General features: G+C 71.3%; 101 protein-coding genes and 1 tRNA gene (2 of these 102 cut by a window edge). 51 read left to right on the plus strand and 51 right to left on the minus strand.

What is annotated here, in order from left to right:
• From ACEZHJ_RS16965 to ACEZHJ_RS16985, 5 genes are all read right to left on the minus strand, one after another.
• Positions 1-489: the start of a TolC family outer membrane protein gene (locus ACEZHJ_RS16965; RefSeq protein WP_018716613.1), read on the minus strand. 897 nt of this gene lie to the left of the window's left edge; 489 of the gene's 1,386 nt are visible here — the first part of the coding sequence; it begins with the start codon at positions 487-489; its stop codon lies off the left edge, out of view.
• 13 nt (positions 490-502) lie between these two features.
• Positions 503-820: a rhodanese-like domain-containing protein gene (locus tag ACEZHJ_RS16970; protein WP_018716614.1), complete on the minus strand. Its 318-nt coding sequence runs from the start codon at positions 818-820 to the stop codon at positions 503-505.
• Between the two features lie 19 nt (positions 821-839).
• Entirely contained in the window at positions 840-1,502 is a 663-nt protein-coding gene (locus tag ACEZHJ_RS16975; protein WP_018716615.1) for a protein-L-isoaspartate O-methyltransferase, read from the minus strand.
• 167 nt (positions 1,503-1,669) lie between these two features.
• A complete protein-coding gene (locus tag ACEZHJ_RS16980; protein ID WP_163139470.1) occupies positions 1,670-2,617 on the minus strand; it encodes a DnaJ C-terminal domain-containing protein in 948 nt (315 codons plus the stop codon).
• 84 nt (positions 2,618-2,701) lie between these two features.
• Positions 2,702-3,139 (minus strand): Hsp20/alpha crystallin family protein, encoded by a 438-nt coding sequence (locus ACEZHJ_RS16985; RefSeq protein WP_018716617.1) that lies wholly within the window; start codon positions 3,137-3,139, stop codon positions 2,702-2,704.
• Positions 3,140-3,374: 235 nt separating this feature from the next.
• On the opposite strand from ACEZHJ_RS16985, the gene rpmB reads away from it, so the two are divergent.
• The 4 genes from rpmB to ACEZHJ_RS17005 all read left to right on the plus strand — a co-directional run bounded on the left by rpmB (position 3,375) and on the right by ACEZHJ_RS17005 (position 5,889).
• Entirely contained in the window at positions 3,375-3,611 is a 237-nt protein-coding gene (gene rpmB / locus ACEZHJ_RS16990) for a 50S ribosomal protein L28 (RefSeq protein WP_018716618.1), read from the plus strand.
• Positions 3,612-3,622: 11 nt separating this feature from the next.
• Entirely contained in the window at positions 3,623-3,778 is a 156-nt protein-coding gene (gene rpmG, locus ACEZHJ_RS16995; RefSeq protein WP_018716619.1) for a 50S ribosomal protein L33, read from the plus strand.
• Positions 3,779-3,874: 96 nt separating this feature from the next.
• Positions 3,875-4,693: a bifunctional DNA-formamidopyrimidine glycosylase/DNA-(apurinic or apyrimidinic site) lyase gene (mutM, locus tag ACEZHJ_RS17000; RefSeq protein WP_163139468.1), complete on the plus strand. Its 819-nt coding sequence runs from the start codon at positions 3,875-3,877 to the stop codon at positions 4,691-4,693.
• Between the two features lie 125 nt (positions 4,694-4,818).
• Entirely contained in the window at positions 4,819-5,889 is a 1,071-nt protein-coding gene (locus ACEZHJ_RS17005; protein WP_026320864.1) for a cytochrome-c peroxidase, read from the plus strand.
• A gap of 39 nt (positions 5,890-5,928) precedes the next feature.
• On the opposite strand, the gene ACEZHJ_RS17010 is transcribed toward ACEZHJ_RS17005, so the two are convergent.
• The 6 genes from ACEZHJ_RS17010 to ACEZHJ_RS17035 form a co-directional block, all read right to left on the minus strand.
• Positions 5,929-6,666 (minus strand): HAD family hydrolase, encoded by a 738-nt coding sequence (locus ACEZHJ_RS17010; protein ID WP_375036730.1) that lies wholly within the window; start codon positions 6,664-6,666, stop codon positions 5,929-5,931.
• A 2-nt stretch (positions 6,667-6,668) separates the two neighbouring features.
• Entirely contained in the window at positions 6,669-7,592 is a 924-nt protein-coding gene (locus tag ACEZHJ_RS17015) for a choline/ethanolamine kinase family protein (protein WP_375036731.1), read from the minus strand.
• 41 nt (positions 7,593-7,633) lie between these two features.
• Positions 7,634-8,464, minus strand: a complete 831-nt coding sequence (locus tag ACEZHJ_RS17020; RefSeq protein WP_256379707.1) for a methyltransferase domain-containing protein — start codon at positions 8,462-8,464, stop codon at positions 7,634-7,636.
• 21 nt (positions 8,465-8,485) lie between these two features.
• A complete protein-coding gene (locus ACEZHJ_RS17025; protein ID WP_259200071.1) occupies positions 8,486-10,468 on the minus strand; it encodes a proline/glycine betaine ABC transporter permease in 1,983 nt (660 codons plus the stop codon).
• Positions 10,461-11,522: a glycine betaine/L-proline ABC transporter ATP-binding protein gene (locus ACEZHJ_RS17030; RefSeq protein ID WP_163139463.1), complete on the minus strand. Its 1,062-nt coding sequence runs from the start codon at positions 11,520-11,522 to the stop codon at positions 10,461-10,463. The genes ACEZHJ_RS17025 and ACEZHJ_RS17030 overlap by 8 nt, the downstream gene beginning before the upstream one ends.
• 97 nt (positions 11,523-11,619) lie before the next feature.
• Positions 11,620-12,552, minus strand: coding sequence for an ABC transporter substrate-binding protein (locus ACEZHJ_RS17035; RefSeq protein WP_163139461.1), 933 nt, complete (start codon positions 12,550-12,552; stop codon positions 11,620-11,622).
• A 399-nt stretch (positions 12,553-12,951) separates the two neighbouring features.
• Here ACEZHJ_RS17035 and ACEZHJ_RS17040 point away from each other — a divergent pair, with 399 nt between their 5' ends.
• From ACEZHJ_RS17040 to ACEZHJ_RS17080, 9 genes are all read left to right on the plus strand, one after another.
• Positions 12,952-13,728 (plus strand): DeoR/GlpR family DNA-binding transcription regulator, encoded by a 777-nt coding sequence (locus tag ACEZHJ_RS17040; protein WP_163139459.1) that lies wholly within the window; start codon positions 12,952-12,954, stop codon positions 13,726-13,728.
• 73 nt (positions 13,729-13,801) lie between these two features.
• Positions 13,802-15,805 carry a bifunctional diguanylate cyclase/phosphodiesterase gene (locus tag ACEZHJ_RS17045; RefSeq protein ID WP_163139457.1) on the plus strand — a complete coding sequence of 668 codons (2,004 nt, stop codon included), beginning with the start codon at positions 13,802-13,804 and terminating at the stop codon, positions 15,803-15,805.
• A gap of 78 nt (positions 15,806-15,883) precedes the next feature.
• Positions 15,884-16,390, plus strand: a complete 507-nt coding sequence (gene greB, locus ACEZHJ_RS17050; RefSeq protein WP_018716630.1) for a transcription elongation factor GreB — start codon at positions 15,884-15,886, stop codon at positions 16,388-16,390.
• Positions 16,391-16,676: 286 nt separating this feature from the next.
• Positions 16,677-17,807 (plus strand): C4-dicarboxylate TRAP transporter substrate-binding protein, encoded by a 1,131-nt coding sequence (locus ACEZHJ_RS17055; RefSeq protein ID WP_018716631.1) that lies wholly within the window; start codon positions 16,677-16,679, stop codon positions 17,805-17,807.
• A gap of 77 nt (positions 17,808-17,884) precedes the next feature.
• On the plus strand, positions 17,885-18,565 hold the full coding sequence (locus tag ACEZHJ_RS17060; protein ID WP_018716632.1) for a TetR/AcrR family transcriptional regulator: 681 nt from the start codon (positions 17,885-17,887) through the stop codon (positions 18,563-18,565).
• Positions 18,562-19,059, plus strand: a complete 498-nt coding sequence (locus tag ACEZHJ_RS17065; protein WP_018716633.1) for a TRAP transporter small permease — start codon at positions 18,562-18,564, stop codon at positions 19,057-19,059. The genes ACEZHJ_RS17060 and ACEZHJ_RS17065 overlap by 4 nt, the downstream gene beginning before the upstream one ends.
• Before the next feature lie 15 nt (positions 19,060-19,074).
• The gene (locus ACEZHJ_RS17070) at positions 19,075-20,385 is read left to right on the plus strand and encodes a TRAP transporter large permease (protein WP_026320866.1); all 1,311 of its coding nucleotides are present in this window, start codon (positions 19,075-19,077) and stop codon (positions 20,383-20,385) included.
• Between the two features lie 26 nt (positions 20,386-20,411).
• Positions 20,412-21,641 carry an amidohydrolase family protein gene (locus ACEZHJ_RS17075; RefSeq protein ID WP_018716635.1) on the plus strand — a complete coding sequence of 410 codons (1,230 nt, stop codon included), beginning with the start codon at positions 20,412-20,414 and terminating at the stop codon, positions 21,639-21,641.
• A 49-nt stretch (positions 21,642-21,690) separates the two neighbouring features.
• Complete coding sequence (locus tag ACEZHJ_RS17080; protein ID WP_018716636.1) at positions 21,691-22,338, plus strand: isochorismatase family protein; 648 nt, start codon at positions 21,691-21,693, stop codon at positions 22,336-22,338.
• Positions 22,339-22,515: 177 nt separating this feature from the next.
• Here ACEZHJ_RS17080 and ACEZHJ_RS17085 read toward each other — a convergent pair.
• From ACEZHJ_RS17085 to ACEZHJ_RS17105, 5 genes are all read right to left on the minus strand, one after another.
• Positions 22,516-22,591, minus strand: a tRNA-Phe gene (locus tag ACEZHJ_RS17085).
• Positions 22,592-22,627: 36 nt separating this feature from the next.
• A complete protein-coding gene (locus ACEZHJ_RS17090) occupies positions 22,628-23,644 on the minus strand; it encodes an MBL fold metallo-hydrolase (protein ID WP_163140657.1) in 1,017 nt (338 codons plus the stop codon).
• Positions 23,641-23,910, minus strand: coding sequence for an oxidative damage protection protein (locus ACEZHJ_RS17095; protein ID WP_026320868.1), 270 nt, complete (start codon positions 23,908-23,910; stop codon positions 23,641-23,643). Before ACEZHJ_RS17095 ends, ACEZHJ_RS17090 begins: the two co-directional genes overlap by 4 nt.
• Positions 23,907-24,983, minus strand: a complete 1,077-nt coding sequence (mutY, locus tag ACEZHJ_RS17100) for an A/G-specific adenine glycosylase (RefSeq protein WP_163140655.1) — start codon at positions 24,981-24,983, stop codon at positions 23,907-23,909. The genes ACEZHJ_RS17095 and mutY overlap by 4 nt, the downstream gene beginning before the upstream one ends.
• The gene (locus ACEZHJ_RS17105; RefSeq protein WP_163140653.1) at positions 24,983-27,133 is read right to left on the minus strand and encodes an AsmA family protein; all 2,151 of its coding nucleotides are present in this window, start codon (positions 27,131-27,133) and stop codon (positions 24,983-24,985) included. Before ACEZHJ_RS17105 ends, mutY begins: the two co-directional genes overlap by 1 nt.
• A 258-nt stretch (positions 27,134-27,391) precedes the next feature.
• Between ACEZHJ_RS17105 and ACEZHJ_RS17110 the strand changes: the two genes are divergently transcribed.
• The 3 genes from ACEZHJ_RS17110 (at position 27,392) to ACEZHJ_RS17120 (ending at position 29,328) form a co-directional block, all read left to right on the plus strand.
• On the plus strand, positions 27,392-27,907 hold the full coding sequence (locus ACEZHJ_RS17110) for a host attachment protein (RefSeq protein ID WP_018716661.1): 516 nt from the start codon (positions 27,392-27,394) through the stop codon (positions 27,905-27,907).
• Positions 27,908-28,002: 95 nt separating this feature from the next.
• Positions 28,003-28,302 carry a ferritin-like domain-containing protein gene (locus ACEZHJ_RS17115; protein WP_018716662.1) on the plus strand — a complete coding sequence of 100 codons (300 nt, stop codon included), beginning with the start codon at positions 28,003-28,005 and terminating at the stop codon, positions 28,300-28,302.
• Between the two features lie 42 nt (positions 28,303-28,344).
• Positions 28,345-29,328 (plus strand): zinc transporter ZntB, encoded by a 984-nt coding sequence (locus ACEZHJ_RS17120; protein WP_163140651.1) that lies wholly within the window; start codon positions 28,345-28,347, stop codon positions 29,326-29,328.
• A gap of 21 nt (positions 29,329-29,349) precedes the next feature.
• Here the strand turns inward: ACEZHJ_RS17120 and ACEZHJ_RS17125 are convergent, their stop codons facing one another.
• Positions 29,350-30,237, minus strand: coding sequence for a LysR substrate-binding domain-containing protein (locus ACEZHJ_RS17125; protein WP_163140649.1), 888 nt, complete (start codon positions 30,235-30,237; stop codon positions 29,350-29,352).
• Between the two features lie 129 nt (positions 30,238-30,366).
• On the opposite strand from ACEZHJ_RS17125, the gene betC reads away from it, so the two are divergent.
• The 4 genes from betC (at position 30,367) to ACEZHJ_RS17145 (ending at position 35,310) form a co-directional block, all read left to right on the plus strand.
• Positions 30,367-31,959, plus strand: coding sequence for a choline-sulfatase (gene betC, locus ACEZHJ_RS17130; protein WP_163140647.1), 1,593 nt, complete (start codon positions 30,367-30,369; stop codon positions 31,957-31,959).
• Between the two features lie 210 nt (positions 31,960-32,169).
• A complete protein-coding gene (locus ACEZHJ_RS17135; protein WP_018716666.1) occupies positions 32,170-33,126 on the plus strand; it encodes a glycine betaine ABC transporter substrate-binding protein in 957 nt (318 codons plus the stop codon).
• 188 nt (positions 33,127-33,314) lie between these two features.
• Positions 33,315-34,958, plus strand: a complete 1,644-nt coding sequence (locus ACEZHJ_RS17140) for a diguanylate cyclase (RefSeq protein ID WP_259200095.1) — start codon at positions 33,315-33,317, stop codon at positions 34,956-34,958.
• A gap of 169 nt (positions 34,959-35,127) precedes the next feature.
• Positions 35,128-35,310, plus strand: coding sequence for a hypothetical protein (locus tag ACEZHJ_RS17145; protein WP_018716668.1), 183 nt, complete (start codon positions 35,128-35,130; stop codon positions 35,308-35,310).
• Positions 35,311-35,352: 42 nt separating this feature from the next.
• Here the strand turns inward: ACEZHJ_RS17145 and ACEZHJ_RS17150 are convergent, their stop codons facing one another.
• The 3 genes from ACEZHJ_RS17150 to ACEZHJ_RS17160 all read right to left on the minus strand — a co-directional run bounded on the left by ACEZHJ_RS17150 (position 35,353) and on the right by ACEZHJ_RS17160 (position 38,997).
• Positions 35,353-36,924 (minus strand): aldehyde dehydrogenase (NADP(+)), encoded by a 1,572-nt coding sequence (locus tag ACEZHJ_RS17150; RefSeq protein ID WP_163139437.1) that lies wholly within the window; start codon positions 36,922-36,924, stop codon positions 35,353-35,355.
• Positions 36,925-36,943: 19 nt separating this feature from the next.
• The gene (locus ACEZHJ_RS17155; protein ID WP_018716670.1) at positions 36,944-37,945 is read right to left on the minus strand and encodes a 4-hydroxyproline epimerase; all 1,002 of its coding nucleotides are present in this window, start codon (positions 37,943-37,945) and stop codon (positions 36,944-36,946) included.
• A 149-nt stretch (positions 37,946-38,094) separates the two neighbouring features.
• Positions 38,095-38,997 carry a dihydrodipicolinate synthase family protein gene (locus tag ACEZHJ_RS17160; RefSeq protein WP_018716671.1) on the minus strand — a complete coding sequence of 301 codons (903 nt, stop codon included), beginning with the start codon at positions 38,995-38,997 and terminating at the stop codon, positions 38,095-38,097.
• 119 nt (positions 38,998-39,116) lie between these two features.
• Between ACEZHJ_RS17160 and ACEZHJ_RS17165 the strand changes: the two genes are divergently transcribed.
• From ACEZHJ_RS17165 to ACEZHJ_RS17205, 9 genes are all read left to right on the plus strand, one after another.
• Positions 39,117-39,812, plus strand: a complete 696-nt coding sequence (locus ACEZHJ_RS17165; protein ID WP_018716672.1) for a GntR family transcriptional regulator — start codon at positions 39,117-39,119, stop codon at positions 39,810-39,812.
• Positions 39,813-40,501: 689 nt separating this feature from the next.
• Positions 40,502-41,620: a branched-chain amino acid ABC transporter substrate-binding protein gene (locus ACEZHJ_RS17170; protein WP_018716673.1), complete on the plus strand. Its 1,119-nt coding sequence runs from the start codon at positions 40,502-40,504 to the stop codon at positions 41,618-41,620.
• 72 nt (positions 41,621-41,692) lie between these two features.
• Complete coding sequence (locus ACEZHJ_RS17175) at positions 41,693-42,607, plus strand: branched-chain amino acid ABC transporter permease (protein WP_018716674.1); 915 nt, start codon at positions 41,693-41,695, stop codon at positions 42,605-42,607.
• Between the two features lie 2 nt (positions 42,608-42,609).
• On the plus strand, positions 42,610-43,590 hold the full coding sequence (locus ACEZHJ_RS17180) for a branched-chain amino acid ABC transporter permease (protein WP_163139435.1): 981 nt from the start codon (positions 42,610-42,612) through the stop codon (positions 43,588-43,590).
• A 10-nt stretch (positions 43,591-43,600) separates the two neighbouring features.
• Positions 43,601-44,380, plus strand: a complete 780-nt coding sequence (locus ACEZHJ_RS17185) for an ABC transporter ATP-binding protein (protein ID WP_163139433.1) — start codon at positions 43,601-43,603, stop codon at positions 44,378-44,380.
• The gene (locus ACEZHJ_RS17190) at positions 44,377-45,099 is read left to right on the plus strand and encodes an ABC transporter ATP-binding protein (RefSeq protein WP_163139431.1); all 723 of its coding nucleotides are present in this window, start codon (positions 44,377-44,379) and stop codon (positions 45,097-45,099) included. The genes ACEZHJ_RS17185 and ACEZHJ_RS17190 overlap by 4 nt, the downstream gene beginning before the upstream one ends.
• A complete protein-coding gene (locus ACEZHJ_RS17195; protein WP_163139429.1) occupies positions 45,096-46,376 on the plus strand; it encodes an FAD-dependent oxidoreductase in 1,281 nt (426 codons plus the stop codon). Before ACEZHJ_RS17190 ends, ACEZHJ_RS17195 begins: the two co-directional genes overlap by 4 nt.
• A complete protein-coding gene (locus ACEZHJ_RS17200) occupies positions 46,366-47,508 on the plus strand; it encodes an FAD-binding oxidoreductase (protein ID WP_018716679.1) in 1,143 nt (380 codons plus the stop codon). Before ACEZHJ_RS17195 ends, ACEZHJ_RS17200 begins: the two co-directional genes overlap by 11 nt.
• Positions 47,505-47,771 carry a 2Fe-2S iron-sulfur cluster-binding protein gene (locus ACEZHJ_RS17205; RefSeq protein ID WP_018716680.1) on the plus strand — a complete coding sequence of 89 codons (267 nt, stop codon included), beginning with the start codon at positions 47,505-47,507 and terminating at the stop codon, positions 47,769-47,771. The genes ACEZHJ_RS17200 and ACEZHJ_RS17205 overlap by 4 nt, the downstream gene beginning before the upstream one ends.
• Positions 47,772-47,834: 63 nt before the next feature.
• Here ACEZHJ_RS17205 and rpoD read toward each other — a convergent pair whose 3' ends face one another.
• The 4 genes from rpoD to rpsU form a co-directional block, all read right to left on the minus strand.
• Entirely contained in the window at positions 47,835-49,670 is a 1,836-nt protein-coding gene (rpoD, locus tag ACEZHJ_RS17210; protein WP_163139427.1) for an RNA polymerase sigma factor RpoD, read from the minus strand.
• A 115-nt stretch (positions 49,671-49,785) separates the two neighbouring features.
• Positions 49,786-51,525, minus strand: coding sequence for a DNA primase (gene dnaG / locus ACEZHJ_RS17215; protein ID WP_163139425.1), 1,740 nt, complete (start codon positions 51,523-51,525; stop codon positions 49,786-49,788).
• 252 nt (positions 51,526-51,777) lie between these two features.
• Positions 51,778-52,227: a GatB/YqeY domain-containing protein gene (locus tag ACEZHJ_RS17220; RefSeq protein ID WP_018716683.1), complete on the minus strand. Its 450-nt coding sequence runs from the start codon at positions 52,225-52,227 to the stop codon at positions 51,778-51,780.
• A gap of 19 nt (positions 52,228-52,246) precedes the next feature.
• Complete coding sequence (gene rpsU, locus ACEZHJ_RS17225; RefSeq protein ID WP_018716684.1) at positions 52,247-52,459, minus strand: 30S ribosomal protein S21; 213 nt, start codon at positions 52,457-52,459, stop codon at positions 52,247-52,249.
• A gap of 155 nt (positions 52,460-52,614) precedes the next feature.
• Between rpsU and tsaD the strand changes: the two genes are divergently transcribed.
• Positions 52,615-53,688: a tRNA (adenosine(37)-N6)-threonylcarbamoyltransferase complex transferase subunit TsaD gene (tsaD, locus tag ACEZHJ_RS17230; protein WP_018716685.1), complete on the plus strand. Its 1,074-nt coding sequence runs from the start codon at positions 52,615-52,617 to the stop codon at positions 53,686-53,688.
• Here tsaD and ACEZHJ_RS17235 read toward each other — a convergent pair.
• Positions 53,636-55,051, minus strand: coding sequence for an NAD(P)/FAD-dependent oxidoreductase (locus tag ACEZHJ_RS17235; RefSeq protein ID WP_018716686.1), 1,416 nt, complete (start codon positions 55,049-55,051; stop codon positions 53,636-53,638). The genes tsaD and ACEZHJ_RS17235 overlap by 53 nt on opposite strands.
• Positions 55,051-55,725 (minus strand): TVP38/TMEM64 family protein, encoded by a 675-nt coding sequence (locus tag ACEZHJ_RS17240; RefSeq protein WP_018716687.1) that lies wholly within the window; start codon positions 55,723-55,725, stop codon positions 55,051-55,053. The genes ACEZHJ_RS17235 and ACEZHJ_RS17240 overlap by 1 nt, the downstream gene beginning before the upstream one ends.
• A gap of 177 nt (positions 55,726-55,902) precedes the next feature.
• On the opposite strand from ACEZHJ_RS17240, the gene hemB reads away from it, so the two are divergent.
• Genes hemB through ACEZHJ_RS17260 form a run of 4 tightly spaced genes read left to right on the plus strand, consistent with a single transcriptional unit; the run spans position 55,903 to position 59,686 of the window.
• Positions 55,903-56,925: a porphobilinogen synthase gene (gene hemB / locus ACEZHJ_RS17245; RefSeq protein WP_256379705.1), complete on the plus strand. Its 1,023-nt coding sequence runs from the start codon at positions 55,903-55,905 to the stop codon at positions 56,923-56,925.
• Between the two features lie 35 nt (positions 56,926-56,960).
• Positions 56,961-57,773 (plus strand): shikimate dehydrogenase, encoded by an 813-nt coding sequence (aroE, locus tag ACEZHJ_RS17250; protein WP_163139423.1) that lies wholly within the window; start codon positions 56,961-56,963, stop codon positions 57,771-57,773.
• Complete coding sequence (locus tag ACEZHJ_RS17255; protein WP_163139421.1) at positions 57,770-58,999, plus strand: cation:proton antiporter; 1,230 nt, start codon at positions 57,770-57,772, stop codon at positions 58,997-58,999. The genes aroE and ACEZHJ_RS17255 overlap by 4 nt, the downstream gene beginning before the upstream one ends.
• Before the next feature lie 51 nt (positions 59,000-59,050).
• A complete protein-coding gene (locus tag ACEZHJ_RS17260; protein WP_163139419.1) occupies positions 59,051-59,686 on the plus strand; it encodes a LysE family translocator in 636 nt (211 codons plus the stop codon).
• Positions 59,687-59,710: 24 nt separating this feature from the next.
• On the opposite strand, the gene ACEZHJ_RS17265 is transcribed toward ACEZHJ_RS17260, so the two are convergent.
• The 3 genes from ACEZHJ_RS17265 to gorA form a co-directional block, all read right to left on the minus strand.
• Positions 59,711-60,763 carry a succinylglutamate desuccinylase/aspartoacylase family protein gene (locus tag ACEZHJ_RS17265; RefSeq protein ID WP_259200127.1) on the minus strand — a complete coding sequence of 351 codons (1,053 nt, stop codon included), beginning with the start codon at positions 60,761-60,763 and terminating at the stop codon, positions 59,711-59,713.
• A complete protein-coding gene (locus tag ACEZHJ_RS17270; RefSeq protein WP_018716693.1) occupies positions 60,763-61,293 on the minus strand; it encodes a gamma carbonic anhydrase family protein in 531 nt (176 codons plus the stop codon). Before ACEZHJ_RS17270 ends, ACEZHJ_RS17265 begins: the two co-directional genes overlap by 1 nt.
• An 88-nt stretch (positions 61,294-61,381) precedes the next feature.
• Entirely contained in the window at positions 61,382-62,740 is a 1,359-nt protein-coding gene (gorA, locus tag ACEZHJ_RS17275) for a glutathione-disulfide reductase (RefSeq protein WP_018716694.1), read from the minus strand.
• 169 nt (positions 62,741-62,909) lie between these two features.
• Here gorA and ACEZHJ_RS17280 point away from each other — a divergent pair, with 169 nt between their 5' ends.
• Positions 62,910-64,952, plus strand: coding sequence for a M3 family metallopeptidase (locus ACEZHJ_RS17280; RefSeq protein WP_259200133.1), 2,043 nt, complete (start codon positions 62,910-62,912; stop codon positions 64,950-64,952).
• Between the two features lie 164 nt (positions 64,953-65,116).
• On the plus strand, positions 65,117-65,434 hold the full coding sequence (locus ACEZHJ_RS17285) for a hypothetical protein (protein ID WP_163141912.1): 318 nt from the start codon (positions 65,117-65,119) through the stop codon (positions 65,432-65,434).
• Between the two features lie 30 nt (positions 65,435-65,464).
• On the opposite strand, the gene ACEZHJ_RS17290 is transcribed toward ACEZHJ_RS17285, so the two are convergent.
• Positions 65,465-66,400, minus strand: a complete 936-nt coding sequence (locus ACEZHJ_RS17290) for a ChaN family lipoprotein (RefSeq protein ID WP_205599875.1) — start codon at positions 66,398-66,400, stop codon at positions 65,465-65,467.
• 150 nt (positions 66,401-66,550) lie between these two features.
• On the opposite strand from ACEZHJ_RS17290, the gene polX reads away from it, so the two are divergent.
• Positions 66,551-68,272, plus strand: a complete 1,722-nt coding sequence (polX, locus tag ACEZHJ_RS17295) for a DNA polymerase/3'-5' exonuclease PolX (protein WP_163141909.1) — start codon at positions 66,551-66,553, stop codon at positions 68,270-68,272.
• A 9-nt stretch (positions 68,273-68,281) separates the two neighbouring features.
• On the opposite strand, the gene ACEZHJ_RS17300 is transcribed toward polX, so the two are convergent.
• A complete protein-coding gene (locus ACEZHJ_RS17300; RefSeq protein ID WP_163141906.1) occupies positions 68,282-68,773 on the minus strand; it encodes a carbonic anhydrase in 492 nt (163 codons plus the stop codon).
• A gap of 333 nt (positions 68,774-69,106) precedes the next feature.
• Here ACEZHJ_RS17300 and recC point away from each other — a divergent pair, with 333 nt between their 5' ends.
• Positions 69,107-72,394, plus strand: a complete 3,288-nt coding sequence (recC, locus tag ACEZHJ_RS17305; protein ID WP_375036732.1) for an exodeoxyribonuclease V subunit gamma — start codon at positions 69,107-69,109, stop codon at positions 72,392-72,394.
• Positions 72,395-73,185: 791 nt separating this feature from the next.
• Here the strand turns inward: recC and ACEZHJ_RS17310 are convergent.
• Both ACEZHJ_RS17310 and ACEZHJ_RS17315 read right to left on the minus strand, forming a co-directional pair.
• On the minus strand, positions 73,186-74,172 hold the full coding sequence (locus ACEZHJ_RS17310; protein WP_163140058.1) for a diacylglycerol kinase family protein: 987 nt from the start codon (positions 74,170-74,172) through the stop codon (positions 73,186-73,188).
• Complete coding sequence (locus ACEZHJ_RS17315; protein WP_163140056.1) at positions 74,159-75,364, minus strand: CDP-alcohol phosphatidyltransferase family protein; 1,206 nt, start codon at positions 75,362-75,364, stop codon at positions 74,159-74,161. The genes ACEZHJ_RS17310 and ACEZHJ_RS17315 overlap by 14 nt, the downstream gene beginning before the upstream one ends.
• A gap of 57 nt (positions 75,365-75,421) precedes the next feature.
• Between ACEZHJ_RS17315 and ACEZHJ_RS17320 the strand changes: the two genes are divergently transcribed.
• The 3 genes from ACEZHJ_RS17320 to ACEZHJ_RS17330 all read left to right on the plus strand — a co-directional run bounded on the left by ACEZHJ_RS17320 (position 75,422) and on the right by ACEZHJ_RS17330 (position 78,662).
• On the plus strand, positions 75,422-76,363 hold the full coding sequence (locus ACEZHJ_RS17320) for a metallophosphoesterase (protein WP_163140054.1): 942 nt from the start codon (positions 75,422-75,424) through the stop codon (positions 76,361-76,363).
• 86 nt (positions 76,364-76,449) lie between these two features.
• Entirely contained in the window at positions 76,450-77,712 is a 1,263-nt protein-coding gene (locus tag ACEZHJ_RS17325; protein WP_163140052.1) for a glycosyltransferase, read from the plus strand.
• On the plus strand, positions 77,709-78,662 hold the full coding sequence (locus tag ACEZHJ_RS17330; RefSeq protein WP_163140050.1) for a sulfotransferase: 954 nt from the start codon (positions 77,709-77,711) through the stop codon (positions 78,660-78,662). Before ACEZHJ_RS17325 ends, ACEZHJ_RS17330 begins: the two co-directional genes overlap by 4 nt.
• 40 nt (positions 78,663-78,702) lie before the next feature.
• Here ACEZHJ_RS17330 and ACEZHJ_RS17335 read toward each other — a convergent pair whose 3' ends face one another.
• From ACEZHJ_RS17335 to lptF, 5 genes are all read right to left on the minus strand, one after another.
• Positions 78,703-79,779 (minus strand): glycosyltransferase family A protein, encoded by a 1,077-nt coding sequence (locus ACEZHJ_RS17335; protein ID WP_163140048.1) that lies wholly within the window; start codon positions 79,777-79,779, stop codon positions 78,703-78,705.
• An 8-nt stretch (positions 79,780-79,787) separates the two neighbouring features.
• On the minus strand, positions 79,788-81,026 hold the full coding sequence (locus tag ACEZHJ_RS17340) for a glycosyltransferase (RefSeq protein ID WP_240466240.1): 1,239 nt from the start codon (positions 81,024-81,026) through the stop codon (positions 79,788-79,790).
• 87 nt (positions 81,027-81,113) lie between these two features.
• Complete coding sequence (locus ACEZHJ_RS17345; RefSeq protein WP_163140046.1) at positions 81,114-82,496, minus strand: lipopolysaccharide biosynthesis protein; 1,383 nt, start codon at positions 82,494-82,496, stop codon at positions 81,114-81,116.
• 9 nt (positions 82,497-82,505) lie between these two features.
• Positions 82,506-83,573 carry an LPS export ABC transporter permease LptG gene (gene lptG / locus ACEZHJ_RS17350; protein ID WP_163140044.1) on the minus strand — a complete coding sequence of 356 codons (1,068 nt, stop codon included), beginning with the start codon at positions 83,571-83,573 and terminating at the stop codon, positions 82,506-82,508.
• Positions 83,570-84,643: an LPS export ABC transporter permease LptF gene (gene lptF, locus ACEZHJ_RS17355; RefSeq protein WP_163140042.1), complete on the minus strand. Its 1,074-nt coding sequence runs from the start codon at positions 84,641-84,643 to the stop codon at positions 83,570-83,572. The genes lptG and lptF overlap by 4 nt, the downstream gene beginning before the upstream one ends.
• Positions 84,644-84,761: 118 nt before the next feature.
• On the opposite strand from lptF, the gene ACEZHJ_RS17360 reads away from it, so the two are divergent.
• Both ACEZHJ_RS17360 and ACEZHJ_RS17365 read left to right on the plus strand, forming a co-directional pair.
• On the plus strand, positions 84,762-85,577 hold the full coding sequence (locus ACEZHJ_RS17360) for an NTP transferase domain-containing protein (protein ID WP_205599803.1): 816 nt from the start codon (positions 84,762-84,764) through the stop codon (positions 85,575-85,577).
• A gap of 185 nt (positions 85,578-85,762) precedes the next feature.
• Positions 85,763-87,172: an MmgE/PrpD family protein gene (locus tag ACEZHJ_RS17365; RefSeq protein ID WP_163140040.1), complete on the plus strand. Its 1,410-nt coding sequence runs from the start codon at positions 85,763-85,765 to the stop codon at positions 87,170-87,172.
• Positions 87,173-87,190: 18 nt separating this feature from the next.
• On the opposite strand, the gene ACEZHJ_RS17370 is transcribed toward ACEZHJ_RS17365, so the two are convergent.
• From ACEZHJ_RS17370 to ACEZHJ_RS17380, 3 genes are all read right to left on the minus strand, one after another.
• Positions 87,191-87,652 carry a hypothetical protein gene (locus ACEZHJ_RS17370; RefSeq protein WP_163140038.1) on the minus strand — a complete coding sequence of 154 codons (462 nt, stop codon included), beginning with the start codon at positions 87,650-87,652 and terminating at the stop codon, positions 87,191-87,193.
• A gap of 153 nt (positions 87,653-87,805) precedes the next feature.
• A complete protein-coding gene (locus tag ACEZHJ_RS17375) occupies positions 87,806-88,678 on the minus strand; it encodes a nucleotidyltransferase family protein (protein WP_375036733.1) in 873 nt (290 codons plus the stop codon).
• Positions 88,675-89,886, minus strand: a complete 1,212-nt coding sequence (locus ACEZHJ_RS17380; protein WP_240466175.1) for an N-acetyltransferase — start codon at positions 89,884-89,886, stop codon at positions 88,675-88,677. Before ACEZHJ_RS17380 ends, ACEZHJ_RS17375 begins: the two co-directional genes overlap by 4 nt.
• Before the next feature lie 107 nt (positions 89,887-89,993).
• Here ACEZHJ_RS17380 and ACEZHJ_RS17385 point away from each other — a divergent pair, with 107 nt between their 5' ends.
• Genes ACEZHJ_RS17385 through recD form a run of 8 tightly spaced genes read left to right on the plus strand, consistent with a single transcriptional unit; the run spans position 89,994 to position 101,056 of the window.
• The gene (locus tag ACEZHJ_RS17385; RefSeq protein WP_240466174.1) at positions 89,994-90,458 is read left to right on the plus strand and encodes an HIT family protein; all 465 of its coding nucleotides are present in this window, start codon (positions 89,994-89,996) and stop codon (positions 90,456-90,458) included.
• On the plus strand, positions 90,418-92,190 hold the full coding sequence (locus ACEZHJ_RS17390; RefSeq protein ID WP_375036734.1) for a fatty acyl-AMP ligase: 1,773 nt from the start codon (positions 90,418-90,420) through the stop codon (positions 92,188-92,190). Before ACEZHJ_RS17385 ends, ACEZHJ_RS17390 begins: the two co-directional genes overlap by 41 nt.
• Positions 92,191-92,199: 9 nt before the next feature.
• The gene (locus tag ACEZHJ_RS17395; RefSeq protein ID WP_163139411.1) at positions 92,200-93,135 is read left to right on the plus strand and encodes an NAD(P)-dependent oxidoreductase; all 936 of its coding nucleotides are present in this window, start codon (positions 92,200-92,202) and stop codon (positions 93,133-93,135) included.
• An 8-nt stretch (positions 93,136-93,143) separates the two neighbouring features.
• Positions 93,144-93,395, plus strand: a complete 252-nt coding sequence (locus tag ACEZHJ_RS17400) for an acyl carrier protein (RefSeq protein ID WP_018716716.1) — start codon at positions 93,144-93,146, stop codon at positions 93,393-93,395.
• Positions 93,396-94,604: an aminotransferase class I/II-fold pyridoxal phosphate-dependent enzyme gene (locus tag ACEZHJ_RS17405; RefSeq protein ID WP_163139409.1), complete on the plus strand. Its 1,209-nt coding sequence runs from the start codon at positions 93,396-93,398 to the stop codon at positions 94,602-94,604.
• Between the two features lie 7 nt (positions 94,605-94,611).
• On the plus strand, positions 94,612-95,568 hold the full coding sequence (locus tag ACEZHJ_RS17410) for a hypothetical protein (protein ID WP_163139407.1): 957 nt from the start codon (positions 94,612-94,614) through the stop codon (positions 95,566-95,568).
• A gap of 23 nt (positions 95,569-95,591) precedes the next feature.
• Positions 95,592-99,185 (plus strand): exodeoxyribonuclease V subunit beta, encoded by a 3,594-nt coding sequence (recB, locus tag ACEZHJ_RS17415; protein WP_163139405.1) that lies wholly within the window; start codon positions 95,592-95,594, stop codon positions 99,183-99,185.
• Positions 99,185-101,056 (plus strand): exodeoxyribonuclease V subunit alpha, encoded by a 1,872-nt coding sequence (gene recD / locus ACEZHJ_RS17420; protein WP_163139403.1) that lies wholly within the window; start codon positions 99,185-99,187, stop codon positions 101,054-101,056. The genes recB and recD overlap by 1 nt, the downstream gene beginning before the upstream one ends.
• Positions 101,057-101,065: 9 nt before the next feature.
• Here recD and ACEZHJ_RS17425 read toward each other — a convergent pair whose 3' ends face one another.
• From ACEZHJ_RS17425 to ACEZHJ_RS17470, 10 genes are all read right to left on the minus strand, one after another.
• Entirely contained in the window at positions 101,066-102,841 is a 1,776-nt protein-coding gene (locus ACEZHJ_RS17425; RefSeq protein ID WP_163139401.1) for a chloride channel protein, read from the minus strand.
• Positions 102,842-102,977: 136 nt separating this feature from the next.
• On the minus strand, positions 102,978-103,838 hold the full coding sequence (locus ACEZHJ_RS17430; protein ID WP_163139400.1) for a LysR family transcriptional regulator: 861 nt from the start codon (positions 103,836-103,838) through the stop codon (positions 102,978-102,980).
• On the minus strand, positions 103,832-104,800 hold the full coding sequence (locus ACEZHJ_RS17435) for an NAD(P)-dependent oxidoreductase (RefSeq protein WP_240466176.1): 969 nt from the start codon (positions 104,798-104,800) through the stop codon (positions 103,832-103,834). The genes ACEZHJ_RS17430 and ACEZHJ_RS17435 overlap by 7 nt, the downstream gene beginning before the upstream one ends.
• A 35-nt stretch (positions 104,801-104,835) precedes the next feature.
• Positions 104,836-105,636, minus strand: a complete 801-nt coding sequence (gene phnE / locus ACEZHJ_RS17440) for a phosphonate ABC transporter, permease protein PhnE (RefSeq protein ID WP_163139398.1) — start codon at positions 105,634-105,636, stop codon at positions 104,836-104,838.
• Between the two features lie 2 nt (positions 105,637-105,638).
• Entirely contained in the window at positions 105,639-106,472 is an 834-nt protein-coding gene (phnD, locus tag ACEZHJ_RS17445; RefSeq protein WP_205599771.1) for a phosphate/phosphite/phosphonate ABC transporter substrate-binding protein, read from the minus strand.
• A gap of 32 nt (positions 106,473-106,504) precedes the next feature.
• Positions 106,505-107,278 carry a phosphonate ABC transporter ATP-binding protein gene (gene phnC / locus ACEZHJ_RS17450; protein ID WP_163139396.1) on the minus strand — a complete coding sequence of 258 codons (774 nt, stop codon included), beginning with the start codon at positions 107,276-107,278 and terminating at the stop codon, positions 106,505-106,507.
• 130 nt (positions 107,279-107,408) lie between these two features.
• On the minus strand, positions 107,409-109,358 hold the full coding sequence (locus ACEZHJ_RS17455; protein WP_163139395.1) for an ABC transporter ATP-binding protein: 1,950 nt from the start codon (positions 109,356-109,358) through the stop codon (positions 107,409-107,411).
• Positions 109,355-110,176, minus strand: coding sequence for an ABC transporter permease (locus ACEZHJ_RS17460; protein ID WP_018716728.1), 822 nt, complete (start codon positions 110,174-110,176; stop codon positions 109,355-109,357). Before ACEZHJ_RS17460 ends, ACEZHJ_RS17455 begins: the two co-directional genes overlap by 4 nt.
• Positions 110,157-111,113, minus strand: a complete 957-nt coding sequence (locus ACEZHJ_RS17465) for an ABC transporter permease (protein WP_163139394.1) — start codon at positions 111,111-111,113, stop codon at positions 110,157-110,159. The genes ACEZHJ_RS17460 and ACEZHJ_RS17465 overlap by 20 nt, the downstream gene beginning before the upstream one ends.
• Positions 111,114-111,167: 54 nt before the next feature.
• Positions 111,168-112,254, minus strand: the 3' portion of a protein-coding gene (locus tag ACEZHJ_RS17470; RefSeq protein WP_163139393.1) for an ABC transporter substrate-binding protein. Its footprint extends 485 nt past the window's final position; 1,087 of the gene's 1,572 nt are visible here — the last part of the coding sequence; its start codon lies beyond the right edge, outside the window; it ends in the stop codon at positions 111,168-111,170.

Raw genomic sequence — 112,254 nt, forward strand, 5'->3', positions numbered from 1 at the left:
CTCGAGCTGGCGCTGGATGGCCTTGAGCTGTGCACGGGCGGCGGCGAGCGCCACCTGGGCGTCGAGCACGCCGAAGTAGCGCTCCGCGGCGCGGGTCATCAGCGACTGCTCGGCGGAGGCGAAGCGCGCCTTGGCCTGGGCGACGTTCGCCTTCGCCACGTCGAGCTGCTGGAAGTCCGAGTAGCGGAACAGCGGCTGGCTGAGCTGAACGCCGTAGGTCAGCGAGTTGTAGCTATCGTCGGCTTCAGGACCGTTGACGATATTGGTGTCCTGATAGTTGCGCTTGGCCGCGGCATCGACACCGATCTCCGGCAGCCGTAGTGCCCGGGCCTGCGGCAGGGCCTCCTCCGCCGTACGCAGCTGCGCCTGCGCCTGCTGGAAGACCGGGTCGCTGTCCAGGGCGTTGCGGTAGACGTCGAGCAGGTCCTCGGCAGCCAGCGCCGGCAGGCTCAGGCTGCCGAGGGCGACGGCCAGTAGAATTCGTTTCATGGGCAGGTCTCCGTCAGTAGCGGGGCACGGCAGGGTCGACCTCGACCGACCACGCGTCTATCCCGCCATCAAGATTGATGACGTCTGTGAATCCGGCGCGCTCGAGCAGCCCGGCGGCCATCGCACTGCGCACGCCGTGGTGGCACATCACAACCGTGGGCCGTTCCCGGGACAGCTCATCAAGGCGCTGTGGCAGCAACGCCAGGGGCACCAGGCTCGCTTGCGCAAGACTCGCGGTCCCGTGCTCCCAGGGCTCGCGCACATCGATGAGCTGCGGGGGCGCCTCCCCTGCGAGCCAGTCGGCGAGTTCGCTGGCATTGACCGATCGCACGGTAGTGTCCCCGCGCGCCCTAGAGACGGAACCGCGGCGTGACGCGGGCGCCGCGCAACGGCGGCACGCTGGTGTCGAACAGGCTCTCGCTGGCCCACTGGTCCTCGCCGACCCGGGTAATCAGCAGCGCCTCCATGATCGGCGGCTGGCCGACGATCAGGAATACCCGGCCGCCGATGGTGAGGCTGCGGTGAAAGCCCTGATGGAGCTCCGGCAGCGACCCCGTGACCGCAATCACGTCGTAGCGCCGGCCGTCGTCCCAGCCGGCAGCGGCGTCGCCCACCTCCAGATTGACACCACCGACCCCGGCGGCGGCAAAGTGCTCGCCGGCCAGCTCGCGGAAGTCCTCGTGGATGTCGATGCTGGTGACCTCACCGGCGAGCTGAGCCAGGCACGCGGCGAAATAGCCCGTGCCGGTGCCGATCTCCAGGGCCCGCTCGTCGGGCTGGGGGTCCAGCGCCTGGAGCATCCGCGCCTCGAGCCTCGGCTCCAGCATCACCTCGCCGTGAGGCAGCGGAAGCTGGAGATCCGCATAGGCGAGGTTGCGGTGGGCCGCGGGCACGAAATCCTCGCGCGGCAGCGCTTCGAGCACCGAGAGGATGCGGTCGTTGAGCACCTCCCAGGGGCGGACCTGCTGCTCGACCATGTTGTAGCGCGCGCGCTCGAGATTGACGTCGGTCATTTGCGCATCCTCATCGCCAGTGACCTTGTTGGATTAGGGATCGAGGGACTCCGCCCCGGCAGCATCGTCCCGCCAGCGCGGCGCGTCGTCCGGAACGCCCGCCCGACGCCGCCGGCGCGTCGACAAAGGGTAAGCACTTTACCCCTTTCAGGCAACCGATTAGCGCACTAATAATCCATGTTCGCCCGGGGGTCGAACCGGCACCGGTCGCGCAACTGTTCATACAGACCGCGCACCGCGTCGTCATCCATGGGCGGGTTAACGATACGCAGGGTCACGTACTGGTCCCCCGGCGGCTCTCCGGGCAGCCCCCGCCCTTTCAGGCGCAGGCGCTTGCCCGCCTGGCTCCCGGCCGGTATCCGCATGTCCACCGGACCGCCCAGGGTCGGCACCTTCAGCCGCGCGCCCAGCGCGGTCTCCCAGGGCGCTACCGGCAGATCCAGGTGGATGTCCCGGCCGCGCAGGTGGAACTGGTGGTGCGGCGAGATATGGATCTCCAGATAGAGATCGCCGCGCTCGCCTCCCCCCATGCCCGGCTGCCCCTGGCCGGCGAGACGGATGCGCTGACCGTTGGTCACCCCCGCGGGCACGCGCACGCGAAGGCTGCGCTGGGTGCGCCGCATGCGGCCCTGGGTATCGGGCTCGGCACCCTCGAGCTGCACGGTACGGGCGCCACCGTGGAACGCCTCGTCGAGCGAAACGGTCAACCGCGCGGTCTGATCCTGGCCGCGGACCGAGAATCCGCCGTGCTGCCGGGCGGCGCCGCCGAATATGTCGTCGAACGGGGAACGGCCGCCGCCGAACAGTGACTCGAAGAAGTCGCTGAAGTCGGCGCCGCCACGGCCGCCGCCGGTATGGAACTCCCACTCCGGCGGCGGACGGAAATCCTGGCCCTCGCGCCAGCCGCTGCCCAGCTCGTCATAGGCGCGGCGCTTCTCGGGATCACGCAGCACCTCGTAGGCCTCCGCAACCTCCTTGAAGCGCTGCTCGGCATCGGGCTCGCTGCTGACGTCCGGATGGTACTTGCGGGCAAGCTTGCGGTAGGCACGCTTGATCTCGTCCGCATCGGCATCCCGTCCGACCCCGAGTATCCGGTAGTAGTCCTTGTACTCCATGCCCTGTTCGCCACCTCAGTCGCGTTACCGGTGTGCCCTGGCACGGCACGGCGGCGCGGCGCCCGCGCCGCCGCCTCCCCGACCTCAGCCCTCGACCTGAATGCGCCGTGGCCGGGTCTTCTCCTGCTTGGGAATGCTGACCTCGAGCACGCCCTGGTCACAACGTGCCGTGATGCCGCTGGGATCGGCGGTATCCGGCAGGCTGAAGCGCCGGGAGAAGCTGCCGCTGGCACGTTCGACCCGCTTGTAGCCTTCACCGGCCTCGTTCGTGTGGGACTCCCGGCGACCACTGATGCTGAGCATGCCGCCCTCCATGTGGACCTCGATGTCCTCCGGACGCACCCCGGGCAGGTCCGCATGGATGACGTAACGGTCGGTTTCCTCGCGGATATCCACCGCAGGCGTCCAGTCACTGGTAGCCAGGCTGGAGCTGTCCCCCGTCTCCGCGGACTCGGACAGACGGCCCAGCTCGCGGGAGAGTTCGTTGAGCAGCCCCCAGGGCTCGTAGCGACGAATGGCCATAAACACCTCCTGTCGAATAGACCTGTGGCTCGATGGCGGCACGCCGAGCGCGCCGTTCATCGCTCATGTGTGTCCCGCGCCCGGTAAATTCAAGCCCGATGGTGCTTGAACCGCGGCGGGGGCGCTGGTATAAAGGCCGATCTTTCGGGAACCCTGCGATCAGGCGCGTCGCCGCCCGGGCCTGATCAGAGGTTTCCCGGCTCATCACGGTCACGGATTCTAGGAGGCAGCTCCCATGGCGAAGGTCTGCCAGGTCACGGGCAAGCGCCCGGCCACGGGCAACAACGTCTCGCACTCGAACATCAAGTCCAAGCGGCGCTTCCTGCCCAACCTGCGGTTCCACCGCTTCTGGGTGGAGAGCGAGAAGCGCTTCGTTCGGCTGCGGGTATCTTCCAAGGGCATGCGGATCATCGACAAGAAGGGCATCGATCAGGTGCTCAACGATATCCGTGCGCGTGGCGAACGGGTCTGAGGAGGTCAGACATGCGCGAGAAGGTGAAACTCGTCTCGACCGCCGGCACCGGTCACTTCTACACCACCGACAAGAACAAGCGGAACACCCCCCACAAGATGGAGTTCCGCAAGTACGATCCGGTGGTGCGCAAGCACGTGACCTACCGCGAGACCAAGCTCAAGTAGCAGCGCCGCCACCCCGGCGGCGCCCGCGATGAAACCCGCCCTCCGAGGCGGGTTTTTTCTTGCCCGGGCGCGGACGCGGACGGGTATCATCACGGCATGCCCGAGCTCCCCGAAGTCGAGACCACCCGGCGCGGCCTCGCGCCGCACCTGGCCGATGCCCGCGTCACCGCCGTGACCGTGCGCGAGCGGCGTCTGCGCTGGCCGGTGACCGACGGCATCGAGGCCGCGGTGACCGGCCGGCGGATCGAATCGGTCTCGCGCCGGGGAAAGTACCTGCTGCTGGCCCTGGACGACACCAGCCACCTGCTCTGGCATCTGGGCATGTCCGGCAGCCTGCGGGTGGTCCCGCCGGAGACGCCGGTACAGCGGCACGACCACGTGGACGTCACCCTCGACGACAGCCGTGTACTGCGCTTCAACGACCCCCGCCGCTTCGGCAGCCTCCACCACGTCCTCGGCGCCCCGGAGGCCCATCCGCTGCTCGCCCGCCTCGGGCCCGAGCCGCTCGGGCCGGACTTCCACGGCGACCGGCTGCACGCCCGCGCCCGTGGCCGGCGCGCCCCGGTCAAGGCGTTCATCATGGACAGCGCCACGGTGGTGGGTGTCGGCAACATCTACGCCACCGAGGCCCTGTACCTGGCCGGCATCCATCCCGCCCGCGCCGCGGGCCGGATCTCGCGCAACCGCTACCGCCGGCTTGCGACCGCCATCGCCACGGTGCTCGGCGAGGCGATCACCGCCGGCGGCACCACCCTGCGCGACTTCACCGACGCGGACGGCCGCCCCGGCTACTTCCGCCAGCGCCTGCGCGCCTACGGTCACGGCGGCGCCCCCTGCGGCCGCTGCGGCCACCCCCTGCGCGAGATCACCGTCGCCCAGCGGACCACAACCTACTGCCCCACCTGCCAGCGCTGAGCCGATTTCGGTTTCCCCGTTGACCAAGGTCAATTCCCGGAACGATCGCGGTCGACTCTGAGAGTCAGGGTGCTAGCTTAGAATCAGTCAAGAAAACAGGCATGCTGACTACAAGGAGCACCGCCATGGCTTCAATACCCCTGCGCGCTTTGCCGCTCGCCGTCCTGCTCGTGGCCGGGGGCGCCCACGCCGATTCGCAACTGATGGAGATGGCGAAGGGCAGCTTCGAGCCCATTCCCGAACCGCCGGCGAACGTCGACGGCGTCAAGGTGACCGACGACATGGTCATCCTGGGCAAGAAGCTGTTCTTCGACCCGCGCCTGTCAGGCAGCCAGACGATCAGCTGCAACACCTGCCACAACCTCGGCATGGGCGGTGACGACAACCAGCCGACCTCCCTGGGGCACGGCTGGCAGCGCGGCCCGCGCAACGCCCCGACCGTATTCAACGCCGTCTACAACGTCGCCCAGTTCTGGGACGGCCGCGCCTCCGACCTCAAGGAGCAGGCCAAGGGCCCGATCCAGGCAGGCGTGGAGATGCACAACACGCCCAAGCGCGTGGTCGAGACCATCAAGAGCATGGATCCCTACGTCGAGGACTTCGAGGCCGCCTTCCCGGATCAGTCCGACCCGGTGACCTTCGACAACGTCGCCGCGGCGATCCAGGCCTACGAGGCCACCCTGCTGACCCCGGATGCGCCCTTCGATCGCTACCTGAAGGGCGACGAGGACGCGCTCAGCGACCACCAGAAGGAGGGACTGCAGGCCTTCATGAACAAGGGCTGCGTGGCCTGCCACAACGGCATCAACGTCGGCGGCCAGGGCTACTATCCCTTCGGCCTGGTGGAGAAGCCCGGCGCCGACGTCCTGCCGGAGAATGACAAGGGTCGTTTCTCGGTAACCGGCACGGCGACCGACGAGTACGTCTTCCGGGCACCGTCACTGCGCAACGTCGCGGTGACCGAGCCCTACTTCCACTCCGGCCAGGTCTGGGACCTGACCCAGGCGGTGGCCATCATGGGTGAGGCGCAGCTCGGCCAGGAGCTCAGCGACAAGGAGGTCTCGGCGATCACCGCCTTCCTCGAGAGCCTGACCGGCCCGATGCCGGACGTCTCCTACCCGCAGCTGCCGCCGAACGGAGCGAACACGCCGCGTCCGCTCGAGGCACCGGCCCCGACCCGCAACCCGCAGGGCTGACCCTGCCAGCCGCATGCCCCGCACCCGCGGGGCATGCCCTCAGGCGCTGCCCGCCAGCCAGGCGGGCAGCGCCTCGACCGTTTCCATCACCATGTCCGCCTCTGCGGCCAGTCCCTCCCGGGAGCCGGTGCCGCTGAGCACGCCGATCGCCAGACCGCAGCCCGCCGCCCGCGCCATGCGGATGTCGTGGAGGTTGTCGCCGACCACGGCCACCGCCTCCGGCCCGATACCGGTAGCGGCGCAGAAGCCCCTCACCATACCGGGCTCCGGCTTGCCGCCGTGGCCGCTGTCGTAGCCGGCGACGAACGACAGCACCCCCGGCGTAACAAAGCCGGCGAGCATCGCCCGGGTCGCCCGCTCGCCGTCGCTTGTGGCCACACCGAGATGCAGGCCTAGGGCACGCAACGCGGCGAAAAGTGCCTCCAGCTCCGTGACCGGGGTGGCATGCACGGGCCCAAGGCGGGCGAAGACGCGGTCGAGACGGGCCACCAGCGCGGTCCGCTCGGACGCCTCCAGGCCCAGGGTCTGGGCCCAGGCCCCGGCGATCTCACCGGTATGTCCGGCGGCTAGCAGGCTGCCGGCGGCCACCCGGCCACTTGCCGGGTCGTGGCCGGCCACGCTCAGCAACCGGTCGGCCAGGGCGGCATCGCCGCCGGCGGCCTCCAGGGCGGCGGCCTCGTTCACCGGCCGCCAGGTGCGATGATAGTCGAACAGCGTGCCGTCCTTGTCGAACAGCACGCCGCGTATCCCGGCGCGCACGCCGGCACCGCCGGACATCGTCATTCGCCCCGGCGCACGGCGGCGACGTGGCCGGCGAAGGCGGGGTCCGCCATCAGGGCCTTGCAGCGGGCGAAGCGCTCCGTCGAGTAGGCCCAGAAGTCCTCCGCGGGATTGCCGTTGCCGTGCTGGATGAGCCCCCACAGGGTCCAGAGCAGGTCGCTCGCGGCCTTGTAGAGCACCATCCGGCCCCACTCCGCCGCATTCGGCTCACGCCCGAGGTAGGCACGCATCAGCCGCTCGTCCTGGGTGCGCGACAGACCCGCCTCGACAGAGAAGTCGCCGACGTCCCAGAGGGGGTCATTCATGCCGGAGTACTCCCAGTCGACCACCCACATGCGCTCGCCGTCGTCGAGAAAGTTCTCGCACAACGGGTCGCAGTGGCAGGGCGCCAGGGCCGCGGGCTGCGCGTCCAGGGCCTCGCGCATGGTGCCCGCCTCCGCGAGCACGTCGTGATAGCCCTCCGGGAGCGGGGTATCCAGACCGGAGAGCACCTGCAGGTACTCGTCGATCATGGCGAAGAGCTCGAAGCGGAACCGGAAGGTCTCGCCGGAGTTGTGCATGCGCGCGAGGACCTCGCCGGCCCGGTCGGCGGCGGCGTCCTCGGCCTGGAAATGCTCCGGCGACATGGTGCGACAACCCTCGAGGCTGCGCATGAGCATCAGCCCGTCGGTCTCGTCGAAGTGCAGCACCTCCGCACCGACGCCGGCACGGGACGCCGCACGGGTGTTGTGGGCCTCCACACCGCGGTCGATATAGGCCTCGGTACCCTCCCCGGGGATACGCAGGACCAGCTGCTCGCCGCCGTCGTTGAGCCGGTAGACCAGGTTCGTCATGCCGCCCAGCCGCTCGGCGCCCAGCGCCTCGGCACTGCGGCCGGCCAGCCGCGGGATCCGTGCGATCGCGTTTTCGAGATGGCTGTCCATCGGGTCCTCCTGATTGCGGGGTCCGTGTTCGCTGCGCCGGCTCACCGGGCCGGCTTCTCGGCGAGATAGAAGTCCAGACTGAGCTTGCCCTCGGCGGCGAGGTCCGCCCAGTGGGCCCAGCTGCGGTGGTTGTTCTCCAGCGTTTCGGCGTCCATCTCCCGGGCGAACTCGCTCATGTGCTGCTCCAGGCGCGCGAGCACCTTGGCGCGGTGGAGCGCGGCGTGGCGCTGCCAGTCCCGATGCTCGACGAGGGTGAACCCCGCCGCCTCGATGTGACGCTCGTAGTCCGCCGGCGAGGAGAGGTTGGACATCCCGTAGCGGGCCTCCACGGCGGCGCGCTCCTGCGGCGTGAGCCGCTCGTGCCAGAAGATGTGATCGGAGATCACGGCGCGGCCGCCGGGCTTGAGCACGCGATAGGCCTCACGCAGCACCCGTTCCTTGTCCGGCGAGTGCACCATCGACTCCTGGCACCACCACACGTCGAAGCTCTCGTCCGGGAAGGGGAGCTCGTGGAAGTCCGCGTACTCGAAGCTCACACGGTCGTCGAGGGCGCGGCTCTCGGCCATCTCGCGGCAGCGCGCGAGCTGGGTCTCGGAGATGTTGCTGGCGACCACCGAGACACCATACTCCTCGGCGAGATACCGTGCCGTGGCACCGTAGCCGCAGGCGACCTCCAGCACCCGCTCGCCGGGGCTCAGCCGTGCGGCCTCCGCCATCAGGCGCTTGGCCGCCCAGGTGGCGGTCTCGATACCCTCGTCACCGGTTTCGTACACGCCGTAGTGGATGTTCTCGCCCCACACGGCGGAATACAGGCGGTCGACGCCGCTGTTCTCGTAGTGTTCGGACATGGAATGCGTTCTCCGTTCCTTCAGGGTTGAGGCCGCGGCCCGGACTCAGGCGAGCCCGAGCGCGGCACGGCGCCGGGCCACCCAGGCACCGATGAGCCGGTCGGCGATCATGGCGATGAAGGCGACACACAGCCCGGCGACCAGGCCGGCGCCGATGTCCGCGCGGGTCAGCGCGATGTAAACCTCCTGACCGAGGTCGCGGGTCCCCACCAGGGCGGTAATGACGAGCATGGAGAGCGCCATCATGATGGTCTGGTTGAGGCCGAGCATGATCTCGGGCAGGGCCAGCGGGAGCTGCACCCGCCAGCGGATCTGGCCGCGCGTGCATCCGCACATGCGCGCCGCCTCGATGGTCTCGGCGGGCACGCCACGGATGCCGTGGTCGGTATATCGGACCGCCGGCGCCAGGGCGTATAGGACGATGGCGACCATCGCGGAGAAATCGCCCACCTGGAAGAGCATGACCACCGGGATCAGGTAGACGAAGCTCGGCAGTGTCTGCAGCGTGTCCACTACCGTGGTGGTCACCCGGTGGACGCGATCGCTGGCCGCCGACCATATGCCCAGCGGGATGCCGATCAGCGCGGCAATGGCCACCGATATGCCGCAGAGATAGACGGTGATCATCGCCTTCTCCCAGTTGCCGGTGACAGCGATGAACAGCGCCAGAGCGGTGACGCCCGCGGCGAGCCGCCAGCCGCCCAGGCGGTGGCTGAGCACCGCCAGGGCGGCGACGACACCAGTCCACGGCAACGCCACCAGTGCCCGCTTGAATGGGATGAGCACGTACACCAGCAGCACCGACTTCGCCCCGTTGAGCGGCCCGTAGAGCTCGGTGTTGACCCAGGCGACGAGTCGCCCCCAGTACTCCGCCGTGCTCACGGTGAGGGCGTCCGGCACCCCGGCCAGCGGCGACCAGAACACGCCGGCGATCGTGGGCAGCGCCACCACGGCGGCCAGCAGCAGGGCGAAATGCCGCCGCGGGAGTCGCGGCCGGCTGCGGGTGCCGTCGGTAAGCGCGCGCCCCAGACGCTCGGTGGCGATGGCGATCAGGGTGATGGCGACGCCCGCCTCCAGCCCGTCACCGATCTGCAGCCGGCGCAGGGCACGGAGCACGTCATAGCCGAGGCCGCCGGCGCCGATCATCGAGGCGATGATCACCATGTTGAGGGACAGCATGATCACCTGGTTGACACCGACCATCAGGCCCTGCCGGGCCGCCGGCACCAGCACGCGCCAGGTCAGCTGCCGGCGGGTGCAGCCGCTCATGCGGGCGAACTCCAGGATCTCCTCGGAGACGCCGCGCAGGGCGACGATGGTCACCCGGGCCATCGGCGGCATGGCATAGATCACCGTGGCCACCACGGCGGCCACGGGGCCGAAACCGAAGAGCACCAGCACGGGCACCAGGTAGGCGAATATCGGCACCGTCTGCATGAGATCGAGGACCGGGCGCAGAACACGCTCGAATGCGGGATGGCGGTAGGCGGCCAAGCCCAGCAGCAACCCCAGCACGAGGCCCACCGGCACCGCGACAAGGATGGAGGCGATGGTGGTCATCGCGCTTTGCCACTGCCCGAAGAAGGCCAGATAGGCCACGGTGAAGAACAGCAGCGTCGCCAGACGGCGCCCGCCAATCCGGGCACCGAAGAGCACCAGCGCGGCGGCGACCCCGAGCCAGCTCAACGCCGGCAGCATCACGCCCCCGTCCGCGAAGGGCAGTTCGAAGCCCTTGGCGAGCACGAGGGTGCCGGCCTCCAGCGGCACGGAGAGCAGTGTCGCCAGGCTCCGCACCACCGAGCGGAAGCCGATGCCGCCGATGGCGGCGTCCTGGAGCAGCCACTCCATGGCGTCGCTCACCCAGTCGGACACCGGCAACTCCCAGCTACCGGGATACACGCCGAGCCAGGGCAGCCATCCGGCGAGCCGGTCGGCGACGAAGAGGGCGAGCACCACGGCCGCCACGGTCACCGCCGTGCGCGACAGCCCGCCGCCGGCCCCGGTGCGCTCCGCGACGGCCTCATTCATGGCCGCCCCCCGTGCCGGCGAGCACGGCAATGACCTCGTCGCGGCCGATCGTGCCGACCACACGCCCGCTTCCGGGATCGCGCACGCGCAGCGACGTTCCGGCCGCCAGCACACGGGGCGCCACCGCCTCGATACGCTCGTCGGCGCCGACCTCCGCCGCCCCGGCGGGCGCGGTGTCCTCATGGCGCATGACGGAAGAGACACCGACGACCTTTGCCGTGGGCACGTGGCGGGTGAACTCCGCGACGTAGTCGTCCGCCGGGGAGAGGACCAGGCGCTCCGGCGTGTCCACCTGGACGATCTCGCCGGCCTTCATGATCGCCACCCGGTCGGCGAGCCGGATGGCCTCGTCGAAATCGTGGGTGATGAAGATGACGGTCTTGTGCAGCACGCGCTGCAGGCGAAGCAGCTCGTCCTGCATCTCGCGGCGGATCAGCGGATCGAGGGCGCTGAAGGGCTCGTCGAGGAACCACAGCTCCGGGTCCACGGCGAGCGAGCGCGCGATACCCACGCGCTGCTGCTGACCGCCGGAGAGCGCCGCCGGCCGGCGGGCCTCATAGCCGTCGAGGCCGACGAGCTCGATCATCTCACGGGCCCGGCGCTCGCGCTCGTCACGGCCTATGCCCTGGATCTCCAGCGGGAAGGCGACATTGCCGAGCACGTCCCGGTGAGGCAGCAGCGCGAAGTGCTGGAAGACCATCCCCATCTGGTGACGGCGGATCTCGGTGAGCTCGCGCTCCGGGGCGGCGAGCAGGTCCCGGTCCTCCAGGGTGAGGGCGCCCAGGCTCGGCTCCACCAGGCGCGAGAGACAGCGCACGAGCGTGGACTTGCCGGAGCCGGACAGGCCCATGATCACGAAGACCTCGCCGGTGTGGACGTCGAGGCTGGCGTCACGGACCGCCGCGGTGAGCCCGTGCCGCGCGAGGGTCGCGGCATCCGGGGCACCACCGGAGCGCTCGAGCACACGGTCGGCGTGTTCGCCGAAGACCTTCCACAGGCCCCGGCAGGCGAGCTTGACCGGGGCATCCCCGGCCTCGCGGGTATCGGCATGCATAGGACGATGACCTGGCGTCAGCGGTGATTCGGAGGGACGGGGCGCCCGCCCCGCGGAACAGGGCGGCGCCGCGAGTGCGGCGCCGCCATAACCGGCGTTACTTCGCCGGGATCCAGGACCGCCAGGTGTCCTCGTTCTCGGTCATCCACTCGTCGACCACGCTCTGCAGCGGACGCCCGTCGACATCGATGGCACCGATCATCCGGCCCATCTCGTCGTTCTCGATGTGGAAATTGCGGATCGCGGTGTAAGCGGCAGGCCAGACGTCCTCGCCACCGGCCCAGGCGACCTTCTTGATCCAGCCGCGGGGATTGCCGCAGTCATAGGTGGCGTCCGGATTGATGCCCCAGGACGGGTCGTCGTAGCAGCCGTCCCCGTACTTCGGGAACCGCACCCACTCGCCCTCGAACTGCTGCGGCGCCCAGTGGGGCGTCCAGAGCCAGGCGAGGATCGGGGCCTTGCGCTGGTAGGCGGACTGGATCTCGGCCATCAGCGCAGCCTCGGTGCCGGAATGCACCACCTCGAAGGGCAGGTCCAGGGCCTCGATACGCTCCTCGGCGTGGCCGTCCCAGGTGACCGCGCCCCCGAGGTAGCGCCCCTTGGGCTGCGTGGTAGGCGTGGCGAAGACGTCGGCGCAGTCCTTCAGCGCCTCCCAGTCCGGCAGCCCGGGGCAGCGTTCCTCCATGTACTTCGGATACCACCAGTCCTCGACGGCGCGCATCCCGGTCTCGCCCATGTCGAGGACCTTGCCGCCGGCGACGGCCTCTTCCATCAGGTCCTTCGCGGTGGTTTCCCAGATCTCCATAGCGACGGTGAGGTCACCGGACTTCAGCCCCGTGAACTGGGCCATGTAGTCCGCCTGGACGTAGTCCACCTCATAGCCCATCTCCTCGAGCACGCCGCCCATGATCCGGGTGCTCACGTTCTGGCCGGTCCAGTCGTTGAGCGTCAGCCGGATGGGCTTGTCCGTCTCCGGGAAGTCCGCGGCGGAGGCCGCACCGGCGGCGCCGAGTGCCACGGTCGCACCCATGGCCCACAAAAACCCACAATTTCTAATCCAGTTCCTGAGCTGCATCAGTCATTCCCCTCTTCAGCCGGTCTCCTGCTTCGGCGCTCGGGCACAGCCGTACCAGAGACCGGCCGGTAGCGCGTCCGCATTCACAAATTACCGATTAGTAGCCATTTATTTCGTCAACCGGGCCTTCTTTGGCACCGGTCTCGTCACCCACGCGATCACGGCACAGGGCCGCGAAAGGCGTTCTGTCGCCCCGCCGGCACGGGTTCCGGGGGTCGACAAAGATCAAACTTTTTCCACAAATTACCACATATTCAGTCAGACTCAAGCCCACGTGCGTTACAATCCGCAAGCAAGGGGCGTGGTGGCGTGATCGCTGCCGGCGCCGGGGATGGCTCACAGGGAGGGTTCGATTTGCACAAAGCCGCACGACACAAGGCGATACTGAGTCTCCTCGAGACCCACGGCTCCTGCAGCGTCGCCGAGCTGGTGGACTCGCTGGGGGTCTCCGACGAGACCGTGCGCCGGGACATCAAGACCCTGGCCAACCGGGACCTCATCGAACGGGTCCGCGGCGGCGCCATGCTGCCCGCGTTCGTGCGCGAGCCCGGCTTCCAGCAGCGCATGACCAGCAACGCCCGGGAGAAGCGGGCCATCGCCCGCGAGGCCGCCGCACTGATCGAGAACGGCGACTCCGTGCTGCTGGAGAACGGCAGCACCAGCCTGTACGTCGCGCGGGCGCTGCGCGGCCACCGCGACCTGTTCGTCGTCACCAACGGCCTGGACATCGCGCGCACCCTGCTCGGCAACGGCAACCGCGTGCACATGGCCTGCGGCGAGGTCCGCGCCGACGACGGCGCGGTGCTCGGGGCCAGCGCGATCGAATTCGTGAGCCGCTTTCGCGTGCGCTACGCGGTAATCACCGCAGGCTCCGTACACGTGGACGGCGGTCTGATGAACTACTACTACGACGAGACCGAGTTCTCCCACGCCGCCCTGGGGCAGGCCCTGCACGTCATCGCGGTAACCGACCACACGAAGTTCCGCACCCAGGCACCGGTAAGGCTGTGCGAGTTCGAGCGCATCGGCACCCTGATCACCGACCGCCAGCCCTCGGAGCCGCTGGTGGAGCGGCTCCGCGATGCCGAGGTACGCCTGCTAGTCGCCGGCACGGGATCCGCCGGGGAGTGAACGCCGCAACGCACGATTGCCTCCGGGCTCAGATCGTCGATAATGCGTGCAGGCCTTCGACGGGAGCATTCATTTGGCGCAGGGGCGGCAGCGCTGGCTGCAGAGACAGGCACCGGTCCTGGAATCGATACCGGATGCCGTGGCGATACTGGACCGGCAGGGACGCCGCCTCTACGGTAACGACCTCTACCACACGCTATGCCGCGAGCACGGCGTGCCGGATCTGCGCCCGGCCACGCTGGATGCAACCATGCCGGGCTGGGAGGAAATAGGCACCACGGCGTCCGCCACCGGCCACTGGGAGGGCGCGATAACCGTGCCCGCGGCGCACACCCCCCGCCGGACCCTGCGCTGCCATGTCCGCCCCATGATCGCCCCGGCCGGCGGGGATACGCTGTTCGCGGCGACGATCGCCGACATCACCGAGCTGGCCGAGGCCCACCAGACCTCGGACGGTCATGCACGGCTGATCGCACAGCTGCCCCATCTGCAGGTCCCCGGGGCGGGTGCCGGGGACACGGCGGTACGGGCCTTCCGCGACACCCTGGTCGAGGCCCTTGCCGCGATCGATCTCGGCCGCGCCGAGACCATTCCCGACGGTGACGAAACCGAAGGCGGGTGGTTCTACTGCCCGCTGACCGGGGACCGGCAGGAGGCCCGGCTGGTCTGGCGCGTCGGTGAGCCGCGCCACGGCGGCCGCGCCTTCCAGGCCCGCTTTCACGCGGCACGCGAGCTCTCGCCCGCCGAACGCCGCCTGGCCGTGACCGCCACCCGGGCGCTGACCACGAGCACCGAGCGCGCCGGCCAGCTCGCGCGCCTGCGCCGCACGGCATTCAGCGACGACGTCACCGACCTGCTCAACCGCCGCGGCTTCGAGCACTTCGCCGCGCCGCTGCTCGCCGGCGGCCAGCCGGCGTCGCTGCTGCTCATCGACATGGACCGTTTCAACCGCGTGATCGGCACTCTCGGCCACGACGCCGCCGACGCCTACCTCCACGCCATGGGCGAGCGGCTGGTCGGCGCCGCCGGCCCGGGACGCCTGGTCGCGCGCATGGGCGGCGACGAGTTCGCCATCCTTGTGCCCGGCGGCATGGGACTCGCCCGCGGCGTCGCCGAGGCCATTCACGAGCGCCTGGAGACGCCGATGACCATCGCCGCCCGGCCGGTGCGCGCGCGGGTGCACATCGGTATCGCCTCCGCCCCGAGGCACGGGAGCAGCCTCGCGGAGCTCCGCCGCTGCGCCGATCGCGCCATGTTCACCGCCAAGCGCACCGGGCGGAGCACGAACCTGTTCCGGCCGGAACGCGAGCTCACCGACCGAACCGCCCTGTGGGTGGAAGGGCGACTGGAGGCGGCCATCTCCGAGGAACTCCTCACCCTCGCCGTGCAGCCGATCATGCGGCTCGACAGCGGCGAGGTGACGGAGGTCGAGCTACTGCTGCGCTGGGACGACCCGATGCTCGGCACGGTCGCACCGGCCACGTTCGTGCCCGTCGCCGAGCACGCCGGCCTGAGCGAACGCCTGGATCGCTATGTCGTCGCCAAGGGCCTGCGCGAGACGCGCCACCTGGACTGCGCCGTGGCCATCAACCTCGCCGCCCCCACGCTCTACGACCCCGCCTTCGCGGACTTCGTGTTCACCCACCTCGAGCACGCCGGACGCACACCGGACACGATGGTCTTCGAGATCACCGAGCGCCTCGTCGCCGACGCGGACCGCGCCCGCCCCACCCTGCAGCGGCTCACCGACGCGGGCGTGCGCATCGCCATCGACGACTTCGGCGCCGGCTACTCGTCCCTCGGGGTGCTCCCCGACCTGCCGCTCAGCCGCCTCAAGGTGGACAAGTCCTTCCTCATCGGCAGCCGCGGCAACCCGCGCCACCGCGAGGTGATCATCGGCACCCTGCGGCTCGCCTCGGCACTCGGGCTGGAGGCACTGGTCGAGGGCGTGGAGCGCGCCGAGGACATGGAGTGGCTGCGCGGCGTGGGCTGCGACTTCGCCCAGGGCTTCCTGTTCGGCACCCCCATCGCCCTGTCGGACTGGCCCGGCACCGACGACGACCCCCGCCCCGCCTGAACCGCCGCCTGCGCGGACTGGTATCCTGCCCGCACCGACGCAGGGCAGCCGGAGCACGACTCGCACACCGGAGGCACCATGGGCCGCTACCGACCGCCACGTCCACGCTCGTCACCCTACATCACGCCCGAGGGCTGGGACCGCCTCAACGCCGAGCTCGACTGGCTCTGGCGCGAACGCCGCCCCGAGGTCACCCAGGCGGTATCGGAGGCCGCCGCGATGGGCGACCGCTCCGAGAACGCGGAGTACATCTACGGCAAGAAACAGCTCCGCGAGATCGACCGCCGGATCCGCTATCTCAGCAAGCGGCTCGACGCGCTGACCGTCGTGCGTGAGCGCCCGGCGGACCGGGACCGCGTGTTCTTCGGCGTCTGGCTGGAGGTGGAGGACGAGGCCGGCGACCCCGCCTGCTTCCGCATCGTCGGCGCCGACGAGATCGACCCCGCCCACGGCTGGATCAGCGTGGACTCGCCATTCGCCCGCGCGGCCCTGGGCAAGGCCGTGGACGAGGAGTTCGTCGTGCCCACGCCCCACGGCGAGACGGTCTACATCGTCACCGCCGTGCACCACGAACCACCGGCCTGAGACCCCCGCACGCCCCCCGGTCCCTGCACGGAAGCAGCCTCCGGCGGCCCGGCCGGGAGTGCCGCGTGAGGGCGGGAACCGCCTCCCGGAAGCAACGACAGGCCCGGGCCGTGACAGGGTCACCGCGCCCGCGGGACGGCACTCCACCGGCCACTGAGGGCCGGCCGCCGCCACCCCGAACTAACAAACAGTCTTGACTGTTTTTATCTTTCTCCTACGCTCAATTTTGGGGTTTGCGTAACCGCAACTGGCTCCAAGAACAACGCCACCACGCTGGAGGAAGACCATGAGAGCACCCCTTATCGCCCTGTCACTGGGGCTTGCGACCGCCCTGACCGCCACCGCCGCGGTCGGACAGACCGAGTTCACGGCCAATTCCTTCTATTCCGCCGGCAGCCCGCTGTCGAAGTACGGCTTCATCGAATGGTCCAAGCTGGTCAAGGAGATGTCGGGGGGCGACCTCCAGCCCGACCCGATGATCGGCACCGCACTCCTCGAGCCCCGGGCATCACTCGAGGGCGTCCAGAAGAACATCGCCCAGGTGGCGACCATGCCTGCGATGTACACGCCCTCGGAAATGCCGGTCGCGAACTCCGTACAGCAGCTCGGCTTCACCTACTCCGATCCGCTCGCCACGATCTTCGCGGTGACCGACTTCTCCGTGCACAACCAGACGCAGCTCCAGGAGTGGAAGGACCTCGGCATCGTCTATCTCGGCGGCTACGCCACGCCGCCCTACATCCTCATGTGCCGCATGCCGGTGCACACCCTCGACCAGATCAAGGGCAAACGGATCCGCACCGCCGGCTCCGCAGTCTCGCAGTGGGTCGAATCGGTGGGCGGCATCCCGGTGAATGTCCCCTCCAGCGAGATGTACACCGGGCTCGATCGCGGCACGCTCGATTGCGCGAGCAACGCCGGCAACGATCTGGTGGACCGTTCGCTGTGGGAGGTCGCCAAGCACGTCACCCCGCTGTCGACCGGCCTCTACTACGCCGGGCCTCACTGGGGCTATAACGCGGACTTCTGGGCCAGCCTCACGCCCGAGCAGCGCCACACCCTGATGAAGGCGACGGCCTACAACATGGCGGACATGACCATCCACTACATGGCCAACGTCGACAGTGCCGAGAAAACGGCCAGGGAGAAGGGCGTCGAGTTCCACGAGGCGTCCGAGGGACTCCAGGGCTCTGCCGACGAGTTCAGCAAGAAGGTGGTCGAAATGGCCTACGACCAGGCCGAAACGACCTTCAAGCTGAGCAACCCGAAGGAAGTCATCGACGATTTCCGGGCCACCCACGAGAAGTGGAAGAAGCTGCTCAAGGACGTCGACCGGGACGATCCGGAGGCGCTGGCGAAGCTGGCCATGAAAGAGATCTACGGCGATCTTGATCCCGAGGCCTACGGCGTCTATTAGTCCGCGCCGATCGTAGACCGCCGGTCCCGGTGCCGCAGGCCCGGGGCCGGCGCAGCCACATGGAAGGCAGGCAGGTCATGAACGAAACCACCAGCACCAAGCCGCGCCGCCGGACCCAGGCCGAACGCTCGGCCGCCACGCGCACGCGCATTCTCGATGTCACGCTCGACTGCCTCATGGACATAGGTCTGCGGGACACCTCAACGGTCGAGATCGCACGCCGCGCCGGTGTTTCCCGGGGGGCGCTGCTGCACCACTACCCGTCCAAGGTGCTGCTGCTCCAGGAGGCGTTCAGGCATCTTCTGGACCGGGAGATTGCCGAGATCCAGCTGATGGCCTCCGATCTGGCCGAGGCCGAGATCACGCTGGAGGATTTCCTCGATACGCTCTGGGGCCATTTCTCCGGGCGGCTGTTCATGATCACCATCGAGTACCTCGCCGCGGCGCGGACCGACGAGGCCATACGTGAAACCATGACCGCCGTCGCGCTGGAGTTTAACGACTCCCTCGACGTCATCTGGGACAGCCTCCCGCTCAAGCAGGGGGTCTCGCTCGAGGAGCGCCGCCTGGCGCTCAATGCCACGCTTTGTTTCCTGAGGGGGATGGGCACGCAGACCGTATGGCGTGACGACCCTGCATTGCACCGGCAGATGCTCGAGTTCTGGAAACGCACGCTCGCAGCGATCGACATCATGAACGACTCGACGAGTGCCGGCGATCCCGCTCCTCCTCACCAGGAAAAGGACCCACGCGGATGATTGAAACACTCGACAGGATCACCGCCCGGATAGATCGCGTTCTTCTCGTTATCGGCTGTCTATTCCTCGCGGTGATGATGATCCAGATCACCGTGGATGTGCTGCTACGGGCGATTTTCAACGCCTCCGTCCCGGTCACGCTCGAGACGGTTTCCTACTACTACATGATCTTCGCGGTATTCCTGCCGCTGTCCTACGTCGAGCGGCGGAACGCCCATATCAAGGTGGACCTGTTCACCCAGCTCATGCCCGAACGGGTGCAGTTCGCGCTCCACGTCCTCGCCTGCCTGATCGGGGTGGGATTCTTCGGCGCACTCGCCTATCAGAGCTTCCTCGACGCGGTGGACGCAACGATAAAACAGCAGACGGTTATGTCCAATTTCATCTTCTATATCTGGCCGAGCCGGTGGGCGCTGCCGATCGGGTTCGCGGCGACGTGTCTCGCGATCATCAACAACATGGCTGCGGCCGTGATTCAGCGCCGGGCGCTCTGAGCTAGGGGGACATCGATGAGCCATCTTGCAATCGGCCTTATCGGGGTAGCCGTAGCGCTATCGATGATCGCGCTGCGGGTCCCCATCGCGGTAGCGCTCGGCTCGGTCTCGATCGTCGGCGTGGGCATGATGACGAACGCCCAGGTCGCCTGGGGACTGATCTCCGTCACACCGTTCGATTTCGTCGGCCAGTGGGCACTCACCGCGGCACCCATGTTCCTGCTCATGGGCTACATATGCACCACGACCGACCTGACGAGCGGGCTTTTCGACGCCATGCGGGTCTTCCTGTCCCGGGTGCCGGGCGGCCTGGCCCTCGCCAGTGTCGCGGGCTGTGCGCTTTTCGCTGCGGCGTCGGGTTCCAGCACGGCCACCGCTGCGGCGATGTCCCGCATCTCGGTGCCGGAGATGCTCAAGCACAACTACGACAAGGGGCTCGCCGCCGGCACGATCGCCGCCTCCGGCACACTCGGGTCGCTAATCCCGCCGTCCGTGCTGCTGATCCTCTATGGCGTATTCGCGCAGGTCTCGGTCGGCCAGCTCTTCATGGCGGGTTTCATTCCCGGCGTGCTCTCCGCGCTGCTGTACATGGCCATGATCAGCGGGCGGGTGATCGCCAGGCCCCAGCTCGCCGGCGCCGTCAATGAACGCCCGGACGCAAGCGAATGGAAGGCCGCGATAAGGCACATATGGCCCCTGCCGGTGCTCATCATCGCGATCCTCGGGGGCATCTTCTTCGGCATCTTCTCCCCCACCGAGGCCGGGGCGATAGGGGCCGCCGTGTCACTGCTGCTCGCAGCGGTACGCGGGACGCTGACCTGGCCGGCGGTGAAGGACGCCTTCGTGAGTACCGCCGTCAGTACGATCAGCATCTTCATCATCCTGATAGGCTCGGCCTTCTTCACCCGCTTTCTCGCACTGAGCGGTGTCCCGGACGCGTTCGCCAACACCATCCTCGACGTCAGCACGAACCCGCTGTGGATCATCTTCTCCGTCGCTGTGCTCTACCTGGTGCTCGGCATGCTGCTCGACCCGATCGGGCTGTTGCTGCTCACGCTGCCGCTGGTGCTGCCCCTGGTCGACGGCGCCGGTCTCAACCTCATCTGGTTCGGCATCCTGGTGGTCAAGCTGCTCGAGATCGGCCTGGTGACCCCACCGGTCGGCTTGAACGTCTACATGGTCAAGGGCTCGCTGGGCGACATCGTCACGCTCCCGCAGGTCTTCAAGGGCATCACCTGGTTCATCGTCATGGACATCGTCACGATCGTGCTGCTGGTGGCCTTTCCCATGCTCGCGCTGTTCCTGCCGCAACTCATGATTCGCTAGAAGCCACATCAACAGGAGAACGGATCTTGGCTACGATACGGCTTACCGACGCAAACGTCCTCGACACCGAGGCCGGGCGACTGCTGCCCGACCACAACCTGCTGATCGAGGACGGCCTCATCTCGCAGGTCTCCTCCGAGCCCATTGAAGGCAAGGCGGATCAGACGATCTCGCTCGGCGGTCGCGTGGTGATGCCGGGGCTGTGCGACGCGCACGTCCACGTCACTGCACTGACCCCGGATTTCGCACTGCTTAAACGCCTGTCGCCGTTCTACGTAGGCGCTCACAGCGCGGAGATCATGCACGGCATGCTGATGCGCGGCTTCACCACCGTGCGCGACGCCGGCGGCGCGGATCACGGGCTCGCGCGTGCGGTGGACGAGGACCGGGTGATCGGGCCGCGGCTGCTGTTCTGCGGCCACGCCCTCTCGCAGACCGGTGGACACGGCGACATGCGCTCCCCCGGCGAGAACGACGTCGATCAATGCTTCTGCTGCGCCGGCCTCGGCGTGGTCTGCGATGGGGTACCGGAGGCCCGGCGCGCCGCCCGCGATGAGATCCGCAAGGGCGCCACGCATATCAAGATCATGGCCTCCGGCGGCGTGGCCTCGCCGACCGACCGCATCGACAGCACGCAGTTCTCGCTATCCGAGATCGACGCGATCCTCGAAGAGGCGGAGGCGGCCAACCTGCACGTCATGGCCCACGCCTATACGGCGCGAGCGATCAACCGGCTCATCGCCCGGGGCGTACGCACCATCGAGCACGGCAACCTCATCGATGAGGAGAGCTGCCGGCTGTTCCGCGAGCACGGCGCGTTCCTCACGCCGACGCTGGTCACCTACGACGCACTGGCGCGCGAGGGCGTGGAGGCCGGCCTGCCGACGGACCTTCAGCGCAAGGTGTTCAATGTGCTCGAGGCGGGGTCACAGGCACTGGAGCTTGCCCATCGCGAGGGCGTGCGCATGATCTTCGGCACGGATCTGCTCGGGAGCATGCAAAAGCATCAGCTCAACGAGTTTCACATCAGGAAATCGGTCGTGCCCACCGACGAGCTCATCCGGGCGGCGACGTGCACACCGGCCGAGGCGTTCCAGCGCAAGGGCGAGTTCGGCGTGGTTGCGCCCGGCGCGCGCGCGGACCTGCTCGTCCTCGACGAGAATCCCCTTGAAGACATCAACGTGCTGACGCAACCGGAACGCCACCTGAAGGCGATCATGAAGGGCGGCAAATTCTACAAGAACGAGCTCACCTGAGCACGGCCATTACACCTGCTGTTGTGACACAGACGAGGAGGAGCCAGACATGGGCGATCAGCGCGACTATACCGAACGCAGTTACGGCGAGATCGACGTCGGCCTCGGGCAGCGCCCCGGGATCGTCGTCATCGACTTCCAGAAAGGGTTCACGGAGGAGCAGTATCCGCTAGGCGGCGCACCACTGATCATGCGGAGTCTCGAGAACACCGCGCGCCTGCTCGATACCGCCCGTGCGTGCGGGATCCCGGTGGCGAACTGCTACACCGCCTACCAGGGCGGGCTGGACATGCCCTACTGGAAGATTACCGCCGTGCGCGAGCAGTTCCGCCTCGGGGATCCGTCGATCGAGCTCGATCCGCGCATTCACGAGCCGGGCTACGACGTCGTGGTCTGCAAGAAAGGGCCCTCGATCTTCTTCCAGACCGGCGTCGTACCGTACTTCATCAAGGAGCAGGTCGACACGGTAATCATCACCGGCTGCACCACCAGCGGCTGCGTCCGCGCCTCCTCGATCGACAGCTTCCAGTGGGGCTTCCGGACCATCGTCCCGGAGGACTGCGTGGGCGATCACGAGGAACAGCCCCACCGCGACAACCTGCGGGACATCTCGCGGCGCTACGTCGACCTCAGCAGCGCCGATGACCTCATCCCCTATCTCGAGAAAATCAGCGCCAACAGGCGCGCCGCGGTGTAGCGGCACGCGCATGACCTTCACGGTGGACCACCGCGGTTCACCGTGGAGGCGGCGTCGGCGGCTATTCCCGGTGGCATGCCACCGGAACGCCCTGCCGGGGGGGGACGACCGGTGCACGCGTCGTGGACACAAAAAACCCGGCGCGACGGCCGGGTCTCTCGTAAGTGCTTGTCTGGGTGGTGGCCAGGGAGAGAATCGAACTCCCGACACGGGGATTTTCAATCCCCTGCTCTACCGACTGAGCTACCTGGCCCGAGGTCGGGTATTCAACCGAATTAGGGCACCGGCGTCAAGGGGCGGTAAAGACCCACGCGCCGTCCCTCTCGCGCCGCGCCACGGCGCCGGTATGCCAGAGCCGGTTGAGGTGGGCGACGGCCTCGCCCATGGCGAAAAACAGGCTGTGGCTGTCCAGGCTGCGATCGAAGAGCAGCGGCAGTGCGTCCGCCGCGGTGAGCGGCCGCCGCCGGGCCTCGGCGAGGAGCACCTCGAGATGATGCCCGTGGTGGGCACGGAGCTCGGCGGTGCGAACATGCAGACCGCGGAACGGCCGGCCATGGGACGGCAGCACCAGGGTATCCGCCGGCAGGGTGTCGAGGGTGTCCAGCGAGTCCAGGAATGCCCCGAGCGGATCGGCGTCCGGCGCGGCCGGCGGGACACTGACGTTGCTGGAGATCCGCGGCAGGAGCTGATCGCCGGCGATCAGCACACCGTCCTCCGCGCGGTAGAGACAGGCGTGCTCCGGGGCGTGGCCGCGGCCGACGATCACGCGCCAGTCCGCGCCGGCGAGGTCGAGCGTGTCACCGTCCGCGATGCAGCACCCGATCTCCGGCATGCCGTCGACCAGGGGGCTGTACGTGTTGCCACGCCGACGCAGGGCGTCGGCCCGCCCGGCGTCGAGTCCGTGCCGGCGATAGAACGCCGCCACCGACTCGCCCGCCTCATCGTCGGAACTGGCCAGCAGCCGTTCCGCGGTATCGCGCTCGGCACGGGTCATCCACACGACGGCACCCGTCGCGGCCTGCAGCCAGCGCGCGAGCCCCATGTGGTCCGGGTGGAAGTGGGTCACGACGATGCGCCCGGGCGACCACGCCTCCAGCAGTCCCTGCCAGTGGGCGCGGTTGTCCGGCGAGCCCACGCCTGTGTCCACGAGCACGCGCTCGCCGGCAGCACCGTCCAGCAGCCAGAGATTGATGTGATCCAGGGCGAAGGGCAGCGGCAGGCGCAGCCAGCGCACGCCCCCGGCAACCGGCACCGGCTCGCCGAGGGCGGGACGCGGCAGGGGGTAATCCAGTGCGGCGGCGCTCACGCGTCCGGGCGGTAGTCCGGGGGCAGCTCGGAGCCCGAGCCGAAGAAGAACTTCTCCATCTCCTTCTCCAGGAACTCCCGGGCCTTGGGGTCCATCGGCGAGAGACGGTACTCGTTGATGAGCATGGTCTGGTGCTGCAGCCACATCTGCCAGGCCTCCTTGGAGACCTGCTCGTAGATCCGGCGGCCGAGGTCACCGGGATAGGGCTGCCTGGACAGGCCCTCGGCCTCGCGGCCGAGCTTCACGCAGTTAACGGTTCGAGTCATGGATCCTCCAGGCCCTTGAGCAGTCGCGCGACCGGCGCGGCGAGGCCGCGGGCGTCGCCGGAGCCGGCGTTATACCAGACGAGGTCGGCATCATCCATGACGGCCGTGCCCGGACCGGCATCCGCGCGCACCGGATGTATGTCCAGCGCGAAGTGGGTGAATACATGCCGCAGCGGCCGCCACTCGTGCACACCGTACAGCGTGAGGCCAAAGCGCCGGGACGCCTCCTCCGCCGGGTCCGTGTCGACGTCGCACTCCGGCGGACACCACAGTCCGCCCCAGATCCCGGTGGGCGGACGGCGCTGGAGCAGCACCCGGCCGTCGTTCCGGGTGATGAGCAGCATGCGCGTCGCCCGCACGGGTTTGTCACGCTTCGGCCGGCGCCCCGGGAAGGCCTCCGGCGTCCCGGCGGCACGGGCGTGGCAGTCCGACGCCAGCGGGCAGGCGCCGCAGAGCGGGCGGCGGCGCAGGCACACCGTCGCCCCCATGTCCATCATGGCCTGGTTGAAGGCGTCCGGCCGGGTATCCGGCGTGTGCGCCTCGGACCAGGCCCACAGCTCGCGGGCCACGGCGGTGCGCCCGGGCCAGCCGTCGATGCCGTGGTAGCGCGCGAGCACCCGTTTGACGTTGCCGTCGAGGATGGGATGGCGCTCGCCGCGGGAGAGCGAGAGGATCGCCCCGGCGGTGGAGCGCCCGATCCCGGGCAGCGACTCGACGGCGTCGATGCCGGCGGGAAATTCGCCGCCATGGTCCTCGACCAGCCGCTGCGCCGCCCGGTGGAGATTGCGCGCCCGCGCGTAGTAGCCGAGCCCGGACCACAGGTGCAGGACCTCGTCCACGTCCGCCGAGGCCAGGGCATGGACGTCCGGGAAGCGCGCCATGAAGCGCTCGAAGTATGGGATCACCGTGGTGACCTGGGTCTGCTGGAGCATCACCTCGGAAACCCACACCCGGTACGGCGTGGCAGGGCGCTGCCACGGCAGGTCGTGGCGGCCGTGGACATCGAACCACTCGACGACGCGGGTGGCGACGTCCGCCGCGGCGGCGTCCCGTTGTGCCGACAGCCCTGCCATCAGTCGCCGAACAGCCCCTTGAGGCGATCGCCGACCTTCTTCTCGATCTCCTCCTTGGCCTTGGCCTTCACCTCCGCCTTCTTCTCATCGACCTTCTCCTTGACGCGGCCCTGGGCCGCGCGCTGGAGCGCCTCGCCCACCGCGAGCTCGACACTGGGTCCGGTGAGCGGGCCGCGGAAGCGCAGCGGCACGGGCACACGCTTGAGTGCGGCGAGCTCCTCGCCGCCCTGCCCCTCCAGAGAGCCGACGACGTTCACGGTGAGGTTGTAGTCCATCTCGCGGCTGACGAGATTCACATCACCGTCGCCGTCGAGCCGCAGCAGCGGCGTCTTGGCCTGGAGGTCCTTGTTGCGGAGCACGCCGCCGTCGATCTGCACGGTGCCGGTAAGGCTACTGAAGTCCGTCCGGCGCTCGCCCGCCGCCTCCTTCACCGACTCACCGCGAAAGCGCGCCACGGCCTCGCGCAGCATCTGCGCGATGTTGATGCCCTTGACCGCCCCGTCGGTGAACTCGAAGCGCGCCTGGCCCTGGAGCGCCTTGATCAGCGCGTCCGTCTGGCGCCCGGCGGTGCTCGCCTGCAGGCTCAGGTTGGCCGTGCCGAGCAGCCGCTCGAAACCGGCCATGTCGGTGAGCAGCGGCCCGGCGCTGACGCCGCTGAGCCGCTCGTCCACCTGTACCCTGGGCTCCTCGCCGGTGGCGTCGACACGCACGTCGCCCTGGTAGTTGCCGCCGTAGAGCGCGGCGTTCAGCGGATGGACGCGGAGTTTGCCGTCCGCGGCCCTGACCACGACCTCCACGTCGCTGAGCTTGAGGCCGGAGACCGTGAGCTGGCCCACGGCGAGGCGGCCGTCCAGGTTGAGCGCCCGCAGGGTGTCCACGGGGATCTCGCCCGCCCCCTTGGCCGCGGCGCCGCCGGGGGTACCCGCCTGCTGCCCGCCCTCGGAGGCCGGCGGCAGGTAACGGTCCACGTTCAGGGACTCGGTGGAGAGATCGAAGGCGATCGCAGGGTCGGCGAAGTCGCTCACCGAGGCGGTCCCCTTCACCGTGGTGTCGTCCAGAGTGAGGTTCAGCGGGTCCGCGCGCAGCGTGCCGCCGCTGTAGCGCAGCTCGGTGCTCGCCTCCAGCCGCTTGAGGACGTCCGGATCACGGGTCTCCGGCACGGCCATGTCGAGGGCGTCCATCACCTCCCGCGGGCTCACCGCCGGCACGTTCAGCGACGCGGCGGCGACCGGGCCCTGATCCGTGGTGCGTACCTCGGCGTTACCGTGGAGCTCGGCACCCGCGCCGGCCACGCTCAGCTCGGGGATCCGGTAGGTCCCGCCGGCGAGGTCGGCACGGGCCTCGCCGCTGACGGTGACCGTCTGCTCCCCGGCAGGCACGCCGTCGCCGCTGGCGGTCAGATCGAGGGCGATACCGGTGACGGTCGCCTCACGCAGGGCATCGTCAACCTGCAGGGTCGCGGCGAGCTCACCGGCGAGCGACACCCCCTCGCCCAGCGAGGCCTGCCAGTCCGCCTCCAGGGGCACCGGCGCACCGAAGCGCACGTCCTCCAGCGATAGATTGAGCGGCTCCACGGCAAAGGCCGTGCCCGCGCCCTCGTCGCGGTAGCTGATGCGGGCGTCGCTCACCTCCACACCGTCGAGCCGGGCGTTGCGCACCATGGCCGGCAGCGCCGGGGCAGCGCCATCCTGCTGAACCGGGGTCAGCGAGACCGGTACCACCTGCCCCGCCGCGGCCTTCTGCGCCGGCGGCGTGAACTGCTCCCAGTTGGCCTCGCCGTCGGCGTTACGGATCAGGCGCAGCCTCAACCCCTCCAGGGTGATGGTGTCGAGACGGGGCTCGCCGGAGATCAGCGAGCTCAGGCCGACACCGAGCGTCACGCGCCCCACCTCGGCGAACGGCTCCTCGCCGAATCCGGGCGCGTCCGCCAGGGCGACGTCGTTGACGGCGAGCCCGAGGCGGGGAAAGAAGCTCAGCTCGATGTCGCCGTCTATGGCCAGGGAGCGACCGGTGTTGCGCTCGACAACGGCGGCGATGTCCTCGCGGTAGTCGTTGGGGTCAACGAACGCGACCACGGCGAGCGCCGCCGCCACGACGAGGGCGATCAACGCGATCACGACGATCACCACCCACTTCAGTAGCTTGCCCATACCGGTCCTCCTGACGGTGTCATGCCGACATTCTAGCCACATGGCCGGGGCGTTGTATTGCCCGTGCCGAGGGCTCGGCTCCTATACTGCGAAAAGGGGTTGACCGGGGCGTTAACGCCCCGATCCTTGAACCAAGGGACAAAAGGACAGGATGCGCCGGGCATCCTGCACTGTGTCATGGGGGTAAGGCCCGCGGGCGGCGCCGCCGCGGCGGGCCGAGGGGCCATGAATCACACGGCGTCATTACAGGAGACGACCATGACGAAGACCTGCGTTGTCGTTGCCGAGGGGGCCCGCGCCCGTTTCTTCACCCTGGAGCACGCGGAGGTGCCGGAGCTCGACGGCGGCCCGGACCTCGTCGAGCGCAACACCCTGATCAACCCGCGCCACCGAGCCCACGACGAGCACGTCTACAGCGACGGGCGCAGCGGCCGGAACCGCGGCCCGTCCGGCCAGGCCGTCACCTACGACGAGCACCGGGACGGCTTCGACGCCGAGCTCGAGGGACGCTTCGCCCGGGAGATCGTCACCGAGCTGCGCACGCTGCTCGAGAATACCGGCGCCGAGCGGGTCATTCTCTGTGCGGAGAAGCGGATGCTCGGTTTCGTACGCCAGGCCCTGAACGGCAGCACCCCGGAAGGCGCGCGGATCGTCGAGGTCCCCAAGGACCTCACCCGTCTTTCCGCCCGCCAGCTCCACGCCCGGCTGACCGAGGACGGGCTGCTGCCGGCACGGCGCAGCGGCGGCAACGGCGCGCGTCCCGGCGCCGGCTGACCCGGCTCCGCGCCGTCGCCGGATGACCGGCGGCGGCGCGGATAATAGGATGAACACTACCCGCAATCAAAGACACGGAAAGGAGAACGGCAATCATGGCAGCTGGAAGCGACAGCTATCACGAGCCACTCGAAGAGCTCAGCCGGGAGACGCGGCTGCATCACCAGGCGGTGGTATCACTGCAGGAAGAGCTGGAGGCGGTGGACTGGTACCGCCAGCGCGCGGACGCCTGCGGCGACGACGAACTGCGCGGGATCCTGCTGCACAACATGCGCGAGGAGCTCGAGCACGCCTGCATGTGCCTGGAGTGGCTGCGCCGTAACTACCCGGATTTCGACAGCCACCTGCGTGAATATCTCTTCAAGGACGGCCCCATCGTCGGCCACGACCACTGATCACCCCGCGCCCGCCGGGCGCGGCCACACCGGGGGCACTCCATGGAGGAGAGCAGGGCGACGGACGGACTGATCTGCGCATACGCCGCCGGCACACGCGGGCGGCTCGAACCCGCCGACGCCGCGGCCGTTGTCGGGTGGCAGGCGGGGGACGGCACGCTCTGGACCCACCTCGACCGCACCGCGCCGGACATGCACCGGTGGCTCGGTCAGACCGCTGGGCTGCCGCCCCTGCTGGTGGAGGCCCTGCTCGCCGAGGAGACCCGCCCGCGGCTCGCGCCCATGCACGACGGTCTGCTCGTCATCCTCCGCGGCGTGAACCTCAACCCCGGCGCCGACCCGGAGGACATGGTCTCGATCCGCATGTGGCTGGATCACGAGCGCCTGATCTCCCTGCGCGGCCCGCGCCTCCAGGCGGTGGAGGACGTCCGCACCGCCCTGGACGCCCCCGGTGCGCCGCGCACCCCCGGCGGGCTGCTCACCGCCCTCGCCGCGGGCCTGGTGGCACGCATGGGGCCCATCATCGCCGGGCTGGAGGAGGACCTGGACGCCCTGGAGGAGCAGCTCGTCGACCGCCAGGGCCGCGAGATGCGCCAGCAGCTCGTCGCCATCCGCCGCCAGGGCATCATCCTGCGCCGTTTCATCGCCCCCCAGCGCGACGTCATGCAACGCCTCGCCACCGAGGCCCTGCCCTGGCTGGACGAGACCGACCGCGGTCGCCTGCGCGAGACCGCGGACCGCATCACCCGTTACGTGGAGGACCTCGAGGCCCTGCGCGACCGTGCCGCCGTGGCCCAGGAGGAACTGGCCACGCGGCTGTCCGACCAGATGAACCGCACCATCTACGTGCTCTCGCTGGTGGCGACGCTGTTTCTGCCGCTGGGCTTCATCACCGGCCTGCTGGGGGTCAACGTCGGCGGCCTCCCCGGCACCGAGGACCCCGGCGCGTTCATCCTGCTCTGCGTCGTCCTCGGCGTGCTCGCCGTCGCCGAGCTGGTGCTCTTCCGCCTGCGCCGCTGGCTCTGAGCCCTCGCCCCGCGGGCGCAGTCACCCGCCGTCCGCCGCGGCGACCAGCCAGTCACGCAGTACCACCGCCTCCGTGCGCAGCTCGCGGTCGGCGGGCCATACCGCATAGAACGCCTCGTTCGACGGCAGCACCGCCCGGAACGGGGCCACCAGCGATCCCCGTGCGATCCGCCCCTCGACCATGGACCAGCGCCCCAGCGCCACGCCCAGTCCCTCCTCGGCGAGCTTGGTCGGGAGGATCGCCGTGTCGAAGTGCGAGCCGGATCCGCCGTCCACCACCGCGGACACACCGGCATGGTCCAGCCACTCGGGCCAGCCGGTGCGAAAACCGTCCACGTGCAGCAGCCGCTCGCCGGCCAGTCGCTCCGGCGCGCCACCGAGCCGCTCCGCGAGCCCCGGCGAGCACACCGGCATGAGGTATTCCCGGGTGAGGCGGACCGTCTCCAGCTCCGGCCATTCGTCGCTGCCGTAGCGGATCTCCAGGTCAACGCCGGACTCCACCACGTCCGTGTTCCAGATGGTCGAGACGATGCGCAGCTCGAGCTCGGGGTGAGCCGCGTACAGCGCGTGCAGCCGGGGCGCCAGCCAGAACTCGCCGAATCCGGGCGTGGCGCGGATCGTCACCTGGCCGGTGCGCTCGTAGCCGAACAGCGCCTCGGTGCCGTAGGACAGGCGCTCGAAGGCGTCCCGCACCACCGGCAGATAGGCCTTGCCCGCCTCGGTGAGCTGCAGGCTCTGCGGGAGGCGGTGGAACAGCGGCTCGCCGAGCCGGTCCTCGAGCAGCCGGATCTGCTGGCTGACCGCAGACTGGGTCACGTGCAGCTCGCGCGCGGCGCGGGTGAAGCTCATGTGGCGGGCTGCGGCGGCGAACGTGCGCAACCAGCTCGGCGGTGGCAGGCGGCTGTACATCGGGCCTCCGGGCGGGTCATTAGCTGAGCTAAGGCTAACATGCCGGATTCATCGATTGAGGCCCCGCGGCGGCCACCCGAGACTGGAGCGATTCAAAAAAACCGCCCTGACAACCCGCGGAGGGCATCCATGCCAGCCAAACAGCCGAACATCCTGTTCATCATGGCCGACCAGCTCGGCTCGCCGGTCCTGCCGGCGTACGGCCACCCGGTAGTGAAGACGCCCAACATCGACCGCATCGCCGCGGCCGGCACGGTCTTCGAGAACCCCTACTGCAACTCGCCGCTGTGCTCGTCATCGCGGGCATCGATGCTCTCCGGCCGGCTGCCCTCGGAGTTCAACGCCTTCGACAACGCCACCGAGTTCCCGTCGTCGACGCCGACCTTCGCGCACTATCTGCGCGCGCTCGGCTACCGCACCTGCCTCAGCGGCAAGATGCACCTGGTCGGGCCGGACCAGCTCCACGGTTTCGAGGAACGGCTGAACACCGACTTCTACCCGGTGGACTTCGGCTGGACGCCGGACTGGGAGAAGCCCGAGGAGCAACTGGAGTTCTTCCACACCATGGAGAGCGTGACCCACTCCGGCGTGGTCGCACGCAGCATGCCCATCGACTACGACGACGAGACCACCTGGCGGGCCGTGCGCCACATTTATGACGTCAGGCGCGACCCGCACGACGAGCGCCCGTTCTTCATCGCGGCCTCGCTGACACATCCCCACGACCCGTACCTGACCACCCGCGAGTACTACGACCTCTACCGCGACGACGAGATCGACATGCCGCGGGTACCGTTCATCCCCGTGGAGGAACGCGACGCACACAGCGCGCGGCTGTACTACCACTATGGCATGCACCGGGAATCACACACCGATGAGGACATCCGGCGCACCCGCCACGCCTACTACGGGATGATCAGCTACGTGGACGCCCGCGTCGGCGAGCTGCTGGACGCGCTGGAGCGCACCGGTCAGGCGGACAACACCATCGTGATATTCACCGCCGACCACGGCGACATGCTCGGCGAGCGGGGCATGTGGTACAAGATGAGCATGTACGAACGCTCCGCCTCGGTGCCGTTCATCGTCAGCCACCCCGACATCGCCGGCGGCCGCCGGATCAGCCAGAACATGTCCCTGGTGGACCTGTTCCCGACACTGGTAGAGTTCGCCTCCGGCGAGACCCCGGACCCGGTCGTCGCCCCGCGGCTCGACGGCAGCAGCCTGGTGCCGCTGATGGAGGGCCGCACGGACGGCTGGCCGGACACGGTCTACTCCGAATACATGGGCGAGGGCACCGCCGGCCCCTGCCTGATGGTGCGCCGCGGGCGCTACAAGTACGTCCACAGCGACGGCGAGGCCGATGCCCCCGCCGATCCGCCCCAGCTCTTCGACCTGGAGGCAGACCCGGACGAGCTCGACAACCTGGCCGGCCGCGATGAGCTGCAGGACGTCGAGCGCGAGCTCGCCGCGCTCGTCCACGAGCGCTGGGACGCCGACGACCTGCGCGAGCGCGTGCTGGATACCCAGAAGCGGCGCCGGTTCATCTACTCCGCGCTGTCGAAGGGACGCTTCCAGCCCTGGGACTACGAGCCGCGCTACGACGCCGCGAACAGATACATCCGTAACGGCGAGGTACTGGCCGAGCGCGAGGCCCGCGCCCGGCTGGAAGAACAGAACAATCCCAAGCTGGCCGCCGCCGCGGGAGGACGGCAGGCCTGACCCCCAGCACGTCACCGAAACCCGGCCCGCCACCGGGCCGGGGGGCGTAGTCGCGCACGCTCGCTCGACTACCCGGACCGGACCGGGCGCCACACACGATCAACGAAGCGCCCGTGCCGGCACGATTCGGTGAGATCACGCGGGCTGACACCCGCCTTCACCACGGTGCCCCCGCTCCCGGGGGCACCCGGAAACCGGGGAGGACCCACCATGATCCACCATAACAACCGCCGCCTGCGTGCGGCCTTGATCACGATCATCGTCGCCGCTGTCACGGCCCTCGCGCCGCTCGGCGCGTCCGCGCAGCAGCAGGCACCCATCCGCTTCGCGATCCAGACCTGGCCCGGCGTGACCGTCAAGACCGAGGTCGCCCGCCAGATCCTGGACGCCATGGGCTACCCGAGCACCCTCCAGGAGCTCAGCCCGCAGTTCGTCTACCAGGGCATCCGCACGGGCGACGTCGACGTCTCCCTGGGTGCGTGGATGCCGGCACACAAGGACATGGTCCAGCCGCTGCTCGACGACGGCGTGGCCGTCAAGTACGCCGCCAACCTGGAGGGCGCCGTACAGGGGCTGGCCGTGCCGTCCTATGTCTACGAGCAGGGCATCCACAGCGTCGAGGATTTGGTCGCCAACGGCGACGCCTTCAACCACAAGATCTACGCGATCGGCTCCGGGGCGGCCATGACCCGCGCCTTCCAGGACGCGGTCAAGGACGACTACATGGGGCTCGGCGACTGGAGCGTCGTGCCGAGCAGCGTCGCGGGCATGCTCGCCCAGGTGAAGCGCAAGACCGGCCGCAAGGAGGCCATCGTCTTCCACGGCTGGAAGCCGCACTGGATGGACATCGCCTACGACATCCGCTTCCTGGAGGCCGACCCCGAAGGCAGGCTCGCCGGCATGAAGACCACGGTCTACACCATCGTCGCCACGGGCTGGCCCGGGGATCACGCCCAGCCGGCGCGCTTCCTGCGGCAGTTCAACGTGCCCACGGACGCCCAGAGCCTTTGGATCGACCGCTACAACCGCCAGGACCAGCCGGTGGACGAGGTCGCCACCACCTGGATCCGCGAGAACATGGACCTTGTCGGGCAGTGGGTGGACGGCGTCCGCACGCCCGACGGTACCCCCGGCATCGAGGCCGTGCGCGCGCACTTCAGCGACTGACGTGTCCGGATCCCGGCCCGGGCGGTACCGCCCGGGCCGCGGCCCTGCCCCTGCCTGGAACCCGTCCTGTCCCTGCACGACACCCCGCCCGGGGTTGTTCCGTTCCCCGAGATACCGGATGATGCCGCGGGAGCGGCACCCACAACGATACATCGACACGCCGCCGCCTCAGCCCCGGGACAACGCCTATGCGTGCCTTGCAGACCCATCGCCTGCTGCTCATGGGCCTGGTCGGTCTGGTGACCGCGCTGGGCGTCATCCTCGCCGGCTCGTCACTGTACGTGCTCGACCAGGCGCAGAAGCTGGAAACGGTGACGGAGAAGGCGCTGTTCGCGGGCATACGCGGTGAGCTGCGCGGCGCCTACGGCGCACTGGAGCGCCGGCTCGAGGACCGCCACGACACCTTCCTTGCCCTGCACCGCAGGGCCCGGGAATGGCTGCGCAAGCATGGCCGCGACGCCGACCTCGGGCCGCTGCAGGAGACGCTGTCGCGGGCTGCCGGGCACCGGGTGGACATCTACGTGATCTCGCCGGACTGGCACGTCACCCACACCACCTACCCCCCGGACCGCGGACTGGACTTCAACCAGCCTGCGCTTCGGGACGGCCAGTACTACCTCGAGCGGGCCCACCAGCAGGACGATACCCTGATCAGCCCGCCGACGCTGGAGGCGGTGTCCCGGCGTTTCCGCGTCTACAGCTACTCACCCCTGGGTGACGACGGCTACAGCCTCGAGCTCGGCTTCTCCGATCCGGCCATCGACCGCTTCTTCAACCGTCTGCAGGGTACCGCCGAGGGCAACGACGCCTACTCCGCGCGACTGTACTTCCTGCTCTGGGACCACCTGCTGCTGAGCCTGCGCGAACCCTGGCAGAGCGGCACGGACCCGGACGGAAAGGCGAGACTGCTCGCCCGGGGCGGGGAGCGGGAACAGCGCATGGCACGTATTCGCGAGGTCATTGCCAGCGGCAAGCCGGCGGTGACCGCCACCGAAGACGGCGACCGGCGTTACCTGATCTACGTCGCCGACATCCCCTACGGCGAATCGCTGACCACACACATACTCGCCGAGGTGGACCTCACCGCGGACATCGCCGGCGCGGCCCAGAAGCGCTTCACCATCGCCCTGGGGCTCGCCGGCGCGGCCGCCCTCGTGGTTATCCTGCTCGCCTACCTGGCGGCCCGCAACGCCCTGGTCCGACCGCTGCACCACGCCGTCGCGGCCATCGAGCGCGGCCGGCCGATCCGGCTGCACGGCCCGGGCCGACACGTCCACGAGCTGCAGATGCTGAGCACCCACTACAACGCGCTGCTCGGCAGCACCCACGCCCGCATCCGCGGCCTCGACCGCCGCGCCAGCACGGACGCACTCACCGGCCTCGCCAACCGCGACGCCATCGAGGGCGAGCTCCGCGCCGCCGTCGCCGGCGCCCGGGCCGCCGGTGAGCAGCTCGCCGTTATCTTCCTCGACATCGACCACTTCAAGGCCATCAACGACGCCCACGGCCACCTCGCCGGCGACCACGTCCTGCGGCGGTTCTCCGAGGTCCTGCAGGAAGCGGTGCGCTCCGGCGACCACCTGGGCCGCTGGGGCGGCGAGGAGTTCATCATCGTGTGCCCGCGCACGGGCCTGGACGGTGCCTGCACCCTCGCCGGACATCTGCGCGAGCAGCTCGCACGCACCCCGATCCCGGAGATCGGACGGTGCTCGGCAAGCTTCGGGGTCGCCGCGCTCGGCGAGGAGGACGACGAGCACACCCTCGTCGCCCGCGCGGACCAGGCCCTCTACCGCGCGAAGGCCGACGGGCGCAACTGCGTACGCCTGGAATGAGCCCCGCCGCCCACGATTGTGACACGGGGGTTTACGCGCCCGCGTTTTAGTCGCACACTCTGGCGCCTTGATGCGCTGCGGCATTGCCATGGCGCACGCGGGGTCCGGGCCCGAACGATCGGGCGTGAGTGTTCAACAGGCAGACGAGAATCTGCGGCAGGAGGTAGCCATGCCGGCGACTCAGCAAGAGAGCTGCCGTGTGGAATACCGTGGCAAGGAAATCGTCATCCGCGGGCCATCGAACGAGATCCGCCGCGAGGCGAACCGCATCATCAAGCGTTTCGCGTGCAGCGCGACGCCCTACCGCCTGGCCCAGTCCTCGGACGGACAGGTCGTGCTCAAGCCCGAGTAACCCCGGGCGCCGGGCGGCGTCCGCCGCCCGGCTTCGACACCCTCAGGACTGCCACTGACCGTCGACGAACCGCCGCAGGCCGAGCGGATTGTCGTCGCGCAGCGCCTCGGGCAGCGCCCCTGCCGGGAAGTCCTGGTAGCACACCGGGCGCAGGAAGCGCTCGATCGCCCGTGTACCCACCGAGGTGGTGCGCGAATCCGTGGTCGCCGGATACGGCCCGCCGTGGACCATGGAGTGGCTGACCTCCACGCCCGTGGGGAAACCGTTGACCAGCACCCGGCCGGCCCGCGCCTCCAGCGCCGCCACCAGCTCCGCGTGATCCACCATCTCGGCATCGGTGGCCTGGATGGTCGCCGTCAGCTGGCCCGGCAGGCCCAGGGCGGCCACGCTCAGGTCCGCCTCGGAATCCACCGTCACCAGCAGCGACACCGGGCCGAAGACCTCCTCGGCGAGCTGCGGGTTGGCACGGAAGGTCTCGTAGTCGGTACGGAACAGCCGCACGCTGGCGCGCCCGTCACCCGACTCGCCGCAAGCGACCTCCGTCACCCCGGGCACCGACTCCAGGCGGCGCACGCCGGCCTCGTAGGCCTCCAGGATCCCGCCGTGGAGCATCACGCCCGGCGCGGCACCGGCGACCGCGTCCCCGGCCGCCTTGACGAAGCGCTCGAAGTCATCACCGGCGACACCGAAGACCAGCCCCGGGTTGGTGCAGAACTGTCCGCAGCCGAGCCCGACGGAACCCGCAAGCCCGCTACCCAGGGACTCGGCCCGCTCCGCCGCCGCGGCCGGCATCACGAACATCGGGTTCACGCTGCCCATCTCGGCGTACACCGGGATCGGTTCCGGGCGCGTTGCGGCCAGCCGCGCCAGCGCCGTGCCGCCGCCGAAGGAGCCGGTGAAGCCCACCGCCTTGATCGCCGGGTGCTGCACCAGCGCACCGCCGAGCTCATGGCCACCGCCGTGGAGCAGCGAGAACACCCCCGGCGGAACCTCGCAGCGCGCCACCGCGCGCATCACCGCCTCCGCGGTGATCGCCGCGGTCCCCGGATGGCCGGGATGCCCCTTGACCACCACGGGGCAGCCCGCGGCCCAGGCCGAGGCGGTATCGCCGCCGGTGGTGGAAAACGCCAGCGGGAAGTTGCTGGCACCGAACACCGCCACCGGGCCCAGCGGCACCAGGCAGGAGCGGACGTCGGGCTTCGGCGCCGGGCTGCGGTCGGGATCGCCGTGATCGATGCGTGCACCGAGGAAATCACCGGCACGCACCACCGTGGCGAACAGCCGGAGCTGCCCGGAAGTGCGGCCGAGCTCGCCGCGGATACGCGCCTCGGGCAGACCGGTCTCTGCGGGCGCACGCTCGACGAACGCCTCCACCGAGGCGTCCAGCTCCTCGGCCACCGTCTCCAGGAACGCCGCCCGGCGCTCCAGGCTCAGCGCCCGCCAGGCCGGGGCGGCCTCGGCCGCGGCGCGGCAGGCGCGGTCCACGGCGTCCGTGGTGGCCTCGTGGAAGACCGGCGCCAGCGCCTCGCCGCTGGCGGCGTTCACAGCCTGCAGCGGCTGACTGCCGTCTGCCTCGTGGCGGCTGGCGATGACGTGATCGGGATTGATCTGCATTGCGTGCCTCCTGGCGGACCTACTTCACCGTAAAGCCGTGGGCGAAGGGGTCGCGGTCGTCGATGAACAGGGTGTTGTAGCCGGTGATCCGGGCCCAGCCGGCGATACTCGGCATGATGCCGTCGTGCTCGCCGACCCGGGTCCGGGACTCGATCCGGCCCTCGAAAAGGCTGCCGATGATGCTCTCGTGGACGAAGGTATCGCCCACGCCAAGGCGGCCCCGGCCATAGAGCTGGGCCATGCGCGCCGAGGTGCCCGTGCCGCAGGGGGAGCGGTCGATGGCGCGCTCGCCGTAGAACACGGCGTTGCGGGCATCGGCACCCGCCTCGCGGGCAGGGCCGGTCCACATGACGTGGCTGACCCCGCGGATGGTCGGGTTGTCCGGGTGCACCGGCTCGATGATGGCGTTGAGGCGCTCGCGCACCACGGGCGAGAGGCGGAGGATCTCGTCCACGCTCAGCGCGTCCAGCCCCTCGAAGCCGGGCTGGGGATCGAAGATCGCATAGTAATTGCCGCCGTAGGCGATGTCGCAGGTGAGCTCGCCGAAACCCGGCACCTCGACGGCCACGTCCGTGGCGGCGAGGTAGGCGCCGACGTTGAACAGCCGCACGCGCTCGACATAGCGGCCGTCGCTCTCGTACTCGACGCCGACGAATCCCGCCGGGGTCTCGAGGTTCAGCCGCCCGGGCTGCGACGGCGTGACGAAACCCTCCTCCAGGGCCACCGTGACCGTGCCGATGGTGCCGTGCCCGCACATGGGCAGACAGCCGGAGGTCTCGATGAACAGCACACCCAGATCGCAGTCCTCGCGCAGCGGCGGGTAGAGGATCGAGCCGGACATCATGTCGTGGCCGCGGGGCTCGAACATCAGGCCCTGGCGGATCCAGTCGTACTCGGCGAGGAAGTGCTGCCGGTACTCGGACAGCGAGGCGCCCTTCAGCGGCGGGCCGCCGCCGGCGACCACGCGCACCGGGTTGCCGCAGGTGTGCGCGTCCACGCACATGAAGGTATGTCGGGCCATGGGCAGGAACTCCTGACAACGTGCGGGGCCGCCCGGCGGGCGGCCCCTGATGACGGAAGGACATAACGCCGGTACCGCCATGCTAATGCCCTGACCCGCCTGAGTCAGGGCCTTCGGACACATGGCGCGTCACCGCGGCGCGGGCGCGCTCAGTCGATGGACGGCCGGTTGGCCAGCAGCCGCTCGATGGTGGAGACCACGTACTCCCGCTCCTCGCCCTCCAGGCGCAGGCGCGGAGCCCGCACGGTCTCGCTGCCGCGGCCGGCCACCTGCTCGGAGAGCTTGATCATCTGCACCAGCTTGGGGTGAACGTCCATGTGCAGCGCCGGCATCATCCAGCGGTAGATCTCGCGGGCCTTCTCGATCCGCCCGGCCTGCAGGTGATCGTAGATGGCGACGCTCTCCGCCGGGAAGACGTTGGCGAAGCCGGAGACCCAGCCCTGGCAACCCAGGATCATGCACTCCATGGCCACGTCGTCGACGCCGGACATGAGCGCGAGCGCGTCCGGATCGATGTTGATGATGTCGGTGACACGGCGCGGGTCCTCGGAGGACTCCTTCACCGCGACCACGTTCTTCGTGCTCCGGGCGAGCTCCACCAGCGCATCGGGCTTGATGTCGATGCCGTACACCCCGGGGTTGTTGTAGATCTGCACCGGCAGGTTCGCGGCCTCCGCGGTGGCGCGGATGTGGGCGACTACCTCGCGCTGGTCGGCCTTGTAGACCATCGCCGGCAGCGCCATCAGGCCGTCGGCGCCGAGCTTCTCCACGTCACGGGCATACTCCTGCGCAAGGGCGGTGGTGTACTCCGCCACGCCGGAGATCACCGGCACGCGGCCGTTGACGACCTCGACGGTGGAGGCGATCACGCGGCGCTTCTCCTCCGCGCTCAGCGAGGTGTTCTCACCGACACTGCCGAGCATGACCAGGCCGTGAACGCCGTCATCGATCATCTGCTCGACCATCTTCTGATTCGCCTCCAGGTCCAGGGACCCGTCGGCCTTCATCTGCGTGGTGGCGGCCGGGTAGATGCCGCGCCAGTCGACCTTCATGGACTTGCTCCTCCAGGAGGTGTTGGGTTGAGGCGGATGGTTTGCGTCTTCCGCCGGGCGACGTATATTGTATAAAATATATATCGAACCCCGGGGACGCAAGGACGATGAAAGGGCCTATGGCGAGCACGGGACTCAAACGCCAGACGATGTCCGCCGCGCTGACCGACGAGCTGCGCGAGCGCATCCTCAATCTCGACATCCCGGAGGGGGAGCAGCTGCGCCAGGACACCCTGGCGGCTGAGTTCGGCGTCAGCCGCATCCCCGTGCGCGAGGCCCTGCTCCAGCTCGAGGGAGAGGGGCTGGTGACCCTCTCCGCCCACAAGGGCTACACGGTCACGGCGCTGTCGCTCGACGAGATACGCGAGCTCTTCGACCTGCGTGCACTCATCGAGGTCGACCTGCTCCAGCGCGCCATCCCGCGCCTGGAGACCCATCACATCGAGCGTGCGCGCGAGATTCTCGCCACCTTCGACGAGATGCTCTCCCGCGGCTCACAGGAGCGGGACTGGGGCCAGCTCAACTGGGAGCTTCACGCCGTGCTCTACGAACCCGCGGAGCGTCCCCGAGCCCTGTCCATCGTGCGCAACCTCCACCGCAACGCAGACCGCTACCTGCGCCTGCAGCTCAAGCTCACGCAGCGCACGAACGAGCGCGCGCGCGAGGAGCACAACCGGCTGGTCAACCTGTGCGCGGACCGCGATGTCATCGAGGCCAGCCGCCTGCTCAACGAGCACGTCCTGGCCGCCCGCGACGATCTGCTAGCCTTTCTTGCAGAACGCCGGGGCAGCGGCGAGAACACGCACGAGGAGTAGCGGCTTGCGCATCACCGTCACCACCCGGGCACCGCAGACGGACACACCCGTCCAGGGGCGCGATCGCCAGTGGCCGGGCGATGACCGCAGCGGACACGCCTGCCCGGCGGTGACAGCGGCACGTGCGGACACGGCGCCCGCCACGGGCCCGGGCGCACCCGTACCGCCGGGGACACTCGCCGACGGGACCACGGACGTGGTAAATATCAGGATCGCTGAAGCGGGCGGGTGCGACGGGGACGCTCCCCCCGCCCGGAGACCGGGATCGCGGCTTCCCCCGCAAAGCGCTCCGGACGTCGGGCCATCGCTCCCGGAGCGGGGGAGCCGGCCATCCACCTGCCGCGACAGGCTTGCGGCTGGCAGCCTTGAATTGTATAAAATATACCAATAAGCATGATAACCACGGCTCTGCGCCGTGGCGGAGGAGGGGCCGACAATCATGGAACGGGGACAGCACAGGGGAGCACCGATCTCCCGCCCGGGCCGCGGAGCGTGCCCGGTCATCATAAACGATCCCCGCCTCGCCCTCTCCGGCAGCCCCACCCCCGTGAACACCGGCGCCGGCGGCCACCGCCGTGCGGACGCCGGCCGGATTGCGTCCCCGGACAGCCACCGGGGACCTTTACGCGGTGGCACGACAGGCCACCCCTGTTGCAACGGCTCTACAACGCGTTAACGGAGAGAGCACTATGTCCAAACGTCTCACCCATCTCGCCGCGGCGGCGACCATCGCGCTGGCCGCGAGCGGTGCCGGCCATGCCCAGGAGCCGATCACCGTGGGCGTCCAGGTGCCCACCACCGGTTCCGAGGCCACTTACGGCGTCGACATGAAGAACGCGATCCAGATCGCGGTCGACGAGATCAACGCCGACGGCGGCCTGCTCGGCCGTCAGGTGGAGATCCTTGTCGGCGACTCCGCCTGTGACCCGCAGCAGTCGGTGAACGCGGCGAGCAAGCTCGCCTCCGCCGACGTCGCCGGTGTGGTCGGCGGCTACTGCTCCGGCGCCACCCTGCCGACGCTGAAGACCTACGGCGATGCCAACATCCCGTTCGTCATCACCGCGGCCAACTCGACCAAGCTCATCCCGGCGAACCCGGGCAACGCCTTCATGATCAACTCCACCGGCTACGACCAGGTGCGCAAGGCGGTGGACTTCTTCAAGAGCCAGGGCGCGAAGACGCTGGCGATCGTCGACCAGGGCGACGCCTATTCCCAGGACCTCGCCAACCTGACCGCGAAGGAGTGGAAGAAGGCCGGCCTCGAGGTCACCGTGCAGGAGACGGTGAGCAAGGGCGAGCAGAGCTTCAGCTCGCTGGTGACCAAGATCCGCTCCGAGGGCGCGGACGCGGTGTTCTGGACCGCCTACTACGCCGACGGCGGCCTGCTCATCCGCCAGCTCCGCCAGGGCGGCTACCAGGGCATCATCGCGGTGGGCGACGGCTCCAACTCGCCGAAGCTCTTCGAGATCGCCGGCCGCGCGGCCGACGGCGTGTACTGCTTCTCCAACCCGATCGCGGAGTTCCTCCCCGAGGCGAAGCAGTTCATCGAGTCCTACGGCAACAAGTACAAGGGCCGCAGCCCGGGACCGTACTCGACCCTGTCCTACGACGGCATGAAGCTGCTCGGCTGGGCCATCGAGAAGGCCGGCTCCACCGACCCGGACGCGGTGATCGACGCACTCGCCTCGGCGGACGGCGAGGCCTGGCTCACCGGCCCGATCTCGTTCACGGACAAGAACACGCTGGCGCGTTCCAACTTCATCATCCTCAAGGGTGAGCAGGGCGGCTGGACCCTGCATTCCAAGTAACCGTTGCCCCAACGGCCGGCGGGGCACCCGCCCCGCCGGCCCCTACCGGAATCCGCCGGGAGACCGTTTTCCATGTCACTGACCGACATACTCATCCAGCAGCTGGTCAACGGCCTGGTGCTGGGGTCGTTCTATGCCCTGGTGGCGCTGGGCTACACCATGATCTTCGGCGTCATCAAACTGCTCAACTTCGCCCACGGCGATATCTACATGGTCGGCGCGTTCGTCGGCTTCGGCGCGCTCTCCCTCGTCTCGGGCACCATCGGTGCCGGCTGGATGGGGATATTCGTGGCGATGTTCGTCGCCATGATCGCGGTGGGCTTCCTCGGCGTGGTGATCGAGCAGGTGGCCTACCGCCCGATGCTCTCCGCGCCCAGGCTGTCCATACTGATCACCGCGCTCGCCGTCTCCCTCGTGCTGCAGAACGCCGCGCTCGCGCTCACCGACGGCCAGGTCACCGCCTTCCGCACGGACCTCGGCTTCGGCGGCGTCTCGCTCGGGGCGGTATTCGTCAACTACACCCAGATCGTGCTCGTGGCCTCCGCGATCGTGCTCATGATCGGCCTGGAGCTGTTCGTCTCGCGCACGATGTACGGCAAGGCCATGCGGGCCGTCTCCCTGGACAAGGACATGTGCCGGCTGATGGGCATCAACGTCCAGCGCGTCATCGCCGTGACCTTCTTCGCCGGCTCGGCACTGGCGGCAGCGGCCGGCGTGATGGCCGGCGTGCAGTACGGCCGCATCTGGTACTTCATGGGCTTTCTCATCGGCCTGAAGGCCTTCACCGCCGCGGTCATCGGCGGCATCGGCAGCATCACCGGCGCCATGCTCGGCGGCCTCATACTCGGCCTGCTCGAGGCGTTCGCCACCCAGATCCCGCATATCGGCGGTGAATGGAAGGACGTGTTCACCTTCGGCGTGCTCATCCTGGTGCTGGTGTTCAAACCCACGGGGCTTCTCGGCAAGTCCGAAGTGGAGCGGATGTAATCATGGCGACGAACAAGGTCACGACCCGGCCGGCACCGGGCGCCATCGAGCGCCTGTACGCGGCCTTCGACGACCCGCGGCGGCGCTGGGCGCTGTACGCGGTGATCATCGCGCTGCTGCTGCTCGCCCCGCCCGTCGTGGGCCGCTACGGCACGGTGATCCTCACCAACGCCCTCCTCTACGTCATCCTCGCGCTGGGGCTGAACGTGGTCGTGGGCTTCGCGGGACTGCTCGACCTCGGCTACGCCGCGTTCTTCGCGGTGGGGGCCTACACCACGGGCATACTCACCCAGCAGTTCGGCTTCAACTTCTGGCTGACGATCCCCTTCGCCCTGTGCGCGGCGGCGCTTGCCGGGGTGATCATCGGCGGGCCGACACTGCGGCTGCGCAGCGACTACCTCGCCATCGTCACCCTGGGCTTTGGCGAGATCGTGCGCATCGGCGCACGCAATCTGGAGATCACCGGCCAGGCCAGCGGCCTGACGGGCATCCCCTCGCCGAGCGTGTTCGGCCATACCCTCAACGGACCGACCACTTATTACTACATCTTCGCGGCGCTCGCCGTGCTTGCGGTCATCGCCGCACAACGGCTGCTGCACTCGCGCCTGGGCCGTGCCTGGCTGTACGTGCGCCACGACGAGGACGCCGCCGAGGCCATGGGCATCAACCGCGTACGCGTCAAGCTCGCCGCTTATATCACCGGTGCGGTCTTCGGCTCCATCGGCGGGGTGTTCTTCGCCGCCAACCTGGGGGCGATCTCGCCGCAGAGCTTCAGCTTCCAGCAGTCCGTACTGGTGCTCATGGCCGTGATCCTCGGCGGCATGGGCAAGATCCCCGGGGTCATCCTCGGCGCGTTCATCGTCATCCTCGGCCCCGAGCTGCTGCGCGACATCGGTTCGCTGCGGCTGCTGGTCTTCGCCGTGATCCTTCTGCTCATCATGCTCTTCCGGCCCAGCGGTATCTGGCCGGGACGGCGTTCGTAGGGAGACCACCATGCTCTTGCAGCTCGACGACGTGGTCCTGCGTTTCGCAGGCAACACCGTGCTCGAGAACATCCGCTTCGGTGTCGCGGAAAACAGCGTGGCGAGCCTCATCGGCCCGAACGGGGCGGGCAAGACGTCGCTGTTCAACTGCATCACCGGCTTCTACCGTCCGCAACAGGGGTCGATCACCTTTGGCGGCGAGCAGCTGCTCAAACGCAAGCCCCACGCGGTGACCAAGCTCGGGATCGCGCGCACCTTCCAGAACGTGCGCCTGTTCCGGGAGATGTCCGTGCTCGACAACGTCATGGCCGGCCAGCACTGCCGCAGCCGTGCCGGCGCCTTCTCCGCGATCTTCGGCCTGCCCTCCCAGCGCGCGGAGGAACGCCGGGTACGCGAGATCTGCGAGGAGTGCCTCGAGTTCGTCGGTATCGCCGACGAGGCCGACCGCATCGCCACCAACCTCGCCTACGGCCACCAGCGCCTGGTCGAGATCGCCCGGGCCCTGGCCACGCAGCCCCGGCTGCTGCTGCTCGACGAACCCGCCGCCGGACTGAACAGCAGCGAGAAGACCGAGCTGGTGCGCCTGATCCGCCGCATCCGCGACGAGCGCGGGGTGGCGGTGCTGCTCATCGAGCACGACATGGGCCTGGTCATGGAGGTCTCCGAGCACATCAGCGTGCTCGACCACGGGCGCATCATCGCCGAGGGCACCGCCGAGGCCATCCAGAGTGACCCGGCGGTGATCGAGGCCTACCTGGGCCAGGACGAAGACGAACTGGAGCTGACATGAGCGAGACCGTACTCAGCGTCCGCGATATCGAGGCCTTCTACGGCAAGATCCAGGCCCTGCACGGCGTCACCCTGGAGGTCCGCAAGGGCCAGATCGTCGCCCTGCTCGGCAGCAACGGCGCGGGCAAGACCACGACGCTCAAGACCATCTCCGGACTGGTGCGCGCCGCCGCCGGCGAGGTCCAGCTCCAGGGCAAGCCCATCACCACCCTGGCCGCGCACAACATCGCCCGGCTGGGCGTGGTCCACGTGCCGGAGGGCCGGCACGTGCTCAAGGGCCTGTCGGTGAAGGAGAACCTGGAGCTCGGGGCGTTCACCGTGCGGGACGCCCACGTGCGCGCCGAGCGTATGGCCCACGTCTTCGAGCTGTTCCCGCGGATGGCGGAGCGCCGGCACCAGGATGCCTCGCTGCTCTCCGGCGGCGAGCAGCAGATGCTCGCCATCGGCCGCGCGCTCATGCACGGCCCCGAGGTACTGCTCCTCGATGAGCCCTCCATGGGCCTGGCGCCGAAGCTCGTGACCGATACCATGCGCATCGTCAAGCGCCTCAACGAGACCGGCGTGACCATCCTGCTCGTCGAGCAGAACGCCCGGCTCGCGCTGCGACTCGCCCACTACGGCTACGTGCTGGAGAACGGGCAGGTGCGCATGCAGGGTAGCGGCGAGGAGCTGCGTGCCGACGAGCGCATCATCCAGGCGTACCTCGGCGGGGCCGAATGAGCGCAGCCCGCCACGTCGCCGTCGTCGGCACCGGGCCGGCCGGCGAGGGCACCGCGGTGCGGCTGCTCGATGCCGGCTGGGCGGTGACCGCCTTCGACGAGCAGCCACGCAGTGGCGGCAACATCACCCGTGTACGCCGTGACGCGCCGGCGACGGCGCTCGAGCAGCGCCTCGGCAAGGGGCTCATCTGCGGCGCCGCCGTTCTCGGCGTGGCCGGCGACGGCCGGGTGACCTGGCGGGAGGCCGCCACCGGGGCGGTGCGCGAGGACACGTTCGACGCCGTGGTACTCGCCTGCGGGGCCTACGACATGCATTGTCCGGTCCCGGGCACGCCGGCGCCGGGGGTAACCAGCGCCGGCGCGCTCCAGGCCCTGCTCAAGGGCCACGGTGCCGTGCCCGCCGGTGATGTCGTGCTCGCCGGTGCCGGACCGTTCCTGTACGTCGCCGCGGCGGGCCTGTGCCGCGCCGGCGCGCGGGTCTCCGCGGTGGTCGACCGCCTGGGACTGGCGGACTATGCCCGCCTCGCACCGGCGGGCGCGGCGATCCCGGGCAACGCGCTGGAGTTCGCCCGCGACCGCGCCACCCTCGCCCGGCACGGCGTCACCGTGCTGCGCGGACGGGGAGCGGCGGCGGTGGAGAACGGGCGCCTGCGCCTGGACGACGGCCGGCGCCTCGCCTTCGACCGCCTCGGGCTGACTGACGCCTTCATCGCCCAGAGCCAGCTTCCGCGCACCGCGGGCTGTCGCCTGCGCTGGCACGCGCCGGGCGGCTACTTCGTCGCCGAAACGGACAAATGGGGGCGCAGCTCGGTGGCCAACGTGCTCGTCTGCGGTGAGGGCCAGGGTGTACGCGGCTGGCGCCACGCCCGGGTCTCCGGCGAGCTCGCCGCGATGGCGCTGCTCGCCGATGCCGGCGAGCACGTGGACACCGACCGGGCACGCCGGCTGCTGCGATGGCGGGCACTGTATGCGCATTTCGGCGAGGCCCTGGAGAGCCGGATGCACGCCCGCGCACCGGTGCCGCCGGCGGCGGCGACGGTATGCGCCTGCGAGTCGGTGCCCCTGGCCCGCGTCGACGAGGCCGTGTCCCTCGGTCTGACGGACCTCTCCTCCATCAAGGTGGTGACCCGCTGCGGCATGGGCCCCTGCCAGGGCCGCTACTGCGAGCCCCAGGTCGGCCGGGCCATCGAGCAGGCCGGGGCGGTACCGCGCAGCGCGCTCAACCAGCGCACCCTAACGCGGCCGGTCGGGGCCGGGGAGTTCGCCCGTGGCGGTTGATTGCATCGTTATCGGCACTGGGATCATCGGCAGCTTCACCGCGCTGGCGCTGCACGAGCGCGGTCTGTCCGTCGCCGTGGCGGACCGGGGCGGGCTCGCCCCCGGGACCTCGCGCAGCAGCGACGGCAACCTGCTGTCCTCGGACAAGTCCGGCGGCGTGATGCTCACCCTCTCCGAGCGCAGCCTCGTGCTGTGGTCGGACTTCGCCGCGCGCCACGGCAACCACTGCGAGTACGACCCCAAGGGCTCTACCGTGGTCGCCCGCGGCGCGGACCAGGCCGAGGCGCTCGCGGAGCACGTGGCCGGCCACCAGACGGCAGGGGTGACCTGCGAGTTCGTCGATGCCGGCTGGGAGCGCTACGAGCCGCACCTGGGACCGGACACCAGCGCCATCGGCCACTGGCCGCGGGATGCGCAGGTCCAGCCCATGCTCGCCTGCTACCAGATCGCGCGCAGCCTCAGCGAGGCGAACGTGCCCTACCGCTTCTACGACGAGATCACCGCGCTGGAACCCGGCGCCGACGCCGTGACCGTCCGCTTCGCCAACGGCGACACCTGGAGCGCGGGGCACGTGGTCCTCGCCACCGGCGTGTGGAGCAACGAGCTCCTCGAGCCCCTGGGGCTGTCGGTCCCGGTGCGCCCGCGCAAGGGCCATATCTGCGTGCTCGAGCGCGGTGACGTCGAGGTCAACTCCAAGATCGCGGATTTCGGCTACAACGCCACCGCCGAGGACACCAGCGGCGACGACGCCGCGGTGCAGACGGCGGCAATCATCGAGTCCACGCGCAGCGGCACCATCCTCTGCGGCAGCTCCCGGGAGTTCGCCGGCTTCGACCGCAGCGTCAGCACCGACACCCTGCGGCGGGTGATGGCGGACTGCATCGGCATCGTGCCGGACCTCGCCCGCCTCCGGGTGCTCCGCGCCTATGCCGGGCTGCGACCGTTCTCGCCCGACGGGCTGCCGATCATCGGCCCGGTGGACCCGGACGGCCGGATCGTGGTGGCCACCGGCCACGAGGGTGCGGGCCACGGCCTCGCGCCGGTCACCGGCGAGCTGGTGGCGGACCTCATCGCCGCCGGCGTCACCCACCCCTACGACGGGGCACTGCACCCGGAGCGTTTCACGGTATGAGCGAGCGAGGGTTCCGGTTCATCGACACCCCGGAGACGGCGATCGAGGTCACGGTCGACGGCGCCCTCAGGCACCTGCCCGCGGGGCGCAGCCTGCTGGCCGGTCTGCTCGCCACGGCGGACGGGGCCCCGGACTTCTTCTGCGCGATCGGCCAGTGCCAGCGCTGCCGGGTACGGGTAAACGGCACCAGCGAGGTCGCCTGTCTGTATACGCCGCGAGACGGGGATACGGTAGAGACGCCGGAGACCGGCGGGCGGGCATAGGCCGGGCACGGGGCCGGAACGCCGCGCGGCGGCCTCCGGGAAGGCCGCCGCGGGAGTGGGGCGTTACTGCTCGTCGAGGAAGCTGCGCAGCGACTCCGAACGGGTCGGGTGGCGGAGCTTGCGCAGGGCCTTGGCCTCGATCTGGCGGATACGCTCACGAGTGACGTCGAACTGCTTGCCGACCTCCTCAAGGGTGTGGTCGGTGTTCATATCGATGCCGAAGCGCATGCGCAGGACCTTGGCCTCGCGGGGCGTCAGGCCGCCGAGCACGCCGCGCACCGACTCCTTCAGGCCCTCGCGGGTGGCCGAGTCCACCGGCGACATCACGTTGATGTCCTCGATGAAATCACCCAGGTGCGAGTCCTCGTCGTCGCCGATGGGCGTCTCCATGGAGATCGGCTCCTTGGCGATCTTGAGCACCTTGCGGACCTTGTCCTCCGGCATCTCCATGCGCTCGGCGAGCTCCTCGGGCTGCGGCTCGCGGCCCATTTCCTGGAGCATCTGCCGCGAGACGCGGTTGAGCTTGTTGATGGTCTCGATCATGTGCACCGGGATGCGAATGGTCCGGGCCTGGTCCGCGATGGAGCGGGTGATGGCCTGGCGGATCCACCAGGTGGCGTAGGTCGAGAACTTGTAGCCGCGCCGGTACTCGAACTTGTCCACGGCCTTCATCAGGCCGATGTTGCCCTCCTGGATGAGGTCCAGGAACTGCAGACCGCGGTTCGTGTACTTCTTCGCGATGGAGATCACCAGGCGCAGGTTGGCCTCGACCATCTCCTTCTTCGCCCGGCGGGCCTTGGCCTCGCCGATGGACATCCGGCGGTTGATCTCCTTGATCTCGGCGATGGGCAGCCCGGTGTTCTCGCGGATCGTCGCCAGCGCGTACTGCGCCTCGATCAGGGCGTCGCGGTGCTCGGCAAGCTTGTCCGAGTGCGCCTTGCCGGCGGCGATCTGCTCGTCGACCCAGGCCATGTCGGTCTCGCGGCCGGGGAAGCTCTTGATGAACTGCTTGCGCGGCATGCCGGCGCGCTTGACCGCCACGCGCATGACCTCGCGTTCCTTGCCGCGGATGCGCTCGACGGTCTTGCGCAGGTTGTCGGCGAGGCGCTCGACGACCTTGGGCACGAACTTCACCGACAGGAACAGCGTCGCGAGCTCCTCGCGGATCTCGTCGATGCGGGGATCCTCGCGGTTGCCGGCATCCAGACGCTCCATGAGCTCCTGGTGCAGCTCGTAGATGCGATTGAAGATCTGCGCGGCACGCTCCGGGTCGGGCCCGTTGTCCGCGGCACCGGCCTCCTCATCGTCATCCTCCTCGCTGTCCGCGGTGGAGGCAGTGGAGGCGGTGGAGGCGGACTCGCCGCCCGCCGCGTCTTCGCCGTCGGCATTGTCGCGGAAGCCCCCGATCACGTCCGATAGCCGCACCTCGCCGGCCTGGACGGCCTCGTACAGCCCCACCAGGCTGCGTGCGGACTCCGGGTAATAGGCGATGGCGCGCAGGACCTGGTCGAGCCCCTCCTCGATCCGCTTGGCGAGCATGATCTCGCCCTCGCGGGTGAGCAGCTCCACCGTGCCCATCTCGCGCATGTACATGCGCACCGGATCGGTGGTCCGGCCGAACTCCGCATCCACCGACGCGAGCGCCGCCGCGGCTTCCTCGGCCTCGTCCTCGTCCGTGGTGACCGCGGTGTCGCTCAGCAGCAGCTCATCGCTATCCGGCGCCTGCTCATGGACAGTGATGCCCATGTCGTTGATCATGCCGATGATATCCTCGATCTGCTCCGGGTCGACGATATCGTCGGGCAGGTGGTCATTGACCTCGGCATAGGTCAGGAACCCCTGCTCCTTGCCCCGGGCGATGAGCTCTCGAATCTGTGACTGCTGGTCCTGGCTTGCCATATTTCGTAAATTGATGTCAGCTTGATGTATAAGGGGTAGAGGCTGCGAGCGCGACTGAACCGGGCATTATAGCCCGAATTGCCGGAATAACAACTAACTGCCGCCTCCGTTGACGTCAGCCGCGCTTGAGCGCGACCCACTCGTTCCATTCGTCCCGGGTCAGATCGCCGCTCTGAAACCTCTCGTTCAAGTATTGCAGGCGCTTGTCGTTCCTCAATGCCCGGATACGGCCGAGCGCATCGGCGAGTTCCTGCTCCAGGCCGTCCTCCGGGACCAGATGATCCCAAGTCGCCAACCGCCAGAGCGCCGCCTCGTGCTCCGAGTCGCGGAAACGCTCCAGCAGTGCGCCTGTCGTGATGTGCGGTTCATCCCGCGTGATTTCAAGCAGCTGTGCGAGCAACGGCGCCCCCGGGAGGTCGCTGTCGGCGAGCCCCGCGTCCGCCTCGCTCAAGCCGGCCCCGAGTGCCGGGCGCTGGAGCAGCAGAGCCACCGCGAGGCGCACCGGCGTGCGCCGCACCGCCGGCTCCTCCGGCGTGCTCCGCGCCGGGCGCGACGGTGTCCGTGACGGCGCCGACTCCCGGCCCTCGATCACCGCCTCCAGGTAATCGTGCTCCAGCCGCGCCAGGCCGGCGAGCCGATCGACGATCATGCGCCGGTAGACATCCGGCGGCAGGCGCCGTATCAACGGAATGGCCCGCTCCACCAGCCTCGCCCGGCCGTCCATGCTGGCGAGGTCGACCTCGGCGGTGAGCCGCTCGAACAGCCAGTCCGACAGCGGCGCCGCATCGGCGAGCAGCCGCTCGAAGCCCTCCGGGCCGTCGCGGCGCACGAGGCTGTCCGGGTCCTCGCCCTCGGGCAGGAACAGGAACCGCACCTGGCGACCCTCGCGCAGCGCCGGCAGGCTCGACTCCAGCGCCCGCCAGGCCGCCTGACGCCCGGCCTCGTCGCCGTCGAAGCAGAACACCAGGTCGCCGGTGACCCGGAACAGCCGCTCCACCTGGCGGGTGCCGGTGGACGTGCCCAGGGTGGCCACCGCGCGGGTGATGCCGAACTGGGCCAGCGCGACCACGTCCATGTAGCCCTCCACCACCACGATGTCCGGCGGGTGGCGGTCCGCCTCCAGCGCCTCGTAGAGCCCGTACAGGCCCTGCCCCTTGTGGAAGACCGGGGTCTCCGGGGAATTGAGGTACTTGGGCTCGCCGTCGCCGAGTACCCGCCCGCCGAAGCCGATGATGCGGCCGCGGCGGTCGCGGATGGGGAACATGATGCGGTCGCGGAAGCGGTCGTACCCCCGGCCGCCCTCGCGCTCGACCAGCAGCCCGGCCCGGGCAAGGTTGTCCCGCTCGCCGAGCTCGCGCAGGAGGTTGTCCCAGCCCGGCGGTGCGAAGCCCAGCGCGTAGCGCGCCGCGATCTCGCCGCTCAGACCGCGGCGGCGGAGGTAGTCGACGGCGCGGTCGCGATCGGGATGACGGCGCAGCCACCGCCGGTAGCACTCGCCGGCCCGCTCAAGCACGCGGTAGAGCGGCTCGTGGCTCTCCACGGGACCCTCGCGGGCCGACTCCGGCAGCTCCATGCCCGCCATCTGGGCCAGCGAGGCCACGGCCTCGCGGAAGTCCATCCGGTCGTACTCCATGAGGAAGCGGATGGCGGTGCCGTGCGCACCACAGCCAAAGCAGTGGTAGAACTGCTTGCTCTGGCTGACGGTGAAGGACGGGGTCTTCTCGCTGTGGAACGGGCAGAGGGCGTGGTGATTCGCGCCGGCACGCTTCAACTGGACGCGCTCGCCCACCACGTCGACGATGTCGACGCGCGCGAGCAACTCGTCAATGAACTGGTCGGGTATGCGACCGGCCATCGCGCCCTCCGCGCCGCCCGATGCGGCGTTCGGCGATCATCGGCCGATGCCCGCCGCGGAAACGGCCAGGGCCGGTGGTCGATTCACGCCCGCACCGTCCCGCCGGCCATTCTCCCGAACCCGCGGGGCGGGCGCACCGCGTGGACCCGCCACGCCGGCGTACGGAAGAATGGAAGCGGAACGAACCCTGGGACTCGCGCCCCACCCCGGTCCCGGGCAGCGGCGCGGCGCGCGCGGGAACCGGTGATGGCCCTAACCGGAAAGGCGTGCCTTCACCCGGGCACTGACCGCGCCCATGTCGGCACGGCCCTGAACCCTGGGCTTGAGCACGCCCATGACCTGCCCCATCGACCGGACGTCCGATGCACCGGTCTCGGCGATGGCGGCATCCACCATCCCGTCGAGCTCCGCGTCCGACAGCGGCTGGGGCAGGAACTCGGCAATAATCTCGAGCTCGCTGCGTTCCTTCGCGGCCAGGTCGTCGCGGCCAGCCTGCTCGTACTGCTCGAGGGCCTCACGCCGCTGCTTGACCATCTTCGAGAGCACCTGCAGGACCTCGGCATCCGAGAGCTCGGCCCGGCTGTCGACCTCCTGCTGTTTGATCGCCGCGGTCACCATCCGCAGTGCCGAGACGCGGGGCTTGTCGCCCGCGCGCATGGCCTGCTTGACGGCATCGGTGATCGCGGTCTTGATGGCGCTCACGTAGTGCGTCTCCGCGGAGCTAGTACATCCGCATCCGGCGCTGCTCGCGCTGGATCCGCTTCATGTGGCGCTTGACCGCCGCGGCCTGCTTGCGCTTGCGCACCTGCGTCGGCTTCTCGTAGGACTCGCGCCGGCGGATCTCGGAGAGGACACCGGCCTTCTCGCAGGAGCGCTTGAAACGACGCAGAGCAACCTCGAAGGGCTCGTTCTCGCGAACCTTTACGTGCGGCATGTACTGATCACCTTCCAGGAATCGGTTTTCACGATAGAATGTATGGCCTCACGCCGGGTATTCGGCGCTCGCCGAGGCGCGTAAGTGTATACGCGCCCCCGGGTAAATGCAAAATCCGGCCGTTGCGCCGGGCCATCTGTCGGAACCGCCCCGCCATGCGCGTACTCGGCATCGAGACCTCCTGCGACGAAACCGGCGTCGCCGTCCACGACAGCGCCCGCGGGCTGCTCGCGCACTGCCTGCACAGTCAGATCGAGACCCACGCCCGTTACGGCGGGGTGGTCCCCGAGCTGGCCTCCCGGGATCACGTGCGCAAGCTCGCGCCGCTCATCCGGGAGGCCCTGGAGCGGGCGCAGACCCCGCGCACCGCCCTCGACGGTATCGCCTATACCCGCGGCCCCGGCTTGGCCGGCGCACTGCTCGTGGGCGCTGCGACGGCGAGGGCCATGGCCTTCGCCCTGGACATCCCCGCAGTGGGCGTCCACCACATGGAGGCGCACCTGCTCGCGCCGCTGCTGGAGGCGGACCCGCCGGCCTTCCCGTTCGTCGCCCTGCTGGTCTCCGGCGGCCACACCATGCTGGTGCAGGTGGCCGGCGTCGGCCGCTACCGGCTGCTCGGCGAGAGCCTGGACGACGCCGCCGGCGAGGCCTTCGACAAGACCGCCAAGCTCCTCGGCCTCGGCTACCCGGGCGGCCCGGCCGTGGAGCGCGCGGCCCGCGACGGCGACCCCGGGCGCTTCAGATTCCCCCGGCCCATGACCGACCGCCCGGGGCTCGACTTCAGTTTCAGCGGGCTCAAGACCCACACCCTCAACACCGCCCGGCGCGAGGGCGACGCCCCGCAGACCGTCGCCGACATCGCCCGCGCCTTCCAGGACGCGGTGATCGACACCCTGGCGATCAAGTGCCGCCGGGCGCTGGACGAGACCGGCGTACGCCGGCTGGTGGTGGCCGGCGGCGTCGGCGCCAACGCGGCGCTGCGCGAACGCCTGGCGGAGGTCGCCCGGCGCCGCGACGCCCGCGTGCATTACCCGCGCATCGAGTTCTGCACCGACAACGGCGCCATGGTCGCCCATGCCGGCTGCCTGCGGCTGCCCGGCGAGGGCAGCCGGGACGACGCGTTCGACATCGCGCCGCGCTGGGACCTCGAATCACTTGCCCCTCCCGGGGACGCGGTTACGGCACCAGCCGCTGGAGCCAGCGCACCAGGCGCCGGGTCCCGGGGCTGAACAGCCGTCCGGAATAGGCGGTGTTCGCCGCCCGCCGGTGAATCTGTGCCAGCGTCGGATAGGCGTGGACGGCGCTGGAGAGGCGGTCCAGGCGGACGCCGGCCTGCATGGCGAGCACGATCTCGTGGAGCAGCTCGCCGGCATGGGGCCCGAGCAGCGTCGCCCCCAGGATGCGCCCACGCCGCACCACCAGCCGGATGCCGCCGGCCGGGACGCCATCGATCAGCGCCCGGTCCACCGCCGTGAACCGGTAGGTCAGTACGCGCGCGTCCGGGTAACGGGCGTGTGCCTCGGTCTCGGACAGGCCCACCGCGGCCAGCTCCGGGTCCGTGTAGGTCACCCGCGGCACCACCCGGTAGTCCGCGCGCTTCGGCCAGCGGAACACCGCGTTGGCGATCACGATGCCGGCCTGGTACTCGGCCATGTGGGTGAACGGATACAACCCGGTGACGTCGCCGCAGGCGAAGATATGGCGCCGCGAGGTGCGCATGCGCGCGTCCACGCGGATCCCGGCGGGTCCGTGCTCGACACCGGCGGCCTCCAGGCCGAGCCCCCCGGCGTTGGCCTCGCGCCCCACGGCGACGAGGATGCGGTCCGCCACCACCGGCAGGTGCTCGGTGCCCTGGTGGACCTGCAGCGTCAGTCCGCCGGGCTCGCGCTCGACGCGCTCCAGCCTCGCCCCGAGACGGAAGCGCACCCCCTCGGCCTCCAGCGCCTCGCGGAGCTCGCCGGCGACCGCCGGCTCCTCCCGCGGCAGGATCTCGCCGGCGGCCTCGATGACGGTCACTGCCGAGCCCAGCCGCGCGAAGGCCTGGGCCAGCTCCACACCCACCGGGCCGGCGCCGACCACCGCGAGGCGCTCCGGCAGCCCGTCCAGGTCGAACACGTCCTCGTTGGTGAGGTACCCCGCCTCGGCGAGGCCGGGCACCGCCGGCACCGCCGGGCGCGAGCCCGTGGCGATGACGAACCGCCGGGCACGGATACGCTCGCCCTTGACGCTCACCTCGTCCGGCGCGGTGAACCGGGCCTCGCCGAAGAGGACGTCCACGCCATAGCCGCGGAAGCGCTCCGGGTCGTCGTGGGCCTGGATCGTGTCGATGACCTCATGCACCCGGCGGCGCACGTCGGCGAAGACCGCCGGCCGCGCCGTCGCGGGCAGACCGAAGTCGGGGGCCCGGCGCATCAGGTGGGCGACCTGGGCGGAGCGCAGCAGGGTCTTGCTCGGCACGCAGCCGTGGTGCAGGCAGTCGCCGCCGAGTCGCGCGCTGCGCTCCACCAGCACCACGTCGAGGCCGAGCTGGCCGGCGACGCTCGCCGTCACCAGGCCGCCGACGCCCCCGCCGATGACCACCAGATCCCGCATCACGCGCCGTCCCTGTCCGCCGCTGGCTGAGAACGGTAGCGTCTCACCAGCCGGGGCAGGAACGCCACCGCGGCGAACACCCCCAGCGCGATCAGCACCGCCTGCACGGCACCGCGCCCACCGGCGATGGCGGCGGCCCCGGCATGCCCCACCCAGGCATAGGCGAAAGCCCCCGGGGCCATGAACACCAGGCTGGCCAGCACGAAGTGCGCCAGCGGGATGCGGGTCACCCCGAGCGCGTAGTTGAGCAGGTTGAAGGGGATGAGCGGCACCAGCCGGGTGAAGGCGACGAAGCGCCAGCCCTCTGCCTCCACCCCGTCGACCAGTCGGCGCAGCCGTCCGCCGGTGCGCCGGGCCACCCAGTCCGCGGCGAGGTAACGGGCGACGAGAAAGGCGATGCTCGCCCCGGTGGTGGCACCGAGCAGGGCGTAGAGCGTGCCCGCCCATGGCCCGAAAAGGACCCCGGCCGCCAGGGTGAACACCAGCCCGGGCAGGAAGAGCACCGTCGCCGCCGCATACAGCACCATGAACGCCAGCGGCGCCCAGGCCCCGAAGTCGTCCAGGCGCGCGCGCAGGGCCGCCACCGTGAACGCATCGCGGTACCACAGCGCAACCGCTACGGCGGCGAGCATCCCGAGCAGCAGCAGTGCCCTGGCGGTGTTTCTCGCGTTCAAGCCCCCTCCCGGCAGGATCGAATGGCGGATGCCCGCAGTCTGCCCGCCCGCCCGCGCCGGCGCCATCCGTAATCCCCGCTACCCGCCCTTGGGGGCGGACGTGATAAATCGGCATAATGATTCGATGCAAAGTTCATGCGCGCCCCACATCAGACGCGCCCACACCGGAGGTGCCCCTTGTCCCTCGACCACATCTCGACCGGCCGCTTCCCCCGCACCCGCATGCGGCGCATGCGCGCCGATGCCTTCTCGCGGCGGCTGATGCGCGAGCACACCCTGACCGTGGACGACCTCATCTACCCGGTCTTCGTCCTCGACGGCGAGAACCGCCGCGAGGCGGTGCCCTCGATGCCGGGCATCGAGCGCCAGAGCATCGATCTGCTGGTCGCCGAGGCGGAACGGCTGGCCGCGCTGGGCGTCCCGGCAGTGGCGCTGTTCCCGGTCACACCGCCGGAGCGCAAGAGCCTGGACGCCGCCGAGGCGTGGAACCCGGACGGGCTGGTCCAGCGCACGGTGCGCGCACTCAAGGAGGCCGTCCCGGAGCTCGGCGTGATCACCGACGGTGCCCTGGACCCGTTCACCAGCCACGGCCAGGACGGGCTGCTCGACGACAGCGGCTACGTGATGAACGACCAGACGGTCGAGGTGCTGGTCCGCCAGGCCCGCTCCCACGCCGAGGCCGGCGCGGACGTGATCGCCCCCTCGGACATGATGGACGGACGCATCGGCGCCATCCGCGAGGCCCTGGAGGGCGACGGCCACGCCCTCACGCGGATAATGGCCTACTCCGCGAAGTACGCCTCCAGCTTCTACGGCCCCTTCCGGGACGCCGTGGGCTCCGCGGCCAACCTCGGTCAGGCGGACAAGAAGACCTACCAGATGGACCCGGGCAACAGCGACGAGGCCCTGCGCGAGGTCGCCCAGGACATGGACGAGGGCGCCGACATGGTCATGGTCAAGCCCGGCATGCCCTACCTGGACGTCATCCACCGGGTGAAACACCAGCTCGGCGTGCCCACCTTCGCCTACCAGGTGAGCGGCGAGTACGCCATGCTCCGCGCCGCCGAGGCCAATGGCTGGCTCGACGGCAGGGCCTGTGCCCTGGAGGCGCTGACCGCCTTCAAGCGCGCGGGCGCCGACGGCATCCTCACCTACTTCGCCCGCGACGTGGCGGCCTGGCTCAACGACCGCGAGGTCTGACGCCGATGGCCGAGGCGACAGCAGGAGGGGCCCCGATGGACCGCTATGCCGTGATGGGCAACCCCATCGCCCACTCGCGCTCGCCGGAGATCCACCGGCTCTTCGCCGAGCAGACCGGCGAGGCCGTTCGCTACGAACGCATCCTGGTGCCCGAGGACGGCTTCGCCGGGGCGGTCGCGGAGTTCGAGGCCGCCGGCGGCGCCGGCCTCAACGTTACCGTGCCCTTCAAGGGCGACGCCTGGGCCCTGGCCGACACCCTCTCGGAGCGCGCCGAGCGCGCGCGGGCGGTGAACACGCTGATCATCAGCGACGCCGGACTCTACGGCGACAACACCGACGGCATCGGCCTGGTCCGCGACCTGCGCGACAACCACGGCGTGACCCTCGCCGGCGCCCGGGTGCTCATACTCGGCGCCGGCGGTGCGGCCCGCGGCGCCCTGCCCTCGCTCCTCGAGGAGGCCCCGGCCTCGGTCCACATCGCCAACCGCACGGCGGAGCGCGCCCGGGAGCTCGCGACCGCCTTCGCGGACCTCGGCGCCGTCACCGGCAGCGGCTACGAGGCCCTGGCGGAGATGCGCTTCGACGTGGTCATCAATGCCACCTCCGCCGGACTGAGCGGTGAGCTGCCGCCGCTGCCGGACACCCTGCTCGCCCCCGGCGCGTGCTGCTACGACATGGTCTATGCCGACGAGCCCACCGCCTTCGTGCGCTGGGCCCGGGCCCACGGCGCCGCCATCGCCGCGGACGGGCTGGGCATGCTCGTCGAGCAGGCGGCGGAGTCGTTCTTCCTCTGGCGCGGCCACCGGCCCCGCACCGCGCCGGTGATCGAGGCGCTGCGCGGCGCATGAGCGAGGCGCTCCAGGCCGCGGACCTGAACGCCCTGCTGGTCCTGCTCATCGGCGTGGCCACCGCCGCCGCCATGGGCCTGCGCGCCGGCTGCGAACGCCTCGGCCTGCCCCCGCTGGTGGGCTATCTCCTGCTCGGCGTCGCGATCAGCAGCGTCGACCAGGGCCTGCCGGTGCTCTCCGACCCGGTCATCGAGGGCTTCGAGCTGCTCGCCAACCTGGGCCTGGTCGCCCTGCTCTTCCGGGTCGGCCTCGGGCTCGACCCCCGCACCCTGCTCGCAAAGCTCCCTGGCGCGAGCGTGGTCTGGATCGGCGACGTGACCGTCTCCGGGCTGGCCGGCTTCTCCACCGCCCACTGGCTCCTCGGGCTCGCGCTGATCCCGTCGCTGATCATCGCCGTCGCGCTCACCGCTACCAGCATCGGCGTCGTGATGCCGGTGTGGCAGGACGCCGACGCCCTGGACGGGGAGGCCGGCTCGCTCACCGTGGACGTCGCCGAGCTCGACGACATCTCCGGGGTCATGCTGATGGCGGTGCTGTTCGCCGTGCTGCCGGTGCTGCAGTCCGGCAACGGTGCGCTCTGGGGGTCGCTGGCGAGCGCCGCCGGCGGCCTGGCGGTCCGCTTCGCCGGCTTCGCCGTGCTGTGCTGGCTGTTCGCGCGCTTCGCCGAGCCGGCCCTGCACCAGTTCCTGCAACGCTGGGAGAATCCGCCGGAGCGGCTGCTCACGGTGGTCGGCGTGGGCTCGGCGATCGCCGCCGTGGCCGGTGTGCTCGGCTTCTCGCTGGCGATCGGCGCGCTGTTCGCCGGCCTGGTGTTCAGCGCCTTCCCCGAGCGGGTGCAGTCGCAGAACACCTACCACGCGCTGTACGACTTCCTCACCCCGTATTTCTTCATCGGCATCGGGCTGAAGTTCAACCCGACTCTGCTCCTGCCCGCCCTGGGCATCGGCGCCGTGCTGGTCGTCGCCGCCGCGGCGGGCAAGCTCGCAGGCCCCTACCTCGCCGCCCGGCTGACCACGGACCGCGACTCCGCGCGGCTGCTCGCCGTGAGCATGGTGCCCCGCGCGGAGATCGCCATGGTCGTCATCCACCAGGCCCACGCCCTCGGCCCGTGGGCGATCAGCGATCACCTCTACGGCGCCATGGCCGTGGTCAGTCTCGTGACCTGCGTGGTCACGCCGCCACTGCTCGGGCGGATGCTGGCACGGCGGCGCGACAGCCGGGCATAGCCGGCCCCGGCGGCGCATGATGAGGACCGGGCTCCGCAGGGGAGACAGGCAATGACCGGGATCGAGGCGCTCGCCGCCTTCACCGTGACGGCCGGGCTGATCACACTCACCCCAGGGCTCGATACGGCCCTGGTGCTGAGGACGGCCGCGGTGGAAGGCGGCCGGCGGGCGCTGTGCGCCGGGCTCGGGGTGGCCGCGGGCTGCCTCGCCTGGGGACTGGCGGTCGCGCTGGGCCTGGGCGCGGTGCTGGCCGCCTCGGAACTGGCGTACACCGTCCTCAGGTGGACCGGCGCGGCCTACGTGGTCTGGCTCGGCATCCGCCTGATCCGGGGCGCCGGTGCGGGCCCTGACGTCCAGGATGCCGTAACGGGCCCGCACACCGGAGCCCCCGGCTGGTTCCTGCGCGGGCTGACCACCAACCTGCTCAACCCCAAGGTGGGGGTGTTCTACGTGACATTCCTGCCGCAGTTCGTGCCCGCCGGCGCCGACGTCGTGGTCTTCTCCACGCTGCTCGCGACGGTCCACGCCGTCGAGGGGATCGCCTGGTTCACGCTGCTGGTGGCCGCCACGCGGCCGCTCACCGCCGCGCTGCGGCGGCCCCGGGTGACGCGGGTTCTGGACACCGTCACCGGCGGCGTGCTCCTGGCCTTCGGCCTGCGCCTGGTCACCGGCTCGCCGCGGGCGTGACCCGCCCCCGCGCGGGCCTGCCGGTCACACGATCGGCGGCTCCGGGTCACTGCCCTGCCAGTCCTGGTCCTCCTCGAGCTCGCGGTTGAAGGCCTGGACGTAGCGGGCCACGCGGTGCACCGAGTCGAAACGGGCGACGTGGAACAGCGCCTCGCCCTCGTGGACCAGGGGCAGGTTGTTGCGGCCGATGACGATACCGCTCGCCCCCGCCTCCACGGGGATCTCGCGGTCGCCGAAGGGATCGGCGATGTAGCCAAGGGTCTGGCCCTCCTCCACGTACTCGCCCAGGGGGACGATCGCGCGGAACATGCCGTCCTGCTCGGCCCGGGTCCAGCTGCTGTTGTTGGCGGCGTAGCTGTTGCGTGGGCGACGGCGCACGCGACTGGCGGCGACCATGCCGAGGTGCCACATGACCTGGAGCACACCCTGCACGCCGGCCTTGATCGAGGACTCGTCGAAACGCAGCGCCTCACCGGCCTCGTAGGTGATCACCGGCCGACCCTCGTCGCTGCAGGTCTTGCGCAGGCTGCCCTCGATCAGCGGGGTGTTGACGATCACCGGCGTGGCGAAGGCCTTGGCCATCGCGGTGCAGTCCGGGTCGTCCAGGTTGGCCCGGATCTGGGGCAGGTTCTCGCGGTGGATCGCCGCGGTGTGCAGGTCGATGACGTGGCTGGCGTGGCTGAGGATTTCCGTGCGGAAGAGGTTCGCCAGGCGCCCGGCGAGCGAGCCGCGCTCGCTGCCCGGGAACGCGCGGTTGAGATCGCGCCGGTCCGGAAGATAGCGCGAGCGGTCGGTGAAACCGAAGACGTTGACGATGGGGACCGCCAGCAGTGTCCCCCGCAGGCGCCGCAGGGCCGGCAGCTGGAGCAGCCGGCGGATGATCTCCACGCCGTTGATCTCGTCGCCGTGGATGGCGGCGTTGACCAGCAGCACCGGGCCGTCGCGCCTGCCGTGGATGACCTGCACCGGCAGTGTCACCGGCGCGTGGGTATAGAGCAGGGCCGCCGGGATATCGATGGTACGCCGCTCGCCGGGACGCACCGTGGTCCCGGCGAGGGTCAGGGCCTGACGCGCCATCAGAGCCGCCCCTCGTGCTTCTCCTTGACCCGGACGTAGTGGTGGGCGGAGTAGACGAGCTGCTCGCGCTCCTCGGCACTGAGCTCGCGCGCCGCTTTCGCGGGTGAGCCGACATAGAGATAGCCGGCGTCCAGGCGCCGGCCCGGCGGCACCAGCGTGCCCGCGGCGATGATGCAGTCGTCCTCGACCACGGCACCGTCCATGATGATCGCGCCCATGCCCACGAGCACCCGGCTGCCCACGGTGCAGGCATGCACCACGGCGCGGTGTCCGATGGTGACGTCCTCGCCGACCACGGTGGGGAAGCCACCGGGGCTGTAGGGCCCGTCATGGGCGACGTGGATCACCGTGCCGTCCTGGACGTTGCTGCGGTCGCCGATGGCGATGCGGTTGACGTCGCCACGGATCACGGCGGTCGGCCACACCGAGACGTCATTACCGAGGGTCACGTCGCCGATGATCACGGCGCTCTCGTCGATCCACGCGCTGTCGGCGACGCGCGGCCACTTCTCGTCGAACGGTCGAATCATGTCCTCGCTCCCTGGCTGCGGCACGGGGCGGCGACGCTCCGCCGTCCGCCGTGCGCTCTTCGGCCGCAAGATACCGCCCTTCGCGGCCTCAGGCCATGGTGACCACTTCCTCGGCACTGGTGGGGTGGATGGCCACGGTGTCGTCGAGGTCCGCCTTGCTCGCCCCCATGCGCACCGCGACGGCGAAGCCCTGGAGCATCTCGTCCGCCCCCAGGCCAAACAGGTGCACCCCCACCACCTGGCGGGCGTCGCCGACGCAGACCAGCTTCATCGCGCTGCGACGCTTGGCCGCGGCGTCGGCAAGGGCATACTCCATGGGCACGAACCGGGTGCTGTGCACCGTCACCGCCTCGTCGCCGTACTCCGCCCGGGCCTGGTCCTCGGTGAGGCCGACGGTGCCGATCGGCGGGTGGGTGAACACCACCGTGGGGATCGTCTCGTAGACGAGATGGCGCTCCGGCTGCCCGCCCCAGAGCCGGTCAGCGAGACGGCGCCCGGCGGCGATGGCCACCGGCGTGAGCGGAAAGGCGTTGCCGGTGACGTCGCCCAGTGCATAGATGTGGTGGGCGTTGGTGGCCTGGTACGCGTCCACCGGGATGCTGCCGTCGGCGCGGACATCCACGCCCGCGGCGTCGGGGCGCAGCGCCGCCGTCGCCGGCGTCCGCCCGATGGCCCAGATGACCTCGTCGAGGCCGTCGAGGTGACGGCCGTCCTCGGCGTGCAGCGAGAGCCTCTCGCGCCGGCGCTCCAGGCGCGCGGGGACGAAGTGGTTCACCACCTCGATGCCGTCGGCGGCCGCCGCCTCCAGGTAGGCCTCGCGGATGATCGGGTCGAAGGCGCGCAGCGGCGAGTCCCGGCGCACCACCAGGCGCACCCGCGCCCCGAGCTGGTGGAGCACGCCCGCGAGCTCCACGGCGATGTAGCCGGCACCGACCACCGCCACCTCGTCCGGGCAGGCGGTGAGCTCGAAGAAGCCGTTGGAGTCGATGCCGAGCTCCGCGCCGGGGATGTCCGGGTACATCGGCGTGCCGCCCACGGCGATGACGAAGCGGTCCGCGGTGTAGCGCTCGCCGCGCACCTCGATGGTGTGCGGGTCGACGAAACGCGCCTCGCCGCGCAGCACCGCGACGTCAGAGTTGTCCAGGTTGCGGGCGTAGATGCCGTTCAGGCGCTGGATGTAGGCCTCGCGGTTGGCCACCAGGGCGCCCCAGTCCAGGCCGTTGACGGTGACGTCGAAGCCGTAATCCCCGGCATGGCGGAGCGCCTCCGCGGCATTGGCGGCGTTCCACATCACCTTCTTGGGCACGCAGCCGACGTTCACGCAGGTGCCGCCGAGGCGCTCGCGCTCGACCACCGCGCAGTTCGCCCCGTAGCTCGCGGCCCGGCGCGCGGTGGCGATACCGCCGCTGCCGCCGCCGATACAGATCAGATCGAAATGGTTGCTCATGCGACTCTCTGCCCCAACACTTAGCATTCAGGCCGGCGGCGCCGTCCGGTACCGGCCCTAATCTACTGCGCTGCGGCGCCGCGGCAAAGCACCGCCACCGCGACGAACCAGGTGGCAAGGCGACCGCGCCGCCCACCGGCGACGCCCCGAACGGAGAAACAGCACCCGAATGGACAACCCCCTGCTCGCCACCGACCGCCTCCCGGCGTTCCATGCCATCGAGCCGGCCCACGTGGAGCCGGCGATAGACACCGTGCTCGCGGAGAACCGCGCCACGCTGGAGCGGCTGCTCGCCGACGGCGGGCCGTACACCTGGGAGGGCCTGGTCGCCCCGGTCGAGGCCATGAACGAGCGGCTGATGCGCGTGTTCTCACCGGTCTCCCACCTCAACAGCGTCATGGACAGCGAGGCCCTGCGCGCGGCATACAACGCCTGCCTGCCCAGGCTCTCGGCCTACGACACCGAGCTGCGGCAGAACACCGCGCTCTACGAGGCCTACCGGGCGGTGGCCGAGCGCGACGATTTCGCGGCCCTGCCCGCCGAGCGGCGCGCCGCTGTGGAGCACGCCCTGCGCGACTTCCGCCTCGCCGGCGTAGCGCTCGCCCCGCAGGCCAAGCGCCGCTACGCGGAGATCGCCAGCCGCCTGAGCGAGCTCTCCGCGCGCTTCCAGGAGCAGCTCCTCGACGCCACCGGCGCCTGGCACCGGGACCTGACGGACACCGGGGCGCTGGCCGGTCTGCCCGAGTCCGCCCTGGGCGTGGCGCGGCAGGCCGCGGAGCAGGCGGGCGTGTCCGGCTACCGGCTGACGCTGGAGTTCCCCTCGGTGCAGGCGGTGCTCACCCACGCCGACGACCGTGCCCTGCGCCGCGAGGTCTACGAGGCCTTCACCACCCGGGCCTCCGAGGTCGGCCCCCACGCCGGGCAGTTCGACAATGGCCCGGTCATGGACGAGATCCTCGCCCTCCGCCACGAGCAGGCGCAGCTGCTCGGCTTCGACAACTACGCCGAGCTCGCCCTGGAGCCGCGCATGGCGCGCAGCGTCGACGAGGTGATGGGCTTTCTCGAGGACCTCGCCCGGCGCAGCGTGCCCCGCGCCCGCGAAGAGTTCGCGGAGCTGGAGTCGTTCGCCCGCGAGCGCGACGGCCTCGAACGGCTGGAGGCCTGGGACGCGACCTACTACTCGGAGAAGCTGCGCCAGGCACGCTTCGGTCTCTCACCCGAAGACCTGCGCCCGTGGTTCCCCGCCTCCCGGGTGATGGAAGGGCTGTTCAAGGTGGTCGAGCGCCTCTACGGGCTGCACATCACCCCCGGCGGCGACGGCGTGGAAACCTGGCACCCGGACGTGGGCTTCCACGAGATCCGCGACGCCGACGGCGGCCTGGTCGGCCAGTTCTACACCGACCTCTACGCCCGCGCCCACAAGCGCGGCGGCGCGTGGATGGACGTGTGCCGCTCGCGCAACGCCCTCGCCGACGCGGTCCAGGTGCCGGTGGCCTACCTCACCTGCAACTTCACCCCGCCGGTGGGAGGCGCCGAGGCACTGCTCACCCACGACGAGGTCCAGACCCTGTTCCACGAGTTCGGCCACGGCCTGCACCACATGCTCACCCGCGTGGGCGTGCCCAGCGTCGCCGGCATCTCCGGCGTGCCGTGGGACGCCGTGGAACTGCCGAGCCAGTTCATGGAGAACTGGACCTGGGAGCGCGAGGCCCTGGACGCCTTCGCCCGCCATCACGAGACCGGCGAGCCCCTGCCGGAATCGCTGTTCGGGCGCATGCGCGCGGCACGGACGTTCCAGTCCGCCATGCAGATGGTCCGCCAGCTCGAGTTCTCGCTGTTCGACATGCGGCTGCACGCGGAATACGACCCGGACACCGGGGCCCGCGTCCAGGCCGTGCTCGACGAGGTCCGCGGGCAGGTCGCGGTGATGCGCCCGCCGGCGTTCAACCGCTTCGCCAACGGCTTCGCCCACATCTTCGCGGGGGGCTACGCCGCGGGCTACTACAGCTACAAGTGGGCGGAGGTGCTCTCGGCGGATGCGTTCTCGCGCTTCGAGGAGGAGGGGCTGTTCAGCCAGGAGGCGGGCGGCGCCTTCCGTCACTGGATCCTGGAGCGGGGCGGCAGCGAGGACTTCATGACGCTCTACCGCGGCTTCCGCGGTCGCGAGCCCAGCATCGAGGCGCTGCTGCGCCACAGCGGTCTCGCCGCGTGAACCCCTGTCGCCGCCCGGGGACGTCGCGCCCCGGGCGCCGCGACACACGGGCTCACGCGCCGCCGCCGCCCGGCAGCAGTCGGCGCGTTTGCCGCTCCCCGGCACGCGGGGCCATCCTGTCCCCGGGTTTGAATCCACAACGGCAGAGACCGGGAGGCAGCGACATGAAAAGCCTGTACGCACTGGCACTCGGCGCGCTGATCGCCACCGGCCCGGCAATCGCGGACGACACCGCCGATGCCGCCATCGGCGGGGCGATCGGTGGCGCCACCGGGGCGGCCATCGGCTCCGAGGTGGGCGGTCGCGACGGGGCCATCCTCGGCGGGGCCATCGGCGCTGCCACCGGCACCGCGGTGACCACCGACGGTGACGACGACGGTGGCGGCCATTACCGCCGTGAGCGCGAGCGCGTCATCCACGAGGGCGGCGGCCCGTCCGGCAACTTCTGCCCGCCGGGCCAGGCCAAGAAGGGGCGCTGCTGAACGCAGCGTCCCGCCCGCTTCATCTCCGGATCAGTCGCCGGACCCGCCGAAACGCTCGCGCAGCGCCGCACACGGGTCCTCCCGTTCCACGGCGGCGGTGAACCAGACGTAGTCGAAGGGCGGTGCCTGGCCGGGCCGTGCATCGGGGTTATCCGGCATCGCCGGCTCGAATGCCACGGCGGCGACACGGCGTGACGGCGCCAGGACCGCAATCACCCGCGGGATGGCGTGGTCGGTCCGCGCGTGACCGTGCCCGGCAATGACCACGCTCATCCCCGCCTCCCCGGCGGCCGCCAGCGCTGCACGCGCCAGGGCACCGTCCCGTGCCCGCTGGATCCCGCGCATGCGCGGCAGCATCTCCTCCGGCAGCAACCCGCAATGACCCTCGCGGATGGCCTCGGTCATGGAGGTCCGCTCGTCGGCCGGCTGGGGGCGATCCAGGCCCAGTCGGGTCCGGGTCGCGGCGGACAGGCCCTCCAGCCCCCGGGAACGCAGCGTGTCCAACTGCTGCCGGGAGAGATTGCCCGCGACGATGGGGAGGTCGTGGCGATACGCCGCGGCGAACACCGGGCGGTACATCGACCACGGCGGCCAGCCGGAGTCCGCCCAGTCAACCGCCCCGGCGAGCACGTCGACATCACCGGGATGCTCGCGACGCGCCCGGTCCACCGCCGCCTGCTGGTCCGCGCGCAGCATCTCCAGCACCACCGCCGGCCGCCGGCCTTGGGCGGCCAGGGCATCGATGACCGCCGCCTGGCGCTCGTGATGGTGCGGATTGTCGTGCACCTCGCCCAGCAGCACGACGTCCGCCCGGGCCAGCCGCCCGATGAGGGCCGGCCTGTCGATGAAACGCCCCGCGGCGACGTCCCGGATCCGGCCCGCCTGCGGCCCGCCACCCGCCGGGCCGGTCACCGCGCAGCCGGCCAGCGCCAGCAGCATCGCCGCCCCCATGAGCATCGTGCGCATATCGTGCATCTCCTGTTGCCGCCGCCCCGGTTCTCGGCGACCCTGTCCCTGCTGGCGCAGGTGGTTAGTATTGCCGCCCCGGGCCGTGCCTGTCAGCGGTCACCGGAATAGCGGGCAGGCAACGGCGAGCCGCCGGGGAGGGAGCCGCCCATGGCCGTCCACAATAGCGAGATCGCGACGCTGTTCGAGCGCTACGCCGAGCTCCTGGAGATCCAGGGGGCGAACCCGTTCCGGGTGCGCGCCTACCGCAATGCCGCGCTGACCGTGCGCGGGCTCGGCACCGAGGTCGCGCGGATGATCGCGGACGGCACCGATCTCACCGAGCTTCAGGGCATCGGCGACGACCTCGCCGCCAAGATGCACGAGATCGTGGACACCGGACGGCTGCAGGCCCTGGAACGCCTGGCCGGCCAGTTCCCTGAACACCTCGCCGACCTCGACGCCCTCCCGGGTCTCGGCCCGCGGCGCATCCGCGCCCTCCACGACGCCCTCGGCATCGGCAGCCTGGACGACCTCGAGCACGCCGCCCGCCAGGGCCGAATCCGCGGCCTCAGGGGCTTCGGCGCGAAGAGCGAGCGCAACATCCTGCACGCCATCGAGGCACACCGGGACAGCCAGCAGCGCACCCGGCTGGCGGACGCCGAGCGCATCGCCGAGCCCCTGCTGGCCCATCTCGCCGGGGCCCGCGGCGTGAAGCAGGCGATCATCGCCGGCAGCTACCGGCGCCGGCGCGAGACCGTGGGCGACGTGGACATCCTGGTCAGCGCGGACACCGGCAATGACGTCATGGAGCGGCTCACCGGCTACGACAGTGTCTCCGAGGTCGTCTCCCGGGGCGACACCCGGGCGACGGTCATCCTCGACGGCGGCCTGCAGGTAGACCTGCGGGTGGTCCCGGAGGCCAGCTACGGCGCGGCGCTGCACTACTTCACCGGCAACCGGGCCCACAACATCGCCGTGCGGGTGATGGGCCAGCGGCGCGGACTGAAGATCAACGAGTACGGTGTCTTCGAGGGTGAACGCCGGATCGCCGGGGCCACCGAGGCCTCGGTCTACGAACAGGTGGGGCTGGTCTACATCGAGCCGGAGCTGCGCGAGAACCGCGGCGAGCTGGAGGCGGCGGCGGAGGACCGGCTGCCGGCGCTGGTGGCCCTCGAGGACATCCGCGGCGACCTCCACTGCCACACCGATGCCACCGACGGACGGGACGGCGCGGAGGCCATGGCGCGGGCGGCGAAGGCCCTGGGCCGGGAGTACCTCGCCATCACCGACCACACCCGGCGGCTGCGCGTCGCCAACGGCCTCACCCCGGGGGCGTTCGCCGAGCACCTGGACGCCCTGGAGGCGCTGGACGCCCGCCTGGACGACATCCGCGTGCTCCGGTCCGCCGAGGTGGATATCCTGGAGGACGGCAGCCTGGACCTGCCGGACGACGTGCTCGCGCGCATGGACGTTGTCGTCTGCGCCGTGCACTACGGCCTGGGACTGCCCCGCGCGAAGCAGACCGACCGGCTGCTGCGGGCGCTGGACAGCCCCCACTGCCAGATCCTCGCCCACCCCACCTGCCGGATCCTCGGCGAGCGCCAGCCCATCGACGCGAACATGGGCCGGATCCTCCGGGCCGCCGCGGAAACCGGCTGCGCCCTGGAGATCAACGCCCAGCCCGGCCGGCTGGATCTCCCCGACGTGCTGATCCGGGAGGCGCTCGGACAGGGCGCCCGTTTCGTGGTCGCCACCGACGCCCACAGCACCGAGGACCTCGCGCTCATGCGCCTGGGCCTGGACCAGGCACGGCGCGGCTGGCTCACCGCCGCCGATGTGCTCAACACCCACGGCGTGAACGACTTCCTCGCCGCGCTGCGCCGACGGTGACCGCCCGGCTCAGCGCACCTCGTCCAGCCGCCCGTTACCGACGTCATAGACGAAGCCCCGAACCGCGTCCCGGTGCGGGATGAAGGGGTTCGCCTGGATGCGGCGCAGCGACTGGCGCACGTCCTCGGCCGGCTCGCCGAAGGCCTCCAGCGCGAACGGTGGGCGCATCCCGGTCTCGGCCTCGATCTGCGCCTTCACCCCGTCGTCGTTGAAGGTGAGCATGCCGCAGTCGGTATGATGCACCAGCACGATCTCGCGGGTGCCGAGCAGGCGCTGCGAGATCACCAGCGAGCGGATCACGTCCTCGCTCACCACGCCGCCGGCATTGCGGATCACGTGGGCCTCGCCCAGCCCCAGGCCGAGCAGACGGTAGACGTCCAGGCGCGCGTCCATGCAGGCCACCACCGCCACCCGCCGGGACGGCGGCATGGGCAGGCCGCCCTGATCGAAACCCTCGGCGTAGGCGCGGTTCCCCTCCAGCAGCTCGTCGGTCACGCTCATCTCGACCCCTCCCTCTATGACGGCGGAAACACGGATCGGGGCGCGCCCGCCCCGATCCGGCAGCGTAAGCACGCATCGCCGAGCGTCGGAACCAATCGTTCGTCATTTGCTTATACCGTTACTGACGAGCTCCCGGCGGTCTGCCATTTACACGGCGCCGGAAGGGATCACGGGCCTGGCGCAACGCCGCTGCCGGGCCCCCACGCCCCGTTCGGTCCGGCTGGCGGATGACAAGACCGCCAGCAGACCGGGCAGGCATGCGTCGCGCTCGCCGCGGCCCGCGCGGATCAGGCAGACTGAGCCGGCAGACCGAGGAACAGGACGCCGCCCACCGTGCTCGTCACCCACCACAGCAACCGCCTGGAGGCCCTCGCCGACGCCCTCGCCGGGCAGATGGCCGCGGCACCGCTGCCGCCGATGACCGAGGAGACGGTGGTCGTACCCCACCGCAGCATGGGTCACTGGCTGTCCATCGAGCTCGCCGAGCGTCACGGCGTGACCGCCAACGTGGCCTTCCCCTTCCTCGGCGGACTGGTCTGGCGCCTGTTCGCCCGGCACTGGACGGACCTCCCCGAGCAGTCCGGCTTCGACCGTCAGGCCCTGCGCTGGCGGGTGCTCGCCCGGCTGCCGGGGGTGCTCGACGCCCAGGCCTTCGCCCCGCTGCGGGCCTACCTCGCCGACAGCGACCACGACAACGGGGTCAAGGCCTACCAGCTCGCCGACCGCCTGGCGAGCCTCTACGACGAGTACCTGGTCTACCGGCCGGACTGGATCGCCGCCTGGGAGGCCGGGGAATCGGCGCACTGGCAGGCCGCGCTGTGGCGCGAGATCGCCGCCACCGACGAGGGGCGCGCCGCCCACCGCGCCGCCCTGGTCCACGACTACATCGCCGCCCTCGGCAACGGCGACGTCGACCCGGCCACCCTGCCGCCACGGCTCACCGTCTTCGGCGTCTCCTCCGCGCCGCCGGCCTACATCGCCCTGCTCGCCGCCCTGGCCGAGCACATCCCCGTGGACGTGCTCGTCCTCAACCCCTCGCTCCACTACTGGGGCGACGTGGTCTCCGAGCGCGGGCTGGCGAAGCTGCGCGAACTCTGGCGCCGCCGCGGGCTCCCGGACGCGAGCGATTACTACAGCGTCGGCCACCCGCTGCTCGCCTCCCTCGGCGGCACCGGCCGGGAGTTCCTGGAACTGCTCCAGAACCACAGCGGCGACGACGCCTACCACTTCACCGAGCCGGCGGAGAACGCAGACCTCGGCCACCTGGCACGCCTGCAGGCGGATATCCTGGAGCTGCGCCGGCGCGGCGCGGACGGCGACGAGCCCGCCGTGGCGCTGAATCCGCAGGACACCTCCATCACCCTGCACGCCTGCCACAGCCCCATGCGCGAGGTGCAGGTACTCCACGACCGCCTGCGCCGGCTGTTCGCGGACACGGACCTCCAGCCCCGGGACGTCGTGGTGATGACGCCGGACATCGACCGCTACGCCCCCTACATCGAGGCGGTGTTCGGCAACGCCGCCGGCGAGCGCCACATCCCCTGGTCCGTGACCGACCGCGCGCTGCCCGGCGTGCACCCGGTGATCCGCGTGTTCACCCGGCTGCTGGAGCTGCCGCGCAGCCGTCTCACCGCCTCCGAGGTGCTCTCCATCCTCGAGGTGCCGGCGGTGCACCGCGCCTTCGACCTGGACGCCGACGCCGTCGAGCGCATCCGCGCCTGGGTGCGCGAGAGCGGCATCCGCTGGGGCGCGGACGCCGGACACCGCACCGAGGAGGCGCTGCCCGCGGCCCGCGAGCGCCACAGCTGGCGTTTCGGCCTGAACCGCCTGCTCCTCGGCTACGCCATGGACGACGACACCGCGCTGTACCGCGACATCGCGCCGATGCCCGGCGTCGAGGGCGGCGAGGCGGCGTGGCTCGGCGGCTTCGCCGCGTTCTGGGAGCATCTGCTCGCCGCCCGCGCCACCCTGCGCGAGGCCCACACCCCCGCCGGGTGGCAGACCCGGCTGAACGCCGTGCTCGACGAGCTCTTCCACGGCGCCGAGGCCGCCGAGCACCAGGCGCTACAGGTGATCCGCGACGCCGTCACCGCGCTGATGGACGCCACCGCCGCGGCGGGCTTCGACGAGCCCCTGCCGCCGGCCACCCTGCGCGCCCACCTGCTCGACGCCCTGGAAGGCGACGGCCAGCAGGGCGGCTACCTCACCGGGCAGGTGACCTTCTGCGCCATGGTGCCCATGCGCAGCGTGCCCTTCGAGGCGGTCTGCCTGATCGGCCTCAACGACCAGGACTTCCCCCGCCAGGGCCCGACCATGGCCTTCGACCTCATGGCCACGGAGGGCCGCCGCCCCGGCGACCGCAGCCTGCGCGAGGACGACCGCTACCTGTTCCTGGAGGCCCTGCTCTCCGCCCGCTCACGGCTGTACGTGAGCTACGTCGGGCGCAGCATCCGCGACGACAGCGAGCGCCTGCCCTCGGTGCTGGTCAACGAGCTCTGCGACAGCCTGGACCGCACCTTCACCGCCCCGGACGGGCACCCGGCCAGCGCGTCGCTGCTCACCGAACACCCGCTGCAGCCCTTCAGCGCCCGCTACAGCGGAGACCCGGAGGCCGCGGTGTTCAGCTACGCCGACGACTGGCTGCGCCCGGCCGGCGGCGGGGACACCGGCGACAGCGCCCCCGCGCCGTTCATCGACGCCCCTCTGCCCGAGCCGGAGGCGGAGCTGCGCGAGGTCACGCTGGAGGGGCTGGTGCGCTTCCTGCGCAACCCGGCGGAGGCCTTCCTGCGCCTGCGCCTGGGCACGCGGATGCAGCGCGAAGCGGTGGACGAGGCGGACAGTGAGCCCTTCGACCTGGACGGCCTGGGCGCCTACCAGCTCCGCGAGCACCTGCTCGCCCAGCGCCTCCGCGGTCATGACCCGGAGACCCTGGAACGGCTGCTGGACGCCGCCGGCACCCTGCCGGAGGGCCCGTTCGGCCGTGCGGTGATGGACGACACCGTCACCCGGGTCGAGCGCCTGCGCGAGCACCTCGAACCCCTGCTGGGCGAGCGCCTGCCGGCACTGGAGGTGGACCTCGAGCTGGCGGGCCTGCACATCACCGGCTGGCTCACGGACCGCCGCGAGGGCGGGCTGCTCACCTACCGCCCGGCCCCGGTGCGGCCCGCCGACCGGCTGCGCCTGTGGGTGAGCCACCTCGCGCTCAACGCCGTCGCCCCCGGCGACGATCCCGGCCGCATCAGCCGCCACCTCGGCGAGGGCGGCCGCGAGGCCCCGCCGGCCCTCCTGGCCTTCGCCGCCATCGATCCGGAAGAGGCCCGGGAGCGCCTCGGCGCCCTGCTCGCCCTCTACTGGCGCGGCCTGCGCACGCCCCTGCCCCTGCCGCTGGCGAGCGCCCATGCCTATGCCACCGCCCTGCGCCGCCACGGCGACGCCGACCGCGCCATGATCGCCGCCGCCCGCGTCTGGGAGGACAACCCGTTCCAGGGCGTGCCGGGCGAAGGCAGCGACCCGAGCTGGGCCACCGTGTTCCGCGACGCCGCCCCGCTGGACGACCCCGGGTTCCCCGCCCTCGCCACCGCCCTGTTCGACCCGATGTCCGACGCGGAGATGCCGGAGTAGCCCCGGCGACACGGCCGGACACCTGTCGGTCGCTAGGGGCAACCGGCCTTGTGTGGTTCCGGAGCGGAAGACCGGCAGATCGTGCACGGCCGCAGGCCGTGTGCGACGCCTTCAATGACCGGGCCGGAACGTCGCACGCCTGCGGCGCACGACCTACGCGGACTCAGCCACCTGACGTGTGCGACAGCCCGGAGCGGCACCGTCCAAAGAACTTCACACGCCCCGGACACCAGCCGCGCACCGGCAAATCGCCGGCACCCCGCCGCCCGTCGGTCGCATGAAGCATGCCGACCTGCCGCGGAACGGGAGCACACCGTAGATACCTCCTCGCGGATCAACCGATTTGCAGGTTATGGAATGTCTGGTCCCTGGTGACGCCGGAACGGATGTGGACGGGCTTGAGTATGACGGCCCCCGGGCGGCCACGCTGGCTTTCCCCACCTGCGCACACGCTGGAGGAATGCGCGGACATCGGGGTGATTAGGCCACTCAAGGCAGTCTACGCTGCCAGCACGCGGGACGGGATGTCGGCTGCCAGGAGGAACTGCCAGCCTACAAGCACGGCCCGTTCACAGGCATGCCGCAGGGGGGTCGCCTGCCTCTCCCGTAGGTCAGCTGCTCCCGGCAGCCGACGATCCCGCCGGCAGGGAGAGAACCGCCGTAGATTCCCCCCGCCGCCCGCCGGCGTCGTGCTCGGCCCTGATCGTTGTGCGGCCCCCCCCGACCGGAAATGCCACGGGACACCACACCGACGGCGGCGCCGGGCCGGACGTGGCGCGCGTGCTACCGCCTCAGGGCACCAGGAAGGGCATGGCCCGCTCGGCCACGGCGACCTGCACCGGGCCGCGGGCGCTGTCGGCAGGGTAGAGCTCGCCGTCGACGACGTAGTCGCCGTCGATATCGAGGGTGACGGCATCCACGTCGCCGCTGGCGAAGCCGCGCCGGGGGGACAGCCGGCGGCCCGGACGGCCGCGGAGCAACCACGGCAGCGCGGCAACCAGGCGGCCGGGACGGGCGGGCATGACCGTGCAGTGCAGCGCGCCGGTACCAGCGCCCCAGTACGGACGGCTGCCGAAGAGCAGCCGGTCCAGGGCGCTGACCAGCACCAGTCCATGGCCGACGGGCGGCGCCAGCGCCGCCGGCTGACGCAGGGTCACACCGCGGCCGGCCGGGCGCCGGGCGAACGGTGCGGCCAGGGTCCGAAGCACCGCCAGCGCGGAGGCCTTCTCCCCCACCAGGCCGCGGCCGCGTACCCGCTCGCGGAAGTATCCCACCCCGTCGGCGACCATGCCGGCGCCGAAGAACATCCCGCACACCCGGTCGCCGTCGTGCCCGACACCGAGCACCGGACGGTACCGCGCGCTCAGCGTGCGTGCGTCCGCCACGGTGGAGACCAGGCGCCCCAGCACGGCGACCGGCCCGCCGCGCAGGCCGATATCCCGCGCGGTCATGTCGGTGCTGCCGGCGGGGACCACCACCAGCCACGGCAGGCGCGGAAACGGGCGCGCCGTGAGCAGCTGCCCCAGCACCGCCTGCACCGTACCATCACCGCCCACGACCACCAGAGCGGTGACCCCGTCCGCGGCCATGGCCTCCAGCGCCGCCGCCATCCCCGCCGGCGTATCCGCCTCGTGGGCGGCGGTCAGCGGCAGCGAGGCGGCCAGCGCCCGCACCCGATCCAGCGGCCGGCGCAGGCCGCCGGCGCGGGGATTGAGCAGCAGGCCCAGCCGCTCGCCGGCGAGGGCCACCGCCGCAGCGGCGGGCTCAGCGTCGGGCACCGGCGCCTCCGGCCGGGGCCTGGGTGAAGCAGCGCACCGCCAGGCGGTCCCGGTCCCGGGCAGGGTCGACGTCGTTGAGCCAGGGCGCGAGCGCCGCACCGCGGGCGCGGAGCGCCGCCTGCACTACCCGGGCCGCGAGCACCAGCGTGGAAAGCACGTGCCAGGCGGCCACCATCCACAGCCCCAGGTCCGGCCGCCCGCCCAGCCAGAAGGCGGTGAGCAGGATGAGATTCGGGTTGCGCCGCGCCGTGATCAGGCGGTTGAAGGAGTCGAACGGCCGCCAGATGAACAGCGAGAAGGGCGCGGCGAACCACTGGAACGCGCCCTCGCAGAGCCGTCCGCCGATATAGGCGGCGAAGATCGCGGTGACGGTCACGCCCAGCGACGGCGTCAGCGTCCACGGTGCCGCCAGCCCGAGCCCCCAGGCGAGATACCAGAAGGGTGGGTGGATGAGGTCGATGCCGTGGTCGAGGTAGTCGCCGAAACGGCTGGAGGTCAGGGTCACCCGGGCGAGCTTGCCGTCCACGGTGTCCAGGAAGGTCATCAGCCACCCGGCCACGAGCCCGAGGCCGTGGGCCCCGCCCGCGAACGCCACCAGTGCCGCGATCGCCAGCACCAGGCTGGCGGTGGTCACCGCGTTGGGCGAGAGCCCGAGACGGATGCAGCCGTGCACCGCCCACTGGGCGGGCACCGGCCACAGCCACTTGGTGATCAGGTCGGTCACGCCCTTGTAGGCGCCGGAGAACAGCCAGCGCTCCAGCGCGCGGCGATTGCCGGCGGTGATGCGCGACACTCGCGGGGGGGTGACGCTGCGCAGCCGCGAACGGAAGCCGGAGGCGAGCTCGCCGGCGGACCTCGACGGCCGGTCCGCCAGCCCGCCGGCGTCCGCCGCGGCCACCGCCTCCAGCAACGCCGCCGTCTCCCCGCCGGAGCCCCGGGCCGCCACCGGCGTGCCGTCCTCGCCGAGCAGGCACACCGGCTCCGCGCCCTCGACGAGCCCGCGCAGCACCGCACCGTCATAGGCATGATCGGCGCGCAGCACGACCGCCGTCGCCTCCGCCGGAACCGTCTCCGGGCCAGCGACGGCCTCCACGCCGTCCATGGCGGCGAACGCCCGCTCCAGGCGCTCGCGGCCGGTGAGCCCCCACAGGCGGACCGGGCTGTCCCCGGTGACGCACACGTACACTGGCATCGTGGCCCCTTGTTCCCGCTTCCCACCGAAATGGGCGCTCATTATACTGGCCCCGCCATGGAATCCACGAACGACGATGGTGCGCACGGCCTCGCCTTCGCCCACCTCTCGGATCCCCACCTGACGTCGCTGCGCGCCCTTCGCCGCCGCGAGCTGATCGGCAAGCGCCTCCTCGGCTACCTCTCCTGGCGCCGGGGCCGGCGGCATGCCCACTGCGACGGCATCCTCGCGGCACTGCAGCGCGCCCTCGCCTCACACCCCGACGAGGAGATCGCGGTCACCGGCGATCTCACCCACCTCGGTACGCCGGACGAGTACCGCGAGGCCCGCGACTGGCTCGCCGCGCTCGGCCCGGGCCCGCAGGTGACGGTGGTGCCGGGCAACCACGACCTCTACGTCCCGGTCCGCTGGCAGGACACCCTCGCGGAGTGGGCCGCGCACATGTGCGGCGACGGCGACGAGCGCCCCCGCTTCCCCTTCGAACGCCGCCGCGGTCCGGTAAGCTTCATCGGCGTGAACACCGCCTACCCGAGCGCACCGCTGCTCGCCACCGGCCGGATCGACGGCGACCAGCTCGACGGCATCGGCCGGGCACTGGCGCGCGCCGGCGAGGCGGGGCGATTCCGGGTCGTGCTCATGCACCACCCGCCGCAGCCGGACGCGGTCTCCCGGCGCAAGTCGCTCGTCGCCGCCGAGCGCTTCCGCGCACTCGTGCGCCGCCATGGCGCCGAGCTCGTCCTCCACGGCCATGCCCACCGCCGCCTGCGGGGCGAGATCGACGGCCCCCGCGGGCCGGTGCCGGTACTCGGCGCGCCGTCCGCCTCCCAGCGCACCCACGATCCGGCACGCAACGCGGCCTACCACCGCTGCGTCGTCACCCCCACCCCGACGGGCTGGCGGCTCGGGGTCACGGTACACGCCTACGACGCCGAAACCGGAGACTTCGTCCCACGGGCGGACGCCGGCGGCACACTGGAGATACCGCGGCAATCCGCCTGAGCCGGCACGGACGTGCCCGGGGCCGCCGTGTATAATCCCGCGCCCACGAGACCGCTCCGCCCTGGGCCCCACCCACAGAGGTAGCCATGGACACGCCGGTGAGCCGACGCCCGGACCTAGCCCTGTTGCTGCCCTCGCTGGCAGCCGGCGGCGTCGGCCGGATGACGCTGAACCTTGCCGCCGGCTTCGTGGCCCGCGGCCTGCGCGTGGACCTGGTGCTGTGCCGGCCCGAGGGGCCGTACATGGACGCGATCCCGGACGGCGTTCGCCTGGTCACCCTGCAGCGGGAATCCGGCCCCGCCGCGCGGCTGCGGCTCGCCCGGCTGTACCCGCGGGAGATCGGGCTGCTGGCCCGCCCCGCGCTGCTCGCGCCGCGGCCGGCCCCGGTGCAGCCCTACGTGGCGGACCTGGCCCGCTACCTGGCGGAATACCGCCCCGCGAGCCTGCTCGCCGCAAAGACGCGCACCAACCTCCTCGCCCTCTGGGCCCGGCATCAGAGCGGACTGTCCACCCGAGTGGTGCTTTCCGAGCACACCCAGCTCTCCCGGGCCATTGCGGCCAGCCGCAAATGGCGCTGGCGCTACATCGCACCGCTGGTCGGACGTTACTACCCGGAGGCGGACGCCGTCGTTTCGGTCTCCGAGGGCGTCGGTGACGACCTCGCGGCAACCGCCGGACTACCGCGCGGGTCCATCACCACGATCCACAACCCGGTGGTCACGCCGGCCCTGGCGGAACGCGCCGCCTCGCCATCCCCCCACCCGTGGTTCAGCGACGGGGGGCCACCGGTGGTGGTCGCGGCGGGCCGACTGGTGGCACAGAAGAACTTCCCGCTGCTGCTGGACGCCTTCGCCCGCCTGCGGGCCGGACGCGCGGCCAGACTGGTGATCCTGGGCGAGGGCCCGGAGCGGGGACAGCTGGAAGCACAGGCGCGGGCGCTCGGCATCAACGCCGATGTCGCCCTGCCGGGCCAGGTGAAGAACCCCTACGCGGCCTTCGCCCGGGCGGCACTGTTCACGCTGTCCTCGGACTTCGAGGGCCTGCCCACGGTGCTCATCGAGGCCCTCGCCTGCGGCTGTCCGGTGGTGAGCACGGACTGCCCCAGCGGTCCGGCGGAGATACTCGATCACGGCCGCCACGGACCGCTGGTCCCCCTCGGGGACGCGCCCGCGCTCGCCACCGCGATGGCCGCGGTGCTGGACGACCCGCCCCCGGCTGAGGCCGTGCGCGCCCGGGGCCAGGCGTTCGGCCAGGAACGCAGCATCGCCCGCCACCTCGACATCCTCGGTCTGACGGCAATCGCGGGGGAGGCGGCCGCCACGGCCAACGCCAGCGGAGGCGCCGGATGACACCGAGCACCGAGAGCATCGTCCACGCGGGCTACCACAAGACGGCCTCGACGTGGTTCCAGCGGCGCTTCTACCCGGCGGTGACGAGCCACCGTTACATCCCGCGGGACGAAGTCCTCGATGCCCTGGTCCTCCCCCATGCCTTCGCCTTCTCGCCGGAGCGGGCGCAGGCGGCGCTCGGGCTGGACGGCGCCGGACCGGTCGCCCTCTGCGAGGAGGAGATCAGCGGCAGCTTCGAGACCGCGGGCCACCAGGGCGCGATGTCCAAGGAGATCGCCGAACGCCTCTCTAGGGTGCTACCCCGCGCCCGGATCGTGCTGTTCATCCGCCACCAGGTCGACATGATCGCCTCGGCCTATGCCCAGTACGTCAAGCGCGGCGGGACCCTGAACGCAGAGCAGTTCCTGTTCCCGGCGAGCTACCGCAAGGGCCAGTGGCGCCGGCCCTACAAGAAGCCGCTGTTCGACTTCGCCCATTTCAGTTATCTAGGGCTGATCCGCCACTACCGCGCCCTCTTCGGCAGCGACCGCGTGCACGTGTTCACCTACGAGGCGTTCCGGACCGACCCGCCGGAATTCCTCGCGGACTATGCCGAACAGCTTGGACTGGCCGTGGATCTCCAGGCGCTGGACGCCGGCGCGGCCAACTCCGCCTACCGGCACCGGACCCTGCGGCTGGCCCGGGCGCTCAACCACCTCACCTATCGCAGCGTGAACGACAAGCGCTACGTCCTGCCGACCGGCCGCTACCGCTACCTGAACGAGCTGCTGCGCCGCTTCGACCGCTCGCCCCTGGCAGGGCGGACGCTCACGCCCCGGGAGCTGCTCGGCGACGGGATCGTGGACTACATCGAGGACTACTACGCCGCGGACAACCGGGCACTGGCGGCGGAGACGGGTCTGGCGCTGGCCGGTTGGGGCTATCCGGGCACCGGCGCCGAAGCCGGGTAACACCCACAGAACACCGCAACGGAATAACGGCCCCGCGGCGTCAGTCCGGCGCGTCTCCGGCGCGCTCCGCCGGCGGGGAATAGTCCAGCGCCGGTGCCGGCACGCGGCACGGCAGCCAGCGGCCGCCGTAGGGCGCGAACGGCCGCATCAGCGGCGAGCGCAGCATCCGCATGACCGCACGGCCACCCAGGCGTCGCCGTGCACGCCAGCAGACCCGCACCCAGCGCCGGGCGGCCGCCCCGGCCAGGGCGGCCTGATCGTAGCGGCCCGCGCGCCGGTTGGCGGCGAGGAGGTCGCTGAGCCAGGCCTCGGCCCAGTCGACGTAGTCCTGATCCGGGGCCCCGAGCACCCCGCCCCGGCCCAGGCAATAGTGCCGGTCCAGGTCCGCGTCCGTGGGCCGCAGCCCGAGGGCCTCCAGCTGGGCGCGATGGATCGCGGTCTTTCGCTCGCGGGAGAGGTCCGCGGCCATGTTGGTGGAGCGGCCGGGGTGCTCCCGCCCGCAGGAGAGGATGACCGGCAGGTTCGCCAGGCGATGCCGCGCCGAGAGCCGCACGTGCAGCTCGTAGTCCTGGCTGCGCGGGAAGTCCTCGCGGTAGCGGTGGGCCTGCAACACCGCGGTGCGCGCCATCAGCGAGCGGTTGGAGATGCAGCAGCGGAACAGCAGCTCGGCGTCGACCGCCGGGGCCGCGACGGGTTGACGGCGCACCTGCCGGGACGTCCGGCCGTCACCGTCCATGAAGCTGCCCCAGGTCCCGATCTCGGCGTGATCGGGATGGGCATCCAGGAAGCGCACCTGCGCGGCGAGCCGCTCCGGGTAGGCGTAGTCGTCGCTGTCGAGCAGGGCGATGTACTCGCCCCGGGCCTCGTCGAGCCCGCGGTTGCGGGTCTGGGGAATGCCGAGATTGGCGCCGTTGCTCAGCGCCCGGACCCGCGGGTCCGCCGCCTGATAGCGGTGCATCAGCTCCAGGCTCCCGTCTGTGGAGCCGTCGTCGATCATCAACAGCTCGAAGTCGCTGTACGACTGGGCGAGGATGCTGTTGACCGCGACCGGCAGATAGCGCTCCCGGTTGTGGACCGGGATCACGACGGTAACGCGGGGACGATGCGGCGTCGGCATGGCAGGCGTCATCCTTCGCGGACGCCGCCGCCCGGCGCCGGCGAGAGCTGCTGCAGGTAGAGAGTCAGGATACGCGCCATGGTGAACGCCCCGGCGCGCTGGCGCACGGCCCCGGGCGCCGGAGGATCGGCGAGGGTGGCCACCAGGGCATCCGCCATCGCGCGATCGTCACCGACGGCCACGAGCCGGCCCCAGCGCCCGTCCTCCAGGATCTCCGCCGGTCCGCTGGGGCAGTCCGTGCTCACCACCGGACAGTCGCAGGCCAGGGCCTGGATGAGCACGCCGGGCAGCCCCTCGTAGCGCGAGCTGAGCACGAATGCCGATGCCCGCGCCATGAAGGCGAAGGGATTGTCCACGAAGCCGGGCATGTCCACGTCCGCCGCCACGCCGAGCTGCCGGGCCTGCTGCTCCAGCGCCCGGCGCCCGCGCCCCTCGCCCAGTATGACCAGCCGCGCCGCGCGGTCGGCGCGCAGCCGCGCGAAGGCACGGAGCAGCGTCGGGAAGTCCTTCTGGTAGTGCAGCCGGCCCGCGGCGAGCAGCACCGGGGTCCCGTCCGGCTGGTCCAGCCAGGGGTGCCCCGAGGGCAGCGCCGCGCGCTCGGGGAGGCCGTCGTCGACCACCGGGTTCGGGATCACCGGCACCCGCGCGGGGTCGAGCCCCGTGCGCTCGCACAGGTCCGCCGCCACCCCCCGGGAGACGGCGATCACCGCCGCCGCCCGCGGATAGAGCCGGCGCACCGGCCCGAGCACCAGGCGCTTGCGGGGCGTGCGGCCGGCGCGGAGGTAATCGCTGATCTGGGTGCGCTGGGAGAGCAGCAACCGCGCATCGGAGTCCGCGAGGGCGTGGGCGCAGACGGCGGCGAGGTTGCCGTAGTGCTGGGCGGCGAGCAGCGTCGCCGGCCGGGCCCGCGCGAGGTAGCGCGCCAGCGCGGGGATCGCCCCCAGCACCCGCGGCGCACCGGGCAGCCAGACGATCGGACCGAGGGCCCGGAGCAGGCCCGGGCGGCGCACCAGCGCCGGCAGGCACGCCTGGGCCACCGGGGCACGCAGGTCCACCAGCTGCACGCCCGGCGGCACCCGGTCCCGGTAGGCACCGCTGCCGTAGGCCACCAGCAGATCGACCCGGTAGCCGCGGGCCGCGAGCGCGGCGGCCAGGTCGAGGAACACGCGCACGGGCCCCACGCCGGCGAGCGAGCGCAGGAACAGCGCCACGGTGGGGGCCTCGAAGGACGGGTCCGGCTCGGTCACGGGACGCGGATGACACTCGTGGTTGCGTGGCACAGGGCGCCCGGAGCGACCCGGACGGCGCGATGCGCGGTATCTACGCACCCGGCGTCACCCGCCGTCAAGCGGCACGCGTCCGTCATTGTCGCCCCCGCCGCGTGATCCGGCGGTGCGCAGCCACGGCAGGGCCGCGGCAAGGCGCACCAGCAAACGCGCGAGCGCCGAGACCGCGGCCGCCAGCCCCGCCCCCTCCACACCCATGACATGCACCAGCGGCGCCACCGCCGCCAGGTAGACCAGCGTGCCCACGCCCTGGGAGAGCAGCGCGCGACCGGGATGCCCGGCGGAGATCAGCAACGGCCCGAGCGGGAACCACCACACCGGCAGCAGGACGGAGAAGGCGAGCAACAGCATCACCCCATAGGCCTCGCGGGCGGGCGCGCCGCCCATGAGCCCCAGCAGCGGGTCGCCCGCCAGGGCCAGCACCGCCATCACGGCGAGCACCAGCACGCCACAGATCGCCACCGTGCGCAGGACCAGCCGGCGCAGGCGCCGGGTCTCGCCAGCGGCCAGCAGACCGGCGATCTCCGGATAGATCGCCGGCGTGAGCAGTTTCACCGGCTTGCTGAGGGCCCGGGCGAGCCGGTCGGCGACATGGAACAGCCCCACCGCATCCGCCCCCAGGAGCACACCCACGGCGAGCGTGCCCATGTGCTCCACTCCCAGCGCCAGGACCGCATTGGCGCTCGTGATCCCGATGAAACGCAGGATGCCGGGGAAGCGCCCGCGCAACCCCCGCCAGCTGTCGGCGGGCCCGGCCAGCAGGCCCCGGCGGGCGAGCTCCCCGCAGGCGCAGACGATCAGCGAGAGGGTGGTCAGCACCCTTGCCAGGAACCACACCGCGAGGAACCCGGCGATCCCCCAGTCCAGCGCTATCGCCAGGCCCACACCGACGAGACGCACACCGGACTGCACCGGCGAGCGCACGGCGAGCAGGTCGAAGCGATCGAACAGCCGCAGCACCCCGAGGGGTGTCGCCGAGACCATGAACAGCGCCGAGAACCCATAGAGTGCGGCCATGGGCGTAACCGCCGCCGGCCAGCCGACCAGCGTCCCCGCGGACCAGGCGAGGGTGGCGCACACGAGCGCGGCCGCCGCGGCGCTGGCCACGTCCAGCAGCGCGGTGAACCGGATCAGCCGCCGCAGCCCCGGCCGGTCGCCGTCGTGAAGCAGCGGCGTACCGTAGCGCAGGATCGCCTGCCAGGACTTGAAGTTGACCACCCGGCCGATCACCAGCGTGAACGTGTGCACCAGCGCCAGGGTGCCGTAGCCCTCGATCCCCAGGGCGCGCACCGCCAGCGCGATGGTGATCAGCCCGAGCACGGCGCTCACGGTCTTGCCGCCGAGCAGCTTGCCGGAATTGGCCAGCACCCGCCGCAGCGCCCCTTTACTGATGGTTGCGTCCGCCCCCGCGTGTCGCTGCCCGCCTGCCATGCCGCCCCCTTACCGCCGCCAGCCCGCGAGCACGGCGCCGACGACGAGCATCGACCCCGCCGGCACCAGGGCGATCGCGGCCGGGGGAAGCCCCAGTGACAAGCCGGTACTCGCCAGTATCTGGTCGCCGATGAACACCGCGATGCCGGTAAAGGCACCGAGCACCAGGCGTGGGGCCAGCGCACCGCGGGGGGCGCCGCCGGTGACGAAGGCGGTGGCGAGCAGCGTGAGTGCGATGGTCAACAGACCGTGGCCCGCCTTGCGCCACAATACCAGCGCATACCGCGCCGACGGGCTGCCGCTGGCACGCAGGTAGGCCACGTAGCCCGCCAGGTCCACCGGGTCCAGGCTCTCCGGCGGCCGCTGCATGGCCGCGATGCGGGCCTGATCGATGAACGGTTTCCATTCGAGGCTGGCGCGATGCTCACTGCCGCTCTCCGCACCGGAGAAGCGTTTGATGGTCACGTCGTACAGCCGCCAGGTCCCGTCACCGCGTATCTCGGCCCGGGCCGCATGCACGTAGCGCGCCAGCCGCGCCTCGCCGCGCAGCCGGAAGAGCTCCACGTCCACCGGCACGCGGCCGTGGCGCATCGCCCCGATATGCAGGATCCGGTGGCGGTCGCGCAGCCACAGTCCCAGCCCGCCCTCGCCTCGATCCATGCCGGCAATGATCTCGGTACGCCGCTCGATCGCGTGCTGCTGCGCCGCCGGGGCGACCGCCCCCTGCAGGGCCACATACACCAGCGCCAGTGCCAGCGCCGCGAGCCCGGTGGCGCGGCGAAGCCGCCACGCGGACAGGCCCACCGCGCGCAACGCGATCAGCTCGTCGTGGGCCGCCAGCAGTCCGAGCCCCACGATACCGCCCAGCAGGCCGATGAACGGAGCGAGCTGGGCCAGCCGCCGGGGCACGAGCAGCGCCGTATGCGCCAGCGCGTCGACGAAGCCGTAGCCCCCGCGGCCCAGGTCCTCGAGCTGTTCGGCGAGATCGAGGAGGGAAAACAGCGGCAGGAGCACCGCCGCGGCGATGCCGAAGCCGATCAGCACACGGGTGACGATATGACGTTCCAGGCGGCTCACCCGCCGCCTCCCCGCCGCAGCCGCCACGCGGCCCCGCGCAGCCACAGACCGAGAAGCACCGCCGCCGCCACCGCGTGCACCCACCACACACCCGGGAATGCCCCCACCGCTGACTGCTCCACCCAGCTCCGGGCCATGTCCGTGGCCACGAAGTACAGCGCGAACACCCCCATGGCGGTGAACACCCGCGCATAGCGACCGCGCCGCGGGGCCGTCGCGCTCAGCGGTACGGCCAGAAGCGCGAGCAGCAACGCCGCCAGCGGGCGCGATGCCCGCCACTGCCACTCGGCGACGTCGTCGGGGCGCTCGGAGCGCAGCAGCGAGGCCGTCGCCGCGGCCTTGCGTTTATAGCCCACCAGCCGTGACGGCGGCTCCAGGCGCAGGGTCAGCTCACTGAACTCGGAGACCCGGTCGCTGCCGCCGTCGCGGTCGAGGGTGTAGACGGCGCCATCGTCCAGGAGCAGGCGCGTCCGCCCCGCCGCCCCTTCGGGCTGACGGGCCCGGTCGGCGAGCACCAGCTGGACCACGCCGTCGTCGCCTTCGTAGAGCAGGAACCCCTGGAGTCCGTCCCCGCCGCGGGCCCGGGCATGGACCACACGCCCGGTGTCGTCGTTGGCCTGGAAATGCCCGGGCGCAAGGTCGTCCAGCTCGAACTCCGCGCCCTGCTCCGCCTCCAGGGTGTAGACGCGCTCGTAGGCCCAGGCACGGGCGAAAAGCGACACCCCGCCGACCACCACCGCCACGGACACGGCCACCACGAGCACACCACGCACCAGCGCGGCGCCACTGAACCCCAGCGCGCGCAGCCCCACGACCTCGTGATCGTGGTGAAGCCGGCCCAGGGCGATCACCACCGCGAGGTAAAGCCCCAGGGGCAGCAGAACGTCCAGCGCGATCAGGGTACGTAGCGCCACGAGCTCGAGGAGTACCGGCAGCTCCACGGCGAGGGCGGCCGTACCCGTCAGGCTCCGCGCGGTATCGAAGGCCGCGAAGATGACGACGAGCAGCGCCAGCACGGGGATCAGGGCATGGCTGACCTCGGCGGCGATGTAGCGGACGATGCGGGACAAACGGACTCCCTCCGGGACCGGGCGCCCGGCGGACGCCCCTGTCGGGCCGCCGCTAATGCTAATACAGCGGGGATGTGATGAAATAGTTACGTTTTTGCCCGAGCAACCGGACCCGATGATGGATTCACTGTCACCGTCACGGCACGGGGCGGCAGATGCCCCCGAAGCGCCGACCCACGCCCTGCTGCTCAGTGCCGGTCAGGGGCGCCGCCTGCTGCCGCTGACGGAAGACAGGCCCAAGTGCACCCTGAGCTTTCATGGCCGCACCGTGCTGGAGTGGCAGATAGACACCCTCCTGGAGGCGGGCATCGACGGCGTGACCGTGGTCACGGGCTACGGCGCCGAACGCGTCGAGGCGTTGCTCGAGCGCCGCTACGGTGGCGCCCGTGTCGAGACCGTGTTCAACCCCTTCTATCGGGTCTCGGACAACCTCGCGAGCTGCTGGATCGCGCGCGCGGCAATCCGCGGCGAACTGCTGCTCATCAACGGCGACACCCTGTTCGAAGGCGGCATCGTCCGCGACGTGCTGGCCGCGCCGCCGGCCCCCGTGACCCTCACGGTGGACTTCAAGGACGCCTACGACGACGACGACATGAAGGTCTCGCTGCACGGTGACGGCCGCCTGCGCCGGGTGGGCAAGCGCCTGGACGCCTCCGAAGTGGACGGCGAATCCATCGGCATGACCCGCTTCCAGGGCGACGGCGCGTCGCTGTTCCGGGAGGCCGTCGAGCACGCCATGCGCGACCCGGACGCGCTGCGCCTGTGGTACCTCTCCATCATCGACGCCATGGCCGACGAGGACCACGTCCGGGCCTTCCCCATCGCCGGACGGCGATGGGCCGAGCTCGACTTCCCCGAGGACCTGGAACCGGTGAGCGACGTCCTCGCCGCACAGCTGCCCACGGCCTCGACGGGCACGGCCCAGGGCGGCTGAGCGCTCCCCCCGAAACCGCCGGCCGTCGTCGATCACCGCCGACCCGCCGGATCACGCCTCCAGCCCTTGAAATGCGAACAAATCGCATTACGTATACCCAGTAGGACGTCCTTCCCTCGTGACAACGCCGGCCCGACGACGGTCGGCGATACGGCGCCCGTTACCGGGCACGCAGGAGGCAGGCGATGACGGAAGTCCAGAAGCTCGCACGTTTCGTAACCGGGACCCGGTTCGGCGATCTCAGCGACGCCGCGCTGGCACAGCTGCGGATCCGCGTTCTCGACACCATCGGCGTGGCGATCGCCGCGCTGGATGCCGAACCGACGATGGCGATACGCGGGCTCACGGAGCGCCTAGGCGGCAATGGCGAGGCCACCCTGATCGGCGGCGGGCGCTCGGCCCCGGACCGCGCGGCCTTCCACAACACCGCACTGAGCCGGTACCTCGATTTCATGGACAGCTACCTCGCCGCCGGCGAGACCAACCACCCCTCGGACAACCTCGGTGCCATACTCGCCGCGGCGGAAAGCGCCTGGGCCGACGGCCGGACGTTCCTCACCGCCCTCGCCTGCGCCTACCAGGTGCACACGCGGCTCTCCGACGTGGCACCGGTGCGCGGCCACGGCTTCGATCACACCGTTCAGGGCGCCTACGCCGTCGCTGCCGGCGTCGCACGAGCGCTCGGACTCACGCCGGAGCAGACCGCCAACGCCATCGCCATTGCCGGCACCGCCAACAATGCGTTGCGGGTGACCCGCACCGGGGAACTCTCCCACTGGAAGGGCCTGGCGTATCCGCAGGTCGCGAAGGAGGGCACGTTCGCCGCACTGCTGGCCCGCGCCGGAATCACCGGGCCGGCACAGGTATTCGAGGGCAACAAGGGATTCAAGCAGACCATCGCCGGCGACTTCGACATCGACTGGGCGGCGGAGGACCTGGAAAGCGTACGCCGCACCATCGTCAAGAAGCACAACGCCGAGATCCACTCGCAGTCCGCCCTGGATGCCGCCATCCGGATCACCGGCCGCCCGGGGTTCGATCCCGCCGCCATCCGGGAGGTGGCGGTCACCACCTTCCAGGTCGCCTACGACATCATCGGCGGCGGCGAGGAGGGCGACAAGCGCCGTATCCATACCAAGGAAGAGGCCGACCACTCGCTGCCGTACATGGTCGCCGTGGCGCTGCTCGACGGCGAGGTGCAGCCGGATCAGTACGCCCCGGCGCGTATCCGCCGCGACGACGTCCAGCAGCTGCTTCAGCGGGTGACGGTACGGCCCGATCCGGACTATTCCGCGCGCTTCCCCGCGGAGATGCCGAGCCGCGTGGACGTCACCCTCCGGGACGGCAGCGTGCTGAGCGCAGAGACCGCCGCGTACCGCGGATTCCACACCAATCCGCTGGAATGGGGCGACGCGGTGGCGAAATTCGGCCGCCTGGTAACCCCGTTTACCGGTGCATGGCTGCGGGATCGCATCGTGGACACCCTCGCCACGCTGGAACAGCGCCGGGTCGGCGAGCTTGGCGCGCTGCTCGCCCGGGTGCCGGGCACACGCCCGGCGGAATCAGGCAACGCCGCGGCGGGGGAACGCCCGTGAGCAGCGGCCCCGCCGGTGTCAGCCGTGAGCGCCGGCCACACCGCCGGCGACGGTGACGAGCGCGAACACCAGCAGGAGCACGTGCAGGTGGTGCATGCGCGCGAGCCGGGACGGCAGGTCCCGCTCCAGCGGGCCGGACATGATCCGCCGCAGGACCCCGGTGGGCCCGAGGACGAAGAGCATGAGGAAGAACAGCGTCCACAGGGCGATCATCGCCCACAGCCACCAGAAGGCCGGCTCGCCGAGGACACGCCAGAGCTGCAGGCGGTAGAGCATCCAGCCGCCGGAGGCACCGACCGTCAGCACCGCCACGCGCACCTGCGGTGCGAAGCGCCGCTCGACCGCATGGAAACGCTCCAGCGCACCGTCCGGATGGCGGCGCAGGTGGGGCAGGACAACGGTGGTGACGAGCGCCATGCCGCCGACCCACCAGACGACGCCCAGCACGTGAAGCACAATGGCCACGGTGATGTCGGACACCGGCGATCCTCCTGATCGCACCTTATCATTAACCCGGCCGGCAGCGGCGGGCGCGCCCTGCCGGCGGACGCAGGCATCCCGGCCGATGGCCGGGTCATAAGGAGTATATTCAGGTTTTCTATAAGAGGGAAACCGTCCGGGCCCGGGCCGCGGTCAGGCGGTGGGCGGCGCCGGCGTACCGGCGGGGGCCGCAGGCCGGTCTCCGGCCAGCACCGCCTCGGCGAGCGCCAGGTCCGCCGCCGAGTCCACGTCCACCCCGGCCCGCGCCCAGGGCAGGATCACCGCACCGACGCTGACCCCGAGACGGCGCGATAGGGTCTCCAGCGCCGCCTCCAGGCTCAGCCGCCCGAGGGCGTAGCGCGCCACCGCCGTGGGCCCGACCGCACCCAGCACCACCTGCCAGGGGCGCTTGCGACGCGCCTCCACCCGCTGCCAGTAGCGCACCAGCGAACGCCCCGCCGGCGTCGGGAAGGCGAACAGGTTCGTGCCGCAGACGGCGGCGTCGCTGAGCCGGGTGACCGTTCGGCGCACGCCGGGAAAGGCCGCCGCTACCGTGTCGTACTCCACCAGCCCCACCACGGCGTCCCAGCCCCCGGCCGCAGCCGCCTCGGTGAAACCGTCGATCATCCCCGCGGTCAGCAGGGCGTGGTCACCGGTGGTCACGAGGGCCGGGCGCCCCCCGCCGAGATGGGTCAGCCCCGCCTCGGCACTCGCGCTCGGCCCGGGTTGCGGGGCAATCCAGTCGACGGCGCCGGCGTCGATGCGCCCACGCAGCTCGCCGCTACCCGCCAGCGCCGGCGCCGGCGGACCGCACAGCACGGTGCACGTCGCAGCCGGACTCGCCGCGAGCGCGTCGAGCACGCGCAGGACCATGGGGCGGCCGGCCACCGGCGCGAGGACCTTGCAGGCGGACCCGGTGGCGGCAGCCACCGGGTCCGCGGGCCCGCGGTCGGCGGCCAGGACGACGGCATCGAAGGGCTCCGGCGGTGCGGCGCCGGCCCGGGCACGGATCACCCGGGCGCTCACGCGATGGCCTTCCGGTAGAGGCGGTAGCGCTTGTAGGGCTCGCCCCCGAGGCGTTCCAGGATCTTGCGCATGCCCGCGTTGTCATCGAGGATCCAGGACAGCTCGGCCCAGCGGATGCCCCGCTCGAGATAGGCGGACTGCGCCCCGGAGATCACCGCGAAGGCGAGCGCCGCCCCGAGGGGCGAGTCCTGGTAGCACCGGCGCACCCCCATCAGCGGCACACGCCCGCGGGTCGCGGCACCGCCGCGCAGGCGGCGGATCAGGCGCAGCCAGCCGAACGGCAGCAGCCGCCCGTCCAGGTCGGCGATGAGCTCGTTGAGGTCCGGCAGGCCGACGATGAACGCCGCCGCCTCGCCGTCCACCTCAGCGATGCGCACGAGATCGTCGTCGACCACCCAGCGCAGGACCTGGCCGAGCTCGGCGAACTCCTCGGCGGTGAAAGGCACGAAGCCCCAGTTCCGCGACCAGGCGTCGTTGAAGATCCCCCGCAGCAGCTCCAGCTCCCGACCGAGTTCGCGGCGGCGCAGCGAACGCAGCCGCACCCGCTCGCCGAACCGGCCCAGCAGGGCGGTCATCGCCGGCGGATGACGGAAACCCGTGTCGATACCGTAGGCAATCAGGTCCTGGGCGGGGCGGTAGCCCTCCGCCTCCAGGCGCGGCGCGTACCAGCGCCGGCCGTGGGGCATCATCACCGCGGGCGGGGTCTCGAAGCCGTCCACCAGCAGGCCGCATTCCTGGTTGATCGAGAAGCTGAACGGCCCGGTGACCTCACGCACGCCCTGGGCGGCGAGCCACTGTTCCGCCGCCGCGACCAGGGCGCGGAAGACCGACGGATCGTCTTCCGCCTCCAGCAGCCCGAAATGACCGGTGGCGCCGTAGCGCGCCTGGTGCAGGGTATCGACCTGCGCGGAGATGCGCCCGACCGGGCGGCCGTCACGCATCGCGACCCAGCCCTGCCAGCGCCCGTGGTGGAGGAAGGGATTCTGCCGGGAGTAGTGCAGGCGGCGCTCCAGCCACAGCGGCGCCACCCAGGCGGGATCGTCGCGGTAGACCTCGGCGGGCACCTGCATGAAGGCGCGCAGCCCGGCGCGTCCGTCCGCACGGCGCAGCTCGGGGGCACCGGACGTACCGGCTGCCTGCCCCGGTGTACGGCCGTCCTCCGCGTCCGCGCCGGTAGCCGCCGGGGCCGCACTATCCTCCAGTGACATGGTCAGGTGTCCCGATACATACAATTATGTTGGCAATCATGGCACACTTGCGTGTCATCGATCAGTCATCTACGTGCGGACGGTCCGCACCGGACGGCATCACGGGCATGAGCGAACGAATGGACGGCGTCGACGGCACTGAGTGGAACGCCACGATGCGCAAATTCGGCGCACCGGATACGTGCATCCGCAACTACACCCACTGGAGCGTACTCCTTCGTCCCCGTCAGGCGACACTGGGTGCCCTGGTGCTGGCGGCACGGGAGCCGGCGCAGGCGTTCCCGGAACTCAGCGCGGCGGCCTTCTCGGAGCTGCGCGGGGTCACCGCCGACATCGAGCAGGCCCTGCAGCGGGCGTTCTCCTACGAACGCCTGAACTACCTCATGCTGATGATGGTCGACCCGGACGTGCACTTCCACGTCCTCCCCCGTTACCCCGAGCCGCAGACCTTCGACGGCCGGGAGTTCGAGGATCGGGGGTGGCCCGGCCCCCCGGACCTGTCCCACGTCAACGAGACAAATGAATCAGCCAATGCCCGCATCATCGAACACATCGCGAGCTGCTGGCCCTGACGGCCCGGGCGCCGCGACGCCGACCGTCAACACGGTACCGCTCAATCCAGGGTCCTTTGCCACGCTCGCCGAGGCGCTGGACTACGCGGCGGAGGGACACACCGGGCTGAACTTCCATGACGCCCGCGGACGACTCACCGAGGCCGTGCCCTACGGCGAGCTGCGCCGGCGCGCGCTGACCACCGCCCGGCGCCTGATCGGGCTGGGGATGCAGCGCGGCGAGCGCGTCGCGGTGGTCGCCGAGACCACCTCGACGTTCCCGGAGGTGTTCTTTGCCTGCCAGTATGCCGGGCTCGTGCCCGTCGCGCTGCCGGTGTCCCTGAACCTGGGTGGCCGGCAGGCCTACGTGGACCAGATCCGCGGGCTGCTGGAACAGGCCCGGCCGGGCGTCGCCCTGGCCTCCGAGGCGTTCAAGCCCTTCCTCGACGAGGCCGCCTCGGGGATCGCGGGTGTGGGGCTGCACACCCCGGAATCCCTGGCGGGCCTCGAACCGGCGGAGGCGACACCGGAGCCCACGCGCCCGGAGGAGATCGCGTACCTGCAGTTCACCTCCGGGAGCACCCAGGCACCGCGGGGCGTGGTCATCCGTGCCGAGGCGGTGATGAGCAACCTCCGGGGCATCGTGCGCCACGGCCTCGGCATCCATGCAGGCGACCGCTGCGCCTCCTGGCTGCCCTTCTACCACGACATGGGCATGGTCGGGCTGCTCCTCGGCCCGCTGGCCTCCCAGCGCTCCGTGGACTACATGGGCACCCGCGACTTCGCGGTGCGCCCCGTCCAGTGGCTGCGGCTGATCAGCCGCAACGGCGGCTCGGTCGCCTTCGCGCCGCCGTTCGGCTATGACCTCTGCGCCCGACGCGTGCGCGACAGCGACGTCGAGCAGCTCGACCTCTCGCGCTGGCGGGTCGCCGGCGTGGGCGCGGAGCTCGTCCGCCCGGAGCCGCTGCGCCGCTTCGCCGAGCGCCTGGCGCCGGCGGGCTTCGGCGAACACGCCTTCCGCGCCTGCTACGGCCTGGCGGAGGCCTCGCTGGCGGTGACCTTCGCGCCGGCGGGCGCCGGACTGCAGATCGACCGTGCCGACGCCGAGGCGATGGCCGCGGAGGACATCGCCCGCCACCCCCGCGAGGGCGGCGAGGTCCGCGAGCTCGCGGTCTGCGGCGAGGTCCTGCCCGGACACGAGGTCGTCATCCGCGAGCGCGACGGCACCCCGCTGCCCCAGGGCCATATCGGCCACGTCACCGTGCGCGGCCCGAGCCTGATGAGCGGCTACTACAACGACGAGTCCGCCACCCGCAAGGCCCTGGATCCCGATGGCTGGCTGTACACCGGCGACCTCGGCGGGCAGGGGCTGGTGATCACCGGCCGGCACAAGGACCTCATCATCATCAACGGGCGCAACCTCTGGCCCGAGGACCTGGAGCAGGCCGTCGAACGGGAACCGGACGTGCGCACCGGCGACGTCAGCGCCTTCGCCGTCGACGACGACGGGGGCGAGCGCGTGGTGCTGGTGCTGCAGTGCCGGCTGACCGGCAGCGAGGCGCGCACCGAGCTGCGCGCGAGGGTCCAGGCACGGGTGCAGGCGCACTTCGGCGTCTCCCCGGAGGTGGACCTGGTCGGCGCGCACACACTGCCGCGCACCTCCTCCGGCAAGCTCTCGCGCTCCCGCGCCCGCCAGGACTACCTCGCCCGGCAGGCGGCGCGGGCGCCGGAACCGGCGCAGACCGGGAGCTGAGCCCCGGCGATGTCCGGCACCGTCGCGCTCACCGGCGCCACCGGTTTCATCGGCTCCGCGCTCCGGCGGCGCCTGCTCGCCGATGGCTGGCACGTCCGTGCCCTTGCCCACCGCAGCGCACCGGTACGCGACGGCACCGAGTGGCTGCAGGGCGACGTGCGCGACGAGGCCGCCGCCGAGCGCCTGGTCGACGGGGCGGACGCGGTCGTCCACTGCGCGGGTACTGTACGCGGTGCCTCGGCACGGGCATTCGAGACGGTCAACACCGGCGGCACCGCGACGCTGGTGCACGCCGCGGCACGGCGCCGGCCGTGGCCGCGTTTCCTGCTGCTCTCGTCCCTGGCCGCGCGTGAGCCGGGTCTGTCGTGGTATGCACACAGCAAGCGCCTGGCCGAGGACTGCCTGACGGGCAACGCGGACGTGATGCCGTGGACCATCCTGCGACCGACCGCGGTCTACGGCCCCGGCGACCGGGAGATGCAGCCGCTTTTCGACGCCATGAACCGGGGCATACTGCCGGTACCCGGCCGCCTGGACGCGCGGATAACGCTGCTCCACGTCCGCGACCTGGTCGCGGCGATCCGCTGCTGGCTCGCCCAGCCCCAGCCGCCGCGCGGGCTGTTCGAGCTGCACGACGGCACCGCGGACGGCTACGGATGGGGCGACATCGCGCGGATCGCCGGCACTGCCCTGGGACACCGGGTCTGGCGGGTGCCGCTGCCGGGGTTCGCCCTGTACACGGTGGCATCGGTCAATCTGGCCCTCGCCCGGGCGTTCGGCTACGCGCCGATGCTCACGCCGGGCAAGGTCCAGGAACTCCGCCACCCCGACTGGCGCTGCGACATCGCGCGCTATACCGAGGCCACCGGATGGCGCCCGAGCATCCGTCTGGCCGATGCCCTGCGCCCGGGCACCGATACGTGCCTGGCGCACCACGACTGCTGAAGGTCCCCATGAACCACAGCTATCAACAGATACTGGAAACCCTGACCGGGCAGATCCGCACGCTCGCCGAGGAGGACGTCACTATCGGGGAGGACACCGATCTGCTCAGTCACGCCGGCCTCGATTCCGTCAACGTCATGGACCTGGTGATGCAGATCGAGGACGAGTTCGACGTCGTCGTCCCGGTCAACGCCCTGGCCGACATCCGCACCCCCGGCCAGCTCGCCGCCCTGATCCAGACCCTTGAGGAGGACGCCTGAATGGCCCTGCTGGACAAGTTCGACACGCTGCGCCGCGAGCGCGAGGCGCTGCTGTCCACCGGCATCGATCCATTCGACACCCCGATCGAGTCGGTGCTCTCCCCCACCGAGGCCCGTATCGACGGCCGCCGGGTCATCCTCGCCGGGACCAACAACTACCTGGGCCTCACCTTCGAGCCGGAGTGTGTCAGTGCCGCCGAGACGGCGCTGCGGGAGCACGGCACGGGGACCACGGGCTCACGCATGGCCAACGGCAGCTACGACGGTCACCGGCTCCTCGAGGAGGAGCTCGCGGACTTCTACGGCAAGGCCCACGGGATGGTGTTCTCCACCGGCTACCAGGCCAACCTGGGCATGCTCTCCAGCCTTGCCGGGCCCGGTGATGTGATCCTCATCGACGCGGACTGCCACGCCAGCATCTACGACGGCTGCCGCCTGAGCGGCGCCGACATGGTGCGCTTCCGCCACAACGACACGGCAAGCCTGGAGAAACGCCTCAAGCGCCTCGGTGAGCGCGCCTCGCGCACGCTGATCGTGGTCGAAGGGCTCTACAGCATGCTCGGCGACACCGCGCCGCTCGCCGAGATCGCCGCGCTCAAGCACGCCTACGGCGCCTACCTGATGGTGGACGAAGCGCACTCCCTCGGCGTCTACGGCCCTCAGGGCGAGGGCGTGACCGCCTACGCCGACGTCGGCGGGGACGTCGACTTCATCGTCGGCACCTTCAGCAAGAGCCTCGCCGGCATCGGCGGGTTCTGCGTCAGCGACCACGAGGCCCTGGAGCAGGTACGCTACGCGAGCCGCCCCTATATCTTCACCGCCTCGCCGTCGCCGTCGGTGATCGCCTCCACCCGCGCCGCGCTGCGCCAGCTGCGCGATCGCCCGGAGCTGCGCGAGCGCCTGTGGGACAACGCGGACGCACTCTACCGGAGCCTCACCGATACCGGCTACCGGGTCGGCCCGGAACTCAGCCCGGTGGTGGCGGTGCTGCTCGACACCCGCGAGGAGGCGCTGGCACTGTGGCACGGCCTGCTCGAGAACGGCGTCTACGTGAACCTCGTGTTCCCACCGGCCACCCCGGACGGCAAGTCCCTCGTGCGCTGCAGCGTCAGTGCCGCGCACACCCCGGAGCAGATCGAGTGGATCGGCGAGGCATTCGCCTCGCTCGCCGAGGACGGGAGCGCACAGCGCGCCGGCGGACGGGGCTGACCCCGCCATGACCGTGGCCGCAGAGGGGGGCGACGCGCTCGAGACGCTGGTCGCCGGTCGGCTGGAGCGCCCCCCGCCGGCGGCGGTGGCAGCCGTCGCGGACGCGCTCGCGGAACGCCTCGGCGACAACCTCCTGGCCGTGATCGCCTACGGCTCCTGCCTGCGCGACGTCGACCCGGCGGACGGGCTGATCGACCTCTACGCCATCGTGGACGGCTACCGCGGCGCCTTCGGGCGCCGCTGGCTGGCTCCGGTCACCGCCGCGCTGCCGCCGAGCGTGTTCTACCTGGAGCAACGCCACGAGGGGCGCACGCTTCGTGCCAAATACGCCGTACTCTCCCGCCGTCAGCTCGCCCGCGGCATCGGGCGCTGGTTCCACCCCTACGTCTGGGGCCGCTTCGCCCAGCCGGCGGTGCTCGCCTACCGGCGCGACCGGGCGGCCGCCGGCGCGATCACCGCGCTGCTCGCCCGGGCCGTGCCACGCCTCATCGACGAGACCGCCCCGATGCTCCCCGGCACCTTCGACGCGGAGAGGCTATGGGCCCGCGGGCTCGCGCTGAGCTACGCCACCGAGCTCCGCCCCGAGCGCCCGGACCGCGTCCGCGGGCTCGTTGACCACGACCGCGACCATTACCGGGCGCTGACCGAGGCGGCCCTGCCCCGGCTCGACGGCCGGCTGCGCCGCGACCCGTCCGGCAGCGGCTACCACTGCACCGCCGGGCCCTGGCGCCGGCTCCGCGCCCGCACGGCCTGGCGCGCACGCCGCCTCCAGGGGGCGGCCCTGTCGATACTGCGCCTCGCCAAGGCCAGCGCCACCTTCGACGGTGGCCTGGATTACGCCGCCTGGAAGCTCGAACGCCACACCGGCGAGCGCGTCGAGCTCTCCCCCCGGGTACGGCACCACCCCCTGATCTTCGGCTGGGGCGTGCTCTGGCGACTGCTGCGCCGGGGCGTGCTACGCTGACGGCGTTTCACGGGATCGCGCCCATGCACGCGCTGGACATCGACACCTTTCCCCTGTCCGGGCTGCGGCTGATCGAGGCGAGCGCCGGGACGGGCAAGACCTTCACCATCGCCGCGCTCTACCTGCGCCTGCTGCTCGACGCCGAGCCGGCGCTCGGTCGCGACCTCGACCTCCGCGACATCCTGGTGGTCACCTTTACCGAGGCCGCCACCGAAGAGCTGCGCGAGCGCATCCGCCGCCGCCTGCGCGGGGCCGCGGACGCCTTCGCGGCGGGTGAGGCGCCCGGAGACGACCCGGTGCTGCAGGGGCTGCTTGCCCGCCGCGACGACCACGCCGACTGCGCCCGGCGGCTCTCGGAAATGCTCACACGCATGGACGAGGCCCCGATCCACACCATCCACGGCTTCTGCCACCGCACCCTGCGCGAGAACGCCTTCGAGAGCGGCTCGCTGTTCCGGGCCGAGTTCATCGCCGACGAGCACCACCTGCGCCGCGCCCTCGCCGAGGACTTCTGGCGCCGCCGCTTCTACGGCTGCTCCGAGGCCTACGCCCGCTGGGTGCGTTCCGAGTGGGCCACGCCCGAGGCGCTGCTCGCCGCGGTGAAGGGCTATCTCGACCGCCACCGCCTGCGCGTGATCCCGGAGCCGGACGACGACGCCCTGGCCGCGCTGGAGCAACGCTTCGAGGCGACCGCGACGCGCGCGGCAGGGCTGTGGCGGGAGGCCGGCGACGAGGCCGTGGCCCGGCTCCACGAGGCCGCCGCATCGAAGGTCCTGAGCGCCTCGGCCAGCGCCTACCGGGCCGACCGGCTGGCCGCCCTCCGGCCGCTGTGGGCGACGTGGTTCGACGCCCCGCACCTGCCGCTGCCCGCGGGGTTCGAGCTGCTCACCCCGCAGACCCAGGCCGGCCACGTGCTCAAGGCCGCGGCCCGCCGCGGCACCGAACCGCCGGCCCACCCCCTGTTCGACGCCTGCGGCGAGCTGGCCGCGCTCGCCGCCGAGCTCGCCGGGGCCCGGCGCATCCAGGTGCTCCACGACGCCCTCGACTGCCTGCGTGAGGGGCTGCGCGAGCGCAAGCGCGCGGAGCAGGTGCTCTCCTTCGACGACCTGCTCACCACCCTGGCGGACGCGCTGCGCGGGCCCCACGGCAGCGCCCTTGCCGACGCCGTGGCCCGGCGCCATCCGGTGGCTCTCATCGACGAGTTCCAGGACACCGACCCGGAGCAGTACACGATCTTCCAGCGCATCTACGCCGGCCGCGAGGGCTGCGGGCTGTTCATGATCGGCGACCCCAAGCAGGCCATCTACAGCTTCCGCGGCGCCGACATCTTCACCTACCTGCGTGCCCGCCGGGGCACACCGGCGGACGGCGGCCGCTTCACCCTGGCCACCAACTGGCGCTCCACCGACAGCCTGGTCCGCGGCATCGACGCCCTGTTCCGGCGCAACCCGCGGCGCTTCATCTTCGACCAGGGCATCGACCTGCCGGCGGTCACCGCCGCCGGCCGCGCCGACGAGCGCCCGCTGACCATCGACGGCGCCACGCCCACCGGCCTGCGGGTGTGGTTCCACGAGCGCGGCGAGAAGGAACGCACTATCGCCAAGGGCCGCGCCCGGGAACGCCTCGCCGGGGCCTGCGCGGCGCGTATCGCCGGGATGCTCGCCAGCGCCGACGCGGGCCGCGCCCGGCTCGGCGACGAGCCCCTGCGCGCCCGGGACATCGCCGTGCTGGTGCGCAGCCACAGCGAGGCGGAGGCGGTGAAGAGCGCCCTCGACGCCCGCGGCGTGGCCAGCGTCCACCACAGCCGCGAGAGCGTATTCGCCACCGAGGAGGCCCGGGAGCTCGGCCACATCCTCCACGCCGTCGCCGAGCCCGAGGACGAGGGCCTGCTGCGCGCGGCGGTGTGCACGCGCCTGATCGGCCTCTCCGCCGCGGACTTCCACGAGGCACTGCGCCTCGGCCCGCCGTGGGAGGCGCGCCTGGAGCGCTTCGCCGGCTACCGCGAGCGCTGGGACCGGCGCGGCGTGCTGCCCATGCTGCACACGCTCATGCACGAGGAGGGGATGATCCGCCGGGTGTTCGCGCTGCCGGACGGCGAGCGGCGCATGACCAACCTCCTCCACCTCGGCGAGCTGCTCCAGGAGGCCGCCACCGAGCACTACGGCGTGACCGCCCTGTTGCGCTGGTTCCAGGAACAGCTCGACGACCCCGGCGCCGCCGGCGAGGCCGCCGAGCTGCGGCTCGAGAGCGACGCCGAGCTGGTGAAGATCGTCACCATCCACAAGAGCAAGGGGCTGCAGTACCCGGTCGTCCTCCTGCCCTTCATCGCCCTCGGACGCGCCCCGGACGACGCGGCGGCGCCGCTGTTCCACCCCGGCGACGACGAGCTCGTGCTCGACCTCGGCTCCGCCGAGCTCGACGCCCACCGGGCCCAGGCCTACCGCGAGGCCATGGCCGAGGAACTGCGGCTGCTCTACGTCGCCCTCACCCGCGCCTCGCACCGCTGCGAGCTTGCCTGGGGCCGTTACAACGACGGCGAGCATGCCGGCCTCGCCTACCTGCTGTTCCCGCCGCCGGACCCGGACGGCGCGCCCCCGGTGGCCGAGCTCCCCGACGACGACGCCGCCCTGCGCGCCCCGTGGGAGGCCCTGGAGGCGGAGCACGGCGGCATCGTCACGGTGACCGCCCTGGACGACGGCGGCGGCGACGCCGGCACACCGGCCGCCGTGGGCCCGCCCGGGCGCGGACAGGCCCTGGCGCTGGACGGCCATGTCCGCCAGGGCTGGCGGCTGAGCAGCTACAGCGGTCTGCTCACCAGCCATGCCGGCCAGCTCATCGAGCAGCCGGACCACGACGCCGGCGACGAGGCGGAGCCGGCGGCGGCCGACACCCCCGGCGAGGGCATCCACGCCTTCCCCCGCGGCGCCCGGGCGGGCACCTTCTTCCACCGGGTGCTGGAGCTCGCGGACTTTACCGACCCGGACGACCTCGCCGGCCACGTCGCCCGGCTACTGCCCGCCTACGGCTTCGACCGCGACTGGGCGGCCACGGTCACCGGCCACCTCAGCGGCGTGCTGGCCACGCCGCTGGACGACAGCGGCGTCACCCTCAGCGCCCTCGACCGCGGCCAGCGCCTGGACGAGCTGGCGTTCTTCTTCCCCGTCCGGGACGTGGGCGCCGCAGAGCTCGACGAGGCGCTCCCCGAGGTCGGCGACGGGCGCCGCCCGGCGCTCACCTTCGGGCGGCTGCAGGGCATGCTCAAGGGCTACATCGACCTGGTCTTCGAGCATGACGGGCGCTACTTCGTCGTGGACTACAAGTCCAACCACCTGGGCGGCAGCGCGGCGGCCTACACCCCGGCGCGCCTGGCCCGCGCCGTGGCCGCCAGCCGCTACGACCTCCAGTACGCCCTCTACGCCCTGGCGGTGCACCGCTTCCTGCGCAGCCGGCTGCCGGACTACGACTACGACCGCCACTTCGGCGGCGTGCGCTACCTCTTCCTCCGCGGCATGACGCCGGCACAGGGCCCGGCGACCGGCGTGTACCGCGAACGCCCGCCGCGTGCGCTCATCGAGCGGCTGGACGCCCTGTTCAGCGGCGACACGGAGGCCGCCTGATGGACCCGCGCCTGCGCGCCGCCGTCGATGCCCGGACACTGCGCCGGCTGGACGCCCATTTCGCCGGTTTCGTCGCCGGGCTCGCCGGCGAGGGCGGCGACGACGCCCTGCTCGCCGCCGCCGCCCTCGCCAGCCAGCAGCTCGGCGAGGGCCACATCTGCGTGGACCTCGCCCGCCACGCCGGGCGCACGCTGTTCGCCGACGCCGCCGCGGAGGGCCCGGGGATCGCCGCACCGGGACTGGCGGCGTGGCGCGACGCCCTGCAGGCCTCGCCGGCGGTGCAGCCCCCGGGCGGCCTCGCACCGCTAGTGCTCGACGGCGACCGGCTCTACCTGCGCCGCTACTGGTGCTTCGAGCAGGACCTCGCCCACGGGCTCGTGGCCCTCGCCGGCCACGACCACCCGGTGGACGACGCCCTGCTCCGGGACGGGCTGGAGCGCCTGTTCCCGCGGCCCGACGACGGCGTGGACTGGCAGCGGGTGGCCGCCGCCGTCGCCGTCCGGCGCGGCGTGACGGTGATCTCCGGCGGCCCGGGCACCGGCAAGACCCGCACGGTCAGCCGGGTGCTCGCGCTGCTCGCCGAGCAGGGCCTGGCCGGTGGCTCGGCGCCGCGCATCCGCCTCGCCGCACCCACCGGCAAGGCCGCGGCACGGCTGACCGAGTCCATCACCGCGAGCCTGCCCGGGGACGCGGCGCTGCAGTCGCCGGCAGTGCTGGAGGCCATCCCCCGGGAGGCGGTCACCCTGCACCGGCTCCTGCGGGCCCGGCCGGACCGCGCCCGCTTCGGCCACGACGCCGACAATCCGCTGCACCTGGACGTGCTGCTGGTCGACGAGGCCTCCATGGTGGACCTGCCCCTGATGGCACGGCTGGTGGACGCCCTGCCCCCGGGCGCCCGGCTGGTGCTGCTCGGCGACCGCGACCAGCTCGCCTCCGTGGAGGCGGGCGCCGTGCTCGGCGACCTGTGCAGCGGCGCGGAGGGCTACTCGCCGGGGATGCGGGACTGGCTGGCGGCGGTCACCGGCGAGGCCCTGCCCGCCGGCACGGCGACCGCCTCGCCCCTCGCCGACGGCGTCGCCTTCCTCTACCGGAGCTGGCGGTTCCGCGACACCGCCGACGGCCCGCCGGGCATCGGCACCCTGGCCCGGGCGGTACGCGACGGCGAGGGGGAGACCGCGGCGGCGCTGCTCACCGCGGCGGACGATGTCGCGGACGGCGAGCTCGCCCACCGTCACGTGGACGCCACCGCCCTGCCCGCCACGCTGGCGGAGGCCGTGGTGCCCTTCTTCCGGGGGATCGCCGGCGAGGCGACGCCGGCGGACGCGCTGAGCGCACTGGGGGCGCTGCGCGTGCTCTGCGCCCTGCGCGACGGGCCCTTCGGGGTCAACGCGGTCAACCACGCGATACGCGAGGCCCTTGGGCCGACGGCGCTGGAGCGCTGGTACCACGGTCAGCCGGTGATGGTCGCCAGCAACGACTACGCCCTCGGCCTCGCCAACGGCGACGTCGGCGTGGTCTGGCGCACACCGGAGGGACTGCGGGCGCACTTCCCCGACGCCGCCGGGGGCGTGCGCGACTTCGCGCCCCAGCGCCTGCCCGCCCACGAGTGCGTCTACGCCATGACCGTGCACAAGAGCCAGGGCTCGGAGTTCGAGCGGGTACTGATGATCCTGCCGGACGAGCCCACGCCGGTGCTCACCCGCGAGCTGATCTACACCGGCCTGACCCGGGCGCGCCGGCACGCCACGGTCTGGGGCGATCCCGCGGTGCTGCGGGAGGCGGTCAGCCACCGCCCGACCCGGCGGGCCTCCGGCCTGGCGGCGGCGCTGCGGGCGCATGCACCGGACGCCGCCGGGCCGGGCGGGGACTAGGCCGCCCGCTCAGTCCATCAGCTCGGCGGCGTCGCGCACGGTGAGCGCGATCTCCCGGGGCGTGATCACGCCGAGCAGGTCCCGGCTGGCACGACCGCGGGCGACCAGAACGACCTCGTGGCCACCCTCCTTGATCGCGCGCATGAGCACCGGCCAGCGGGTGGTGGGCGGGACCACGATGAAGCGCGTGTCCACCAGCTCGGAGAGCTCGCGGTCGCGCATGACGTAGCGCAGGTCCTCGCGGGCGAGGCCGTAGAGCTGGCCCTCCTTCGCCACCACGGTGTAGCGCGGACCCTCGCCGGGCACGTGCTCCTCCTGCCACTGGCGCAGGTCATCGAGGTCGATGACCTGGAAGTCCGGATTCATCACCCGGCGCGCCTTGCGCGAGAGCGAGACCGCCGCCTGCAGCCCCTGGGGGATACCCAGGCCGCGGCGGGCGAGCTTGAGGGTGTAGATGCTCTCCGCGGTAATCCGGGTACGCACCACGTAGGCCAGGGCCACGACGGTGATGATCGGCAGCATCGCCGAGTAGTCCCGGGTCTGTTCGAAGATCATCACGATGGCGGTGACCACCGCGGAGGTGGTCGCCCCCACCATGCCGGCCATGCCCGCGATCGCGAAGACCACCGGATCGATCTGCAGCCCCGGCACCAGCCACTGGAGACCGTCGGCGAACGACGCCCCCAGGGTGGCCCCCAGGAACAGCGACGGCGAAAACACGCCGCCGGACGCCCCGGAGCCCAGGGTCAGCCCGGTGGCGATGAGCTTGCCGGCGAACAGCAGCAGCAACAGCAGCGGGTTGGTGAGCACCTCGCGGAGGACGTCGAGGATGGTCGCGTAGCCGACGCCGGCGATGTAGTACTCGTCGAGATACCACAGGAAGCCGTACATCATCAGCCCGAGCACGAACATGCCCGACATGTGCCGCAGGTAGTCGTTGTGGAACAGCGACTCGAAGCGGTCCTCGAACCAGTAGATGGAGTGCACGAAGCCCGCCGCGGCCAGCCCCACCAGCAGCCCGAAGGGCACGCACAGCAGGAGCTGGTAGGAGCCGATGGCGTGGTCGGCGAACAGCTCCACGCTGGGGATCTCGAACGACGGCCCGATACCGGAATACAGCCGCCCGATGTAGGTCGCCGCGACCGTGGCGCTCGCCACCAGGGCCACGTTGAGCGCGGTCACCGAGATCAGCATCAGCTCCACGGCGAACGCCAGCCCGCCGAGCGGCGCGTTGAAGGTCGCCGCGATGCCCGCCGCCGCGCCCGCGCCGACCAGCACGATGCGCTGGCGCGCCGGCATGTTGCGGAACCGCCCCAGGGTCGAGCCGAAGGCCGAGCCGATCTGGATGATCGGGCCCTCGCGGCCCACCGAGCCGCCGGTGCCGATGGACACGGACGAGGCGATGGCCTTGGCGACCACGGTGATGGGGCGCATCTCGCCACCATGGTAATAGATCGCGTGCATCACCTCCGGCACCCCGTGGCCCCGTGCCTCCGGCGCCAGGGTGCGGATGATCCAGGTCACGATGATCGCCCCGACCACGGGCACGAAGATCACCCCCCAGCCCCAGATGCTCGGGTCGATATGGGTATCCGGCTGGAGATGGACGTCGAAGCGGCCGAGGAAGAAGAGGTTCTGGAAGAAGGCGATCGCGCCCTTGAAGACGATGGAGCCGAACCCCCCGAAGGCCCCCACCACCAGGGCCAGCACGAACATCCATGCACCGGAGAGCGGGCGCTGCCCGGTCGCCGGCCCGGCTGACGGGGCGGGGGTGTCGTCGTTCATGGTCGCGCTGCTCCTCCCGGGGACCTGGCCGCGGGTGCAACGCGGATACACCGCCCGCGCCGCACACGCCGCGGCGTGCATGTGCCCTCATCATTGCATATCGCGACCGTGGATTCAGGCGGGGGAGCGCAGCGATTCAGGCGGCATGCTGCAGCGAGGCGAGCACCGCGTCGCGTCCCGGCACCGCGTGTCCGCGGCGCCACACGGCCCACAGCGGCTTGCTCAACCCGGGACCGGCCAGCGGTATGGCGGCCAGCCGGCCGGCGGTGACCTCCTCGTCCACCGTGCCCGCGAGCACCAGCGAGATCCCCTCGCCGTGGGCCACCGCGCGTTTGACGGCCTCGGTGCTGCCGAGCTCGCCGGCGATCGCCGGCCCGCCCTCGCAGCGCGCCAGGAACGCCCGCAGCAGACGCCCCGTACCGGTGCCCGGCTCCCCCGCCAGCAGCCGGCTGCCGGCCAGCTCGTCGGCGGTGATGCGCTGCCGCAGCGCCCACGGGTGTCCCGGCGGGACGATGACCACCAGCGGCTCGTCGCGCCAGCACACGGCGTCGAAACCGGCACGCGCCTGCCAGGTCTCCAGCAGCGCCAGGTCCACCGCCCCCTCCTCCAGGCGCTCGGTGACGGTGGCGTTGTCCGCCACGCTGACCGCGCACGCCGGTGCCGCCTCACCCTCACGCAGGCGACGCAGCACCGGGGGCAGCAGGTAGATGCCGATGTTGGAGGCCGCACCCAGGTGGAGCTGCGGGTCGGCGACCGCCGCCATCGCGCGGGCGTTGACCCGCAGCAGGGACTCCGCGTGGGGCAGCAGCCGCGCCCCCACCGGGCTCGGCCGGCAGCGCGCGCCACGGAGCAGCACCGGGGCGCCGATATCCGCCTCCAGCCGCTGGATCTGGTGGGAAACGGTCGCCGGCGAGAGCCCCCGTTCCGCGGCGGCGCCGCGGAGGCTGCCGGTGCGCACCACCGCCAGGAAGGTCGCCACGTAGCGCAGGTTCAGCATCCATGCCCCCTCGGGTCGTTGATCGCGTCCGCCGGCGCATGGCCGGCGAGCACGCGGCGGACGTTGTCGGCGGCGTGGGCCTCGATGGCACGCCGGGTCCCGGTGACCGCCGAGCCCAGGTGCGGCGCAAACAGCGTCCGCGGGTGGCGCAGCAGTGCCCCGGGGATGGCCGCCGGACGGTCGGCGCGGGAGAGGTCCTCCATCTCGAAGACGTCCGCGGCGTAGCCCCCGAGCCGGCCGGTATCGAGGGCCTCCGCCACCGCCGCCTCGTCGGCGACCGAGCCGCGGCCGGGATTGACCAGCAGTGCGTCCGGGCGCATCAACGCGAGCCGCTCCCGGTCAATGAGGTGGAGGGTGGCCGCGGTGAGCGGTGCGGCCAGGACCACGAAGCGGCTGCGGTGCAGCAGCTCGTCCAGAGGCAGGCGCTCGCACCCCGGTGTCAGGGGATCCGCGGCATCGAGGGGCTGCGGGTCGGCGTAGACGACCTCGGCATCGAAGGCGCGCACCCGGCGGGCGATCGCCCGGCCGATGGCGCCCATGCCGATGATCCCCACCACGCTGCCCGCCAGCCCGGTGCCGTAGAGCCGCGGCCCCCAGCCGGTGAAGGCGCCGCTGCGCACGTGGGCGTCCGCCTCGCGGAGGTGGCGGCCGAGCCCGATCATCAGTCCCAGGGCCAGCTCGGCGGTGGGCACGGTGAGCAGGTCCGGCACGGTGGTCACCCAGACCCCGCGGGCGGTGCAGGCGTCGACGTCGAGGTTGTCGTAGCCCTTGAGGGCACCGGCGACGATACGCAGCCGGGGACAGGCGTCGAGGAGCGCGGCGTCGACGCGCTCGGTCATGAACGCGACCAGGGCGTCCGCCCCGGCGGCCGCCTCGCGCAGCCGCTCCGGGGGCCAGGCGGCATCGGTGGTGTTGCAGCATACGGCGATGCCGTCGCCGAGGCGCTGCACGGTCTCGGGCATGGGGCGCTGGGCGAATACGGCGAGGGGTCGGTCGGTCACTGGATCCTCCGGCGCAGGGCCGAGCCGATGCCGTCGACGACGATCACGGTGGCCAGGATGACGAGCAGGATGGCGAAGACCTCGCGGTAGGCCAGGATGCGGAGGCTGCCGATCAGCTCGAAGCCGATGCCGCCGGCCCCCACCAGACCCATGACCGTCGAGGCGCGGAAGTTGTACTCCCAGCGGTAGACGGAGACATCCAGGAACCGGGGCAGCACCTGGGGCAGGACACCGTGCCAGATCACCTGCGCCGGGCCGGCGCCGGTGGCACGGACCGCCTCGATCGGCGCCGGGTCGGCGTGCTCCACGGTCTCGGCGAAGAACTTGCCCACCATGCCGATGGAGTGCAGTCCCACCGCCAGCACGCCGGCCAGCGGCCCGAAGCCCACCGCGGCCACGAACAGGATGCCCATGATCAGCTCGGGCACGGTGCGCAGGAAGTTCAGCAGGTTGCGCGTGCCATGGTAGAGCGCGGCCGACGGCGTGGTGTTGCGCGCCGCGCAGAAGGCCAGCGGCACCGAGGCAATCACGGCGATGGCGGTGCCGGCGACGCTCATGGCCAGGGTGTCGATCAGCGGCGCGATCCAGTCCTGCCAGCCGGTGAAATCCGGCGGGAGCATGTTGCCCATGAGCTCGAGCAGCGCCGGGACCCCCTGCGCGAGCCGGGCACCGTCGAAGACCCCGACGTAGTGGCCGGCGACCGCGATCACCGCCAGGAGGGCGAGGAGCGCCCCGCCGGCACGGTACCGGCGGGCGCGCTCCGTCGCGAGGATGGCGTCGTGGGAACGCTCGCTCATGGCTACTTCTTGAGCAGCGGCAGCAGGTCACGGACCACGTCGTAGTCCGAATCGCTGATCGCGGCGAACCCCTCGGCGCCCAGCGGACGGAGGATCTCCGGGTCGTCCACCTCCAGGAAGGCGGTGCGGATGCGCGCCTTGAGGTCGTCGTCCAGCGAGGTCTGCATCACCCAGGGATACTGCGGGTAGGGCTTGGAGTAGGTGATCACCTGCACGCGGTCCCTGGAGATCACGCCGCGCTCCACCAGCGACTCGAAGATCGGCCTGGACAGCCCGCCGGCCTGGGCGTGGCCGTTCTGCACCGCGGTGGCCACGGCATCGTGGGAGCCGGTGAAGTTGCCGCTGTAGTCGTCCGGGGTCACGCCGGCGTCGATGAGCACCTTCTTGGGGATGAGGTGGCTGGAGGTGGAGGCCGGGTCACCGAAGGCCACCTGCCTGCCGGCGACGTCGTCGAGCTCGCTCACGCCGGCGGCGACGTTGCCGATCAGCACCGAGCGGTAGGTGGTCTCGCCGTTTTTGCGCTTGGCGGCGAACGGCTCCAGGTCCGCGCCGTGCTGGCGGGCCAGGACGTAGGACAGGGGCCCGAAATAGGCGAGGTCGATGCGGCCGAAGCGGGCCGCCTCGATCATCGACGAGTAGTCCGTGGTCACCACCAGCTCGATGTCCTTGTCGAGGCGCTCGGCGAGGTAGTCCCGGAAGCGCTCGTTCTCCTTGATGATGGTCTGGGGCGACTCGTCCGGCAGCAGCGCGACGCGCAACGTATCCGGGTTGGCGCCGGCCGCATGGGCCGAGCCGGCGAGCACGAGGCCGGCGAGCAGGGCGGAAAGTCGGCGGATCATGGCGGTATCTCCTTGGGTTGGGGGAGGGATCAGGCCGCGGCACCGGCGGCGTCGCGCCGCAGGTCCGCGACCGCACCGGGCCCGTAGACCCGGCAGAGGACATCGTCGTCGAGCGCCGTCGGCGGGCCGTCGAAGACCACCCCGCCGTCGGCGAGGGCGATCACCCGGTCGGCGAACTCGCGGGTGTACTCGACCTGGTGGAGACTGATGACGGCGGTGAGACCGCGCTCGGTGCAGACGTCGCGCAGCAGCGAGAGCACCTGGCGGGAGGCACCGGGATCGAGGCTCGCCACCGGCTCGTCGGCGAGCACCAGCTCGGCCTGCTGGGTCAGCGCGCGGGCGATGCCCACCCGCTGCTGCTGGCCGCCGGAGAGCTGGTCGGCCCGCACCAGGGCCTTGTCCAGCAGGCCTACGCGCTCGAGGCTGTCCAGCGCCAGCCGGCGCTCACCGGCGGGGAGGGGCAGCGTGCTGCGCCAGAAACCGTGGTGGCCGAGACGCCCGATCAGGGTGTTGCGCAGCACGCTCACCCGGGGCAGGAGCTGGTGCTGCTGGAAGATCATGGCGGTGCGCCGGCGGTGTCGGCGGATGGCCGCCGCGTCCTCCAGCGGCCCGACCCCGTCGGCGACCACGCGCCCCCCGGTGGGCGCGCGCAGCCGGTTGAGGCAGTGCAGCAGGGTGGACTTGCCGGCCCCGGAGGGCCCGAGCAGGACGGTCACCGCCCCGCGCTCGAAACGCACCGAGGTCGGGGTCAGCGCGGTCACCCCGCCCGGATAGGTCATCGCCAGCGATTCGGTGTGGATCATCGCCGCCTCCGTGTTCGAAAAACCCGATCGCGATGGCGCGATCAACGAAAACGTCGAACAGGCTGGACGTCCGGGGTGACGGCGTGCTTAAGCGCGGATGATGTTTCCGTGACGGTGGGATGCGAAGGGGTCAGCCGGCGGGGCGCGGCAGCGCGGGGGTCTCCAGGTGGCAGTGGACGCCGTGACCGGCATGGGGCTCGCGCCGCGGCGGGATCTCGGTGCGGCAGATGTCCATGACGTGGGGGCAGCGGGTATGGAAGGGGCAGCCGGCGGGCCGCGCCGCCGGGCCCGGGTTGGTGCCGGTCAGGCGCGGACGCGAGGGACGGCGGCGGCCGCGGGGCACGGCGGCGATCAGGGCCTCGGTGTAGGGATGGCACGGGCCGCCGAGGACCGCGTCCGCCGGGCCCTCCTCGACGATCACGCCCAGGTACATCACCGCCACCCGGTCGGCCAGGTGACGGACCACGGCGAGGTCGTGGGTGATGAACAGGTAGGCCACGCCCTGGCGGTCGCGCAGGCCGCGGAGCAGCTCCAGGATCGCCGCCTGCACCGAGACGTCCAGCGCCGAGGTAGGCTCGTCCAGGACCACCGCGTCCGGCGTGCCGGCAAAGGCCCGGGCGATGGCGACCCGCTGGCGCTGGCCGCCGGAGAGCTGGCCGCCCCGGCGCCGGGCGAGGGCCGGGTCGAGGGCCGCCGCGCGCATCAGCCCGGGCACGCGCTCGCGGGCGGCACGGCGCCCGAGGCCGGCGAGACGCCGGATGGCACGGGCGAGGATGAAGCCGATGCGGTGACTCGGGTTGAGGGTGCCGTCCGGCGACTGGAAGACCATCTGCAGCGGCTGCACCGCCGCGCCGCCGCGCCCGCTGCGGCTCACGGTACCGGCACGGGGCCGTGCCAGGCCGGTGAGCACCCGGGCCAGCGAGGTCTTGCCACTGCCGGACTCGCCCACCAGCGCCAGGGTCTCGCCGCGGCGCAGGGTCACGTCGACGTCCCGGAGGATGGGCACGCCGCCGAGGGTGAGGTGCAGCCCCTCGGCCCGGAGCACGGCGTCGCCGGTGCCCCCGCCGGCGTGGGTCCCCGTGGCCGCCCCGGCGCCCCGGTCCACCGCCGGGGTGTCGTCCGGGTACAGGCAGCGGCTGGCGCGCCCCGGTCCGGTCGCGGCCAGCGGCGGGCGCGTGCCCCGGCAGTCGTCCCGCGCCACCGGGCAGCGGGGCGCGAACACGCAGCCCGCCGGCCGCTCGCCGGGCTCCGGCGGTGCGCCGGGGATGGGCCGCAGCGGCCGCCCGGCGGCGTCGAAGTCCGGGATGCAGGCGATCAGTCCGGCGGTGTAGGGATGGCGCGGGTCGTGGAATAGCGTCTCCGCCGGCCCCTCCTCCACCAGCTCGCCGGCGTACATCACCCCGACCCGGTCGCACACCGCCTGGACCACGCCGAGATTGTGGCTGATGAACAGCAGCGCCACGTCGAGCTCGGCGCGCAGGCCCTCGAACAGCGCCAGGATCTCCGCCTGCACGGTGGTGTCCAGGGCGGTGGTGGGCTCGTCGAGCACGAGCAGGTCCGGATCGCCGGCAAGGCCCATGGCGATCACCACCCGCTGCTGCATGCCGCCGGAGAGCTGGTAGGGGTAGTTGTTGCGCACGCGGTGACCGTCGGGGATCTGCACACGCTCAAGCATGGTCGCGGCGGCGTCCCACGCCGCGCGGTGGCCGAACCCGCGGTGCAGGCGGTAGACCTCGGCGATCTGCTCGCCGACGGTGAGCGCGGGGTTCAGCGCCGTCCCCGGGCTCTGGTAGACCGCCGCCACGGTGCCACCGCGCAGCCGGCGCAGACCCTCGGCGTCCAGCGCGGCGAGGTCCTCGCCGGCGATGCGGATGCCGCCGGCGCTGACCCGGGCGTTGTCCGGGAGATAGCCCATCGCCGCCATCGCGAGCGTCGACTTGCCGCAGCCGGACTCGCCGACCAGGCCGTAGGCCTCGCCCGGCGCGATGGCCAGGTCCACGTCCGAGACCGCCTCGTGCCAGCGCCCGCGGCGCCGGTAGGCGATGGACAGGCCGTCGAAGGCGAGGACGGGCGCGCTCACCGGCCCTCCAGGTCACGCAGGCCGTCGGCCATGAGCGAGAAGCCCACCACCACGAAGGCGATGGCCCCGGCGGGAAACAGCACCGTCCACGGCGCGCTGGTCAGCAGCGCCCGGTTCTCCGCGACCATCAGGCCCCAGTCCGGCGCCGGCGGCTGCACGCCGAGGCCGAGGAAGCCCAGGGTCGCCGAGGTGAACACCGCATAGCCGAGGCGGATGGTGCCCTCCACCACCAGCGGGCCGCGGATATTGGGCAGGACCTCCACGGCGAGCACGTACAGCGGCCCCTCGCGGCGGATCCGCGCGGCCTGGACGTACTCCCGGCGCACCTCCACCAGCGCCGCGGCCCGCGCGGTGCGCGCGATCAGCGGCGCGAACACCAGCCCGATCACCAGCACCACGTTGCCGGTGGAGCCGCCGAGCATGGTCAGCGCCAGCAGCGCGAGGATGACGATGGGGAAGGCCATCACCGCATCCAGCAGCCGCATGATGACCTCGTCCACCCAGCGCCCGAAGTAGGCCGCGCTCATGCCGATGGCCGCCCCCAGGACGAGGCCGATGAGGGTCGCCGCCGGCGCGATGAGCAGCACGTAGCGCCCGCCGAAGAGCACCCGCGAGAGCACGTCGCGGCCGTACTCGTCGGTGCCGAACCAGTGCGCCGCCGACGGCGCCTGACTGAGTGCGCCGTAGTCGCTCACCGTCGGCCCGCTCGGCGCGAGCCACGGCGCCGCCGCGGCGGTGACCAGCCACGCCGCGACCATCGCCAGCCCGACCGCTAGCGCCGGCGAGCGGCGCAGGGGCTCAAGCACCCGCCAGGGCATGGCGCACCCTCGGGTTGAGCCAGGCATAGACGACGTCCGCGGCCAGATTGGCGAGGCCGAACACACCGGTGATGAGCAGCGCGCAGCCCGCGAGCAGGGGGACGTCCTTGTTGGAGGCGGCGTACTCCATGAGGCTGCCGATGCCCGGGTAGCGGAACAGCGTCTCCACCACCACGAGCCCGCCGACCAGCCAGCCGAGCTGCGCGCCGATGACGGTGATCGTCGGCAGCAGCGCATTGCGCAGCACGTGGTGGCGGATCACCCGCCGCCGGGGCAGGCCCTTGAGCACGGCGGTGCGGGTGTAGTCCGCCGCCAGCTCGGAGAGCATGCCGGTGCGCACCATGCGGAAGAGATAGGCGAACAGCAGCAGCACCAGCGCCAGCGCCGGCATCAGGAGGTGGCGCAGCCACGTCAGCAGCCCGGCCCCCTCGTCCGGCAGCGCCTGCACCGGCAGCCAGCCGAGCCCCACGCCCAGCCCCACGATCAGGAATACCCCGGTGACGAACTCGGGCATCGCGCCGAAGGTGAGCCCGACCACCGAGGCGACCCGGTCGAACCAGCCGCCGGGCCGGCGCCCCGCGGCCACGCCGGCGGCGATGGCCACCGGCACCAGCAACACCAGGGCGTAGCCGGCGAGCAGCAGCGAGCGCCCGAGCCGGGCCAGCGCAAGGGGGAGCACGTCGGTGTCCAGGGTCAGCGAGCGGCCCCAGTCGCCGGTGAGCACGCCGCCGAGCCACTGGAGGTAGCGCAGCACCGCCGGCTGATCGAGGCCGAGCTGGCGGTTGAGCTCGGCGACCGAGGCGTCGCTGGCGAACGGGCCGAGCACGATGCGCCCGACGTTGCCCGGCATCACCGAGGTCATCAGGAAGATCAGCACCGAGGCGACGAGCAGCGTCACCCCGAGCAGCAGCAGCCGCCGGAGGACGAACCGCGTCACCGGCGCCTCCCCGGCGCGGTGTCGGGCATGCGTGTCACGCTGCGCCCCGGCGCCCTATCCCGCCAGCCAGGCCCCGCGCAGGTCCAGGTAGTTGGACATGTGCGCGCTCACGCCGCGGACGCGGCTGCGCACCGGGCGCAGGGCGTTGGGGAAGTAGGTGATCACCGCCGGCACCTCGTCGTGGAGGATCTGCGCAAGGCGGGTCGCCAGATCGTTGCGCTCGGCCTCGTCCGTGCTCGCCTCGAACTCGTCGAGCAGCCGGTCGAATTCGTCGTTCCGCCAGTGCGGGGCGTTCCACTCGGCGTCCCCGCGGAAGGCGGCGGCGAGGATCTGCCCGGCTGTGGGCCGGGCCGTCCAGTCCGTGAGGCCGAGGGGGACCTCCGTCCAGTGGCCGTAGTACACGTTGAGGGGCTCGACATTGATCTTCACGCGGATACCCACCTCGGCGAGCATCTGCTGGGCGAGCACGGCGTACTGGGGCAGCTCCACGAACCGGCCGGTGTACAGGTCGATCTCGAAGCCGTCCGCATGGCCCGCCTCGGCGAGCAGACGCCGGGCCTCGGCCACGTCGCGCTCGCGCTGCGCCACCGACACCTTCTCCGGGTAGATCGGGGCGACGGGATGATCGTTGCCGAGGTCCGCCCGCCCGCCGAGCAGGGTCTCCACCATGGTCGGGCGGTCGATGGCCAGCGCCACCGCGCGGCGCACGCGTACGTCGTCGAAGGGCGGCTGGTCGGTGCGCATGGTGAGCTGGCGGGTCATCGCCGACGGCGTGGTCAGCACCTCCACCCCGGCGGTCTCGAACAGCGGCTTGGCGTCCACCGGGCCGGCGAGGAGCATCATGTCCACCTCGTCGCCGCGCAGCGCGAGGATCTGCGGCTGGGCGGCGCCGTAGATGTCGCACTCGACGCGGTCGACGTACGGCCGCGGGGCGTCCCAGTAGTCCGGGTTGCGCTCGAAGACCACGGACTCCTGGGGGGTGTAGTCCACCAGGCGGAACGGGCCGGTGCCCACCGGGTTGGCGGCGAAATCGCCGTCGAAGTCCGCCGGCAGGATGATGGCGTTGTAGGTCTGGGTGTAATAGGGGAAGCGCCCCACCGGCTGGTCCAGCTCGAAGACCACGCGGTAGTCGCCGTCCGCC

The sequence above is a fragment of the Arhodomonas sp. KWT2 genome, assembly GCF_041949875.1.
GTDB classification, from domain to species: Bacteria; Pseudomonadota; Gammaproteobacteria; order Nitrococcales; family Nitrococcaceae; genus Arhodomonas; species Arhodomonas aquaeolei.

What these genes read in the sequence shown, in the direction of transcription:
- ACEZHJ_RS17135 (WP_018716666.1), top strand. Translation starts at nt 32,170, where the DNA reads ATGATCCACCATAACAACCGCCGCCTGCGTGCGGCCTTGATCACGATC.
- ACEZHJ_RS17345 (WP_163140046.1), bottom strand. Translation starts at nt 82,496, where the DNA reads ATGGCAGGCGGGCAGCGACACGCGGGGGCGGACGCAACCATCAGTAAA.
- ACEZHJ_RS17325 (WP_163140052.1), top strand. Translation starts at nt 76,450, where the DNA reads ATGGACACGCCGGTGAGCCGACGCCCGGACCTAGCCCTGTTGCTGCCC.
- ACEZHJ_RS17400 (WP_018716716.1), top strand. Translation starts at nt 93,144, where the DNA reads ATGAACCACAGCTATCAACAGATACTGGAAACCCTGACCGGGCAGATC.
- ACEZHJ_RS17195 (WP_163139429.1), top strand. Translation starts at nt 45,096, where the DNA reads ATGAGCGCAGCCCGCCACGTCGCCGTCGTCGGCACCGGGCCGGCCGGC.
- ACEZHJ_RS17150 (WP_163139437.1), bottom strand. Translation starts at nt 36,924, where the DNA reads ATGCAGATCAATCCCGATCACGTCATCGCCAGCCGCCACGAGGCAGAC.
- mutY (WP_163140655.1), bottom strand. Translation starts at nt 24,983, where the DNA reads ATGGCAGGGCTGTCGGCACAACGGGACGCCGCCGCGGCGGACGTCGCC.
- ACEZHJ_RS17170 (WP_018716673.1), top strand. Translation starts at nt 40,502, where the DNA reads ATGTCCAAACGTCTCACCCATCTCGCCGCGGCGGCGACCATCGCGCTG.
- ACEZHJ_RS17175 (WP_018716674.1), top strand. Translation starts at nt 41,693, where the DNA reads ATGTCACTGACCGACATACTCATCCAGCAGCTGGTCAACGGCCTGGTG.
- ACEZHJ_RS17300 (WP_163141906.1), bottom strand. Translation starts at nt 68,773, where the DNA reads ATGAGCGTGACCGACGAGCTGCTGGAGGGGAACCGCGCCTACGCCGAG.
- ACEZHJ_RS17125 (WP_163140649.1), bottom strand. Translation starts at nt 30,237, where the DNA reads ATGTACAGCCGCCTGCCACCGCCGAGCTGGTTGCGCACGTTCGCCGCC.
- ACEZHJ_RS17035 (WP_163139461.1), bottom strand. Translation starts at nt 12,552, where the DNA reads ATGGGTGCGACCGTGGCACTCGGCGCCGCCGGTGCGGCCTCCGCCGCG.
- ACEZHJ_RS16975 (WP_018716615.1), bottom strand. Translation starts at nt 1,502, where the DNA reads ATGACCGACGTCAATCTCGAGCGCGCGCGCTACAACATGGTCGAGCAG.
- ACEZHJ_RS17145 (WP_018716668.1), top strand. Translation starts at nt 35,128, where the DNA reads ATGCCGGCGACTCAGCAAGAGAGCTGCCGTGTGGAATACCGTGGCAAG.
- ACEZHJ_RS17430 (WP_163139400.1), bottom strand. Translation starts at nt 103,838, where the DNA reads ATGCTGAACCTGCGCTACGTGGCGACCTTCCTGGCGGTGGTGCGCACC.
- ACEZHJ_RS16985 (WP_018716617.1), bottom strand. Translation starts at nt 3,139, where the DNA reads ATGGCCATTCGTCGCTACGAGCCCTGGGGGCTGCTCAACGAACTCTCC.
- aroE (WP_163139423.1), top strand. Translation starts at nt 56,961, where the DNA reads ATGGACCGCTATGCCGTGATGGGCAACCCCATCGCCCACTCGCGCTCG.
- ACEZHJ_RS17005 (WP_026320864.1), top strand. Translation starts at nt 4,819, where the DNA reads ATGGCTTCAATACCCCTGCGCGCTTTGCCGCTCGCCGTCCTGCTCGTG.
- ACEZHJ_RS17335 (WP_163140048.1), bottom strand. Translation starts at nt 79,779, where the DNA reads ATGCCGACGCCGCATCGTCCCCGCGTTACCGTCGTGATCCCGGTCCAC.
- tsaD (WP_018716685.1), top strand. Translation starts at nt 52,615, where the DNA reads ATGCGCGTACTCGGCATCGAGACCTCCTGCGACGAAACCGGCGTCGCC.
- ACEZHJ_RS17165 (WP_018716672.1), top strand. Translation starts at nt 39,117, where the DNA reads ATGGCGAGCACGGGACTCAAACGCCAGACGATGTCCGCCGCGCTGACC.
- phnE (WP_163139398.1), bottom strand. Translation starts at nt 105,636, where the DNA reads ATGAGCGAGCGTTCCCACGACGCCATCCTCGCGACGGAGCGCGCCCGC.
- ACEZHJ_RS17260 (WP_163139419.1), top strand. Translation starts at nt 59,051, where the DNA reads ATGACCGGGATCGAGGCGCTCGCCGCCTTCACCGTGACGGCCGGGCTG.
- ACEZHJ_RS17155 (WP_018716670.1), bottom strand. Translation starts at nt 37,945, where the DNA reads ATGGCCCGACATACCTTCATGTGCGTGGACGCGCACACCTGCGGCAAC.
- ACEZHJ_RS17025 (WP_259200071.1), bottom strand. Translation starts at nt 10,468, where the DNA reads ATGAATGAGGCCGTCGCGGAGCGCACCGGGGCCGGCGGCGGGCTGTCG.
- dnaG (WP_163139425.1), bottom strand. Translation starts at nt 51,525, where the DNA reads ATGGCCGGTCGCATACCCGACCAGTTCATTGACGAGTTGCTCGCGCGC.
- recD (WP_163139403.1), top strand. Translation starts at nt 99,185, where the DNA reads ATGGACCCGCGCCTGCGCGCCGCCGTCGATGCCCGGACACTGCGCCGG.
- ACEZHJ_RS17435 (WP_240466176.1), bottom strand. Translation starts at nt 104,800, where the DNA reads ATGCCCGAGACCGTGCAGCGCCTCGGCGACGGCATCGCCGTATGCTGC.
- betC (WP_163140647.1), top strand. Translation starts at nt 30,367, where the DNA reads ATGCCAGCCAAACAGCCGAACATCCTGTTCATCATGGCCGACCAGCTC.
- ACEZHJ_RS17425 (WP_163139401.1), bottom strand. Translation starts at nt 102,841, where the DNA reads ATGAACGACGACACCCCCGCCCCGTCAGCCGGGCCGGCGACCGGGCAG.
- ACEZHJ_RS17365 (WP_163140040.1), top strand. Translation starts at nt 85,763, where the DNA reads ATGACGGAAGTCCAGAAGCTCGCACGTTTCGTAACCGGGACCCGGTTC.
- polX (WP_163141909.1), top strand. Translation starts at nt 66,551, where the DNA reads ATGGCCGTCCACAATAGCGAGATCGCGACGCTGTTCGAGCGCTACGCC.
- ACEZHJ_RS17190 (WP_163139431.1), top strand. Translation starts at nt 44,377, where the DNA reads ATGAGCGAGACCGTACTCAGCGTCCGCGATATCGAGGCCTTCTACGGC.
- ACEZHJ_RS17060 (WP_018716632.1), top strand. Translation starts at nt 17,885, where the DNA reads ATGAACGAAACCACCAGCACCAAGCCGCGCCGCCGGACCCAGGCCGAA.
- recB (WP_163139405.1), top strand. Translation starts at nt 95,592, where the DNA reads ATGCACGCGCTGGACATCGACACCTTTCCCCTGTCCGGGCTGCGGCTG.
- ACEZHJ_RS17115 (WP_018716662.1), top strand. Translation starts at nt 28,003, where the DNA reads ATGGCAGCTGGAAGCGACAGCTATCACGAGCCACTCGAAGAGCTCAGC.
- rpmG (WP_018716619.1), top strand. Translation starts at nt 3,623, where the DNA reads ATGCGCGAGAAGGTGAAACTCGTCTCGACCGCCGGCACCGGTCACTTC.
- ACEZHJ_RS17270 (WP_018716693.1), bottom strand. Translation starts at nt 61,293, where the DNA reads ATGATTCGACCGTTCGACGAGAAGTGGCCGCGCGTCGCCGACAGCGCG.
- ACEZHJ_RS17265 (WP_259200127.1), bottom strand. Translation starts at nt 60,763, where the DNA reads ATGGCGCGTCAGGCCCTGACCCTCGCCGGGACCACGGTGCGTCCCGGC.
- ACEZHJ_RS17055 (WP_018716631.1), top strand. Translation starts at nt 16,677, where the DNA reads ATGAGAGCACCCCTTATCGCCCTGTCACTGGGGCTTGCGACCGCCCTG.
- ACEZHJ_RS17160 (WP_018716671.1), bottom strand. Translation starts at nt 38,997, where the DNA reads ATGAAGGTCGACTGGCGCGGCATCTACCCGGCCGCCACCACGCAGATG.
- gorA (WP_018716694.1), bottom strand. Translation starts at nt 62,740, where the DNA reads ATGAGCAACCATTTCGATCTGATCTGTATCGGCGGCGGCAGCGGCGGT.
- rpoD (WP_163139427.1), bottom strand. Translation starts at nt 49,670, where the DNA reads ATGGCAAGCCAGGACCAGCAGTCACAGATTCGAGAGCTCATCGCCCGG.
- ACEZHJ_RS17105 (WP_163140653.1), bottom strand. Translation starts at nt 27,133, where the DNA reads ATGGGCAAGCTACTGAAGTGGGTGGTGATCGTCGTGATCGCGTTGATC.
- ACEZHJ_RS17185 (WP_163139433.1), top strand. Translation starts at nt 43,601, where the DNA reads ATGCTCTTGCAGCTCGACGACGTGGTCCTGCGTTTCGCAGGCAACACC.
- ACEZHJ_RS17315 (WP_163140056.1), bottom strand. Translation starts at nt 75,364, where the DNA reads ATGCCAGTGTACGTGTGCGTCACCGGGGACAGCCCGGTCCGCCTGTGG.
- ACEZHJ_RS17205 (WP_018716680.1), top strand. Translation starts at nt 47,505, where the DNA reads ATGAGCGAGCGAGGGTTCCGGTTCATCGACACCCCGGAGACGGCGATC.
- ACEZHJ_RS17070 (WP_026320866.1), top strand. Translation starts at nt 19,075, where the DNA reads ATGAGCCATCTTGCAATCGGCCTTATCGGGGTAGCCGTAGCGCTATCG.
- ACEZHJ_RS17280 (WP_259200133.1), top strand. Translation starts at nt 62,910, where the DNA reads ATGGACAACCCCCTGCTCGCCACCGACCGCCTCCCGGCGTTCCATGCC.
- ACEZHJ_RS17390 (WP_375036734.1), top strand. Translation starts at nt 90,418, where the DNA reads ATGCCCGCATCATCGAACACATCGCGAGCTGCTGGCCCTGACGGCCCG.
- ACEZHJ_RS17120 (WP_163140651.1), top strand. Translation starts at nt 28,345, where the DNA reads ATGGAGGAGAGCAGGGCGACGGACGGACTGATCTGCGCATACGCCGCC.
- ACEZHJ_RS17235 (WP_018716686.1), bottom strand. Translation starts at nt 55,051, where the DNA reads ATGCGGGATCTGGTGGTCATCGGCGGGGGCGTCGGCGGCCTGGTGACG.
- ACEZHJ_RS17330 (WP_163140050.1), top strand. Translation starts at nt 77,709, where the DNA reads ATGACACCGAGCACCGAGAGCATCGTCCACGCGGGCTACCACAAGACG.
- ACEZHJ_RS17380 (WP_240466175.1), bottom strand. Translation starts at nt 89,886, where the DNA reads ATGTCACTGGAGGATAGTGCGGCCCCGGCGGCTACCGGCGCGGACGCG.
- ACEZHJ_RS17095 (WP_026320868.1), bottom strand. Translation starts at nt 23,910, where the DNA reads ATGACTCGAACCGTTAACTGCGTGAAGCTCGGCCGCGAGGCCGAGGGC.
- ACEZHJ_RS17290 (WP_205599875.1), bottom strand. Translation starts at nt 66,400, where the DNA reads ATGCGCACGATGCTCATGGGGGCGGCGATGCTGCTGGCGCTGGCCGGC.
- ACEZHJ_RS16980 (WP_163139470.1), bottom strand. Translation starts at nt 2,617, where the DNA reads ATGGAGTACAAGGACTACTACCGGATACTCGGGGTCGGACGGGATGCC.
- ACEZHJ_RS17255 (WP_163139421.1), top strand. Translation starts at nt 57,770, where the DNA reads ATGAGCGAGGCGCTCCAGGCCGCGGACCTGAACGCCCTGCTGGTCCTG.
- ACEZHJ_RS17395 (WP_163139411.1), top strand. Translation starts at nt 92,200, where the DNA reads ATGTCCGGCACCGTCGCGCTCACCGGCGCCACCGGTTTCATCGGCTCC.
- ACEZHJ_RS17110 (WP_018716661.1), top strand. Translation starts at nt 27,392, where the DNA reads ATGACGAAGACCTGCGTTGTCGTTGCCGAGGGGGCCCGCGCCCGTTTC.
- ACEZHJ_RS17065 (WP_018716633.1), top strand. Translation starts at nt 18,562, where the DNA reads ATGATTGAAACACTCGACAGGATCACCGCCCGGATAGATCGCGTTCTT.
- ACEZHJ_RS17010 (WP_375036730.1), bottom strand. Translation starts at nt 6,666, where the DNA reads ATGTCCGGCGGTGCCGGCGTGCGCGCCGGGATACGCGGCGTGCTGTTC.
- rpsU (WP_018716684.1), bottom strand. Translation starts at nt 52,459, where the DNA reads ATGCCGCACGTAAAGGTTCGCGAGAACGAGCCCTTCGAGGTTGCTCTG.
- ACEZHJ_RS17320 (WP_163140054.1), top strand. Translation starts at nt 75,422, where the DNA reads ATGGAATCCACGAACGACGATGGTGCGCACGGCCTCGCCTTCGCCCAC.
- mutM (WP_163139468.1), top strand. Translation starts at nt 3,875, where the DNA reads ATGCCCGAGCTCCCCGAAGTCGAGACCACCCGGCGCGGCCTCGCGCCG.
- rpmB (WP_018716618.1), top strand. Translation starts at nt 3,375, where the DNA reads ATGGCGAAGGTCTGCCAGGTCACGGGCAAGCGCCCGGCCACGGGCAAC.
- ACEZHJ_RS17360 (WP_205599803.1), top strand. Translation starts at nt 84,762, where the DNA reads ATGGATTCACTGTCACCGTCACGGCACGGGGCGGCAGATGCCCCCGAA.
- ACEZHJ_RS17405 (WP_163139409.1), top strand. Translation starts at nt 93,396, where the DNA reads ATGGCCCTGCTGGACAAGTTCGACACGCTGCGCCGCGAGCGCGAGGCG.
- greB (WP_018716630.1), top strand. Translation starts at nt 15,884, where the DNA reads ATGGGCCGCTACCGACCGCCACGTCCACGCTCGTCACCCTACATCACG.
- ACEZHJ_RS17460 (WP_018716728.1), bottom strand. Translation starts at nt 110,176, where the DNA reads ATGCCCTGGCGGGTGCTTGAGCCCCTGCGCCGCTCGCCGGCGCTAGCG.
- phnC (WP_163139396.1), bottom strand. Translation starts at nt 107,278, where the DNA reads ATGATCCACACCGAATCGCTGGCGATGACCTATCCGGGCGGGGTGACC.
- ACEZHJ_RS17285 (WP_163141912.1), top strand. Translation starts at nt 65,117, where the DNA reads ATGAAAAGCCTGTACGCACTGGCACTCGGCGCGCTGATCGCCACCGGC.
- ACEZHJ_RS17385 (WP_240466174.1), top strand. Translation starts at nt 89,994, where the DNA reads ATGAGCGAACGAATGGACGGCGTCGACGGCACTGAGTGGAACGCCACG.
- ACEZHJ_RS17080 (WP_018716636.1), top strand. Translation starts at nt 21,691, where the DNA reads ATGGGCGATCAGCGCGACTATACCGAACGCAGTTACGGCGAGATCGAC.
- ACEZHJ_RS17030 (WP_163139463.1), bottom strand. Translation starts at nt 11,522, where the DNA reads ATGCATGCCGATACCCGCGAGGCCGGGGATGCCCCGGTCAAGCTCGCC.
- ACEZHJ_RS17140 (WP_259200095.1), top strand. Translation starts at nt 33,315, where the DNA reads ATGCGTGCCTTGCAGACCCATCGCCTGCTGCTCATGGGCCTGGTCGGT.
- ACEZHJ_RS17410 (WP_163139407.1), top strand. Translation starts at nt 94,612, where the DNA reads ATGACCGTGGCCGCAGAGGGGGGCGACGCGCTCGAGACGCTGGTCGCC.
- ACEZHJ_RS17180 (WP_163139435.1), top strand. Translation starts at nt 42,610, where the DNA reads ATGGCGACGAACAAGGTCACGACCCGGCCGGCACCGGGCGCCATCGAG.
- ACEZHJ_RS17015 (WP_375036731.1), bottom strand. Translation starts at nt 7,592, where the DNA reads ATGGACAGCCATCTCGAAAACGCGATCGCACGGATCCCGCGGCTGGCC.